79 protein-coding genes and 1 pseudogene are annotated in these 105575 nt (G+C 41.6%); 14 read left to right on the top strand and 66 right to left on the bottom strand.

The window, feature by feature from the left end:
* Positions 1-378: 378 nt before the first annotated feature.
* From IFO66_RS17725 to IFO66_RS17690, 8 genes are all read right to left on the bottom strand, one after another.
* The gene (locus IFO66_RS17725; protein ID WP_337913312.1) at positions 379-3576 is read right to left on the bottom strand and encodes a bifunctional cytochrome P450/NADPH--P450 reductase; all 3198 of its coding nucleotides are present in this window, start codon (positions 3574-3576) and stop codon (positions 379-381) included.
* Between the two features lie 141 nt (positions 3577-3717).
* Complete coding sequence (locus IFO66_RS17720) at positions 3718-4302, bottom strand: TetR family transcriptional regulator (protein ID WP_192026446.1); 585 nt, start codon at positions 4300-4302, stop codon at positions 3718-3720.
* Positions 4303-4546: 244 nt separating this feature from the next.
* Complete coding sequence (locus tag IFO66_RS17715; protein WP_192026445.1) at positions 4547-5476, bottom strand: serine hydrolase domain-containing protein; 930 nt, start codon at positions 5474-5476, stop codon at positions 4547-4549.
* Positions 5477-5678: 202 nt separating this feature from the next.
* The gene (locus IFO66_RS17710; RefSeq protein WP_192026444.1) at positions 5679-6527 is read right to left on the bottom strand and encodes a radical SAM protein; all 849 of its coding nucleotides are present in this window, start codon (positions 6525-6527) and stop codon (positions 5679-5681) included.
* Positions 6527-7303, bottom strand: a complete 777-nt coding sequence (locus tag IFO66_RS17705) for a hypothetical protein (protein ID WP_192026443.1) — start codon at positions 7301-7303, stop codon at positions 6527-6529. Before IFO66_RS17705 ends, IFO66_RS17710 begins: the two co-directional genes overlap by 1 nt.
* 710 nt (positions 7304-8013) lie before the next feature.
* Positions 8014-9204: an oxalate decarboxylase family bicupin gene (locus IFO66_RS17700; protein ID WP_337913305.1), complete on the bottom strand. Its 1191-nt coding sequence runs from the start codon at positions 9202-9204 to the stop codon at positions 8014-8016.
* 265 nt (positions 9205-9469) lie between these two features.
* Positions 9470-14620, bottom strand: coding sequence for an S-layer homology domain-containing protein (locus IFO66_RS17695; protein ID WP_192026442.1), 5151 nt, complete (start codon positions 14618-14620; stop codon positions 9470-9472).
* Positions 14621-15077: 457 nt separating this feature from the next.
* Positions 15078-16199 carry a response regulator gene (locus IFO66_RS17690; RefSeq protein WP_225445853.1) on the bottom strand — a complete coding sequence of 374 codons (1122 nt, stop codon included), beginning with the start codon at positions 16197-16199 and terminating at the stop codon, positions 15078-15080.
* 99 nt (positions 16200-16298) lie between these two features.
* Between IFO66_RS17690 and IFO66_RS17685 the strand changes: the two genes are divergently transcribed.
* Positions 16299-19412: an ATP-binding protein gene (locus tag IFO66_RS17685; RefSeq protein WP_192026441.1), complete on the top strand. Its 3114-nt coding sequence runs from the start codon at positions 16299-16301 to the stop codon at positions 19410-19412.
* A gap of 101 nt (positions 19413-19513) precedes the next feature.
* On the opposite strand, the gene IFO66_RS17680 is transcribed toward IFO66_RS17685, so the two are convergent.
* From IFO66_RS17680 to IFO66_RS17645, 8 genes are all read right to left on the bottom strand, one after another.
* A complete protein-coding gene (locus tag IFO66_RS17680) occupies positions 19514-20155 on the bottom strand; it encodes an NAD(P)-dependent oxidoreductase (protein ID WP_225445852.1) in 642 nt (213 codons plus the stop codon).
* Between the two features lie 217 nt (positions 20156-20372).
* Positions 20373-21068, bottom strand: a complete 696-nt coding sequence (locus IFO66_RS17675) for an aspartate/glutamate racemase family protein (RefSeq protein ID WP_192026439.1) — start codon at positions 21066-21068, stop codon at positions 20373-20375.
* 86 nt (positions 21069-21154) lie between these two features.
* Positions 21155-22033: a serine/threonine-protein kinase gene (locus tag IFO66_RS17670; RefSeq protein WP_192026438.1), complete on the bottom strand. Its 879-nt coding sequence runs from the start codon at positions 22031-22033 to the stop codon at positions 21155-21157.
* A gap of 45 nt (positions 22034-22078) precedes the next feature.
* Positions 22079-22792 carry a YjjG family noncanonical pyrimidine nucleotidase gene (locus IFO66_RS17665; protein WP_192026449.1) on the bottom strand — a complete coding sequence of 238 codons (714 nt, stop codon included), beginning with the start codon at positions 22790-22792 and terminating at the stop codon, positions 22079-22081.
* 60 nt (positions 22793-22852) lie between these two features.
* A complete protein-coding gene (locus IFO66_RS17660) occupies positions 22853-23326 on the bottom strand; it encodes a DMT family transporter (RefSeq protein WP_192026437.1) in 474 nt (157 codons plus the stop codon).
* 49 nt (positions 23327-23375) lie between these two features.
* Complete coding sequence (locus tag IFO66_RS17655; protein WP_192026436.1) at positions 23376-24074, bottom strand: Crp/Fnr family transcriptional regulator; 699 nt, start codon at positions 24072-24074, stop codon at positions 23376-23378.
* A 52-nt stretch (positions 24075-24126) separates the two neighbouring features.
* Positions 24127-24552, bottom strand: coding sequence for a DMT family transporter (locus tag IFO66_RS17650; RefSeq protein ID WP_192026435.1), 426 nt, complete (start codon positions 24550-24552; stop codon positions 24127-24129).
* A 157-nt stretch (positions 24553-24709) separates the two neighbouring features.
* Positions 24710-25057 (bottom strand): hypothetical protein, encoded by a 348-nt coding sequence (locus IFO66_RS17645; protein ID WP_192026434.1) that lies wholly within the window; start codon positions 25055-25057, stop codon positions 24710-24712.
* A 163-nt stretch (positions 25058-25220) separates the two neighbouring features.
* Between IFO66_RS17645 and IFO66_RS17640 the strand changes: the two genes are divergently transcribed.
* Positions 25221-26699 (top strand): aldehyde dehydrogenase family protein, encoded by a 1479-nt coding sequence (locus tag IFO66_RS17640; protein WP_192026433.1) that lies wholly within the window; start codon positions 25221-25223, stop codon positions 26697-26699.
* Positions 26700-26809: 110 nt separating this feature from the next.
* On the opposite strand, the gene IFO66_RS17635 is transcribed toward IFO66_RS17640, so the two are convergent.
* The 7 genes from IFO66_RS17635 to IFO66_RS17605 form a co-directional block, all read right to left on the bottom strand.
* Complete coding sequence (locus IFO66_RS17635) at positions 26810-28018, bottom strand: macrolide family glycosyltransferase (RefSeq protein WP_192026432.1); 1209 nt, start codon at positions 28016-28018, stop codon at positions 26810-26812.
* 75 nt (positions 28019-28093) lie between these two features.
* The gene (locus IFO66_RS17630; protein ID WP_192026431.1) at positions 28094-29305 is read right to left on the bottom strand and encodes a macrolide family glycosyltransferase; all 1212 of its coding nucleotides are present in this window, start codon (positions 29303-29305) and stop codon (positions 28094-28096) included.
* A 183-nt stretch (positions 29306-29488) separates the two neighbouring features.
* Entirely contained in the window at positions 29489-30700 is a 1212-nt protein-coding gene (locus IFO66_RS17625; protein WP_192026430.1) for a macrolide family glycosyltransferase, read from the bottom strand.
* Between the two features lie 45 nt (positions 30701-30745).
* Entirely contained in the window at positions 30746-31960 is a 1215-nt protein-coding gene (locus tag IFO66_RS17620) for a macrolide family glycosyltransferase (protein WP_192026429.1), read from the bottom strand.
* A gap of 258 nt (positions 31961-32218) precedes the next feature.
* Positions 32219-33352 carry a glycoside hydrolase family 18 protein gene (locus IFO66_RS17615; protein WP_192026428.1) on the bottom strand — a complete coding sequence of 378 codons (1134 nt, stop codon included), beginning with the start codon at positions 33350-33352 and terminating at the stop codon, positions 32219-32221.
* 6 nt (positions 33353-33358) lie between these two features.
* Entirely contained in the window at positions 33359-34462 is a 1104-nt protein-coding gene (locus IFO66_RS17610) for an acyltransferase (protein WP_192026427.1), read from the bottom strand.
* Positions 34463-34508: 46 nt separating this feature from the next.
* Positions 34509-35834 (bottom strand): glycosyltransferase family 2 protein, encoded by a 1326-nt coding sequence (locus IFO66_RS17605; protein ID WP_192026426.1) that lies wholly within the window; start codon positions 35832-35834, stop codon positions 34509-34511.
* Positions 35835-36385: 551 nt separating this feature from the next.
* Between IFO66_RS17605 and IFO66_RS17600 the strand changes: the two genes are divergently transcribed.
* The 6 genes from IFO66_RS17600 (at position 36386) to IFO66_RS17575 (ending at position 44728) form a co-directional block, all read left to right on the top strand.
* Complete coding sequence (locus IFO66_RS17600; RefSeq protein ID WP_192026425.1) at positions 36386-37339, top strand: DUF1835 domain-containing protein; 954 nt, start codon at positions 36386-36388, stop codon at positions 37337-37339.
* Between the two features lie 211 nt (positions 37340-37550).
* Positions 37551-38582: a DUF418 domain-containing protein gene (locus IFO66_RS17595; RefSeq protein WP_192026424.1), complete on the top strand. Its 1032-nt coding sequence runs from the start codon at positions 37551-37553 to the stop codon at positions 38580-38582.
* A gap of 468 nt (positions 38583-39050) precedes the next feature.
* Positions 39051-39707, top strand: a complete 657-nt coding sequence (locus IFO66_RS17590; protein WP_192026448.1) for a DJ-1/PfpI family protein — start codon at positions 39051-39053, stop codon at positions 39705-39707.
* Positions 39704-41794 carry a glycogen debranching protein GlgX gene (gene glgX / locus IFO66_RS17585; protein WP_192026423.1) on the top strand — a complete coding sequence of 697 codons (2091 nt, stop codon included), beginning with the start codon at positions 39704-39706 and terminating at the stop codon, positions 41792-41794. Before IFO66_RS17590 ends, glgX begins: the two co-directional genes overlap by 4 nt.
* A gap of 10 nt (positions 41795-41804) precedes the next feature.
* A complete protein-coding gene (locus IFO66_RS17580; protein ID WP_192026422.1) occupies positions 41805-43937 on the top strand; it encodes an AGE family epimerase/isomerase in 2133 nt (710 codons plus the stop codon).
* Positions 43938-43996: 59 nt separating this feature from the next.
* On the top strand, positions 43997-44728 hold the full coding sequence (locus IFO66_RS17575; RefSeq protein WP_192026421.1) for a hypothetical protein: 732 nt from the start codon (positions 43997-43999) through the stop codon (positions 44726-44728).
* Positions 44729-44915: 187 nt separating this feature from the next.
* Here the strand turns inward: IFO66_RS17575 and IFO66_RS17570 are convergent, their stop codons facing one another.
* Positions 44916-47273 (bottom strand): heavy metal translocating P-type ATPase, encoded by a 2358-nt coding sequence (locus tag IFO66_RS17570; protein WP_337913299.1) that lies wholly within the window; start codon positions 47271-47273, stop codon positions 44916-44918.
* A 212-nt stretch (positions 47274-47485) separates the two neighbouring features.
* On the opposite strand from IFO66_RS17570, the gene IFO66_RS17565 reads away from it, so the two are divergent.
* The gene (locus IFO66_RS17565) at positions 47486-48190 is read left to right on the top strand and encodes a MerR family transcriptional regulator (RefSeq protein ID WP_192026419.1); all 705 of its coding nucleotides are present in this window, start codon (positions 47486-47488) and stop codon (positions 48188-48190) included.
* A 146-nt stretch (positions 48191-48336) separates the two neighbouring features.
* Here IFO66_RS17565 and IFO66_RS17560 read toward each other — a convergent pair whose 3' ends face one another.
* The 12 genes from IFO66_RS17560 to IFO66_RS17505 form a co-directional block, all read right to left on the bottom strand.
* Complete coding sequence (locus IFO66_RS17560; RefSeq protein ID WP_192026418.1) at positions 48337-49077, bottom strand: sulfotransferase family 2 domain-containing protein; 741 nt, start codon at positions 49075-49077, stop codon at positions 48337-48339.
* 209 nt (positions 49078-49286) lie between these two features.
* Positions 49287-50171, bottom strand: coding sequence for a VanW family protein (locus IFO66_RS17555; protein WP_192026417.1), 885 nt, complete (start codon positions 50169-50171; stop codon positions 49287-49289).
* A gap of 218 nt (positions 50172-50389) precedes the next feature.
* Positions 50390-51052, bottom strand: coding sequence for an oxidoreductase (locus IFO66_RS17550; RefSeq protein ID WP_192026416.1), 663 nt, complete (start codon positions 51050-51052; stop codon positions 50390-50392).
* Between the two features lie 267 nt (positions 51053-51319).
* Positions 51320-52183: a DUF421 domain-containing protein gene (locus IFO66_RS17545; protein ID WP_192026415.1), complete on the bottom strand. Its 864-nt coding sequence runs from the start codon at positions 52181-52183 to the stop codon at positions 51320-51322.
* 177 nt (positions 52184-52360) lie between these two features.
* Positions 52361-55537 carry a bifunctional cytochrome P450/NADPH--P450 reductase gene (locus tag IFO66_RS17540; protein WP_192026414.1) on the bottom strand — a complete coding sequence of 1059 codons (3177 nt, stop codon included), beginning with the start codon at positions 55535-55537 and terminating at the stop codon, positions 52361-52363.
* 327 nt (positions 55538-55864) lie between these two features.
* The gene (locus IFO66_RS17535) at positions 55865-56671 is read right to left on the bottom strand and encodes a zinc ribbon domain-containing protein (protein WP_192026413.1); all 807 of its coding nucleotides are present in this window, start codon (positions 56669-56671) and stop codon (positions 55865-55867) included.
* A 55-nt stretch (positions 56672-56726) separates the two neighbouring features.
* Positions 56727-57218, bottom strand: coding sequence for a DUF2569 domain-containing protein (locus tag IFO66_RS17530; protein ID WP_192026412.1), 492 nt, complete (start codon positions 57216-57218; stop codon positions 56727-56729).
* Between the two features lie 246 nt (positions 57219-57464).
* On the bottom strand, positions 57465-58010 hold the full coding sequence (locus IFO66_RS17525; protein ID WP_192026411.1) for a hypothetical protein: 546 nt from the start codon (positions 58008-58010) through the stop codon (positions 57465-57467).
* A 37-nt stretch (positions 58011-58047) separates the two neighbouring features.
* A complete protein-coding gene (locus IFO66_RS17520) occupies positions 58048-58605 on the bottom strand; it encodes a hypothetical protein (protein WP_192026410.1) in 558 nt (185 codons plus the stop codon).
* Positions 58606-58607: 2 nt separating this feature from the next.
* Positions 58608-58940, bottom strand: a complete 333-nt coding sequence (locus IFO66_RS17515; protein ID WP_192026409.1) for a PadR family transcriptional regulator — start codon at positions 58938-58940, stop codon at positions 58608-58610.
* Positions 58941-59158: 218 nt separating this feature from the next.
* Positions 59159-59329 carry a hypothetical protein gene (locus IFO66_RS17510; protein ID WP_192026408.1) on the bottom strand — a complete coding sequence of 57 codons (171 nt, stop codon included), beginning with the start codon at positions 59327-59329 and terminating at the stop codon, positions 59159-59161.
* Positions 59330-59645: 316 nt separating this feature from the next.
* Positions 59646-61457 carry a S8 family peptidase gene (locus tag IFO66_RS17505; protein ID WP_192026407.1) on the bottom strand — a complete coding sequence of 604 codons (1812 nt, stop codon included), beginning with the start codon at positions 61455-61457 and terminating at the stop codon, positions 59646-59648.
* Positions 61458-61637: 180 nt separating this feature from the next.
* Between IFO66_RS17505 and IFO66_RS17500 the strand changes: the two genes are divergently transcribed.
* Positions 61638-62522 carry a trypsin-like serine peptidase gene (locus IFO66_RS17500; protein ID WP_192026406.1) on the top strand — a complete coding sequence of 295 codons (885 nt, stop codon included), beginning with the start codon at positions 61638-61640 and terminating at the stop codon, positions 62520-62522.
* A 61-nt stretch (positions 62523-62583) separates the two neighbouring features.
* Here IFO66_RS17500 and IFO66_RS17495 read toward each other — a convergent pair whose 3' ends face one another.
* From IFO66_RS17495 to IFO66_RS17435, 13 genes are all read right to left on the bottom strand, one after another.
* Positions 62584-62766: a pentapeptide repeat-containing protein gene (locus IFO66_RS17495; protein WP_225445857.1), complete on the bottom strand. Its 183-nt coding sequence runs from the start codon at positions 62764-62766 to the stop codon at positions 62584-62586.
* 81 nt (positions 62767-62847) lie between these two features.
* A complete protein-coding gene (locus tag IFO66_RS17490; protein WP_192026404.1) occupies positions 62848-64101 on the bottom strand; it encodes an MFS transporter in 1254 nt (417 codons plus the stop codon).
* A gap of 78 nt (positions 64102-64179) precedes the next feature.
* Positions 64180-65085 (bottom strand): LacI family DNA-binding transcriptional regulator, encoded by a 906-nt coding sequence (locus IFO66_RS17485; protein ID WP_337913309.1) that lies wholly within the window; start codon positions 65083-65085, stop codon positions 64180-64182.
* 255 nt (positions 65086-65340) lie between these two features.
* Complete coding sequence (locus IFO66_RS17480) at positions 65341-66864, bottom strand: polysaccharide biosynthesis C-terminal domain-containing protein (protein WP_192026402.1); 1524 nt, start codon at positions 66862-66864, stop codon at positions 65341-65343.
* Positions 66861-68336 carry an O-antigen ligase family protein gene (locus IFO66_RS24255; RefSeq protein WP_192026401.1) on the bottom strand — a complete coding sequence of 492 codons (1476 nt, stop codon included), beginning with the start codon at positions 68334-68336 and terminating at the stop codon, positions 66861-66863. The genes IFO66_RS17480 and IFO66_RS24255 overlap by 4 nt, the downstream gene beginning before the upstream one ends.
* A 54-nt stretch (positions 68337-68390) precedes the next feature.
* A complete protein-coding gene (locus IFO66_RS23855; RefSeq protein ID WP_225445851.1) occupies positions 68391-69500 on the bottom strand; it encodes a glycosyltransferase in 1110 nt (369 codons plus the stop codon).
* The gene (locus tag IFO66_RS17465) at positions 69497-70675 is read right to left on the bottom strand and encodes a glycosyltransferase (RefSeq protein WP_192026400.1); all 1179 of its coding nucleotides are present in this window, start codon (positions 70673-70675) and stop codon (positions 69497-69499) included. Before IFO66_RS17465 ends, IFO66_RS23855 begins: the two co-directional genes overlap by 4 nt.
* A 3-nt stretch (positions 70676-70678) precedes the next feature.
* The gene (locus IFO66_RS17460) at positions 70679-71680 is read right to left on the bottom strand and encodes an NAD-dependent epimerase/dehydratase family protein (RefSeq protein ID WP_192026399.1); all 1002 of its coding nucleotides are present in this window, start codon (positions 71678-71680) and stop codon (positions 70679-70681) included.
* A 4-nt stretch (positions 71681-71684) separates the two neighbouring features.
* Complete coding sequence (locus IFO66_RS17455) at positions 71685-72983, bottom strand: nucleotide sugar dehydrogenase (protein ID WP_192026398.1); 1299 nt, start codon at positions 72981-72983, stop codon at positions 71685-71687.
* Entirely contained in the window at positions 72958-74118 is a 1161-nt protein-coding gene (locus tag IFO66_RS17450; RefSeq protein WP_192026397.1) for a glycosyltransferase family 4 protein, read from the bottom strand. The genes IFO66_RS17455 and IFO66_RS17450 overlap by 26 nt, the downstream gene beginning before the upstream one ends.
* A gap of 34 nt (positions 74119-74152) precedes the next feature.
* Positions 74153-74833, bottom strand: a complete 681-nt coding sequence (locus IFO66_RS17445) for a CpsD/CapB family tyrosine-protein kinase (RefSeq protein ID WP_192026396.1) — start codon at positions 74831-74833, stop codon at positions 74153-74155.
* Complete coding sequence (locus IFO66_RS17440) at positions 74808-75563, bottom strand: YveK family protein (protein ID WP_192026395.1); 756 nt, start codon at positions 75561-75563, stop codon at positions 74808-74810. The genes IFO66_RS17445 and IFO66_RS17440 overlap by 26 nt, the downstream gene beginning before the upstream one ends.
* An 81-nt stretch (positions 75564-75644) precedes the next feature.
* On the bottom strand, positions 75645-76412 hold the full coding sequence (locus IFO66_RS17435; RefSeq protein WP_192026394.1) for a tyrosine-protein phosphatase: 768 nt from the start codon (positions 76410-76412) through the stop codon (positions 75645-75647).
* Between the two features lie 298 nt (positions 76413-76710).
* Between IFO66_RS17435 and IFO66_RS17430 the strand changes: the two genes are divergently transcribed.
* Entirely contained in the window at positions 76711-77739 is a 1029-nt protein-coding gene (locus tag IFO66_RS17430) for an LLM class flavin-dependent oxidoreductase (RefSeq protein ID WP_192026393.1), read from the top strand.
* A gap of 219 nt (positions 77740-77958) precedes the next feature.
* Here the strand turns inward: IFO66_RS17430 and IFO66_RS17425 are convergent, their stop codons facing one another.
* Both IFO66_RS17425 and IFO66_RS17420 read right to left on the bottom strand, forming a co-directional pair.
* Positions 77959-78318 (bottom strand): protein kinase, encoded by a 360-nt coding sequence (locus tag IFO66_RS17425; RefSeq protein ID WP_192026392.1) that lies wholly within the window; start codon positions 78316-78318, stop codon positions 77959-77961.
* A gap of 104 nt (positions 78319-78422) precedes the next feature.
* Entirely contained in the window at positions 78423-85190 is a 6768-nt protein-coding gene (locus IFO66_RS17420; protein ID WP_337913308.1) for a non-ribosomal peptide synthetase, read from the bottom strand.
* A gap of 1271 nt (positions 85191-86461) precedes the next feature.
* Here IFO66_RS17420 and IFO66_RS24250 point away from each other — a divergent pair.
* Entirely contained in the window at positions 86462-88669 is a 2208-nt protein-coding gene (locus IFO66_RS24250; protein WP_192026390.1) for a galactose-binding domain-containing protein, read from the top strand.
* A gap of 166 nt (positions 88670-88835) precedes the next feature.
* Here the strand turns inward: IFO66_RS24250 and IFO66_RS17410 are convergent, their stop codons facing one another.
* The 7 genes from IFO66_RS17410 to IFO66_RS17380 all read right to left on the bottom strand — a co-directional run bounded on the left by IFO66_RS17410 (position 88836) and on the right by IFO66_RS17380 (position 97845).
* The gene (locus tag IFO66_RS17410; RefSeq protein ID WP_192026389.1) at positions 88836-89867 is read right to left on the bottom strand and encodes a quinone oxidoreductase family protein; all 1032 of its coding nucleotides are present in this window, start codon (positions 89865-89867) and stop codon (positions 88836-88838) included.
* A gap of 210 nt (positions 89868-90077) precedes the next feature.
* Positions 90078-92243, bottom strand: a complete 2166-nt coding sequence (locus tag IFO66_RS17405; protein WP_192026388.1) for an alpha-amylase family glycosyl hydrolase — start codon at positions 92241-92243, stop codon at positions 90078-90080.
* A 76-nt stretch (positions 92244-92319) separates the two neighbouring features.
* Entirely contained in the window at positions 92320-94077 is a 1758-nt protein-coding gene (locus tag IFO66_RS17400; RefSeq protein ID WP_192026387.1) for a glycoside hydrolase family 13 protein, read from the bottom strand.
* Between the two features lie 299 nt (positions 94078-94376).
* Positions 94377-94787, bottom strand: coding sequence for a hypothetical protein (locus tag IFO66_RS17395; RefSeq protein ID WP_192026386.1), 411 nt, complete (start codon positions 94785-94787; stop codon positions 94377-94379).
* Between the two features lie 105 nt (positions 94788-94892).
* Positions 94893-95492, bottom strand: coding sequence for a DUF2087 domain-containing protein (locus tag IFO66_RS17390; protein WP_192026385.1), 600 nt, complete (start codon positions 95490-95492; stop codon positions 94893-94895).
* Positions 95493-95653: 161 nt separating this feature from the next.
* Positions 95654-97600 carry a ribosomal protection-like ABC-F family protein gene (gene abc-f, locus IFO66_RS17385; RefSeq protein WP_192026384.1) on the bottom strand — a complete coding sequence of 649 codons (1947 nt, stop codon included), beginning with the start codon at positions 97598-97600 and terminating at the stop codon, positions 95654-95656.
* Positions 97601-97701: 101 nt separating this feature from the next.
* A complete protein-coding gene (locus IFO66_RS17380; protein WP_192026383.1) occupies positions 97702-97845 on the bottom strand; it encodes an RAxF-45 family protein in 144 nt (47 codons plus the stop codon).
* Between the two features lie 230 nt (positions 97846-98075).
* On the opposite strand from IFO66_RS17380, the gene IFO66_RS17375 reads away from it, so the two are divergent.
* Complete coding sequence (locus tag IFO66_RS17375; RefSeq protein ID WP_192026382.1) at positions 98076-98957, top strand: aminoglycoside 6-adenylyltransferase; 882 nt, start codon at positions 98076-98078, stop codon at positions 98955-98957.
* A 131-nt stretch (positions 98958-99088) separates the two neighbouring features.
* Here the strand turns inward: IFO66_RS17375 and IFO66_RS17370 are convergent, their stop codons facing one another.
* The 6 genes from IFO66_RS17370 to IFO66_RS17345 are packed head-to-tail and all read right to left on the bottom strand — an operon-like array spanning position 99089 to position 103125.
* Complete coding sequence (locus tag IFO66_RS17370; RefSeq protein ID WP_192026381.1) at positions 99089-99493, bottom strand: hypothetical protein; 405 nt, start codon at positions 99491-99493, stop codon at positions 99089-99091.
* A 15-nt stretch (positions 99494-99508) separates the two neighbouring features.
* Positions 99509-99943 carry a hypothetical protein gene (locus tag IFO66_RS17365; protein WP_192026380.1) on the bottom strand — a complete coding sequence of 145 codons (435 nt, stop codon included), beginning with the start codon at positions 99941-99943 and terminating at the stop codon, positions 99509-99511.
* Complete coding sequence (locus IFO66_RS24380; RefSeq protein ID WP_225445854.1) at positions 99927-100436, bottom strand: MauE/DoxX family redox-associated membrane protein; 510 nt, start codon at positions 100434-100436, stop codon at positions 99927-99929. Before IFO66_RS24380 ends, IFO66_RS17365 begins: the two co-directional genes overlap by 17 nt.
* 17 nt (positions 100437-100453) lie before the next feature.
* Positions 100454-100861 (bottom strand): TlpA family protein disulfide reductase, encoded by a 408-nt coding sequence (locus tag IFO66_RS17355; protein WP_192026378.1) that lies wholly within the window; start codon positions 100859-100861, stop codon positions 100454-100456.
* Positions 100845-102647: an ABC transporter ATP-binding protein gene (locus IFO66_RS17350; protein ID WP_192026377.1), complete on the bottom strand. Its 1803-nt coding sequence runs from the start codon at positions 102645-102647 to the stop codon at positions 100845-100847. Before IFO66_RS17350 ends, IFO66_RS17355 begins: the two co-directional genes overlap by 17 nt.
* The gene (locus tag IFO66_RS17345; RefSeq protein WP_192026376.1) at positions 102622-103125 is read right to left on the bottom strand and encodes a hypothetical protein; all 504 of its coding nucleotides are present in this window, start codon (positions 103123-103125) and stop codon (positions 102622-102624) included. Before IFO66_RS17345 ends, IFO66_RS17350 begins: the two co-directional genes overlap by 26 nt.
* A 525-nt stretch (positions 103126-103650) precedes the next feature.
* Between IFO66_RS17345 and IFO66_RS17340 the strand changes: the two genes are divergently transcribed.
* Positions 103651-104457: a LytTR family DNA-binding domain-containing protein gene (locus IFO66_RS17340; RefSeq protein ID WP_192026375.1), complete on the top strand. Its 807-nt coding sequence runs from the start codon at positions 103651-103653 to the stop codon at positions 104455-104457.
* 203 nt (positions 104458-104660) lie between these two features.
* Here IFO66_RS17340 and IFO66_RS17335 read toward each other — a convergent pair whose 3' ends face one another.
* Together IFO66_RS17335 and IFO66_RS17330 are read right to left on the bottom strand one after the other, a co-directional pair.
* Positions 104661-105101, bottom strand: coding sequence for an NUDIX domain-containing protein (locus tag IFO66_RS17335; RefSeq protein ID WP_192026374.1), 441 nt, complete (start codon positions 105099-105101; stop codon positions 104661-104663).
* 85 nt (positions 105102-105186) lie between these two features.
* A pseudogene (locus IFO66_RS17330) lies at positions 105187-105474 on the bottom strand (GNAT family N-acetyltransferase); the annotation flags it as partial.
* Between the last annotated feature and the right edge of the window lie 101 nt (positions 105475-105575).

Raw genomic sequence — 105575 nt, 5'->3', positions numbered from 1 at the left:
TATGATATTGAGTCATAAATAGTACCTCCTCTGAATGGGTCTGCATAACTTCATTCTAGACGAGGCTCTATTTCATGGCTCTTTTTTTGTTCACCATTTTACACAATTATACGGACTCAACTAAACTGAGCCTATAATCTAGAAAAAAACTGTACTTTTGCAATATTCTCACGTTCAATAGGATTGGATTACGCAGCCATTCACTTTGTTGATTCAATCGTAAAATAGATGATTCATCATCTTGCCACTATTCTTTTGGATACCTAGAAAGTATTACTGTCAATTGCCGAACAATACGAGCTATAGTGAATCAAATTCTATTTTACTCAAGGAACGAGTCACGCATCTGAAAAAATCCTTCCCGAAACGATGGAACCCTTATGCAGATGCCCAAACATCTTTCGCATAACGTCCCTTTGCTTGCAGTTCATTCAACCAATCAATAGCTTCTTCATCACTCGCACCTACTGTATGGCAATACGCTTGTCGCAGCATAGCTTCAACATCTGGCGCCATATTGCTGCCGTCTCCGCAAATATATAATCGCCCTGTTCCATTCACCATATGAATAATTTCCGGTGCATTCCGTTCCATCAAATGCTGTACATACGTTTTGCTAGCCTCATCTATGCGAGAAAAGGCCGTATGCAGCGTTACAATACCTTCTCTCTCATATTGCTCCAGCTCTTCACGATAAATAAAGTCCAATTCGTTACGGCATCCAAAATACAAATGGGCTTCTCCAATCATGACGCCGCTCTCTTTAAGGGCAGATCTTGCCTGTAAAAAGCCTCGGAAAGGAGCTAACCCTGTTCCTGGACCCACCATAACAAGAGGTACCATCGGATCTTCTGGCAATTGGAATCCAGATTCAGGCGTTCGAATGAATATGAGTAACTCCTCTCCAGGCTTACTTAAAGCCAAGCTAGTGGAAGAAACGCCTTTGTATTCGCCATTACCGCACCTGGCTGGCCCGTTCACGACCGCTACCGTTATACTTGTTTTATCCCGATATTTTCGTGGTGAACTTGATATGGAATAATATCTTGGCTTAAGTGGTGGAAGCAGCTCAAGAAACTTCACGAATGGAAGCTCACAGGCTTCATATTTTTCTACTAACGTTAGCATGGAGAGTCGTTTGCTCAGTACCTGCTCCTGATAGACATCCTCGTCTAACAAAGCTTCCAACTCCCGTTGGTGCGGCGGGCATACGGTATGAGCTGCAAGTTCACGTATTTGAGCCCGAGTAGCAGGCTCTTGCATTTCGACACTATGGCTCAGTAGATCGCGAATATTGACGGGTTGATTCATAGGAAAATGAGCCATCTCGAGGCCGTTTGAAGTTAGTATGAGTTGATCGTCCCCTTGGAGTCGGAATCTACGCAGCACTCGATCCACATTTTCTTTACTATTTCGCGGCAGTACCCCTATATGATCGCCTTCACGATACGCAATCCCTTGTGGCAATTGAATCTCAATATGCCTTGTACTCCGTTCACTAATTGCGGATTGAAGTTCCCGATTATCCACGACGGTTGCGTAAAACGCATCATATGTCCGCACAAGCGGTTCAGCAGCTGGCCTGTTAACGAATTGAACATGAAGAGCGTTTTGAGCAGGTTCAGATTCAAGGAAATCGTTGATCCCAAAACAATTTCTAACTTCCGTCCATAGTGTTTCACGCCACAGTTCCAATTGCTGTTCAAAGTCACCGCTGGCATCCGCCTCACCACGAGACGAGATCCGTTTAGCCCCTTTTCGTGCAAGCTGCTCATCGATAAATCGAGGTACATCCTGATACGTATTTGACCAATTGCGATCGCCACAGCCAAATACAGCATATTGCACACCCTCAAGCTCTCCATCTTCTATTTCTTCCAGCCATTTGACAAACTGTGCCGCATTTCTTGGCGGTTTCCCATTATAAGAAGCGGTAACGATGATAACAGCACTATCTTGCGGAAGCTTGCCAATGGATTCATTTAAGGAAGCAACCTCACTACGTATTCCAAATACTCGTGCCGTATTTGCTAGCTCTCGTGCTATCCCCTCTGCCGTTCCTAAATTGGAGCCGTAAAGCACAAGTATAGAAGAGGAATCCTTAGAAGTTACAGGCTCTTCCTTAACATTGTCATGGAGATTTACTTCAGTACTAACTGTCGCATTCCCTATTATCCATTGCTGAGAAGACATGCTTGCACTCTCTTTATGCTCCCGCTGCTTCACTCGGATGCTAAACTCGTCTGGCTTAAGCGTCAACGTCTCTTTTATTTTCAACTGATAATTACGATAATCAATCATTTCAAAATGTTTGAGAATCATACCAAGCGCCAAGATCGCTTCATGCATCGCAAATTGCATTCCGATACATGCCCGCTCACCATTGCCAAACGGCTTGTAGGCATGATTCGGTACTTTAGCCGGATCCTCAAACCGCTCCGGACGGAATTGTTCCGCGTCTTCTCCCCACGCATCTTTGTCCCGATGAAGCTGTGGCAGTAGCACGACGAGATTATCTCCTTTTTTGATCGAATATTCGCCGCCTATTACGGTATCCTCTCTGGCCGAAACTTCAAAGCCTGGTGCTGTTGGCCATAAACGCAAAGCTTCATTTAATATCATGCGAATGTATTTGAGTTGGAGCACTTGTTCATAGGTTGGTGTTGGGCTTGTAAGCACTTGGTCAACTTCTTGATACGCCTTTTCCAGTGCATCTGGGTTCTTCAGCAAAAAATAAAGTGCAAACGACAATAAGCCACTCGTCGTCTCATGCCCCGCAATAAGGAACGTGATAATCTGGTACCGGATGTTCTCATCATCCAAACGTTCTCCTGTATCAGGATCTCTACCTTCCAGCATCCGTGCAAGCAGATCAATTTCCCCAGATCCTCCACTTGTCTTTCGTTCTTCAATAATTTTATCTACTAAAGCAAACATCGTTTGGATGTCTTCTTCGTATTGCATCCTCGTCTTCACCATCAGCATATTTTGAAGCTTGATCCGATTGCTTCTTCTCATTGCTTCATTTAACGCACGCACCATACTCAAAATAAACGGACTGTGCTCTTCTCTGTAGAAACTATTAAATCGATAATTAAATCCACATAATCCTATCGTATCGAGTGTAAGACGGGTCATGTCATCCGCTACATCAATCGTGTCATTCGGATTCAACCGCGCCCATTTCTGAATAAGCTGTGAAGCGATGTCGACCATCATTGTGTGATAGCCTTTCATCGCTTGCTGACCGAACGTCGGAAGAAGAATATTGTGTGCCTTTCGCCAGTTCGGCTCAGTCGTCCAGCTCGTAAATAGGCCATCACCGCCGAACGCACGGACATTTAACAGCTCTTTACCAAGGTATTTATCAAATCGTGTAATATCGCACAGTTCAGCTACTAGCTTATGTCCCGACACCATCAGAGTAGAAATTCCTGGTGCTTTAAACCGATAAATCGGTCCGTGCTTCTCAGCCAACTCTCCAAGAGACAATATAGGAGTATCTTTATTAATTAAAGGCAAGTTACCAAGAGGTCCATATGATTTGGGTTGAGGAATATATCCGGCTTCTCTTATCATCATAAACATCCTTTCCGAATGGTTTACGTACAAGATTCGTGTGATATACGCTGGTGACTTACTAGGAAGGTAGAAAATTTCATGAGTAGTTCAGAAATCATCCAAAGAATGCTAGTAAAAAGGATGAATCGCATAACATTATCGGGACGATGCTGCTGCATTAGCTTTAACACCATGGAACAATGTATCTATGACCAGCTTTGCTGCTGAACGCTTAGCAACATGCCCGGTTTGCACTTGCCCCCATGTCAAAATAAGTAACGTGTAAAGCACGTGTAATATCCATTCGCTGCTCATGTCCTGCCGAATACTTCCCCGTTGCTGTAAGGTTTCTATTACTTCACGTAGTGGCTCCAATATTTTAGCTTCTGCCTTAAGTATTTCTTCATTGCAATAAAGCTGATTGTCTTGTATGAGAAAATGTATCTTATCTCCATATGGAATAAGCTCCTCGACCACAGTTGGGATGTAAGCTTCGATATGCTCATCATTTGTCGGAATCTGGTCTAGTATTTCTCCAACCACTGTAATCGCACGTAAGGCCAACTGCACAAACAACTGCTCTCTGCTTTCTACATAACGGTGTAGTGTAGCAATTCCTATACCTGCGTAGTCGGCAATATCATTCATAGACGCTGTAGGCTTGTTGACTAAAATCTCCGTTGCTGCATCCAATATCGCATTTAGCTTATTTTCCTTGGTGACAGACCTTCCATTACTCACTTTGATCCCTTCTTTCGTACAAACGATTTATATAATGATAGATCATTCTATCATATGATCGTATTTTATATTATATACTTGTGTATTTCAACTACATGCGCAGAAACGCCGACAAGCTCCCATGTTTAATATCGTTATATAAAAATAAGACCCCGTTCATATGGAGGAACAGGGTCTTGACATAACCTTTATCGAATCATAGTTAGCTTTCCATATCACCATACGGATTTCTGTACGTTTTTCTTCAACATTCCTCTTTGGACAATATACTTCTAATGACGTCAAGAGGTACAAAAACATCGCCATAGGTGTCATTTGTAATCGCAATAACAATGCCTTCAGATGGAACTACGCAAATATAATTTCCGCCCATCCCCATTGCATAATAAAACGGTTCGCCAGCTGCAGTTTGTGAAACCCACCAATGTCGACCATAATAGCCAAAGTTCTTATAGGTTAAGTATTCAGGTCGTGTCGTCAAAGAAATCCACGTTTCACTTAGGAGCTGCTTCTTGCCACATCTTCCTTTATTTAGATACATCTGGCCAAATTTGAGCATGTCTTGTACAGAAAGATGTAAACCAAAGCCGCCAATATTGATGCCTTGCGGATCATCATGCCAAATGTAATTGTTAAACTGCAAATGAGAAAACAAATGCTTCTCCGCAAATTCCTGTGCACGAACATTCGTTACTTTATGTAAAATTGCTGATAATAGCTGGCTGCAGCCCGAATTATAATTCATGGACACTCCAGGATTACTTATTAAAGGTCGCTCCAGCACAAACTTAACCCAGTTCTGACTATGAATCATTGCTGGCCAGCCATCCCATTCACTCAACTCTGGCCAATCGAAGCCCGCGCTCATCGTGAGAAGATGATCAATCGTGATCAACTGCTTTCTAGAGTCGCTGCTGCGCCTCAGCTCGGGGAAAAATTCAAGGATAGGAGTAGAAAGATCGGGAAGCAATCCCTGATCTTGCGCTATGCCGATCAAGCAAGAAGTAAAGCTCTTCGTGCAGGAATTGATTTTATGAAGTTTCTTCTCGGACTTACTATTTTTAAAATGTTGAAATACCAGTGCTCCATCTTTGCTAATCAAGCAGCTATGAATCTTTTCATTTTTCAATACATCAGAAAGATTCCTGGTTTCTTCTTTCCATGTAATGTGCAAATGGTGCCCTCCCCTTTATATAATCAGATTAATTCCATTTACCAGTTTAACGCGCTAGCTAGCGGATAATGCTTATTGATACCCATAGTAAATAAATATAGAATACTCAACTTTATTTTTAATAAATCTACTATTTAATAGTAAGCGTAATTTTCTTTACCTCCAAATTATATAATACAAAACAACCTATTCTTTGGTTCCGTCATTTCTTCCATCCATTTTTGGGATATATTTTTTTCTGAGTTGAAACATATCGATTGCTCGTTTTAGGATTTATAAATTCTTTTAATTCTGAAATTATTTCTTCAACGTGGTAATCAAATATAGAACATAAATGTATATACTCCCCCTCAAGGCTATTAGTATATACATTACCTTCTTCATCACAAAAAATATATCCATTGACTCTATCTCTAAATTTAAATTTTTCAATTTTGAAATGAGGAGATTCGTTGTTTAAAAAATCTAAGATTATATCGAAGTTTTCATCAGAAATTTCGAACATATCTTTATAATCTTTAGCTACAGACAATGGAAAAAACTGATAAATACTCCACCTTTCAATGTTCTTAAACTTTGTCAAGTAAATATATAAATTGTATATGGAATCTTTATTCTTCTCTGTTAGTATGGTGTTTATTTTCATTTTTATATTTAAAGATTCCATATGTTCAATAATAGAGTTAATTTTACTAAAGAGATTTTTTGATTTTCTTAAATCATCATGATATTCGCCAATTCCATCTAATGATATTCCTATTACATCTACATATTTTTTTATAAAATCAAAATCATTTGATTTTATGGAGAGTCCATTTGTATCTACGTGTGTAACAAGATTATTTTCCTTTGCTAAAATACAAGAATCTCTGAAGCTCTTTTTACTGAAAGCATCACCTCCACCGAAAGTAATGATATCAAAATTAAGAGAGATTGCTCGTTTAATAATTTCATATGTTTTGTCTTCAATTTTTTCATAATGAAAATTTATGTAACAAAAATCACAAGAAAGATTACAATTTTGATTATATGTTAATATTAACCTCTTCATTAATTAATGACCTCTTCAAATGACCTCGACATACTCCAGCAATTAGAAAAGTGGTTTTTCAGAATATAATAATTAGTGTTATCATTTCTTAACTCTAATGCAATAAAGTTATTTTCTATCCTGTCTGCAATCTTTCCTAAATGATAAGGGTCATAGATCATATACTTATCTGTAAAAAATAATGAACAATATATTTGGTCAGTAAATCTAATATCTAAGTTTTGGTATCTACTTTTCAGCTTTTTTAAACTCTCGATATCCAATTTCTTGTCAATCTCACCAGACTCTATATTGTTTAAATTATTCCTTATCAATTTGTTACTACAATAGGGGTCTATTAGTAATACTTTAAAAGAGATCCCTTTATCTAGTTTGGCCTTGATGTTTTTCCAATGCCTATCTGTTGGAATATCTAAATATGACTTTCCCGATTCTCCGATTAGGTACAATTCATTTGATGAATCTATAGCATTAGCAATTTCTGAATTCCGAGCATTTTTTGATTCATTCGAGTACATAAAATAATGATTTGTAATTCCATTCTCCTCTATACTCCCGATCTTCACTTCTCTTTGAATAGCTTTTTTGATAAGTGGATTATATTCTTTATTTTTTATAAATATCTCCAACAGTATTGTAACAACTGCAACACCAGCAGCCGCCCAATATAATTTTTCGCTCAAAAAAATGTTTATTAATAGAACCGAAAAACCAAAAAGAATTACTTCCATAATTTTGTTGTATTTATAAAAATGACTTGACTTCTCTTTTTTCATTTTTCATCCTCGTTTCCAATCTGTATTTTTTGATGCAGCATTGGTTCACTACATAAGTTCTGAAATATTATAAATTAACTAAATAAAAGATTCTTACAAGCTAAAAATGATGTTTTTTATATCACTTGTATGAATAATCGCACCAAATAATCAACAAAGTCAATCAGAATGTAAATAAGTATCTATTATCTGAGGGCTAAACTATTAGCATAATAGTCTAAAATAAAAGAGTAAGCTATGTACTATTCTCCTTCAATAGATATACCTTTTCATCAATCATCTCCTGTAGTATCCCTTTCCCATATAATCCAAAAGCAACTTTGATTGTATTCTATAAGTTGTTTCCCTTCCTTTTATTCCTCATTCAGTATAACAATATTGGTAACGAAAATAGGAGGCTCCCTAGTCTTACAAAGCGTAGAGCTTAGCCTTCTTCCAAATTAATCAAACCTCTTTATTATATCACGCCTGTAGTAGAAATTACTTGTCGACCTTCACAAAATCATCTAAATAACCTATACTACGTATAAATTCTCTTTGCACTTTCATACTAAAACCATTTATTGGAAATAAAATCATTCTTGCTCACCTATAATTATTCTTTCAAGCAAGAAAGATAGATAGTATAAAAAGAACCACAGGTTCATTCCTGTAGCTCTTTATAAGTCCACATCACTATTCGTTCCTAATCTAATTTTCTGCCTAGCCGTTCATTTCGGATAATAAGAGAATCCGGGATACTTCACCACAGGATACTTCTCTTTGCGCAAAGCGTATATTAACTCAGGGCCTACATGTAAATTATCCTCTACAAGTTGATGCGGCGTTAATGCCATCCATTGGTTCAAGGATACATCTGCGAATCGGTCGCTCTTAAATATCTCAAGAAACCAGAGACTCTGATCGCCAGTATTCTGCACATAGTGGCCATTAGCAAACGGCACATACCCGACATCACCAGCTCGAACGTTAAATGTACGTGCCACACCATTTGCTGCAAATACGGTCATACGTCCCGTTCCTGACAGGTAATATTGCCATTCATCATTATTTGGATGCCAATGCAATTCACGCATTGCTCCTGGCTTGACCTCAACTAATGCGGCTGCAATCTTATTGGATATTGGGAAATTGGTAGAATCGACGATACGAACGCTGCCACCCGGTGTAATTAATGGTGTTTGTGCTAGGAGTCGATGAGCGAACGTTTTTGGCACCGTACCAAATGGGTCTGGTACAGCTTGTGAATCAATTGGTCCAGGCACTGCTGCTTGGAAAATGTATCTTTGTGCTTTAGGGATGTTTGCAAATGTACTTTCCGGCACACCAAAATTAGCAGATAGGACATCTTTCGGTGTATGAGCAAACCAATCTGAAATCGATAACGTGTCGAAATCAGAAAAATGCCCGTCGTCAAAAACAAGTAGAAACTCGCAACCTTCCTCTAATCCTTGAATAGAATGAGGAATGCCCGGTGGGAAATACCACAAATCACCTGGACCAACATCCGCAATAAAGTTGCGCCCGTCTTGATCGACCGCCGTAATTCTAGCTCTCCCTAGAATCATAAAGGACCATTCCGCTTGTGTATGCCAATGCAGCTCACGGACACCGCCTGGGGTCAAACGCATATTTACTCCTGCTATCGTCGTTGCGATTGGCAATTCCCGAATCGTTACTTGCCGAGACCAACCTCCATGATTTAACTGCATAGGTGCATCGGAAAAAGAGAACCTCATATTTGGCATGGTTCCCGCATCGGTCGCTGGTGGTACAAGCATATCTGGATTTTGCATATCCAGCATGATATTGCGAGGTCCCAAATCGGTTGCGCCCGCTCCATCGCTGCGAATCGGTTGTGGAATGGGTATCTTTCTATGTTGATGAGGGGGTTGATTCACAAACAGCTCACTCCTCTCACAATCCACTATTTATACAAATTATGACGTACAACATGGACATTATGTGTACTGGCGAACACTACGCTTTGTCTCGTAAAATAGTTATGGGTTAATGCCCTTTCGATCGCACAAAAAAAAGGACGCCCCCTCTATTCCTAAGGGACGCCCTTTCCGTTTCATTTAAGAATGAACACTGTGATTGAACTTCCAATCACTGCCGGATGTGTTTTCATTCTCGCTAATATGATCTTCTTACATTACATATTTACTTGACTGGGCTGCTCAACGTGCTTTTCCACGTTTCGCTGCCATCTACGTTGCGTGTCGATTCATGCGATACGGTTGCTTCTTGTACATCTCCAAAGCCCCAATGGCTTATTGGCATGTCAGGGAACAGAGGATCAAGTCCTTTCAACGGTCCGCGGAACAGCATGCGATTAATCATCGTAACTGCTTCAACGCGATTAATATGCTGAGATGGTTTAAACGTACCATCTGTATATCCACCTAGGAATTTACCGCGATATAGCGCTTCGATCGTGTTGCCTGACCAATGCTCGGACGAATCTGTAAAGTGATGCGATACAGGCGTATACACATCAAGTTCCAAGAAGCGAGCCATAACGGAAGCAAGCTCCCCGCGCGTTACCGGCGCGTCTGGACGGAATGTGTTGTCCTTGTATCCGCTGAAATAGCCATGCTTCGTTGCAATTTTTATTGAATTGGTTGCCCAGTGTCCTGAACGAATATCGGTATAAGATAGTTTGTCGTTACTAACAGCACCTGGCTCTTTGAGGCGTGCTACGATAGCAGCAAGCTCCGCACGAGTCAAATATCCATTCGGTTTGAACTCTTTGTCCGGGAAACCAACGATATAACGTGGATGCTTAAGTGTACCGAAGCGATCAGAGAACACGTTCACTTTGATTACTGCTTTAGCTTTTGAGTCGTTATTACCGTTAACAGCAAACTCACCGTGAATGTCGAAGATCGTGTCTGCTGCTTTCATTTGCGGCCATTGAATCACTGGTTTGAAGCTGTCGCCTTTGCCGCTAGCAATATTAGATACTTTCCATACAATAGTATTTCCAGTCACTACGCCGCCAGCAGCATCTACAACTACAACACCTTCTGGAAGCGTAATGCGTACTTCCGCGGAAGAAACAGAACTTGTAGATGCGTTTTTATAACTAATCGTCAGATGGGATTTCTCCCCTTCTTTGACTTTGTTCTTGTCGATCTCCATTTGAAGCGCGAGCTTCGTAGTTGGATCTGGTGTCGGAACAGGTGATACCGGATTACCGCCGTTATTATTACTATTGTCACTGCCATTACTACTATTGCCGCTGTTGATCGGCTTTAGCTTTAGATCATGTCGTACAATTTCCCATTCAACGGACAATACAGGGCTCGTATAAGATTCATATCCACTCTTTGTAACAACAAGAACATAATCCGTCTCTGGATAAACCATATAAGCATAGAAGCCATTCGCATCGCTCAATTGCTCAGGACTCGCGTTATCATTAGGTGCAAATCCTGCAATAGCAGGCAGCTTGACGCCTTGTCCTGGAACAAGTCCTTTCGCGATGTTTCTAGGTGTGTTCGCATATTGAAGAGTGACTTTCGCACCTTCAATTATTTTATTCGTAACTGCATCTGTGATCGTGCCGTATGGATCGATCAACTCAGTGGAAATATTCATTTCCCCTGATGCCGTTACTTTACCAGGAGCACGGCTCACAATGATGGATTGGCCAGGTGCTACTTCGTAGCGCACCTCGAGCTCATATTCACCGATTGCGATACCATCAGCATTAAATACACCTTGTCCTTGCAATGGGAACGCTTTTGGCGCTCCATTGTGCATCACGTATGTGCCATCTTGTTTCTTCAGGTAAACGCTAGCTTTGTTGAGCACTGCTGGAGCAAGTACAGACGTATTTCCATTCGGCTGCTTGAACAAGACGATACCTGTCGCCGTTCTATCCGAATCGAAGCTTTGATTACCTGCCCCTGTCACCTCGCCAACTGGCGCCTTTTGTTTATAGCTAACTGGGGTGGACACGCCACCAATCATGACCTCTTGTGTGACCGTTAAATCATATATCACATCGCCTTTAGGAACCACGACGCTATACGCACCATGTTGATCCGTTCTAACCGTTTCGTCAAAGTCTACACCTGGTGTGATGACGCCATCGCCATTCAGATCAAGCGTTACTCTAACACTCGCACCTGCCACTGGCTTGTTGCTGTCACCTGATGTCACAACGCCTTTAATGGATGCTGGCATGAACGTAATCTTAACTTCCTTTTCAGCAGTTAATCCAAGTTTCGTGTCATTTACGACCGCTTTAAGCGGAATTTCTTGTGGAGCTACGCCAGTAATCTTTGCAGATTGATACGTTACTTGTGCAATCCCTTCTGCATTCGTTACTGCTTTATTGCCACCAATAAATTGACCAGTGTTTGATGGTGCGCTGAATTCGACTTCAACGCCTTCGATGGGGTTACCGTTCTCATCTTGTAGCTTCGCCGTTAACACAGTAGAAGACTTACCGTCTCCCAAAATGCTAGCCGGATCAGCTGTAAGTGTTAGGTTCGATGTCGCCACCTTAAAGTCATTATCAGCAAGCTTGTCTGCCGCTTCTGTTTGCACTACAGCGCCTGCTCCATTAGTCGCTACATACGTAACTGTATGCTGCCCTCCGACTACGTTTGCAGGAATGATATACGTATTACTTTCCCACTTCTTAAATCCATCTGCAGCCCATGTAGCTGCATTGCTGAGTGTCAGTGGAACGGAAGTACCATTTACAGTAGCTGTTACACCTTCCGCCGCAATGGAACTTACAGCAGAAAGTTTCAAAGGCTGATTTGGAATCGCTCTAGCAGGTTCCGAATCGCCTTCCTGCTTATTTCCTGTCCATCCATTCAGTGCTTTATGGAATGTAATTGCTACCGTTCCAGGTGATATGCTGGTGTTTCCATCTTGGTCAGTCACTACGTATGTAAAGCTATCTTGACCGAATGTAAAACCAGCGTTTGGTGTATAAATCCAAGTCGCGCCTGTTGGATCAGATGGATCTACTGTCAATACCCCATTCTTTGGTGGTGTAGCAATTCCATACGTGATTCCCGTTACGCTCTCACGATCCGTTCCACGCAAGACGATAGAAACGGACGGTTGACCTTCATCAGCGTCAACGGTTACGGATTCCGCTACAGGAATACCGTTGTAAGAAATGTTAATGCTACCTGATTGCTCTGATGGATGCATACCGTCAAATCCAAGCCATGGGATGTACACGATGCTTCCCTCAGGCAATGTAGGAGATGTTTCAAATTGTAAGCTGCCTAGCTCTGCCGCTGTTAATGTTACCGCACTACCAGGGTTTAGATATACTGCACCAGTTACGCTGGACGTATATTTCAATCTTCCCTTGTTCGCTAAATCAGGCGGAACCAGAAGTTGAACTTTTTCTAGCAGATCACCATCTTTATCGGTATAAGCAGGAGCTGCTGAAAAATCTGTTGTTGCAAAATCAATCGTTGCACCTATCGTGCCGGACTTGTTCACTTGCCCTACAACAGGTGGTGTATTAATAACAATCGTTACCGTCTTTGATTCAAGTGGATATTGCAATCCATCAGAACCGCTCCATTTAAAATCGACGCTACCTACAGCATCCGGCGCTGGAATGAATTTTAATCGATCGATGTCAGCAGCTTCAATCTCTTGTCCTGCCACTACATCTACTGCAGCACCAGATGAAGGAACTAACACCAGCTTCCCTTTTGTAGAATCAGGGAGTGTTTCGATACGCACTTTTTCAAGCGGCTCATTGCCCGGATCGATATAATTCGGTGCAAAATCCCCTATCTTCGTAAATGGAAGCTCCGCATCTCCTGCTTTCATTACTTTGCGAATATCCTTTACTTCAGGTGAACTATTGACCGTTACTTTAGCATCATCTACGGCAAACTTCGTCCCGTTGTATCCGTTCCATAGGAATTCAACCGTACCGTCAAACCCAGCTGCGACTGGTACAAAAGTGAGTTTGTTCAACTCATTCACAGGAATAAGCTGATTAGCCGTTACCGCTATACCGTCTAATTGAAGCTGTCCTTTTACCGAATCTGGCAGCGTTACAATCTTCACACTTTGCAAGTTATCCCCGTTAGGAGCGCCACCGTTTATTTTGAAATACTTTGACTTGAAGTCATCCACTGAGAACGCTGTCGGAGCAGAACGATAACCCGACTTTGCGATATCTGCTACCAGTGGATCATGTGTGGAGAAAGTTACAACATGCTGAGCTTCGCCCGCATTTGTATGACCTTCTTCCTTTCGCCCCTTGCCACGATCTTCGAATAAAATAACATTGACGACATATTCCTTAGAAGGATCTATCGTCCTATCAGTGATAACAATGTTGTTCCAGTTCTCTGTCTTGCCTGTATCTGCTCCTGGAAACAGCTTCTGTGAAATACCTAGATTGCGTTCTACCTCTTGATTACCTACTTTTGATTTCTCGATGACATTGACTTCCATGGAATAATCTCCAGGAACTTTTGGAATAAAGCCCGTGTCAATCGTAACTTTGCCTTGTTCTACTTTTAAGTCTGCTTGCGTAATCTCAGCAGCTTCACGAGAACCGCCATCAATAATCAGCTGTGCCCAGTCCACCGTCATTTGCCAGTTCGTGTTAGGTGCATTCGTGCGATCGTCTTGATAGTAATGGTGGATCGTAATGCCTACATAGTTGTCGCCTTGAGCAATGCGATGGAACTCATTTGGCTTGAAATTCAACACGGACGTGTTCCATTTAGAGTCTTGACCTGACAACGTGCCTAGATAAGCACCTTGGGTAATCTCATTTTTGTAGCCTTCTCCATTTGGAGCAATACCAGATGCCGCAATATTGTTTCTCCATTTACTTGTCGTTTTCCAAGGCGTATATGGACTACCTAATGCGATATCGCTAGCACTTGAAGAGAAATAGACGCGGTCCCATTCCCCGTTGCCAGGATTTGTCACAGCTGCATTATATTCATCCACATCCAATGCGCGTATAAGAAGCTGTGCACTTTTCGTAGGGAGTTTGTTTACGTTCGGAATTTTAAACTCAACTGGATACTTGCTATAAATATCACCGGGTTTATTTTGATTTTTCAAACCAACATCCAAATCCCCGTCAGCCGCAGAGTTACTTGCCCCGCCACCCCAGTTATCAGAGTCGACAAAAAATGTTCCCCCACCCACTGTTGATGTGGATGCCGCCTTCACTGGTGATATAGGAACCATAAGCTGTCCGCAGAGCAATACAAATGTCATGAAAAGTGCTCCAAGCCGTTTTCCTAGCGCCCCCTTTCTGTTCAAACTTGTCTTTCTTTGTTGCAGTTCTTTCATAAATTCTACTCCTTCTATAAAAATGCTGGTAGCGACACATATAGTAACATTCATAACTGAACAATTACTGTACATTTGCTTTATTGCAAATCAAAAAAGCTACCCTCCATCATCGATTGATGATCACATGGAAGGCAGCTCTCCTACTTGTCCAGCTTATCTATATTAACAACATATGTTCATAATTAAAAGAAAAAGCAATAATCCATTTATTTGCAAAAGTTCATCTGTAGTTGACACGCTCTAAACATCTATCTACATAGATTTCGAAAGAATCTATCTGCACCAGCGTGCTTGGATATCACGACTATATACAAGCTGTCTGGACAATTTCTAAACGATGTTTTCATTTTGTAAAAATGAAAACGAAAACACCGCTCTAGGTTTGAACGGTTCCCAATTGCTAGACATCATCTACAATAAGGACTATCGTTCATACGAAGAGCGGTTTTTCAAATTATGTACGCGTTATAAATTGATCATACCATTGCTGGATATTGGCATTAGGCACAATACCAAGCTCATTCGAAAGATTTTCACATAGCTTATCAAACAACTTTTTCACTTCATATGTATTTCCCAGCTCGGCTTGCAGCTTCATCGCTTCCCAGGCAATTTCCTCATTAAACGGAAAACGTTCCAAAGCGTTTACATATAAATGGTACGCTTCAAGAAGCTGTCCTGCCTGAGCATGATATTGTGCGAGCTGCTTAGCAAGTACAAGCCAGAGTGCTCGCAACCGTTCACGTTCGCTTTCCGCCCATATGTAATTATAAGCTTCCAAATAATCGCCGCTGTACTGAGCAAATAGCTTATGATGAGGACCAATTGTCTCCGCACGAACTGGCAAAGACTCTAGCAAATCTTGTTCCCACTGATCCATATCTAATAAAACAGCACCCATTTCTAGTCGATAGCCATTGTCTATATATTTAATTTGAATGTCCACATTCAACCGCTTCAATGTTCTTCGCACTTGATACATCGTTGTGTGGAGCAAATTTGAAGCTTTGTCTAGCTCACAATCAAACCATAGCACTTCTAGGATCGAATCCTTTTGCACCGTTCGACCACGATAATGTAGCAAGTATGCAAATAACTCCTGCGCTTTTAGCGTTCGCCATTGAAAGGACTGTACTTGATTCTGATCGTCTCGCAAATAAAGGCTTTGCATGCAGCATAACAAATACTGCGGAGTCTTGTTCTGATCGTTCGCTGATAAAAACTGCTTATGCAGTCTTTGCATCGTTACTGCAAGGCGATTGCGCTGTACAGGCTTTAATATATAGTCCAATGCATTTACCTCAAAAGCTTGAATCGCATATTCATTGTACGCTGTCACAAATACAATCCGCAGCTCAGGCTGTATTTCCATCAGCTTCTCAGCCAAAACCATCCCATTCATTTCAGGCATTTCAATATCTAAAAAAACAACATCAATCGCTCCATGTTCAGCCAGAACTAACGCCTCTCGTGGATCTTGAGTCATAGCTACAATATCGATATCGTTATAATCTTTCAAAAGACGGTTGAAGCTATGCAGCGCTAACTTCTCATCGTCTACCAGTAAAACTTTCATGTGAACGAGAACTCCTTCCAAAGATATAAGGACGATCTACCTATCTTATAGTGAATACGATGGCAGGAACCGTTATGTTTCTGTCGAATAGGAAGAATTATGATGAAAATTAGAAAAAAATTATTTATTCTTTTGTTATTTTTAGCCGTAATTACAGGAATCCGTCTATTGTGGCTGTATGCCCTCTCCACCCCGAACCAGCCGATAGCGGCTCAAGGGCAGTTTGATTTAACAGATTGGAATTTTGAGCAAGACGGGAACTTAAAATTAAACGGAGAATGGGAATGGCATCCGAACGAGTTGCTAGATCCACACTCTGACCATGCACCTGAAGCGGAATATATTGATGTGCCAGGTAATTGGAGCGATGCACATACACCGCCAGAAAGAAGCCCGCAAGGATATGGTAGTTATCGATTACGCATCAAACTGAACGACAGCGATGATCAAATGCTTGCTCTGCATATTCCTGCCTTGCCCACCTCTTCAGAGGTGTATGTAGACGGGAAACAAATCGCACACTCTGGAAAACCAGCTATCTCCGCTCATTTATATAAGCCGTGGGGTGTCCCTTACATCGCAAACTTTCAAACGGATAGTGAAATAGTGGATATTGTCATACATATAGCAAACTATGAAAATGCATATTCAGGCGGGATAACGCAAGGAATTACACTGGGACTTAGCGATGCGATTCAGAAAAGAATGTGGATCGCCCTCGGAACTGAGATGACGGTGTTCATCATTATGATCATCCATACCATCTATGTTGTACTTGTCTATTGGATTGGCATACGGATTAAAGGCCTCGTCTATTTCGCACTCTTGTCGTTCAGCACAAGTATTTCAATATTAGTAGACGATCACAGGCTTCTGCTTCAGTTTGTAAATATCGATTATTGGTGGTCTATCAAAATACAGTTTTTAGGTTATCTAGCTTCGTCAATAGCGCTGCTGCAAATGTCCAAGTCTCTATTTACCGGCTTCAAACGACCAGCTTTAATCCGATGGCTGACCGTGATGTGTCTGCTTATGTGTTTATATATTTTCATTGCACCAATCGATCTGATCACACCGATCATTCCGGTTTACACACTCATTTTGTATACCCCGTTTCTTATCACGGTTTGGGCAGCGATGAAAGACGTTATTTTAGACAAAGAAGATGCCATTTATTTAGCAATTGGGGTCGTTTGTATAGCAGCCAACTTGATGTGGGGAATAGCAAAAAATGAAGGCTACGTCGATATGTATTATTATCCGATCGACATTATTATTTCTTTCCTAGCTTTCGTCGGTTTTTGGATTAAAAAATATTTCAGCACTACTGTACAACTCGCACATACGACAGAGCAGCTGACAAAGGAGCACACGTTAAAAGACAAGTTTTTGGCTAATACGTCGCATGAGCTGCGCAATCCACTGCATAGTATTATCAACCTATCTCAGGATGTACTTGATTCAGATAAGGAAACACTTAGCGATGAAAGCAAGAAACATTTAGAGTTAGTTGTTACTGTTGGACGTCGAATGTCAAACATGCTCACAGACCTGCTTGATGTTGCCCGTCTGAGAGAGAACCGTGTTCAGCTTCATGCATCGCCAATTGCAGTTCAGACGGTTGCCACAGGTGTTTTGGATATGCTGAAGTATATGACAGCTGGCAAGCCTGTACGTCTCATCAATGAAATCCCGCATGACTTACCTGAGGTGCAGGCGGATGAGGAGCGCGTCATTCAAATTTTGTTTAACCTGCTCCATAATGCAATTAAGCATACGAGCGCAGGTACCATCTCTGTCCGAGCAGAAGTGCGGAACAACACCGCGCATATTCATGTCGTAGATACAGGTATAGGAATCGAAAACAACAAACTAAATCTACTATTTCTACCCTACGAACAGGGGGAAAACAGTTCTTCCAGCGGGCTAGGATTAGGGCTGCATATAAGCAAACAGCTAGTTGAGCTGCATGGCGGAACGATTTTCTGCAGCTCTGTTCCAGAGAAGGGATCTACATTCACCTTCACATTACCGCTTGCAGAATTCGTAAATAGCAGTAAACATGTAAAAAGCAATCTTATTCCATTTGAGTCATTCGAGTCATCAAAATCGCTTGCAAGTGCTGTACGCTTGACAGCTTCAATAGATTCAGACCATGAGATTGCTGCTTCGATCAATCATGCAGATAGGCCTAATCACATAGGTGGTAGTATTACAGTGCTGGCCGTTGATGATGATACGGTGAATTTAGATATCCTTTCTACAATTTTAAGAGCAGAACCTTATCAAGTCATCACAGCAACAAACGGTAATGAAGCGTTGACGATTATACAAGTAAAAGATATTGACCTTGTTATTGCCGATGTTATGATGCCGGGGATTTCAGGCTATGAGCTAACGCGAAATATTCGTCAACATTATTCTGTTTCGGAGCTTCCTATCCTGCTTCTTACAGCACGCAGCGCGCACATCGATATCGAGACTGGCTTTCTAGCTGGAGCCAATGATTATGTCATTAAGCCGATGGATTCGATGGAATTGCGCTCAAGAGTACGCGCGTTAACTGATTTTAAGCATTCTGTGAATGAAAGATTGAAGATGGAAGCAGCTTGGCTGCAAGCACAAATCCAACCTCATTTCTTATTCAACACGTTGAATTCCATTGCCGCGCTTAGCGATATTGATATCGACCGTATGCGAGCACTATTGGAGGAATTCGGCCATTACTTGCGTGCCAGCTACGATTCTCGTAATGCGAAGCGACTTGTGCCACTGGAGCATGAAATTTCACTCGTTCATTCTTATTTGTACATTGAGAAGGAACGGTTCGAAGACAGATTGCAAATTCACTGGGAAGTTGATGATACGGTGAATATTCATATCCCTCCTCTATCGATTCAGCCTCTTGTTGAAAATGCAGTTCGACATGGGATTATGAAACGTATGAGAGGCGGAACGATTACGATTCGAATTGCTAGTTGTCCAGATGGCGTAAACATATCCATCATCGACGACGGAATCGGCATGAACGAAGAAACGGTACGCATCTTGTTCGAACCTGCTGGAAACAGAGCAACAGGAATCGGACTTATAAATACAGATCGCAGATTAAAGCAAGCTTATGGAAATGGATTGCATATACACAGCAGACTTGGGGAAGGAACTGAAGTTAGTTTCGTTGTTCCACTTCGCAACGAGCGTAAATCGAGTTAATGCACTTCATCTATGGAAAAATAACAGGACTTCTTTGCGCTAGAAAGGAGTCCTGTTATTTGATTTTATATGTATGTATAACATAGCTCCATGCAGTGCGGCTAATTTGAAATAAACGGCGACTTCCGTATAAAATGAGCATCATTGATTTGCTGCATGATAAACTTCGCAATATCTACACTGTCCATCTTGGTTCCAGGCATATTCTGCTCATTAACTTGCAAGGTGCCGACAGCTTTCCCTTCGACGACAAATGGAATCCGCAGTAAAGTCCAATCCACTTCACTATGTTGAAGAATGTGCAGTTCTTTCGTCTTATCTTCGATCAAACGTCGGAAAAATAGACGGAACAACTTAGCTCCGACACGGTTCACGAACGACTTCTGATCTCCCGGCACGTCCAATGAGCCACCTGTAATGCCAATAAATCGTCGAATGCCCAACTCATTCATTGCAGCTATAATGTGATTCGTAACCTTGCTGTAGATAGGATCTTTATCTCGGCCGGGCTGACCAAAAGAATTAATAACAGCATGACTGCCTTCTAACAGTTTAGCATATATGTGTGCATCTTGAGCATCGCCTTGTACAACATCCAGTCGCTCGTGCGTAACAGATACTCGCTCAGGATTCCGAGCAAGCATGCGAACGCTATAACCTTCTGACAAAGCTTGCTTAACAATGGCACGCCCTACTTTGCCAGTGCCACCAATGATTGCAATCGTAGATATGTCTTGTTTCAATGATATCCCCTCGCCGATTCGTGACATAGGAACAAGATAACTTCATAAACGATCGTAACTTGGTTCTAGTGGATATATTCGATGATCTCTTTTGCCAACAGCCAGTTTCCATCAATAAGCTAAAGAAGGAAACATAATTTATCCTGCATCATATGACTGCCTTTCTTTCGTATCCAACTCTTTTATGTAGTTTTGTCATCCAGTACTAGCTGCCTTTTTATTCTACTTCCAGTGCCATTTTTACAGATTCTACAGCATGTATGATTGCAGTGTCAAATAGTGGAATAGCTATATCATCAGCCTTTACTAGCAATCCAATCTCGGTACAACCCAATATAATTCCCTCTGCACCGTCTTCGATTAGCTGTTTCATCACATCGATATAGTACTGCTTTGATGAATCCTTAAATTCCCCACGGCACAGTTCTTCATAAATAACGCGATGAACAGCTGCCCGCTCTTCTTTCTCAGGTACGATAACCTTAATTCCATGCGACTCTACTCGTGACTTTACAAAATCTTGTTCCATCGTATAAATGGTACCTAGTAATCCTACCGTCTGGAGGTTGGCTTGTTGAATTTGATTTGCGGTTGCATCGGCAATGTGCAAGACAGGAATAGACAGCTTGGCTTCTACTAAGGCAATTACTTTGTGCATCGTATTAGCCCCGATCACAATAAAATCTGCACCTGCTCGCTCCAATCCTTGTGCGGCATTTCCTAAAAGCTCACCTGCGCCTTCCCAATCATCGTTTACTTGAAAACGAGCGATTTCATCAAAATCAACGCTGTACATCAAACATTTTGCTGAGTGCAATCCGCCTAACCGTGTCTTCACTTCTTCATTAAAAATACGGTAATAAAGCGCGGAAGACTCCCAGCTCATCCCGCCAATGAGTCCAATCGTTTTCATGTATAGCCCCTCCATCCACTCTGAGTATTCGTTCTACAACTAAACTAATCTGGGTGGTTTTCGTTACTATTACAGAAAAATCTTGACTAGTCAACGTATTTTATCGCATGATCCCAAGCTTCCTTGAACTCCGCAACACTGGAAAATCTAAACTCCCGATCCTCATTTACAGCACGAACTGCAACCTCATGCAGCAGTATTCCAGCATCCCACTTTGATAAAGAACGATCTAGTTCACCACCAAGTAAGGCAAATGCCATTGCTCCCATCGTAAACACGTTCGTCCGTTCATCAATAGGTGCCCCTAAAATAAATTCCTCAGGTGACATAAATCGTTTCGATCCGTAGAACTTGCCCATCGTATTGATTAAAGGCTTCTTTTGATAATAATCAATATCACAGATTTTCATCTCGTTCGTTATAAAGTTATAGAGAAGGCTTCCGTCATAGAAATCCACAGCTACATAATCGCTTGCCTCCACATGAAGATGGAAATCAAAGATTCGTTCTAATGAAGCTAGCCTCGTTTCTACTGGCAGCTGCTTAAATCGATAGCACGGAGAGTCTGGATGCGTGTATTTTGCAGGCGGAGGAAAGGCCCAATGCGGATGCAGCGATTCGCCTTCGATCCATTCGAATATGGCCGCATAGCCTGAACCGACTTGAAAATGATCGATTAGTTTAATCAAGGTCGGATGACGCAATTCCTCGTACAAATGAATCGCTGACTTCAAACTAGCTACTGCCGTATCTGCAATCCCCGAGTAATGCTCGGTTTGTGCACCCGCATATTTAACGAATACTTTTTCACTGTTCCGTTCAACACCAAAGCTAATATTGCCAGAGTCCTGTTGATCGAACACCTTACATACTCGCCCTAGTTTACTTAACCACTCAAAATCATGCTCGCTCTGTAATTGAAATTCAACCTCATCTAATGAAACAGTAACTAGATTATTTCCCATACGTTCCTCCTCGAATTATAAGAAATAATATTTCATTCATTGAAACTAGATACCAACTGCCGAATCTCTTTCTACACGTAAAATAGAATACAACTCTTCTAGCTTCTGGATCTGATAAGTAGGTACTATTTCCATCTCAGTCGGCTTCATGCTTGGATTAAACCAGCATGTATCTAAACCTGCGAGCTGTCCACCCCTTATGTCCGCGCTTAACGAATCTCCAATGATTAAAGTCTGCTCTCTATCAAATTCAGGGATTCGATCGAACACAAATTGGAAGTATTCCTTCATCGGCTTCTGGTATCCTGTATCCTCAGATACAAAAATAGATTTGAAATAAGGCAACAATCCTGAATCATGCAAGCGTCTATACTGCGTTTTAGATACTCCGTTCGTCACAATGTAAAGGTCAAATGTACGGTGCAAATTGGTTATCAACGCTAGCGCCCCGTCAATAAGCTGATGTCCTTCCTCGAGGTATCCGCGATATTTTTGCTCTAACAAGGTTCCATCTACTTCCTGCCCGCATTCCTGAAATAAGCGCGAGAATCGAGTATTTACAACCTCATCTCGATCTATTTTCCCTTCCTCAAAAGAACGCCACAATAGCTGATTCATTACTCTATACTTCGCTTCGATTTCATTCGTTAACACTACGTTCTGCTCTTCAAACAGTAGGCGAAGCGCTAATCTTTCAGCTGCACCGAAATCCAACAACGTATCATCTACATCAAATAATAAAGTCCTATACACTTTCAACATGATCTCTCCATCTCCCACTGGCTATAAACAATTACAAACTATTTCTATAAAATGGGGTTAGACCGCTTTGGCAACCTGTTTCTGATTCTTTTCCGTCCCACCGCTTAATTTAAATACTAAAATGCCACCAACGATAATCAACACGCCGAGCAGCTGTTTAAAGGTAAACGGAACTTGCTCAAGTCCGAACCAGCCAAGTGAATCAAACAATAACGCGAATGCTAATTGTGAAGTTAATACAATCGAGATCGCATACGTCGGTCCAAGCTGCTTAACTCCTTTCACAATACTAATAACAACACCTACTCCTATCATACCGCTAAACCAGTACCATGGCTGCATATTATGCAAGGTAAACATACCCGCACCTTCAACGAATAGGCCGATCAGGAAAGAAGCAAGAAACCCCATACCTAATACTAACGTTGTCGTCGCCCATGAGCCCATATGTTCATTCACTTTATTATTAAATATAGTTTGCAGACCAACCAATGAACCTGCAATCAATGCCAGTATGATTCCTACGATCATGATACAACCCTCCTGTGTTCAACCTATTTTGCTGTAAAATAAAAACAGGTTATTCATAAATACTTTCGCTTGCTAACGTACACAGTCCATCACGATTTTTTATCAAAATGCCACCCTTATTCCGCTCCACTAACCCTTCCGCACAAAACTGCTGAATGACCCTATTCAAATGGCGGTAACTTGTTCCTACCAAGTTCGCAGCATCTTTTAAACTGATCGTTCCCAGCTGACCATTAAACAGATAGCCAGATTCATCAGAAGAAATGGACAACAAATAACTGGCCAATCTCACTTCAACTGGATACATCAAATTAAAACTCATCGAATTCGATTTCACGCAAAACTTTTTCGTAATAATGTCGAGTAAAAAATTCAGCAGCGGCGCATAATCCTGCCCATATTTTCGCAACCAACGATGATGGATAGCAATCATACTGACCGGAGAAACTGCCTCCACCGTATTAATAAAATCAATATTACGCAAATATTCAATATCCCCGATCACTTCCAATGGTGTTTTGAAAGACAGAATAAGCGCTTTCCCTTCTGCTGAGGTCGTATATACTTTTATTTTTCCTTTAACAAGGATATACAAATAGTGCGAGGATTCCCCTTGCGTGCAAATAGACTCGCCTTGTTTAAAATGAAACAGCGACAAATGCGGCAGCAACGATTTATTAAAAATAGCTTTCAATTGATATGCCTGCAAATAATGTTCAAGCTGCTCTCGATCCTTCGCCTCTTGCATCGTGACAATCCGCCCCCACCCTTAATCTATCTATGTCGTCTCCTTTATTTTATCAAATTCCGAGAAGAATAACGCCCGTGATCATCATACCGATTCCGATAAACTGCGGCAGCCTCATTTTCTGCTTCACTACATCGAACGCCCCTGTGCTATCGATTAGAAAAGTTATACCAAGCTGTGCGATAAGAACGGCGGATACCGTCATCGTAACGCCAATTTGCTGCATCGCGATAATACTGCTGAAAATGATAACTGCTGCTAAAGCACCTCCCGTTACATATAGAGGCTTTACTTGTTTAAAGTTCTGCCACTTCCCATCACGGACAACTAGGAAAATAAGCAATGCCGTTATAAATCCTGTAAGCTGCGTAATGCTAGCCGCTTGCCAACTGCCAATGTTGTGGCTAATACGAGCATTAGCCACACCTTGCAACGTAATTAATGCTCCACCTGCAATTGCAAATATGATCCCTCGCATGCTCCATTCCCCCACTTGGTTTTGATTCTATTTAAAAGGAGATCGGCGTAAGGGAGGTAGGACATATGTCCTCAACTAGAAAAAATATATCACCGTAAACAAAAAAATCCCTATCCACACTTTAGCGGGAAGGGACATTGGAATTCATCACTTTAACTTACTTTTTATCCACTTGAAGCAGCGAGATCTTTTTAATCGAATACGTATCTTTAATCTTATCTTCTGAAATAAAGTTTAGTTTAATCAGACTTGAAATTTTGGAAGGATCGGCTTTTGATAGCATTCGCCAAACACTAGGATCAACAACTGCTGTATAAAGCTTGTTATCATCATATTCTTTTCTTTCTTGGTGAACGATCTTCACCTTGTACTGATCGAATTCCAATTCGGAAGCATGCCGTTCCGAGCAGTGGCTTACGATTTCACTTCGTAATTCCGACAATTGTTGTTCGATATCTTTTTGCTGCTGCTTCAATTCATAATATCGCTGTACTTTCTGGTTCACTATATTCACGCTCCTTGATTACATATGTATGCCAAGAGAGCAAATATTACGTTATTTTCGTTCTAAATTCATTTGAACAATTAATAAGTATGGATGTAGGTCTTTCCTGAAAACAAGCCTATTCGTTCGAATGAATTCTTTTTGATAAGGAGCGAAACATAACATGGAACAACTGACCATCAGTCCAAAACTGCAATCTTTTTTACAAGGCACGAAGAAGCTCTACATAAACGGTGAATGGGTGGAATCTGCACAACAAAAAACGTTCACCTCTATTAACCCCGCTACTGGCGAAGCTCTCGCTACGATTTACGAAGCTCAAGAAGAAGATGTGGACAGAGCGGTAAAGGCAGCGCGAGAAGCCTTCGATCACGGTGAATGGTCCCGCTTGAAGCCTGCTGATCGCAGCCGCTTGATTTATAAGCTTGCAGATTTAATTGAAGAAAATAAGCAAGAGCTAGCTCAATTAGAAACGTTGGATAACGGTAAGCCAATTCGTGAAACAACGGCTGCAGATATTCCGCTCACGATTGAGCATTTCCGTTATTACGCAGGCTGGGCAACGAAAATGACAGGTCAAACGATACCAACAAGCAACCAATTCCTTACGTATACTAGACATGAGGCAGTTGGCGTTGTTGGGCAAATTATACCGTGGAACTTCCCGCTCCTCATGGCTGCTTGGAAGTTAGGAGCTGCACTTGCAACAGGCTGTACGGTTGTATTAAAGCCTGCAGAGCAGACGCCGTTATCTGCGTTATACTTGGCACACTTGGCGCATGAAGCTGGCTTTCCTAAAGGCGTTATCAACGTCATTCCAGGTTATGGCGAGACGGCTGGAGCTCCGCTGGTAGTTCATCCACAAGTCGATAAGATCGCATTTACAGGCTCCACTTCTGTCGGCAAGCTCATTATGAGCAGTGCGGCAGATACCGTCAAAAAAGTTACGCTCGAACTTGGTGGTAAATCACCTAATATTATTTTCCCTGATGCAGATCTGACAAAAGCAATTCCAGGAGCCTTACAAGGCATTATGTTCAACCAAGGTCAAGTTTGTTCGGCAGGGTCCCGACTATTTGTTCAGAAAAAGCAATATGACAACGTTGTGTCGGAACTGGTGACTGCTGCAAGGAAAATCAAGCTAGGCTCAGGGCTGAATGTAAAGACGGAGATGGGGCCGCTCGTTTCGGCAGAGCAGCACGCAACGGTTCAGCACTATATTGATAAGGGGCGTTCTGAAGGTGCGGAGTTACTTACAGGAGGAAGAGTTCCGTATGAGCACGGATACTTTGTGGAACCGACTATTTTTGCAAATGTAAATCCATCTATGACGATCGCTCGCGAAGAAATATTCGGGCCAGTAGTAGCTGCGATGCCATATGATACACTGGATGACTTGATTGAGCAAGCGAATCGCTCTGACTATGGTCTGGCGGCAGGTGTATGGACGCAGGATCTCAAGCGCGCTCATGAAATGGCTGCTAAGCTAAGAGTCGGAACTGTATGGGTAAACTGCTACAATGTATTCGATGCTGCTGCTCCATTTGGAGGTTACAAGCAGTCTGGCTTAGGCCGTGAAATGGGCTCCTATGCTTTAGAGAACTACACCGAAGTCAAAACAGTGTGGATCAATCTTCAATAGCAAACTATGCACTAGACATAAGGAACACTTTATTTCTATATTTCGAAGTTTCTAATAAGGGCTCTCCCACATGGGAAAGCCCTTTGCTCATGAAAATGATTAATGCCTATTTATACTTTAGAAAATAAAGACATGACGTGTTTCGCGGCTGCTTGATAGCCACCTGCATCCCGGAAAGAGTCTCCGATTCGTTTAGCGTTCTCTTTATAGGCAGTTTCATTTAACACTTTCAGCAAAGCAGACTTCAACAATTCAGGGGTAAGATTATGTTTATCCAGTGCAATACCTGCTCCTAGCTCCTCTACCCGCTTCGCTACAACCGGTTGATCGGAACTTAATGGGATCATAACAAGTGGAACATTATAATACAAAGCCTCACTTGTACTATTCATACCCGCATGTGTAATAAAAGCATCTGCACGCTGAAGAATTTCCAACTGTGGAACATAAGGCTCGATAATGAAATGATGCGGAATACAGTCTCCTATTGGATCCAAATCGGTGTCTTGACCGCAAGATAATACAAATTGAGCAGGGATATCTTTAAAGGCTTCAAAGCATAACTTATAAAATTCTAAATCTTTATTCAAAATCGTACCCATGGAAATGTATACGACTTGCTCATACTTAGATCGAAGTTGTTCAAGTGGAAAGTCAGGAGCATCCGAACGAGGCACAATCGATGGTCCAGGAAATATAAAACTTTCATCAAGCTTATCTGCATCTGGTTGGAAATAACGGCTTGTGAATACGAGCTTATACTGTCCTATTTTACGTGTAATGTCCTCTAATGAAGGAACATCAACGTTAAATTCAGCAGCGACCTGTTGTGCAGCATTCGTTATCCTGTCACGTAAGGCATCCAAATCCAAATCAACAGCTTCGGTCGGCATTTCGAAATCAGGTACATTCGCAATAACAAAATGAGAAATCGAGCATATCGCTGGAATACCCAGCTTTTCAGCTAATATATGGCCACCCCAGCCGAACATAGAGTCAAAGAGGACGAAGTCAAAGGACTCATTCTTAGTCAGCCTCAATATTTCAGGAACATGGGGCTGAATAATCCCGCGCACTAGAAATTCAGTGAACTGCAGCGGGTGTTTAACTTCTGCTGGGTTAAAGCCTAGTTCTTTAAATATTTCCTCATTCAGTTGATACGGCAGGAATTGTGCCCCCGTCTGTGACAACTTCCCTCGATAATCCTCCGTACACATGTAAACAACTTCTTCTCCATTCTCAACTAGCTGCTTCACTAATCCTAATGTCGGGTTTACATGACCTTCGGCTGGAAGGTTTAGATACAGTATGCGTGCCACTTACTCCACCTCCGATTATGTTCGGGGCTATCTCCCTTTGATAGGAGACAGCCATAGTATATTCACGATATGCTGCTATACTTTCAAAAATAAAGACATCAAACGATTGGCAGCTTCTTTATAACCACCAGCCTCGCGGAAGGAATCTCCGATTTGTTTAGCCTGTTTTTTATACGATTCCTCTTGAAGCACTTGGAGCAAAGCGGATCTTAAACCTTCAGCAGTAAGGCTCTTCTTGTCCAAATAAATTCCTGCTCCTAACTCCTCTACCCGCTTAGCCACCATTGGTTGATCCGAAGTTAGTGGTATTGTTACAAGCGGTACATCATAATAGAGCGCTTCACTAGCACTATTCATACCAGCATGAGTGATAAAAACATCCGCTCGTTGCAAAATTTCTAATTGGGGAACATAAGGTTCGATAATGAAGTTAGGTGGGATGCAATCTCCAATTGGATCTAGATCAGTGTCCTTGCCGCAAGATAATACAAATTGAACCGGAATATCCTGAAAAGCTTCGAAGCAGAGCTTATAAAATTCCACATCGTTATTCACTATTGTGCCCATGGAAATGTATGCGACTTGCTCATATCGGGATCGAAGCAATTCAAATGGAAATTCAGGAGCATCATAACGCGGAGTGAGGGAAGGTCCCGTTAATATATAGCTAGCATCAAGCTTATCTGCATCTGGATGGAAATAGCGGCTCGTAAACACTAGCTTGCTTATGCCATGATGGAAAAACACATCTTCAATCGCTGGAGCGGTAACTTGATACGTATCGGCAATTCTCTCTAACGTACTTGTTGTCTGTTTATGCAGCGCTTCAATATCCAAGTCGCCATGATCAACTGAAGGTTCTTCAAGTTCCAGCGGCTCCGTAAAAGCAAAATGTGTAACCGAGCATATGGCTGGAATTCCAAGTTTCTTTTCTAAAATAGATCCACCCCAGCCGAACATCGAATCATAAATGAAGTAATCAAAGGTTTCATTCTGCACAAGCCTCACTATTTCTGGGACATGGGGCTCAATAATGCCACGGAGAATAAAATCGATGAATTGAAGCGGATGCCTTGCTTCTTTAGGCGTAAAACCAAGCTCTTCAAATAAATTTTCATTTACCTGACAGGCTCGAAACTCCGCTCCAGTCTGTTGAATCCTCTTCCTATAACCCTCCGTACACAGATAAACAACTTCTTCTCCGTTGTCGACTAGCTCCTTCACTAATCCGATTGTCGGATTAACATGACCTTCTGAAGGAATATTTACATACAGTATGCGTGCCACTTACTCCACCTCCATAATTTTATGAGGCAAGTTCACTTCTGCATTTCAAGTTGAAAATCCGTATCTACTCGTGATCAAGTCCCCATAGTACTCATGCAATATAATGGCAATAGCCACCATATCATCATAGATCAGCTTGAAGGAACGATCAACCTCATCACTTTAGCTGCGCTTACGCTCCATTTATACTTTTGAAAATAAGGACATGATACGATTTGCAGCTTCTTTATACCCTCCAGCATCGCGGAAGGAATCTCCGATTTGCTCGGCATTCTTTTTATAAGAGTCATCATGAAGCACTTGTAGCACGGCGGATCTTAAACCTTCAGTAGTAAGGTTGTTCTTGTCCAGCATCATTCCTGCTCCTAACTCCTCTACCCGTTTCGCAATCACCGGTTGATCAGAGCTTAGTGGTATCGTAACAAGTGGTACATGATAATAGAGCGCTTCACTTGCGCTGTTCATGCCAGCATGAGTTATGAAGGCATCTACTTGCTGAAGAACTTCCAATTGTGGGACATAGGGTTCGATTATAAAGTTATGAGGAATACAATCACTAAGCGAGTCTAAGTCAGTGTCTTTACCACAAGATAATACAAATTGAACCGAAAGATCTTGAAAAGCTTCAAAGCAAAGCTTATAAAACTCCATGTCTTTATTCAAAATCGTTCCCATAGAAATGTATACGACTTGCTCATATCGCGATCGAAGCAATTCAAATGGAAAGTCAGGAGCATCTAAACGAGGTGTAATGGAAGGTCCCGTGAATAGATAGCTATCATCAAGTTTATGCGCATCTGGTTGGAAATAGCGGCTTGTGAACACTAGATGAGACATACCTTTTTGGGTAAATATATTCTCTATAGGTGGGATGGACACTTGAAATAAATTGGCTATTCGTGCCGTCGTACTTTCTATACGCTCACGAAGTGGTCCTAAGTCCAATTCAGTAGGGTCAGCTAATTCTTCTTGCGGCAGCATGGTATCCGTAAAAATAAAGTACGTAGTCGAGCATATTGCTGGGATTCCAAGTTTCTCAGCTATAATACTCCCGCCCCAGCCAAACATCGAATCGTAAATCATATAATCAAATGATTCATTCTCCACAAGCCTCAATATTTCAGGAATTTGGGGTTCAATAATGCCACGAAGTATAAAATCGGTGAATTGAAACATGTGCTTTACTTCAGTGGGGTAAAAACCAAGTTCATCAAATAAATCTTTATTTATTGGATAGGCTCGAAATTCAGCCCCCGTTTGGACAATCTTATTCCTGTAATCCTCTGTACACATATAAACGACTTCTTCTCCGTTGTCGACTAGTTCCTTTACTAAGCCAATTGTAGGATTAACATGACCTTCTGACGAAACGTTTACAAACAGTATGCGCGCCACTTACTCCACCTCCATCAATGTATTGGGCAAGTTCACTTCTGCCTATTATACTTTTGAGAATAAAGACATAATACGATCAGCAGCCTCTTGATATCCACCAGCACTGCGGAAAGAGTCACCAACCATCTTCGCACGCTGTTTATAAATTGGATTGTTCAGCACTTTCAAGACAGCAAGCTTTAGCGTTTCAGGAGTAAGGCAATCCTTATCTAGTGTGATCCCTGCTCCTAGTTGCTCTGTCTGATTTGCCACAATCGGCTGATCTGAACTTAATGGGATTGCGACAAGCGGTACATGATAGTACAATGCTTCGCTTGCGCTGTTCATGCCCGCATGTGTCACAAAAACATCTGCTCGTTGGAGAATTTCCAATTGAGGAACATAAGGTTGTATGATGAAGTTAGAAGGAATGCTTTCTTCAAGGGATGTAATATCCGTTTCTCTACCACTAGCAAGTACGAATTGGGCGGGTATATCGTTAAAAGCCTCAAAGCATAGCTTATAAAATTCGATGTCTTTATTCAAAATACTGCCCATGGAAATATATATGACTTTGTTATACTTCGAACGAAGTTGATCAAATGAAAAAGATGGAGCATCAGGACGCGGTGAAATGGAGGGACCAGAAAAAATGTAGCTATCGTCGTATTTTTCCGATTCGGGTTGGAAATAGCGGCTTGTAAATACAACTTTCAGTTGGCCGTACTGGCGAGTAATATCATCTAGCGCAGGTACAGCCACATTGCATGCTGATGCAACCCTCTCCGCTGAATTCGTTAATCTCTCGTATAGAGCTTCCACATCGAGATTATCCTCTGCTTCTTTCATTTTAATAACATGGGATACAGGCTTATCAAATACGAAATTCGTAGCGGAGCATATGAGTGGGATACCTAGCTTCTCCCCTAATATTGCGCCACCCCAACCGAATAAGGAGTCAACAATGACGTAATCAAAGGAATCATTTTCAATTAAACGTAAGACTTCAGGAATAATGGGTTCAATCATGCCTCGAAGTATAAATTCGGTGAGGTGATGTGGATGTGTATATTCGGTTGGACTCAGGCCAAGTTCTACAAATAATTGTTCATTAATCGTATAGGCTCGAAATTCCGCCCCGGTCTGAGCCAGTCTATTCCGAAATGGTTCTACATTCATGTAAACAACTTCTTCTCCATTGTCGACTAGCTGCTTTACCAAGCCTAATGTTGGATTTACGTGACCTTCTGCTGGGATCGTTACATACAACACGCGTGCCACTTACTCCACCTCCGTTAATTTATGGGGCAAGTTCACTATGTAATTCTAGCTGTAGTGCACCCTATAATCGTGATCAAGCCCCGTTTCCATATGCAAGGATTAGAATGCTCCTAGAGCATATATCAGTTGGAGCATATGATCAAGCATTCCACCTATCCTTTTCACATAGCCCTAATCCCCGAAAGCCCAAGTCTAGTAAAGATAGTGGCCATTCCCTTACACGGAAACAGCCACCAATGTTCAACCTTTCTTCACATTTTAGTCTAAGTGGTCGAACAAGTATTTCATAATTCCGTCTTTGGCATCATGCGAATATTCCCATACCATCGCGCCGCCTAAGTTTTTCTCTTGAATGTATTTTACTTTCGCTTCCAATGCTTGTTGATCCTCATACGTGATGAAAATATCGCCGTTGTACAAGTAAGCTGCTTTGGCTTTATCGTCGTAGTAACGCTTAAACCCTTGCTTATCCATGAACGTGGAAACAAGTGATTTATAGCTAATATCAAACTTGTCGATATCAATGGGATCCCCAACTGTATATAGCCCCTGCTTCTGTTTTTCCTTATCCCTGTGTACATTTTTCCATCCGTAGGAATAAGCAGGGATTCCCATTAGTATTTTCTTGCTGTCAATTTGACGGGATAAATAACGGTTCATAACTTCATCGATGCTGTTCGTTGCAATACCTTTGGAATCGACGTAGAGATTGGCATTATGAGCGGTCGTATCCGACCATTCGCCCGTTAAGTCATAGCTCATCACATTGATATAGTCGATATATGGCTCTACCTTTTTAACCTCTACATTGGTAAAGTACCAATCTTGTGTACCAGCTGCATAGCTGAGCAAGTAGTTTTTATTTTTCTTTGGAAGCTTATTCAGCTTCTCTCTAAGTTCTTTCATCAGACTTGTAAAGTTCACCGTATCAATGTCACGCGCCTTCTGCGTATTCCATGCATCGTACGCCGGGTACTCCCAGTCTATTTCGACCCCATCAAGCCCTAGCTCCCTAACCATATTAATAATATTATCGGTAAACTCATCTCGGTTCTCATCGAGCGATGCATCAGAGAAGCCATCAACCGCGTAGCCTCCTACCCCAAGCACAAACCGAGTCTTTTGATGTTCCTGCTTCCACCTTTTAATTGTGTTTTTTATCTCCTCGTCAGCCGCTTTGTCTTTGCTAAAATAAATTTCATTTTTATCAATATTCGCAAAGGAGATGTAAGCAATGTCGAGGTAATCTAACTGTGATTCATCAATCGTCTTATAAATAGGGATATAGGCTGCAGTTACCTTTTCATCTTTCGTGTTAGTCTTATACATGTAAGTACTCATCCCAACTACTAATAGGGCGATAAATATTTTCGTAAAAATACTAACCTTCATGCTTAATCACCCTCTTCCACCAAACAACAGCTTGGTTACATATTTATTGAGATGCAGGACTTTGACAGTTACGTAACTGATTAGGAATATAGCGACAACATTAAATAACAAGCTGGCTCCTACTCGTAAGAAAGAAGCATCCACTTCGACTCTTCTAGAAATGGCTAGTTCTACGAGCAAGTGAATTAAGTAAATACTAAAGCTTGCTTTGGATAAAGAACCGATTACCGCCTGAATTTTATGATTGAGCTTCTCATTCATTGAGGTTTCCTTATCCTGATAGTACAGATAAACGGCCACGGCCATAAAAAATGTCGTTATTGAAAAGTTGCCATAAAACAATTCATCCAACGAACCTTTGTATTGCGATACAAAATAAGTGGCTATTGGAGTAATAAAAAAGGAGGCAACACCGATATTAAACAACACATGCTTTACCCGTTGAGGCAGTTCATAATGGAATAAGTAGTAACCGAGGACAAAATATCCGAGAAAACCCGAAAACAGATGAATTTTATTCATAATTGGAATGTATAAGGGCTGGTCTGTCACTCGAAGTGCTATTTCTGCGACGAACGGATAAACAACACTGATCGAGAACCACCCTATGATGAAATATCTCAAATCTTTCTCGCTGCACACTTTCACCAGTTTACTTATTAATGGGACCGTCATATAGATGGCTATAATGGCATAAAGAAACCAGAGGTGAACATAATTACGCTCCGTAATGAATCGATACGCGAACCCCGTTACATATTCCCACAGTCCTGTCTGAACTTGTAATATGTAAAATTGAGTATACAAATCATAAATAATTGACCAGCATAGTAAGGGGATAAATAGTGGCAAGATTCTTTTTATGTAAAAAGAACGATAGGAGGTGACATGCACCTTAAGCATCATCGCTCCACTGATCATGAAAAACACAGGGACAGCGAAACGGGCTATCGAGTTTAATACATTGCTAATCCACCATGATGCTGAATTAAAGTCCGTAGAGCGTATTAATACATCTGCTGTCGTGTGCAGCGCGATAACCGCAACAATTGATAAAATACGGAGTATATCTATATGAATAATTCGATTCGGTTTTGCAGCGGGCTCCATTGTACTTTCCTCCTAGTTGTTCTTAGCAGACTCTAATGTAGGTGCTTTAGCTAATAGAAGCAACGCCTTTGCGTTCTACATAGCCCCAGCCTTCGTCGTTGTCGAAGTATTTGAACGTTCCGACGATTGTTAAGTATGTTAATATATTGCGATACGTAAATATTTCCAGTTGACTAAATATAAACATATGAATGTAATCTTTCCACGTATAGTTGCTGCCATATTTTTTGCATAAATATAGCGAGATTATGATTTGAATCGCATTTACAAATATAGACATGAAGAACAATAAGAATGCGACAAGCAAATTACCGCCTACAAGCAACGTTTGTAAAATAAAGAAGATCGTTGTAAATGCCGTTAAGGTTCCTAAAATAAACCCATCGATTGCAAAAAAGATACTTACGCCAAAGCTGAACTTCTGAGACAGCTTGGACCAATAGATTAAGATGCAATCGATAAAAGCTTTCTGCCATCTAATTCTTTGCTTATAGAAGTTTCTAATATTTTCAGGGCATTCGGTATAGCACACCGCTTCAGGTGCATAGACGAGTCGCTTCTTGAGGTTTTTCGCTTTCAAATATTCGTGAATTTTGAGCGTTATATCAATGTCTTCTCCTACCGTGCTGCGGAAGCCATTGACTTCCATTAACAGGTCCTTGTAAAAGGCACCAAATGCACCGGAGATGACGACAATGGAATTAAAGGCGGATTGTGTTAACTTTCTTACGTAGAAACCATGAATGTAGCTAATAATCTGACTTTTAATGATGCCTTTTCCTGTAAACTTTTCGAAAATGACACCATTCTTTTTCTCAGCACCTTGCACAATTTTAACGGTGCCCCCTACCGCGACAACTTCCGGATCATGAAAGTACTGATTTACATATTTAAGAGAATTTACTTCTAACATGCTATCAGCATCTAGCGTAATAACAATATCAGCATGAGCGCAATCAATCCCTGCATTGAGGGAGTCGGCTTTGCCACCATTATGTTTGTCAATCACATAAATATTGCGGTGTTTCTTCGAACGATACAATTGTTTAATGGGCTGATAGGCTAGTCGTTCGTCTGCTTTACGACGATAAATTTGCAAATCTAACAACTCATCGAGCTTCGATAACGTTCCATCTGTTGAACCATCATTAATGATGATAAGTTCATAGTTTTTATAACGTATTCCTTGTGCCGCATCGATACAGTTCTTAATCGTAAGCTCCTCGTTATAGGCAGGCACGAGCACCGATATCGACTTTTCTGCAAGTTTAGGCTTCAATTTCTTCACTTTGCTTGCAAAAAGGGGAATGAATGTATACAGCGTTTGAAAGACTAGAAAGGTAATGGTCGTTACATAAAGAAAATATGACAAGTCTCTCACTCCTCTTCTCTATTTTTTACGATAAAACGATAACCATACGTGCTGTAACTGCGTGTTGTAGGCTCGTCCACCTCTCTCTACCAAGAATTAGGTAATTTCCACTACTACTTTTAAACTACTTTTTTGAATTCAGAAAGTAAAACCGCATTAATTTTAAAGTAAACGAATACATCCTGTTTTTTCAGTCATTTTCTTCCTCTTGATCCTTTTTGCTCGAAAATTGATATTTAATCAAATCTTAATATTAATGACACAAAAATGTATAAACGTACGCTTTTTGTACGATAAAAACATTGTCACTATAGACTTTGATAACTTTTTAATACATAATTCCATACATAGTGACATTTTAAATTTACTTAACAGTTCCAAATTATTTATATGTTATTTTATAATACGGTTATGTTAGGTATTCTCTCGAATTTGTAAAGGAAGTGACTATCATTCAGCCGCCCAATAAAGCAATAATCGATATAATCAGAGCTCAAACGGAGAAAGAAAGCAAACTTCACCTCATGCATGTGATGAGTATTGTTGAGATATTGAAAGACAACAAAGATGTAGAAGAACAATGCTATGATCGCCTCATTCAAATCTATGAAAAAATGTCGGCTCCTAGAGTGACACATAGTTGGGAACCAACGGAGAACTGTGCACGTGTTCATATTGTTGTTGGCGATTCATTTGCTGGAAGTATGAAAAATGCATTGCGCACGTTAGGACGAGAGCACAGCGATACATTTATTTGCTTGCGCGATCATTTCGCATACGGCCCTTTGTGGCACATTCATGAAGAAGAAGGGATGCTACAACGGCAGGAATGGCTGCAGAATCATATCCACCCCGGCCATGATGAAGATCGAGATGCTATTTTTTATTCGAATGACCAATTGATACAGCTATTTGATCGCATCCCTCCCTCTGCCTCCATCTATGTATGGGGAGCAAACAATGCACACGAACAAAGTGGATTGCGATATGCGATATATATGCTGCGCGATCATTCGAATAAAATTGTTGTATGTGACGCCGTTCAGGCCGAGCAGCAGCTATTTCATACATCTCCCCCGCTTCAGCAATGGTATTATTCTGGAGAATTGAATACAGAGAAGTTACTAACTATTTTGAAACATAGCCTGACCCATTCACCTATTGATGTTGAAGAAAGACAGAGATTAGAACAAGAGTGGCTGGAGCTTGCAGAAGATACGGGGAACTTACGTGTTATGCAAGATGGAAAAGTCACAACTGTACCAGTAGACTACTATGATACCTACTTACTCCAAACCGTTGAACAATTGCATCAACTGCAAAAAGAAGTTCATTTTATAAAATCTGCCCGTGTTATCGGTCAAGCATTGAGCTCGGCACAACAATATGTGAGCGACTGTTATTTCGAATATCGACTGCGTGAGCTCATATACGCTGGCAAGCTTGAGATTAAGGGAATACCACGCGCAATGAGGTATTACAGTGTTAAAAAATCTAATACATAAATGACACGCTTTGCCTACACCTAATTTCAACGCGGTCTCATTCCCTAACTAGCAAAAAGAGAGAACGTCATGTACGATTCACTGTACGTTACGTGCTCTCTTTTTGCTTTCTTACAAGCTTGTCACACTACTGAAAGTAAAATCAATGGGAATGATAACACTAACCCACTATAATAAGCCAAGTCGTACATGTTAGGTAAGGAGTTGTCTTATGGAAAACACACAATTACAGCAAAGAATTGATATCCTTGATTATTTGCGCGGATTTGCATTGCTCGGTATTATTTTTATGAATATCATCAGTATGATGTCCCCTGAACTGCCTGCCTTGAACTCGCAGGATGCAGCATATCAACGCTTTCTTTATTTATTTGTTGAAGGACGTTTCTACTCGATATTCTCGTTTTTATTCGGAATTGGCTTTTATATTTTTATGACTCGTGCACTAGCAAAGGGCAACAACGGTTACACCTTGTTCCTTCGTCGTATCGTCGCATTATTTGCAATTGGCTTTATTCATCAAATGTATCAACCCGGTGAAGCCTTAGCGTTATATGCAATTTGCGGGCTGCTTCTCATTCCATTTTATAAACTGCCTAAGCACATCAACTTACTCATTGCACTTATTGGTATTATTGGATTCGGCTACTTAGGCAACAAGTTATTACTAACGTTCCCGTTGATTTTATTAGGACTTGCTGTAGGCCAATTTCGTGTATTCGAGCGACTAGCAAGCTTACAGAAACACATTTGGGGTTTTACGATTATCATGCTACTGCTCTCTGCTGTGGGCCTATGGTATCAGGTTCAATACCTGCCAAGCAAGCCGTTCATCCCCTTCATGTTAGGAGGCGTTCTGGATCCTTTCCTCATACAGGTGAATCAATTTTTAAATATCGGTATTATGATTGGTCCCATCGTATCGGCAGCATTTGTAGGAATATTGATACTTTTACTGCAGCTGAGGGCGGTTCAAACGTTACTGGCACCGTTAAAGTATTATGGCCGTATGGCGTTAACGAACTATTTAAGCCAAACAGTTCTTATTTTGCTAGCTGCTCAGTGGCTTCAACAATCCGGCACGACCACGTATATGCAGACGTTTTACATTTGTCTCGCGATCCATCTTATTCTGATCCTGTTCAGCATGGTTTGGTTGCGATTGTTCAAAATGGGTCCGATGGAATGGTTGTGGCGTGCAGTCACATACATGCAAGTCCCACCTTTGTTGAAGAAAATATGAAATAAGCATGAAAGAACACATTAACCCTGTCCTGTACCCTTGCGTGTAACGGATAGGGATTTTTGTCTTTATTTGTGAAATTATGTTTCCTTTTCTTGCACACCCTCCTCCACATTCGTATGTCGATATGCGAATCTGAAAGACTATTTCAAATCACTTCTAATAAGCAAGAAGAGCTTATGCTTGGCTGTGATTCCCCTTTAAACACGCCGTTCTAATCACCACTGTCTAGAATATACTTGAACAGTAATTTTGCCCGCAGACTTTTGGAAAGAGGTAATATTAAGATGTCCATTAGTTGGAAATATAGGTCCCTAGTTAGACATATTTGCTACCTTTTTCTCCCCTCCCTCCGTCTTCTGACTTAGTGGGCTTGCATCTATTTTCAGATCTTCACACAAGCATACGCAACCTTTTGCCTATTCCATTGGCACGGGCTGTTCTATCCATGAGAGGAGTTGAGGAACCATTAACGCCAATAACGCGCAACCTGGTTTTTACTACGCTGAAGGTGAAATAAAAGGCAAGATCGGCGTACTTATCGAGTCCCATTATGACGAAACCGAATTCCGAGTATTCAATTCGTATTTTCCATCGAAAGGCTTTGAGGTCGAGTACATCAGCAATCTGTGGGGGAACGAGAAGCTCATTTTCACAGGCAATGACATGACGAGTCAAGTTGCCGTACAAGTCGATGTGTCCGCTCGTAAGCCAACTGATTATGACGGAATAATCCTTATTGGCGGCTATGCAATGGACCGACTCCGCTATGAAGCGAATCCTGTTCAAGGGCAGAGTAATCAAGCACCTGCTGTACAATTTCTCCGTGAGTCCGTTAAGGCCATGGATGAGAAGGAACTTTTTGTCGGTACGATTTGTCACAGTCTATGGTTATTTTGTGCGGACCCTGCCTTATTGCAAGGAAGAAGCGTCACCTGTTCCCATAACATTTTGTACGATGTGCAGAATGCAGGTGCAAATGTCATCTTCGATGGCAATCAGACAAGTGAGCTTATTCAGGACGGTCACCTCATTACTGGTAAGCACCCGGAAGTGGTTAATGAATTTGTTAAAAAGTTCGCAAGCAGCATCTTACTTCAGGAAGGAAGCGTAATTACGCCATGAAGAGCGAGTTTAACACCATAGTTACCCATCCCTATCGTGTTCGTGCAGGAAATGCTCATCCGCTAGGTTCAACCGTCACCAACGACGGCGTCAATTTTTCTATATATTCCGAACATGCCACATCAGTAACACTGCTCCTATTTCAGCAAGACGGTGACTTGGAGCCCATACAGGAAATACACTTAGACCCAACAACGAACCGAACCTCTTGCTTCTGGCACGTCTTTGTTGAAAATCTTAAGTCCGGAGCTCAGTATGCCTATCGAGTGGATGGTCCGAACCTCCCCGAAGCGGGATTGCGCTATAATTCCAATAAAGTGCTGATTGACCCCTATGCAAAAGGAAACTCTGATACGTTGTGGGAACGAGTAGACGCCTGCCATGCAGAAGATAATTTACATACTTCTATGCGCAGCGTAATCATCGATTACCGGGATTACGATTGGGAAGGCGATAAACCGTTACAGCGTCCGATTCAAGATTGTATCATTTATGAAATGCACGTCAGAGGCTTCACCGCCTCACCTACCTCCAAAGTCACGCATCCGGGTACATTCCGCAGTGTAATTGAGAAAATACCCTATCTTCAGCAACTAGGTGTAACCGCGGTAGAGCTGTTGCCTGTATTTGAATTTGATGATAAAGAAATTGTTCGCATGGTTGACGGGCATGAGCTCTGCAATTATTGGGGTTACAGTACAATTGGATATTTTTCACCGGACTCTAGATATTGCGTAGATCCACAGCTTGGATCACATATTAACGAGTTTCGAGACATGGTCAAGGCGCTGCATCGAGCAGGAATAGAAGTTATTCTTGATGTCGTCTATAATCATACGAACGAAGGCAACCATGAAGGTCCTACTATAAGCTTCAAAGGCTTCGACAATCTTACCTATTACTACCTCTCCTCGCAAAATAAATACTACTATATGGACTACACCGGCTGCGGCAACACCTTCAACGTTAATCATCCCGTAGTTGAGAAGCTCATTCTCGACAGTCTAGAATTCTGGGTCAAAGAAATGCATGTTGACGGATTCCGATTCGATGAAGGCTCCGTATTGACTCGTGATGAAAATGGTATTCCAACTCAACACCCCCCTGTTTTGTGGAACATTGAGCTTAGTGACTCACTTGCCAATACAAAGCTGTTTACAGAAGCATGGGATGCAGCGGGCCTATATCAGATCGGCTCCTTTCCAGGCTACAGCTGGGCAGAATGGAACGGACGCTACCGCGATGACATTCGCAGATTCGTACGCGGCGACGCTGGCATGGTTAATGAAGTCGCAACCCGTATCTCTGGCAGCTCGGATTTATATAATCACCACCTGCACGGACCTACCAATAGCTTAAATTTCATTACTTGCCATGATGGCTTCACGATGATGGACCTTGTAACCTACAACGAGAAGCATAATTGGGTAAATGGAGAATCCAATCAGGACGGGATCAATGAAAACTACAGCTCCAACTATGGTTATGAAGGTAATACTTCAGACGAAGGGATTCAAGCTTTTCGTTTGCAGCAAATTAGAAATTTCATATCCATTCTCATGATTTCGCAAGGTATTCCTATGCTGCTAGCTGGCGATGAAATGGGAAATACCCAGTATGGCAATAACAACGCCTATTGTCAGGATAATGAGATCAGTTGGATCGACTGGACCCTCACGGAGACAAACGAGAATCTCGTTCAATTTTGCAAGAAGCTAATACAGCTACGCAGATCAGTAAAGAGCCTGCGGAGAAAGACGTTCTTTACTGGAGCTGTCAATGAACGAGGATACAGAGATTTAGATTGGCATGGCTGCAAGCTGTACAGTCCGGGTTGGAACAATCCGTCATCTCGTGTGTTAGCATTGACACTTGGCTCCTTTGTCCCAGATGAACCGGATCTATATGTAGCGCTCAATATGGAGCAGCAGCGGTTGACATTTGAAGTTCCTCCCGCCCCTACAGGAAGTGCGTGGAAAGTGTACAGCGATTCTTCTTTCCTGCATGCAGATGGCGAGATCATAGATGCACCAGAAACTGAGGTTCAATATCATAGTGTCCTACTATTAACGCTTGAAAAAGTATAGGAGGTTTTATATGAAAAACCCTAAATTCACGTTTTCTGATCTAATTGCAGGTTATGTATCAAGTACGGAGTTGAAAGATGATGTGTTTACTTTGGAAACGTCCGATGGACGCTCCTTCACTGTGAAACTCTCCGCTAACGTATATGCAGAGCTGATCCGCAATCTAGGTGAACCATTTTTAGACCATACGAGCGAGCTAAGAAATAAGATTGAAAAAGGACGCTACTTGTACGCTTACGGCATTTTTTATACGGATGGTGCTAACGACAGTTTGTCATTTGAAGCCAAACATATCGTGTTTGTCGGTAATGATGCTCATGAATACCGATTTGAACAGCAGGATTGGTGGATTCAGCAAATTAAAGAGCTTGGAGATTTTTATTTACATGCACAGTTCGGCTCTGATGAAATTGATTATAAAAATTACCGCACCTCGCTTAATTTAGAGGGCCAGCATACAACAAATATTCGGCAAGAGACAGATACCATTTCTAGACTCGTTTACGGTTTTGCAACGGCCTACATGATGACGGGTGAAGAACGTTATTTAGAAGCGGCGGACAAAGGAACCGACTACTTGATTAACCATCTCTGTAACGTCAAACCCGATGATAATACGGCATTTTGGTACCACGCTCTGGATCAAACTCCAGACAAAGAGAAGAAAATATTCGCTTCCGAGTTCGGTGATGATTACGACGCAATTCCTGCCTATGAGCAAATTTATGCACTAGCGGGTCCAACTCAAACGTACCGGATTACAGGGAATGCTCACATTCTAGATGTCATAGAAAAGACGATTAACTTATTTGATAAATACTATCTGGATAAAGAACGTGAAGGCTACTTCTCTCATATTGATCCAATTAACTTCGATCCGAGAAATGAGACGTTAGGCCACAACCGCGCGCGGAAAAATTGGAACTCTGTAGGTGATCATGCACCTGCCTACCTGATTAATCTTGTACTTGCAACCGACAACGATCGTTACAAACAAATGCTGGAGTATACAGCTGATACGATTACGAAGTATTTTCCTGATTACGCGAATAGTCCGTTTGTACAAGAAAAATTCCATGAAGATTGGAGCCATGATCAAACATGGGGCTGGCAGCAGAACCGCGCTGTCGTCGGCCATAACCTCAAAATTGCTTGGAACCTGATGCGGATGCACAGTATGTTCGATAAAGATGAATATGTGGCCTTGGCGGAGAAGATTGCCGAGCTGATGCCAGAAGCGGGAGGCGATCAGCAGCGCGGTGGTTGGTATGACGTAGTCGAAAGAACATTGGCTGAAGGCGAGACCTACCACCGATTTGCCTGGCATGATCGTAAAGCTTGGTGGCAGCAAGAGCAAGGCATTTTGGCTTACTTGATACTAGCCGGAATACTAAATAAAGACCAATACTTGAAACTAGCCCGAGAATCTTCTTCGTTCTATAATGCTTGGTTCCTTGATCATGAGTCTGGTGGCGTGTACTTTAACGTATTGGCGAACGGCCTACCTTATTTGCTCGGGACAGAGAGAAACAAAGGCAGTCATTCTATGAGCGGCTATCATTCCTTTGAGCTAACGTACTTGGCCAGTGTATATAGCAATTTGCTTGTAACGAAGCAGCCGATGCAGTTCTTCTTCAAGCCTAACCCAGTAGGACTTGAGAATCGAATTCTCCGTGTACAGCCAGACATTCTCCCTGCGGGCAGCGTTCAGATTACAGCCGTTACGATTGATGGAAAAGCATATGATACGTTCGATGCAGAAGCACTAACCGTTGAGCTTCCAGATGTGAAGCATCATGTGAAAGTATGTGTCACACTAACCCCTGTTGATGCTGCTCAACGATTGTTAACCCGTCTGGATGTTGAGAGTCAACGTTCAACACTTTACTTAGCAGGAGACATCAATCAGCCATCTCTGCCATCGCTCCAAAAAGCTTTAGATGAGGTGCTAAACAGTCGACCAGCAGCCGTAACACTGGATGTTTCCAGTCTTAAAGATGCGGATGATGCCGGTATTCGTGCCATCATTTTTGAGTTCCAGAAGCTATCCAGCAGCTGTAAAATCACCATTTCAGGTGCCAATGCTGCAATTAGCAGCAAATTTGAAAACAATCATTTTGCTGATTCAGCTACATTTGTGTAAATGATTCGGAATGTCCCCTTTTGCAAAAAAGGGGCTTTTTTAATAAGGAAGGTGCATAGATGACCAAACAAGGGACACTCATCTTACATCACATCCTTCATCATCCCTACATGTCAGTCATCGTAGGCATTAGTTTTATTTTGACAGCTATCCTTGAACTTGAAGAAATCAATCAGCTTGGCGTTCATCATGGCTTACTGCTGTTCGGGATATGGAATGTCCTGAAAATACTCCCCCTTTTCATCAGCGGCATTCATCATCTGCACCAAGCTAGCACTGGCGAATCGCAATTAAATCGCTGGCTTCATTCGCTACATCGTGTTACTTCTCACTCGTTAACCGAGTGTGTCATCGGTATCATCTACATCGTCACAGCCATTATGGAGGCAGAGCACAGTGTGTTATATGAATGGTCCCAGAAGGATGTAGACATTCATCACGGATTGATGCTGTACGGCTTTTTACTTGTAGCAAAAACGCTCCCGCTTATTTATTCAGGGATACATCATTTGGCACAATCCAATCGCAATCGAAATAAACTTCCTAGATGGTTTACGAAGTTGGAAAATCACTATTTTGAGCTTGTAGCAGCTGTTTTGTTTATCGGCACGGGTTTATACGAGATTATTGAAGGGTTCATGACGAAAAATGTAGATGAAGTGGCGACCTATGCCTTTCTGTTTATCCTCGTTGGATTGATGAAGTCACTGAAATATGTACTTCATATTTATGAAGGAATATCATTAATCGAGAAGCGTGTAAGAGAGCGGGACAGTGAGAAGTCTTTGTAAACACTCACAACCGTGTATTTGCAGAGTCTGTCCCTATGCTCTCATTGTTACTTTGTTAATTTTGCCTAACTTTTATCCTTATTTGAAATCGCGCTGTATAAAAAAGTACCTCCGTTTCCACTGTGTGAACTGTAACCCGTAAACGGACAGTTCCAAGTAGTGAAAATTGAGGTACTTTCAGCCTGCTTCAAATCGGTTTCATCGCACGCATCGCGTTTAATACAGCTAACAACGTAACGCCAACATCAGCAAATACCGCTTCCCACATCGTTGCGATGCCAAATGCACCTAACAATAGGAATAACGCCTTTACACCTAAGGCAAAGAATATATTTTGGTATACGATCTTTCTCGTGCGCTTTGCCATCCGAATAGCTGCAGGAATTTTGGATGGCTCATCCGTCATAATGACGATATCTGCCGCTTCAATCGCAGCATCTGATCCTAAACCACCCATCGCAATACCGACATCTGCTCGTGCAAGTACGGGTGTATCATTGATTCCATCGCCTACAAATATAACTTTTTCCTTCGGCAGTTTTTGTGCGTCGATACGCTCCAACTGCTCCACTTTATGCTGCGGCAATAGCTCAGAATAAATCGCATCCAGTCCTAGCTTCTGCCCCACAGCATCTCCAACTCGCTTCACATCACCTGTTAGCATAATCGTCTTCTTAACACCAAGTGACTTCAATTGCTGGATGGCTGCTGCTGCATCCTCCTTCACTTCATCAGCAATGACGATATAACCCGCATAGCGATGATCAACAGCAACATGTACAAGCGTACCTAATGATTCAGGTTCAACAAAGGAGATCCTTTCTTTTCTCATTAACTTGGCGTTTCCAGCTAGGACATGCTGCCCGCTCACATTCACAGATATGCCGTGCCCGGATATCTCCTCGTAATCATTCAGCTCGTCTTTATTAATGTTCTGACCATACGCATTTACAATCGAGGAAGCGATCGGATGATTGGAATACACCTCTGCATAAGCAGCATAGCGCATCAGCTGTTCCTTGGTAATATTGCCATGAGGTTGCACATCCGTTACGACGAATATCCCCTTCGTCAGCGTACCTGTTTTATCAAATACGACATACTTCACATCGTTTAACGCTTCAAGATAGTTGCTTCCTTTAACGAGAATACCATTTTTGGAAGCTCCACCAATTCCCCCGAAAAATCCTAACGGAATCGACACGACTAAAGCACAAGGACAAGAAATAACAAGAAATACAAGTGCACGGTAGAACCAATCTGAAAATGCTTCACCTGCGAAAAACAGTGGCGGAAGCAGCGCAATTAGTGCTGCTGTAATCACGACAGCGGGTGTATAATAACGAGCAAATTTCGTAATATAATTTTCGGTAGGTGCTTTACGACTGCTCGCATTTTGCACCAGATCCAATATTTTAGCTACTGTTGAATCTTTGTAAGCTTTCGATACTTCTACGGTTAACACACCGTTTTTATTAATAAAGCCGCTAAGAATTTCACTGCCTGCTTCTACTTCTCTAGGTATGGATTCACCAGTAAGTGCTGAAGTATCAAGCATCGATACACCATCTACCACTTTACCGTCCAACGGCACCTTTTCACCAGGCTTAATGACAATAATATCGCCAATCTGAACATCTTCAGGCGATACTTTAGTCAACTCACCATTCACCTTCAAATTCGCATAATCAGGACGAATATCCATCAATGCACGAATCGATTTGCGAGAACGATTGACTGCAATGCTTTGGAACAGCTCTCCTATTTGATAAAAGATCATAACTGCTACACCCTCAGGGTACTCTCCAATAATAAAGGCCCCGATTGTAGCAATACTCATCAAGAAATTCTCATCAAACACACGTCCGCGAGTAATATTCCGCAGTGCTTTATATAGAACATCTCCACCTGCAAGTACATAAGCAACTAAGAACAATGCCAGTGAAATATTGCCGGATAGTCCACCCCATACTGCCACAAAGGTCAACCCAATAGATGCTGCTAACCTTACATAAGGTAGTTTGGTTTTTCCTTCAGAAGCTGACGGGGACTGCCGCACCGCACTGCTGTTTCCTTCTCGCTGAACTGTGAATTTGGAATCAAGCTGCCTAATGAATCGTTCCGTCTGAGAAGCTGCATACTCCAATTGTTCAGCACTAGCCTCAATCGTGAGTTGCTTCGTCACAAAGTTAACACTAGCAGATTGTACGCCGGGTATCGTCGCTACTCCTCTTTCGATCTTCGCCACACAACCTGCACAATCCATCCCTTCGATCGTAAGCTTCATCTCCTGTAACGGTAGCTTTTCTTTGACCTTAATGGATGGATCGATATCTCGAATTACCCGCTTCGCTGCTTCCACAATTTTAGGTACGGATTGAAGTGATTCAATCGTTAATGTCTGATTAACAAAGTTAAGACTACAATTCGTAACTCCTTCAATCTGACGTAGTCCATTTTCAATCTTGGATACACAACCTGCACAATGTACACCTTCAAGCTCTAGTTGAGTTTGCGCGATGGAGCCTGCTTGTAACTGACCCACTTTCATCAACTCCTTATAAGGAACCTGTATAGTATGCTGCGAACATAATCCGCATATTACAATCACATAAATACATTCAAATGATTATTCTAATATGTATCTTACTGCAATACATATCAAAAATCAAACGATTATTTGAATGATTGACAAAACTTTGGCATTAGGTTTACGATCAGACGACCAACTTAGAACTTTGTCCAAAGAGGTGTAGGATGAAATTAAGACCTATCGATATCGCAAGAAAGCTAAATATTAGTACAAGCGCTTTACGGCATTATGAAGATTGGGGCATCGTTCCACCAATCGAGCGTGGAGCTAATGGTTATCGGATGTATACAGAAGTTCATGTCGCTTATTTCGAATGTATACGGGCTTTGTCTGCTGGATTCGGCATGCAGCTCACAGCAGATGTCATGAGAAAGCTGCAAGCAGAAGAAATGGATGCTGCGCTATGGATCGTGAATGAGCGTCAAGCATCCTTATACCATGACAAATTGATGGCTGAAAAGACGATTCAACTATTGGATGAATTGGAAATGGACGAATGGAATACGAAAGGTAGAACGAAGTGGATGACAATCGGAGAAATTGCAGAAGAAACCTCTATACCTACTTCTGTACTTCGACATTGGGAACAAGAAGGACTTATAACGGTAGAACGCGATCCACAAAATGGTTATCGTAGGTATAATCGTTCTCATATTAAACGCGTTTTGTTAATTCGCTCCTTGCGAACTGCAATATATTCATTAGATACGATCAAAGAAGCGCTTCAAGGGCTGGATCATAACAATATCGAGCAGGCGAGAAAGATCGCCTATGATTCGTTACAGCACCTACATAAGATGAACAAAGATCAGCTCCGAGGCACTCATTATTTATATCGTCTATGCAAAAAGCTGAACCTGATGGAGTAATCATTTAATAAGACAATTAATTAATTTAAGCAGGTAACAATAAAAGAATCCTCCCCGAGCAGTAAACGTACATCCTATCTAACATGGGGAGGATTCGACGACGCCGACACCTCACACAAACCTTATTGCTTATATATAATCGTTCATTATTTTCCTTTTGATGAATACCACCGCTCAACTACCATCGAATATAATTGTATATCCAATGAATTTTTGCGAGTAATCTTCTCTATGGTATCCCGCTCTACGGTGTCCAAGGAAGTCCGATTCGTATTATAGTTTTCCCGATATAACTTAGGGCTCCTCTTCCAGCCGAGCGCATCACGCATCGGTTGCAAACATTCCTTATACTTTTCCATCACACCAATACACGCGAAATGCCGTCTCAAATGCTGCTGGACACATGCTTGATCAGGAAATACCGCATCTTCCACAGCCACCTCATTTTGAAGTGCTGGAAAATGTGGAAATATCGTTGCTAACCCCAATATTTTGGATTGCAGATTGCTAGTAAACAGATCGAATTGCTGTTCTGAAATAAATTCATGCAAACTTTTATCTACGACCAGAGGATAATATTGATGCAAAGGGTTGCTTTTGATGTAATCATATAAGGAAATAACCAATTCAACTGGATGACGAAGAATTGTAATATATCGATAAGGACGGCCAATCCATTCATGAATACCGTATGGTAAATGACCGGATATAATTTGAATTTTTTGATTTTTATCTCTGCATTTTTCAATTAACCGTTCAAGAGACCATTCTGGGTCATCATGCAGAAATGCAATTCGTTTTGCACTATAGTGATCTTGTATGATTCTGTTAAATGAGGTTCCACCTGTCTTCGGAATGTGTATAAAAATATCCAGCGTGTTCCGCACCCGGCTAGCTCCCTTCCTGTAGCTCGATATGTTATTCTATGCGAGCGTGTACGAACAGGAGATGAGACCAACATCACTATCGATAGTCGTTATAAAATAGCAGCCTACAGGATTGTTTGCAAACGTTGCGCCGCATGCAAACAACCCTACCCTAGCGGATACGGACAGCTGTACAAGATACACCATCAGCCGCTATTACGTGATTCCGCTTACGGTCTGCCTTTTATCGTATGTTGCACGCGATAATTAGACTTCGTCATCAGTTCCTCTGCAACGACCACGCCATTTTTCTTCTTAATGCGCTTCGTTTCCACGACATAGCCTGGTTTTCCTTTTTGAATCGTTTTTGTTTGTTTGGAACGTGAAATACTGCTGCTCTTATACACCGTCTTAGGCTGTATTTTTTTCAGTACCCGCGTTTTTACTTCATACGTAACCCCTTCTTCTTTTTGACCAAGGATGCTGATGGTAATTTTGCTATTGTTCGTTTTCGTCTGGATCGTAATAGCAGCTTCTGTATGGTTTCGAATTGTAAATTCTACGCTATTATCTGCATAAGTCGCATCTCGCCCTAGTGCAACGTAGCCTACGGGTAGCGAATGACTGCGTCGCTCTACAATTTCTAGCCCACTGAGAAGAGCTGCATTGTATAGGGTTGATGATGTCTGGCAAATACCTCCCCCATATCCTTCAACGAATTTGCCATTCATAATAACTGGTGCCTTTTTCAAGCCATATGATTTCTTCGTCTTTTGAACCACTTCGCTGTAGTTTAATGATTCTCCCGGTTGCAATACGATGTTATTCAGCGCTTTTGTACTTGATTTAATGTTATGTGTGCGTCCAGCATGGCCAGGTGCAATTTTGGTGGAGAAGCTAGCTATGACTTTAGCTGGAGCTACCGTTGCAGACTTTGCTTTGGAAATAGCTTGGTTTTTCGTTTGTAACGCTGCTGCATTGGCACTCGTTTCTCTTTGTTTATTGTCGTTAAGCGCAGCTGTGCTTAACCCATTTGTCATCGCCAATGAAGATGCCATTAGCAGCATGAACATGTACTTTTTGCGTGTAGTCTTTCCTTGTTGAATTTGTCCCATGGTTTCTCCCCTATACTCAAATGTGACAACCTCTTCACTCCGATTTTCAATCCGGATATGAATATATATAATTTGATCTGCAAATGAATGACAACATGGTTTCATAACTATTAATTAATTGTTACTATTGGTAACATTGGATAACTTCCCCTTCTCTTTTAACAAAAAAAAGCTTGTTCCAGTTATAGAACAAGCCTTACCCTATATGTAATTAGCACTTATTTGACCAACATTTGCTCATAATGATACACATGGATCCCTTGTGCTTCACTCTGACCAATCCGGTACATGGCCGCAGCAACTTCCTTCCCCTGAATCGGTCTATACTTGCTCCAGCTCCCACGTGCGATTAGCTTAATTAGCGGACTTACCATGATAGCTGCACTTTCCCCAGGTCGTGATTCACTCCGCGACCCAAGCAATAGCGAAGGTTGAAATACATGAACGGATGGTAAATTTAATTGGTTAACTTCATTCTCCACTTGACCCTTTACTTGATTGTAGAAAAAGGCTGAATTCGAGTCTGCACCAATGGAGGTAACCATCAAATACTTGCTCGCTCCACACTGTTTCGCCATCTTTGCCAATGCTAGCGGATACTCAAAATCCACTTTACGAAATGCTTCTTTCGAGCCTGCCTTCTTGATCGTTGTGCCAAGACAGCAGTAAACATCATCTACTTGGAAATGTTCGATGTACCGCTCCAAATGATCAAAGTCCACCACAATCTGTTCTAGCTTGGGATGATCCAACTGTATATTTCTTCGTGTAAAAATTTTAACTTTATGATAGGCTGGCTGTTCGAGCAATAGTTGCAGCAAATGTCCACCGACTAATCCTGTTGCGCCTACAAGCAATGCTGTTTTCTCTTTTAGAACCATTTGCTTCACTCCTATAAATGCTAAATAAAATAAAACGACTATAGCTTAAAATATGTATAACTAACATCATATCATGTCTGCTATTCGGTGAAAAATAGATAGTGAGAGTCACAGGAATGAAAGCGATTTAAAGCATATAGCGAATATATAGCAGCATATTGTACCGAAGACGATAAACGACTCCTTTACAATGAAATACCCCTGAATCAATTGCTTAACCATTGATCAGGGGTACAGATGCATCACGATATTTCGATATTCTTCCCCTTACTTTGCCATAGGGTTCATCTCAGATAGTACATTTTCCAAGTCCGTGGAGAAGCGTTCATGAAGCTGTTTAATCTCCTTGTCTTTCGTTTTGTCCGCATACAACTTCAAATCAGCCTCACATCTCTTCAATAAGGCGAGTAATTCAGAAGGAGGAGATGTTATTTTCTTGTTTACGTTAATATGATCAGCGTACAGATCTACATACATCTCTTGCTTAGAATCCACTTGCGCAATATAAATTTCATCTTGTTTGACGTTGTATTCCTCCAGCTTCTTTGTAAGCCAGTTGCGATCCAATCCCATTTCTTTAAGTGGCTTGTCCAATATTTCTCCATCCATAATAACAATCTGTGGCACATGTTCATTTTGGATCGATAGCCCTAAATCTTTGGCCGTCAGTGGCTGATTCTCTTTTGTAAGGAGTACGTTAATCTCCCCACTTGGCTCGATACTCGCAAATTCCACATCAGCTAGACTAAAGGCATTATTTTTGCGAAGCTGCTGCATGAGCTCATCGGCTGTTATTCGCTCTTTGCGCAAATTATGCTCCAATACTTTCCCTTCTTGAATAAGAACCGTGGTCTTCGTATCGATAAAGTCTCTTGCTGATTTGCTCTTTAGCTGGAGTAAGTCAACAAGTAGGGATATTCCTACCCACACCACTATAGAAATAAGTCCGTAATACCACTGAGCATCTAAATCTAAGGAGATGTATGCTGCTAAGTTACCAATCGTAATCCCTGTTATGTATTCAAATAAGGACAGCTGAGAAATTTGCCTTTTGCCTAGCAACTTTGTCATTAAAAACAAAATGACAACAGCCGATAGTGTGCGTATCAGTATTTCTAATTCACCGGGCATCGCTTAAAAACCTCCTGTTCGTATCGTCAAACTTCATTTCTTACTGTTGACCAATATGAACAGGATTATCCATAAATAAGTGCGTGTAACCAATAATGAACGTTTAAAAAGCACCCTCCACAACGCAGATGGAAAGGTGCTTACTAATCAACCTTACGATGACATCTCTTGTATCACCTAAATTCCCGACCATACATCCTTGGCATAGCGTCCTTCGTCCAGTAATTTTTCCAGCCAAGCCGCCGACTCACGATCATTCTCTCCATGCACTTCCTCCCATGCACGCTGCAGCGTCGCCTCTACATCAGGTGCCATCTTACTGCCGTCTCCACAAATATAGAGATGCCCGCCCTCATCAAGAATACGGATCAACTGCTCTGCATCACGAGCCATAAGATGCTGAACATATGTCTTCGGCTCGCCTTCTTTACGCGACATCGCGGTATGAAGAGTAACCATTCCGTCTTGCTCATATTGTTTTAGTTCATCCTCGTAAATAAAGTCGCTCTCACTGCGGCAGCCGAAGTACAAATGAGCAGGCCCCAACGGATGTCCTTCTTTCTTGAGCGCGCTCCGTGCTTGCAGAAATCCACGGAAAGGAGCCAAACCAGTACCAGGGCCAACCATAATAATGGGTGTTTCGGTACATTTCGGCAATTGGAATTCACTTTCAGGTGTTCGTACGAAAATAACAATCGAATCCCCTTCCTGACGCTCCGCCAAATAATTCGACGCAACTCCTTTGTACTCACCTTGCCCGCTCCATGCTGGTGCACGAACAACACCGACCGTTATACTCGCCTGCTCGGCATCCACGCGCGGTGAGCTAGAAATCGAGTAATATCTCGCCTTAAGTGGCGGCAGCAGCTCGAGAAATCGATCAAATGCCATTTCACAAGCTTCATAACGCTCCAACAGATCTAACATCGTTACTCGCTTCTGCTTAATTTGTTTCTTATACGCCTCTTCCTCCAATAGAACTTCCAACTCTCGGCGGTGCGGCGGACATACAGTAGAAGAAGCAAGTTCGCGCAGTTGGGCACGTGTAGCGGCCTCCTGTAATTCAACACTATGGCTTAGCAGATCAAGCAAACTTACCGGCCTCTCTAGCGGCAGATGTGCAGCACTTCTTCCTGTTGCACGCAGAATGAGATGATCCGTAGCTTCCAGCTTAAAACGGCGCAATACTCGCAGCACTAATTCTTTGCGATTTATAGGTAGCACCCCAATATGATCCCCTTCCCTATAAGTAACTCCCTCTGGAAGTGAGATTTCAATATGTCGAGTACTCCGACCGCTGTCTGGACTTTGCAGTTCGCGGTTATTCACGATCTTTGCATGGAAAGCTTCATATGATTCTGCGAGTGGTGTGCCAACAATACCGCTAACGAACTGAACGGTGAGATTGTTCGTTTCCTTGGCTGTTTCCTCATTTAATTGCAGTCCTAGAGCAGACATGACATCCTGCCACATGTGCTCCCGCCAAGTTTCGACTTGGATTTCAAAGTCACCGCTTGCATCCCCTTCACCAAGCAAAGTAAGGCGAGTTGCTCCTTTTACAGCTAGCTGTTCATCGATAAGTCGCGGTACTTCTTGATAGGTGCTCGCCCAGTTATGATCACCACAGCCAAATACCACATATCGTACACCTTCGCATTCGGACGCTTCAGCTTCCTGAAGCCATTTCACAAACTCACTCGCATTACTCGGCGGCTTGCCGTTATAGGAAGCTGAAACGATAAATACAGCACCTTCCTTAGGCAGTTTGCCAGCCCAGTTATTTAAAGGTGCCACTTCCGTGCGGAAACCTTGATTGCGCGCCATATCTGCTAGTTCTCGTGCAATTCCTTCGGCTGTACCCAGATTCGATCCATATAAAACAAGCAAAGGCGTGTTGTGGCCCTCAACTCGGTTGTTGGTCTTCGATATCGCTGCGCCTGTACGATTTTCTTCAGGAGAATCCCCAGCTGCTGCAATCGTAAATCCTTGATTAGATCGAGATTGGACCCGCATCGTAAAGCCATCTGGCTTCAATGTCAGTGATTCTTTTACTTTCAACTGATAATTGGTATGGTCCATAATCTCAAAATGTTTCAACACCATGCCCAAAACAAGCACGGCCTCTTGCATTGCAAACTGCTGTCCGATACATGCTCGTTGCCCATTTCCAAATGGCTTAAATGCATGATGCGGTACTTTGCTAATATCCTCAAACCTCTCTGGGCGGAAAGTCTCGACATCCTCTCCCCATACATCCGTATCCCGATGAACGATGGGAACTAAAACGTTGACGCTATCTCCTTTTTTCATCGAATACTTACCTGCCAGCATCGTATCTTCTTTCGCATATAGAGCAAACGCCGGGGCTGTTGGCCATAAACGTAATGATTCATTCAGAATCATGCGTATGTAAGAAAGCTCACGTACTTGGGTATAGGTTGGGACCGCATCGACCAATACTCGGTCAACTTCTTCATATGCTTTTTGCAGCTTATCTGGATTTTTCAGTAAATAATATAGGGCAAAGGATAATAATCCACTTGTCGTCTCGTGTCCTGCAATGAGAAACGTAATAATTTGAAATCGAATGTTTTCATCATCCAGTCGTTCGCCTGTCTCAGGATCTCGACCATTCAACATGTGAGCAAGCAGGTCATTTCCACTAGCCTGTCCCTGTGCTTTACGCTCTGCAATAATTTTGTCCACTAGCGTGTACATGGCTTGTATATCATGTTGAAATTGACGCTTCGTAACGACCATCAACTTCTGCTGGATATTTAGACGCTGTAGCTGGCCCATTGCTTCATCCAATGCGCGAGTCATACTCGTAATAAAAGGATGTGACTGTTCCCGATAAAAGCTATTGAAACGATAATCAAACCCGCATAACCCGATCGTATCCAGCGTAAGCCGCGTCATATCTTCAGCAACATCTACACTCTCATCGGGATTGAGCCGCAGCCATTTTTGAATCAACTGAACAGCAATGTCCACCATCATCTCATGATAACCGCGCATCGCCATTTGACTAAAGCTTGGCAGCAAAATATTATGAGCTTTTTGCCAATTCGATTCTGTCGTCGCACTTGTAAACAAACCATCTCCCGTAAACGCTCTTACTTTTTGCAGCGGAGCCCACACTCTTTTATCAAATCGTGTCTCATCACAAGCATCCTCAACCAACTCATGACCAGATATGTATAATTCTTTTCTTCCCCCTGGTAATTCCAAGCGGAATATAGGACCTAATTCCTCGGCCAGTCGCATTAATGACTGTACGGGTGCTTCCAGATCCAATTGTGGCAGGTTGCCTAATGGCCCAAACGATTTCGGTTGTGGAATGTGCTGTTCCATTCTTTACTCAAATCCCCCTGTTCATCTGCTTCGTTTCTCGTCAGTCAAGTTTCGTTGTAAGTAATGTTACTATTTGAGAACAGAGCTTAAACTATCCACTTAGGAGTAACATTGTGTCCATTTGTATGCTTACTACAAGTTGTCGTGTTCGATTAGTCAGAACGCATACTGGAAGACCATTCAGTTCGTTATCTACCTAGTTCTGAATAATACAAACAAAAAAACGAAGCTGGGAACTGGATGCGTACATCCCGTCTCGAGCTTCGTTTTTTGTTTGGTTATGAAAAAGCCATTTTAAGAAAATAGTAAATGAATGATAACCCCTAGTTAAAATCTAAGAAGTTGACCCACAAATGACAGTAAAACTTCTGACATGATACGAATTGTCACATAAGCGCCAACAATAATAAGTAAAATACTATACATCAAGTCAATTCGCTCACGACCGGGCACATGGTAACTTAGGAATACAAGCAAAGGTGCTACAAAAATTGCCCCTGTAAAAGCGATTAAGAGAGGAAGCATAAACATACCAATACTTAAAAGTGACATCAATATTGCAAGAATAAGCAACCCCACAAACGGCAGCAGTATCGTACCAAAGCGCGCAATAACCGCTGTATAACTTGCTTGATAACGATTCAGCACAATAACACCATACGTAATCGTTCCAATCAAAAGCAAAAATACGATATAACCAAGAAACGGCTTCACTACCGTTTTAAAAAACGGCACATCACCAAACATACCGATGCTCGATTGGAGATGAATATACATAATTAACGGGATAAGTAAAGCATAGATGCCTATCGTAATAAGTGCTTGAATAAGAAGGGATTGGGATATCGTTTGCAATCGCTGATAAGGTGAACGTATGTTATCCATAACGTAACTAGCATACATTTTTGAGGATTCGCTAGCCTTCTGCATACGCTCTTTCGTCAGCAAAGTATTAGAAATGGGTTCCGTCCCTTGATTGAACTGCCCTTCACCATTAGGAACTTGCTGAGATGAAGATATTGGTTGAGCCGAACGCTCTTCCCCTTGTATCTTTTCTGGCAATGTGGCACCGCAATGGATGCAGAACGCGCCTTCGTCTGTTGTATGTTGACAATTCGAACATGTAACACTCATTGATCTTTCCCCTTCCATCTTTTTATTTGTGCAGGCTATATCAGGATGTACTAAATTAATTTACAAACGTATTTTTAACGCGTTTTGATTTCAAGAAGTAAGGAATGAAAATGGCACAATAAAAACCGCTTCGAATCGTGTCTTTCCAGATCTCCATATCTCCTGTAGTATCCATAAGCGCAATTATCGCGATCGGCTCTAAGAAATCAACTGCAAAAGTTGCAATAAAAATAGCGATCATCAATTTAGGGAAAATTTTCTTTTTACGATACATACAAATTAGCGCCCAAATAAATACTACGATCATAATAATACTGAATATGGTCCCCAACCAGATGAACCACATGTATTCAGGAAATGCCAACTTAATATATTCGATTTGTTCTTGCATCGTATCTGACATTAATGCCAGCAATCCAATCGGCATAAGCACTAGATTGAGATAAATGATAATTTGAACAACAACGAGCCAGCCACCCAGACCTTGTATCTTATACTCAAATTTCTTTAAGCCTTCTATCTTTTTCTCTATCGTCTCTGTTTCCATTCGTTCACCCTTGTATCATATTTTTAGAAAAGTCTACTTTACTACTCTTTATATTTTTATATGTAATCCCCCTGACATAGCCTTTTTCATTATTACAAAAACGACACTATTTGTATACCATTCCATATTATCATCATTGACACGCCAACTTTCAAATTATGTTTGTTTGCTCATTAATTCATACAATAATTGCTATTATTTCATTTGTTGGACGAAATTTAGTTTATACCTTTAACCATTTCTAGATTAAGTACTGCTTTTACCATTATGTTTCACCTTACTCCATATTGGTCCGACAAATAACCAAATAAAGATGAGTCCAACATTGTTAATAATCCAATACGTAAACCAAAAGGTTTGTTTAGGTGGTACGAAAAAGTAAAACATCGAAATAATTACATTAATAATCATCATGCAGGAACAAAATCTTTTAAACTCATGCCATTGATGCTCCAATTCATCTTTTCCAACAAGCTTTTTCTTGAGCGGTCGATTACCTGCTCCCCATCTATATGCAGCCCAACGATCTGCCCACTGTATCGTTCTTTTTCCATAAATCAAAGTAAAACCTATGTACGCTGCTGATAATCCATGAACAAAATGAGCAGGAGCTCCTCTAGATAAATCGATGAGGGTTGCCGATAACACAAATATGTCGATCAACGGCGTTAGCAGCAGAAAAATGGTGGATAACTTTTTCATTTTAAAAACATATCTGAATAATAAACCAGCAAACAAAAACACCCAGAATGCAATTTCGCCAATTACAATCGAAAGTAATATCATATTCATCCTGATATCCCTCATCTTTCCAATGAATGTTGTTTATTTACTTATGGTTATGCATCGTAATTTGGGCATTTTTCAGCATAGCAGCTCCTAAACCACCTACTGAGCCAATTCCAGCAGCTATGAACAATACGACACCTATTACTTGATCCTGGGTCAAAATTTGCAAAACAAGCCCTAAAAAGGCACCTAATGCTAAGCCGATAAATAGATACGCCGCATAGTATAAGTTTACCGCGTCCACCACATGAGGTTCATAATGGTTAATCCAATCCGAATCGCTCTTCAATAAAGGGTTATCAGGATTTTCAACCGAAAATGCGGCTTTTGCTCTTTCAAACGCCTCTTCTTCCGAATATCCTTCTGTAATCTGGTCAAAAATGTAATCCGTCATATAGTTCATTAAGTCTTCTTGAGCTTCTTTATTTTCCTTAGAAGTCCATTTCAGCTTGTTTGCAGCTTTCTTTGCGCTGTTCATTTTCAAGCGAGCCACTAAAGCAATTTTCTCAAAATAAGTAAGATCGTCACTATCCACTAAATGTGTACTCTGCTTTACATATTTCGTAATCTTCTGTTCTAACTCTTGGCTGATCTTCATTCCTATTCCACCCCATCTAAAAATTCGTTAATTAGATTCTGCATGAATACCCACTCTTTCTTTTTGTGCAGCAAATACGCTTTACCACTGTCCGTCAGGTGATAGTACTTTCTGCGTGCTGCTGCCGAACCATCTACCCAATAGCTAGTCACATATCCGTTTTTTTCGAGTCGTTTGAAGGATAAATACAGTGTCCCTTCTTGAATTTCAAATGAGTTGTGGCTTCTTTTTTTTACTTCTTTGCTCAAATCATACCCATACAAATCTTCGTGATACAGTAGGCTAAGAATAATCGTGTCTATATAGCCGCGTAAAACTTCCTTATCTACTTTCAATACAAATTGGCTCCTTTTTGATACATTACTTTATTAGGTATAAAGGTTATGGGAATATCATACAATGACATACCTTACAAAGCAAGGTACAAATTAAACATATGTATAAATAACTGTAACTGAGTAGGTGGAGGTCAACAATTTTAGCCCTTCCACTTCGTAGGAAGTCGAGTGGGCATAATTTGTGCTTCTAACATTACCTACTTTCTCGGCCAGAGCTAGTCATGATTCGGCTCACCATTCAGAAACACAGAGTGCTCACAGTTCTCGTATTTGAGTTTCACTCCCGTTTCCATTGCATGGAACGCGTTCGCTAACGCCTTGAAAAGAGAAAAAGCAACTTGTGCCGACAAAGAACTCGGCACTCCGCCATTCCCTGACGGCTTCACCGCTTCTCTTTTTTCCGCAATTCTCCCCAGTTAAGAACGTCATCTTTCTGCCCACAACTACGTGACAAGCCTTTGGCGACATTGAATTTTGTCATGTTCTAGTGACTCATCCGTCTTAATCCGCCTCCCAATCAACATCCTCACTCTTGGCTAGCAATAGACATTCACCAGTCTCCAGCAGGCTTTCGCATTAGAGATGAAGCCCATGGTAGCATGCTAAAAAAGCGCTGGGATATAAATCACCTGCGCTTTCCTACATCAAATCTTAAAATTATTCCTTCTGTCAGAACAAATTGCTCATACAAAACCATTACCTTTATTCTCCAAGATTTAAACTACTCCCCATTGGTGCTGTGGTTTCGTTCGCTAAATTTCTAACTGCCATCAGAGCAGCTTTCGCATCTACCCTGCCATAGCCATATTGGTTATCCCATACTTGCCGAGTAGGAGGATGAGACCTAGCTGTCTGTTTAAGGATATTACTTATCTGATCGATGGAAAGTGTCAGGCGATGCGATTTGGCCTCAGCAAGCATTAATGCAATGACTCCCGTTACCGCAGGAGCTGCCATACTCGTTCCAGACATTCCAATGATCCCATCATTCGTGAGAGACGACGCGGCTTCTACATTTCCACCTGGCGAACTTATATCAGGCTTTTGTCGTCCATCGCGTGTAGGCCCCGCACTAGAAAAGAATGAGATAATTGAATTCGGTGATTTAGCACTATATGATCCCACAACAATACTCTTGTGCCCACAGGAAATTGAGCCCAGTGTATGTGTATTGTCATTTAAAGTTACTAAACTAGATTGTACACCTTCTATATGATTATCCCGTTCTATCCAAGCATGGAACTTACCATTTCTAACAGAATCACCACGGAGGCGGATGATCCAGGTACCGGATAAATTTGCTCCTCTTTCTACATCATTGAAAATCATCACTACATTATCGCCATTGTCCTCGTTTCGAGTCTGCGTTACAAAAATCTGACCATTAAAATAATTTTCACCTAGCCCAACACTACAAATCACTTCGTTATTTTGGGTCAACACTTCTATTCGAAACTTGTCTTCACCTTGGTACCAAATTTCCATTTCATTCAAGGTAGTATCACCAAGCGGGATCTTCCAATGAAGGTCGACATAACGATTTTGCTGCACAATACCAGTTGCATGAATATTATCGTTATATGAATTTCCTGCGGCAATCACGATAGCTCTATTATGTCTCTCCATTACTAATCCATCCAGCGCTTGTTCCACAAGTGATGTTCCATCATGCGGGCCACCATTAGTCCCAAGACTAATATTTACGACACAAGGTTGATTACCTGCCTGAACAAAAATAAATTTAACGGCATCTATTAAATTTTTTGAATCACCAAAGCTCCCTAAGTTTCCTTTTACAATATCCCAATAGGCTGGTTCAACAAAAATAAGGTCAGCATTAGGAGCAACACCTGCCGACTTATTGTTACGACCATTCCCCGCAGCTATATCCATTACATGCGTTCCATGCGATCTATTCCTAATTTGATAGTTCAAGTAACGATATGGATTAGGTGTTAATAATGCTTGATTAATATCCCTACTATTATATACTCTAAATTTTGTTCTTTTGTTAATATTCGGTTCGTTAAAATCTATCTCTTGTATTGCCAATGCAATTAACCGAGTCGTGTCATCATCTCGTCGAAAACTTCTATAAACAAAATCACATTCGTGATCTACAATACCAACAATGACACCAGCTCCTCCGTTACCTTCTACTGTTTCAATAGGTGGGACATTGATTTCTCTTCTCGTATCCTTTAATAAAGGCTTTAACTGCTGGGCTCCCTTTAAGCTTAATACGACAGAAGATTGATGTATGTTTGACAGTTCTGATACAGCAACACTTGCAGTCACAATTCGTCCCGTTTGATCTGGTGCCAATGCAATATCGTTCATATCGTGAACACCCGGAAGCATATGAAAAGATTTCACGTCCGTAACTTTTGCGATGACTGGAATCAATTCCTCTTTACTTTCAGCATTTTCTAATTTTTTTTCTGTAAGTTGACTCTTCAGCATGGCTTTCTGGAGCCGTGGATCAAGGTTGTTTGGAATGTTCTCTACCATCATGATCTTCCTCCATACTAATTTAATTTTAATATTTAGGATTCATCAAAAAAGCAATAAATATGTGTACAAAGTTAAATAAGGTTGTCTACGCGCACCTTTCTGATATATAAGTTTTTACGTACATAAAAAATTGAATTCATGTAGAGGATATTCTAGAAATCACTTTGGAGGAATTACAGTATGAGTCAAAATGAAAATGTTAACACACAAGATATTGCAGAATTTCATACTTTAGAGATTGAATCACTTCCGCGTAAACCAATTGCATTTGTTGAACCGGATAATCTTGAAAGCTCATGTGGAGCCGAAGACTTTCAAGATGTTGAACGATACGATGGTACTTTAGGTGTAACAAAATCATTTGTGGATAGTCATCAATCTCCTGTTGGTCAAATTCAATGGCATAGTGATTTAGCAACAAAATATACATATCCTGGAAATGTTTCTGGTGTAAGATGGGGGTCCGGTACTCTCATTTCAGAGGATTTGTTTTTAACTGCTGGCCATTGTTTTGATCAAAACCCAAATGGCTGGACGGTTCCTCGCATCAATGGAACAAATAACCCTATATCTTCAGCTGAAATAGCTAAAAATATGCAAGTTAATTTCAACTTTCAGGTTGATTCTTCTAACACTCCAAGATCTGTACAATTATTTGCAGTACTTGAACTAAAAGAATACCGTCTAGGTGGATTAGATTTTGCCATTATTAAACTAGATGGACAACCTGGAACAATTTTTGGCCACACAAAGATAGCAAAAGTAGATGCTAGTCTTAATGATGTGCTATGTATTATTCAACATCCCGCAGGTAGAATGAAAAAAATAGAGGCGGGTCCAGTTACTTTTTTACAGGATGGGGATGAACGAATCGGATATAATTCGCTTGATACACTTGGTGGAACTTCTGGAGCAGGCATACTTCTTACAACGGACGGATCAATCGTCGGTGTTCATACAAATGGAGGATGTGATAGTAGCTCACAAGGTTTTAACTATGGTGTACGAATAACCTCCCTACTTACTGAATCCTCTACCCTACAAGCTATAAGTAACCATTCATAATTGTAAAACGCAGGGATGCAGAACCCTGCGTTTTACATTTCCAAAACGTATTCGAGCTATCTTAGAGTAACGACATCATTATATAGAGTTTTCTCTGATTCATCTGAACATACGCTGCAAGCAACTCCTCTACCGAAATATTATATATTTTCATACCCGTCAAATCACTATTAGAAATCTCCACATTTCTCAAATTACAGTTTCTTATCGTACTATTTTCAAGCTCACATCTCTCAAAGTTCATCGGACGCTGATCATCTCCAAGATTCGTATCTACGAGACGAACCCCACCAAGTGTAACCAACTGAAATTCACTATTTCACTTCTAACGATAATCCCTCATCGGCTTATTCCAAGCCACCGCAGCGACACTCACCACCAGCGTCGCAATCGCACTAGCTGTAAGCGCTGTCTCTGGTCCGTAACTATCCGAAATTGCCGAACAAATTGCGATCCCCACCGGCGGCGTAACGCCTATTATGGAACCAAGAATTCCAAAGACGCGCCCCTGAACAGATGTATCGATCTCAACCCGCAGCATAATATTAATAATGAGCGTACTAAACGCAAACAAACAACCAATGATTAAAATCAAAGGCAGAGCCGCTACCGCTGAACCTGCTTGCGCAATCAAATAGAAGATCGGACCCATCCCAATCGCTCCAGCTATAACCCAATACCCTCTTCGGCCAAGGCGTTCACTAAATAACATAATTCCTATCGAACCTATTAAATATCCCAAAGGGATAGATGCTTCAATAAGCCCAAATACAAATCCATCTGCATGCCATACCTGCACAGCCATTACTTGAATAATCATAAACGATGACATGAAGCTGCACGACAACACAGGCATTAGAATCAGACCTGCTTTGGCATAAGGATTATGCCATACCACTTTGAATCCTTCGCGGAAATCTTCAATAAAGCTGGATTTTTGCCCTTCACTGCGCTCCCTTTTACGAGGGAACTGACCTGCCACCAATAAGCATAAGGTAGATACGAGAAATGCCCCCGCATCAATCAATATCGCGACAACGCCGCCAAACAATGCAACCGCCATTCCACCCAAAGCAAAGCCCGATACACGAATGATGTTATCCGCGATATTAATGATTCCTATCGCCTGCGGGATCTGTTCTTTTCCTACGATATCCGCAAGTGAAGAATGAAACGCCGGGCCATGAAATACACCCGCAAATGCTACTAAAGTAGTTAATATCACAAGTACATAGAAAGGTACGTCAGGCTGTGTCATCACATAAGCAATTCCTACTACGAGTACCAATCGACATATGTTCGAGAACATCATTAATACCCGGCGATCGATACGATCCGCAAATGTCCCGGCGAAGGAACCAAATACTACGCCGACGATTAAATGCGAAATAACAATGATAGACATCTGCTTTGCACTGCCTGTCGTCTGCAGCACCCATAAGTTTAATGCAATATTGTGAAACATGTTTCCAAACAAGGAAACCGCATAACTAGCAAACAAACCAAGAAACGTACGATTGCGCCATAACGACGTATTTGCCTGCTGTATCCCTACTTCTTCTCTTGCTAATTCCATCATCAAGTCTCCCCTAGACATCGCTTAAACGTTTAAGTTAAGAAATAAAAAACAGATTTTACTCTGCTTTTATGTTCATCCTCATTTCACTTTTATATATTTATCAGTGGGAAGCTCCGCATCCTGCTTAAGCAATTGCATCATCAGCTCAAAGCTAACTTGTGACTTGCTAGCTGCCGCAGACACATACTTGGCTCGTGCAGGAACAACCTCTGGACAACCCGATGTGCTAATAATCGTCAAATGAGACGGGTCAACGTATTTACCAGCGAGCATTCCTACAAATTCATTGAAAATAATGCCTTTGCACCCGGCAGGCTGCTTATGAATAAATTCAGCCATTTCCCCCTCATCTTCCATCAGATGTATTCGATCTTCAGCCACTCCAATCACGTCTTTAATTGCTCGTACATAAGGCTCATTGTAATAAGACTCTATGATATAGTAACAATCATGGTCAGCATTCCATGCTTGTGCGCTTTCTAACGCGCCTTTCACATCATGGATTACTTTATAAAATAACGTATCCTCAACCAAGCTATCAATGACAACCAAAGGCACACCCGCTGGAAAGTGATGCGAAATGGAATAAAAATGTTCCTCTTTTACATCGATTAAAAACACTCCATCCAGCTTTCGCTCCGCAATAATGCCTACTTTCGGTTTCTCTGCATCTATACTAGACAGCACGACGTGATAACCTCGCTCGGTTAGCAACTGCTCCAATCGATTCACCATGTCTGCGTAACGTAGCCGTCTCCACCACGGTTCACCCGCAACGCGATTAATCAAAATGCCAATTAGACCCGTCTTACGCTTAACAAGAGATCGTGCGGCGAGATTAGGTACATAGTTCAAGCGCTCCGCTGCTGCCAGCACCCGACAACGTGTTTCATCCGTGATCGTCTGCTTCGGGACATTGTTCAATATGTAGCTTACGGTTGCTGTGGACACATTTGCTTCCTTCGCAATATCTTTAATCGTCACTTTTTTCAAGCATTCACCTACTCATCTCCTAGTTCATTTATAGCAACCTACATTTCTAGTCTCCTTAATCACTTAAACGTTTAAGCTATTGTACCATTACCCAGCTTGAATTAGCCACCACAATAGAGCACTGCAAACGAAAAACATGCATTATCCATGCATGCTTTCCTAGTACTCATAAACTTTCTCACGCATGTTATTTTTCATCTCACACTATCCCATGAATAAGTCATCCCTCTTTGAATCAGTACCCGCTCATCTCCATTTACTTCGTATCCCTCGATACAGAGTCTTCCCTTTCACCAACACCGTTCTAGCTGAATTCGGTTCACCAATCAAATTCCCTGCAACCACTATAACGAGCACGACAATTGCTGTAATAACAGCATAATTGAACCATTGCCATAACGAGTCAACATTCAAGGTAAACAGATACGAACACAACAGAGCCGCTCCTACCCCCAACCCTATATTCCGGATATTTCGAATAAGTCCAGACATAGGGGATCGCCCTAAAATCGTTCTATTCGTATACCAAATAAGCTCCGGCGTTCGATAAAGATGAGCACAAAGCATTCCTAGTAACACCCCTGACGCACCGAACCATCGTACAAATAACAGTGAAGCTATCACACTGATCGCGGCCTCAATAATAGAAGGTATTCTCGTTTCTCGAAAGTGACCTGCGGCTTGGACAATCATGTGATGCGGCGTACGAAGATTGCTTACGACCCCAACAGCTACGAACAACATAGCAAGGTCTGGGCGAATATAATCTGCATCCCGAATACCGGAGGTATACACTTGAATAAAGGGAATTAGGAGCAGCGCGGTACATGCATACACCCAAGTAAGCACAACACCGAACACATACTCAAAACTTTTGAAACTGTGCCTCAACACGGTAACATCACCCTTAGCCAGCAATTGCCCAAAGGACGCCATTACACCAGAAGTGAAAGAAGCAACAAACATGTTCACTGCGACAAACACCATACTGTATACCGAATAAACACTTACTTCTTGCAAATTACAAAATATAGTGTTGATGATAGGTGGTAATCCGAATACAACTAAACCATTGAGCTGATGAATAAATACATCCTTACGCTGCTTTAACGATTCCATATCAGGTGATGCCCGATAATTGATCTGCTTATACTTTCGAGTGATGTACCATTTTATAAATACAGCCCTTGATGCAAAAATAAATGTCGCAGCAGCCTGCATTGTGAGCGCAGCAACGCCAAATGTGATTAGCAATATACATACGACTGCATTAATCACAACTCCAGCCGACTGAATGAGTGAAATGATATAGCTTTTTTGGTCAGCGATCAGAAGTACACGATATTTGCCTATTAAATAATATTCGCTCAATCCACCACCCGCCATAATAAGCACCATCGCCCCAGCCGTAAATACAGGAACTTGAGCGTAGACGAGAAATGGATAGACAAGCACTGCCACTACAGCGAAAATAGCAAATAACTTGCCCGTTCTGTTATAAAGCATTCTTGCCGCTGATAAAACTGTACTTACCTGATTCGTGTCGTTATTCGCTAGCGGGAGATATAAAGCCGCAATACATGCAGCTCCTAGCCCAGCTTCCACGATAGATAAATACCGCATCACCTGCGTAATGGAAGCAATCATTCCATTCATAGATGAGCCATAGGCTTCAATGATAAAGCGCGGCAATATAATGCCGACAAGTGCCGTTATGAATTGCAAAGCTAGACTCGCCGAGAGATTGTATAGAGCGAGCTTGCTTCTCATGTATTCCCGCTCCCTTTTACAGTCGATACAGTACTACCGCTGCTGATACCTTCCATCGCCTCAGTGCTTTCCGGTTCCGTATAGTACAAATTCATAATCAGCAGCACGAGATAGAAGTAGGTGGTATACATACCTAGCGAATGCAAAGACAGTAAAAAGATCATCGTGGAGATGATAGGTAGAAAAGCGAGGAAACTTAGCTTTGATCGTATATTTGCTGATAATGATAAGGTGCTTTCAGATCCTACTCTAGATTTCACCCGCTGTACATAAGTCAATAGCATTACAAAAACGACAAAGACAACTGATCCTACCAATCCCCACGCAACAAGTGACTCTAAATACGTATTATGCGGACCCATTTGCTGACCATGTACAGAAATTCGACTCTGTGGCAAATAGCCTATTATCCCTCTCCCAACTAACAACTCCCACCATGATGAATCTTTGAACACCGTCCAATATTGCTCAGCTAGAAAGGAACGAGAGCCTGTCATGGTATCTAGGCTGCTTCCAATGGACATCCGCTCGATTATCGAATGTACTAATTGTATAACCGGAATGGCAAATGCAGCTCCTAGTATCGTAACTGCCCCGATAATCTTTGAACGCATTCTTTTACTATTCCGATCTGAAGTAAGTACCATATAACCAAGCAACAGGAGCACCATAAATCCCATGGTAAGAAAATAAGTCCGAGATAATGTTGTTAATCCCAGCAGGAGCAATCCAAGAGAACTATATATTAGCAGAATATTGGGTTGTCGAGCTTGCTTGTACACATGCAATAGGAAAAAAGCCGCCATCAACACCATCATACCGAAACCATTCGGATCGCCGCCTACACCCTCGAACCTCCGAAATGGACCGGAAGTGAATTCACTGGTTATGTTCATTACCAATCCACAAGCACTTGAAACGAAAATGCCGCAAGTAAACGTGTAGACAGCTCGCTTGAAATTGGGTTTGAAATTCATATCGATGATTAGCAAGCTAGCATATAGCATCAGTGCAATCCATCTGACAGTCGGATTCATCCATTCCGATAAATAAGTGAACACATGCAGCAATTCGAGCAGGATAATCCCTAATACACCTAGCAATCCGACTACGTGTAGCTTCATGCTGCTCATTCTCGAAGCAACATGCTTTACAAGAGCAGCTAAAAACAGCATCGTTGCGTAGGAGGAATCTGCCTGTTCCGTTACAAACAAGCTAAGAGAGGGAAGCAAAAATACGAGTAAATAGAAATTAAAATCAGCGGAGGATATCGCAATGTAAATACCCATGCACACCATGGCTGCAAGAAGCAGCGATGTTTGTTGCGTACCTGCGTAAAGCATGAGCATTATCACCATACTAGGATAGAACCAGCCAAGTCGAGGAAATCGACTTGAAACTAACAACATCTTACGATTACGTAGTTCTGTTCCTTTCAGCTCATGACTACTCTTTACAAAACGTTGCGACACGGCACATCTTCCCTTCTATCGCGAGCGCATTGCATAAATCCACGATTACGATCCTTATACGTTATAGATTTGTAACAGTCTGCTAAGACTGCTGTTCACATCATAGCCCCGTTCAGCCAGCTTAGCTCCTGCCTCCTGTTGATTACCTTGTCCCCGCTCAATACAACTCAGCAGTTCATATGCCCAAGCCTGCGCTCCCGCGGATAAATCCATAAACGTAACCGTTTCTGCACCTATATCAGATTCACGCGTTACTCCTGTGGATACAAGGCATGGAATCGCCGCGGCTTGCGCTTCTAAGAGCGTAACAGGCAATCCTTCAAAGTGAGATGGCAGCAAATAGAGATCAAATAAATTCATCAATGCAGGAATATCTTCACGTGAGCCAATCAACATAACATGCTTCTCAAGCCCTTTTTTACGAATGGCCTCCTCCAGCTCGAATTGTAGTGGTCCATCCCCAACGAATACAAATCGAAACGGTACACCTGCATGATGGGTCTTCAATTCCTCCGCGATTTCCAGCATAAAATGATGATTTTTCACGGGCGATAATCTGCCTACATGACCAATGACAAGACAATCGCTTGGAATATTCAACTCTCGCCTCAACTGCTCACGCTCCCACGGAGAACGATTCGCATACTCCTCGGGTCGGATCGCATTTAACAGGATGGAAAAGGAACGATCTCCATACATAAATGCTCCTGCATCTTGTCCGCAGGCGATCAACTCAGTAGCTTGCCCAATCGACAAAGACTTTAGCATCGGCAATATAGCCCTTTGCCAGCGCTGTTCAACATTACTCGTATGAATATGACAGATGCGTGTATCGATTCCCGTCATTCGAGCTGCTAATAAAGCAAACCCACCTTTGTAGCCATTATGAACATGAATGGCATGGTAAGGCCCCTGCGCTTGGATCAGCTTCTTGAGCGCGCGCATGTAACGAAAGACGCCCTGCTTCTTCATATATTCAAAATAAAAAATACGTCCGCCCATAGATACAATATCATCATGCAAATGACCGCGATTGAACGATGCAAAATCAAACTGTACACGTTCTTTATCAAGTGCACGGTACAAATTCATCACCATGGATGTAATGCCGCCAAATCCGGTTGACGGAATAATATGCAGCACACGCTTCAACTCTTTGCTCATCCTTCGTACATCCTTCCAGTATCATTAATCGCAAAGCTGCCGCCTGCTAGCCCATACGCGCGTTGAATGCGTTCAGCGGCATGCTCTAACATAAATCCTCTTCTGAAGAAGGCTGCTCGTATCTCATCAGAACTTGGTCGTATTGCATTGGCTTGCTTGAATATAGCCTGCATCCAAAAAGGCATCGGGTCATTCAAGTCTACGAATCTCACTGTACCAAGTCCCATATCCACTTCAACCGGCAGAGCGGATGATAGCACACAAGCGGTCCCTGCCGCCTGAGCCTCTATGGCCGCTCCTCCTAATCCTTCGTAAAGAGATGGCATAATAAACACATCAAGCATGCGAACGAGCCTCGGAACATCATCTCTAACACCAAGGAAGTGTACATAAGCAGCAAGCCCAGCTTCAATAACTTGTCGTTCAATCTCTAATCGTTGTCCCCCGCTTCCAATGAGAACAAGCCTTGCATCAATACCAGTTCTGCGTAAATTTCCTAGCAATCGAACTAAAAACGTTTGATTTTTCACGGTTCGAAAGCTTCCAATATGCCCTAGCAAAATGCCACAAGGTGGAACTCCTGCCTGCTGCCGTAGAACGAGCGGATCGAGTTGGTTGACTTGTTCATACGCGGACAAGTCTATAGCATCGGGCACAAGCTCTACTTTCCCCTGCTTCATGGCATGTTCGCCGAACAGATACTTTCCTGCCGCCTGACTAATTGCAAGCAAACGTGTTGCACAAGATGCGATTAGCAGCCTGCCCAGCAGTAGCCCAGCACGTTTATACGGCGAAGCTGATTGTGAAGTGCCCGTCGTTCGCGCGTGACATACTCGATGAGGAATGCCAACTATGCGAGCAGCTAACGCCACTAAGCCTTCATGATGTGCCGTATGGGCATGCACCGCTTGAAAAGGTCCTTTTGTTTTCATTATGTGGTACATATCCTGCATATGGCCGATCAAGTTCTCTCTTGGGTGGCGAACAACAAATCGCCTCCCTCCAAGCTGCGCGATCTCATCATCAAAATAATGCTTCCCGCCCTCTAAACTAAGGAAGTCGAATTGAATGTGACTGCGGTCCATATAGCGGTACAAATCCATAATGCGAGATTCAGCACCACCTTTGTCCATTCTTGCAAATACATGCAGAACGCGATAAGGAGCATGAGCCATCCATCAAACCTCCCTTTCTATTTGGCGATTAAAATACGTTCGATACCATGCAGCAGCCTCGTCAAACCCCCGATGGAAATTCCACTCCGCTGTATAATTCAATAACGAACGGGCTTTGGAAATATCAGCCAGACTGTGCTTAATATCTCCTTGCCTATCAGGTCCATGATTCGGAAGATACGGAGTAGACAACTGTTTGCACATCATGCGTAGCATATCAGCGATGGTGAATGATTCCGCGCATGCAATATTGAATACCTCGCCATTCGCCTCATCTCCCGCCACACAAGCTTTTAGATTAGCCTCGATAACGTTGTCAATATACGTGAAGTCTCTCGTCTGCCGTCCATCTCCATTAATGGTAGGCTGCTGGCCTTCCAGTAAGAGCTTCGCAAACAGCGGAATAACTGCCGCATAAGAGGAATAAGGATCTTGCCTTCTGCCAAATACATTAAAATAGCGCAGCCCGACACATGGCAATTGATACAATTTTGTATACAAAGAGCCATAATATTCATTCACTGCCTTCGTTATCGCATAAGGAGACAGCAGCTTTCCTTCATGCCCTTCCACTTTAGGTAATTGCTCCGCATCCCCATACACCGATGAAGAAGAAGCATAGACTACCTTTTTCACCTTACCTGATAACCGTGCTGCCTCGAATAGCTGAAGTGTTCCAACAATATTATTTTCGTCATAAAGGACAGGCTCCCTTATAGAACGTGGAACAGAACCAAGCGCTGCCTGATGAAGAACATAATCGACCTGAGTACAAGCTTCACGACATACAGCTGCATCACGAATATCGCCTTCGATAAATGTAAAATTGGGATCGTTCAGGAAACATTCCACATGCTCCTTTTTTCCTGTTAAAAAATTATCAAGTCCCCTCACCTTCATTCCCTTCTGGAGAAGAGCCTCCACCAGATTGGAGCCAATAAAACCAGCTGCTCCCGTTACAAGGAACTGCGTACCCGCTTGAAATGTAACATCTCGATATCCCATTCGATTACAGCCTCCAATAGGTAAAGCCTTTGGACTCCGCCTCACGTCGATTATAGATTCCTTTTACATCAATAAGCACCGAACGATGAGGATCATACAACGCACGAAGCTCATCTAAATCAAGATTCACATACTCCTTATGATTTACCGCAACAATGACAGCATCAACTAGCGGGATTTCATGAGCTAATTCGATCCCATACTCGTTGTACAGCACTTCACGGTCTGCATACGGGTCCATAACCACGACATCGATATGATATTGCTCTAGTTCGCGAATCATTGTAACGACCTTGGAATTGCGAACATCGGGAACATTTTCTTTAAAAGTTACACCCATAACCAACACTTTAGCACCTTTAATCGAACAATTATCGTAGATGAGCTGCTTAACTAGACTATCCGCTACGTACTTGCTCATATTGTCATTGATTCGCCTGCCAGCTGTAATGACCTCAGGATGATAGCCTATTTCCTCTGCCTTGTACGTTAAATAGTAAGGATCAACCCCGATGCAATGCCCACCGACTAATCCCGGCTGAAAGTTCAAAAAGTTCCACTTCGTCCCAGCTGCCTTCAGTACATCTAATGTATCAATGCCCAGCCGATTAAAAATAATCGAAAGTTCATTCATAAACGCAATATTAATATCACGCTGCGCATTCTCGATAACTTTAGCCGCCTCTGCCACTTTAATAGAAGGAGCCCTGTAGACTTCAGCTTTGACGATCAACTCATACACGCTAGCTATCGTCTCCAAGGATGCTTCATTAAGCCCAGCAACGATTTTGACAACTGTTTCAAGTCGATGAACGTGATCACCAGGGTTAATGCGTTCAGGCGAGTAACCAACTTGAAAGTCTACGCTAGCTTTTAATCCAGAGCGTTGCTCCAAAATAGGGATACATATGTCCTCTGTTACCCCTGGATAAACCGTAGATTCATATACGACAATCGTTCCCGCTTGCAAATGGCTGCCCACAGTAGAACTAGCACTTATTAAGGCGCTTAAATCAGGCTTATTGTGCTTATCAACAGGTGTCGGCACCGCTATAATAATAAAAGAGGCCTCGTTCAAATGAACCGGGTTGCTTGTAAACTTAACTTTGGTCACGCGAAGGGTAGCGTCTCCTACCTCATTCGTAGGGTCAATTCCCTGCTGATATAGACTAATCTTAGTCTCGCTGCTATCATATCCAATCACATTCGCGTGTTGAGAAAAGGCCACAGCTAACGGCAAGCCCACATAACCAAGTCCGACAACCGCTATTGATCGTTTATAATCTTTGATCGCCTCCAACATATTTGACAGCCTCCATCGGTTGGATTTGCATCGTATCCATTATGACTTGATTCACTTTGTCGACATCGTATTTATCACGAACCATTCGTAAGCTTTGCTGCGACATCCACCTTAACCGCTCCCTATTTTCAATCATCCAGATCATTTTCTCAGCAATTGCCGCCGTGTCTTTAGGAGGAACAAGAAAACCGTTCATTTGATCGACTACCGTTTCACGGCATCCCGGGGCATCTGTCGTAATAATGGGGCGGCCTGTCGCCATCGCTTCGAGCACACATCGAGGCGTTCCTTCGTGATAAGACGGCAAGACGAGCACCGAACATTGCTGCAAGTAAGGACGTACGTCATCGGTTGCACCCATATATTCAATAGCACCTTCTTCTACGAAGCGCTCAAGCTCGTGCTTCGGAATTGCAGTTGGATTCGTATCAAAAGGCCCAAGCACAAGACAACGAGCTTGCGGATACTGTTGTCTTACAAGCTTAGCTGCCTCCATATACTCACAAATTCCTTTATCTCTAAGAAGCCTGCCAACGAACAAAAATACATCCTGCTCAGGTAAAGGCTGTTCAGAAAAAATAGTCAAATTAACGCCAGAACCATGAATAAGTGAAGGCTGCTCTTCACGAATCAAGTTCATCGTGCTCATTGCTTGCTTATCATCTGGGTTTTGAAAAAAAACTCGCTTGCAACAAGCTAGTGCAAGTTTGTATTGTGTCTTTAAAATAAGTTTGACGATAATCGTCTTTATCGAGGATTTACGATGGCTGTGCAGAATAGATCCAAGCCCTGCAACTAATGCATAAATGCGATTGACTCCCGTTAATTTTGCCGCTATACATCCGTACACGATTGATTTGGCTTGATAGGCAAACACAATATCAGGCTCAATTTTATGTATGATCCGAATCATGCGCAGAAAGGTACCTAGGTCCTCCAGTGGGTTCATGCCAGTACGAGCAATAGGTACTGCATAATAAGCAATTCCCAGCGCTTTGAACTTTTCCTCCCACTGCTGTCCATGCTCAGGGGCAATTGCGATAACTTCATGACCATGCCTCTGAAACGCCTTGATCATGTCCAGTCGAAAGGTCAACAGAGAGGGCGCTAGACTGGATATCAATAACACTTTCATCGCTTCCACCTCGCACGATTCACAGTGTGCTTATTTATGACTCCCTATAGTAGTGATACCGACTGCTCACCTTCGATTTATACTGGTTAAGTACTGTGCCTAGTAAATTCGCATTGACCAATTCAAGATTCGATTTTGCTTTTCGTATCTCTTCACGCTTTATTCTCCCGTACTGGACAACTAGCAGCACCCCATCGCATTTGGCAGCCATAATTTGAGCGTCTGCTACAAGTAGAACTGGCGGAGTATCAACAAATACAAGATCGTACTGCTCACTAAGTTCTGTCACAAAAGTCGTCATGCTTGGTGAGGACAGCAGCTCTGATGGATTTGGAGGAATTGTCCCTGCGGGTATCACCTTCAAGTTCGGAATGCCACTCTCCAAAATGACCTCTTCCAAACTAGTTTGCTGAGCTAATACATTCGTCACACCGACTCGATTGGATAATTGGAAAAATTCATGTATCGTCGGCTTTCTCAAATCCGCATCAACAATAACGACTTTCATATTGGACTGTGCGTAGGCGACTGCTGCATTTACAAGTGTTGTAGATTTCCCTTCCCCTTCTCGGGCGGAAGTAATCATAATGGACTTCATGGGACAATCGATCGAGGAGAATTGAATATTGGTTCGCAGTGTCCGATATATTTCTGAGATCGGAGACAGCGGGTTATATGCCGTTATCATTTTAGACTTTCGCGTCAATCGTGACATCGCTCCCCGCTCCTTCCCCATGAATAGTCGCTATGTTCGGTTTGATAAGCTTCGTCTCTCGGATGATGTGTACCGTTGCTAGTACAGGCAAGTTGAGCAGAAGTGCCAGCTCCTCCTCACTTTTCACGGTGTCATCCAACACCTCAACTAAAATAAACAGCGTGATCCCACCTACCAATGCGATCATAAAGGTAACTGCTACATTAAATACGATATTGGGACTAACTGGCGCGGGAACTACTTCTTCATTAGCAAGACCTAGTATGGATACATTATCGATATTCATCAGAGAAGGTATTTCACGTTGAAATGCGAGTACAATGGCATTCACCGTCTTCGCTGCTTGGCTGTAATTTTCATGCTGATAAGAGAGTGTTATTACTTGTGTTGAACTTGCGGAGTTCACTTCTACACGGCGAGATAATTGTTCAGGAGTTTGATCAATATCAGGATAAGTCGCTGTCACCTTTTTCATCATCGCAACAGTCTTTAATATCTCTTTATAGGTGTCAATGAGCCTTAAATCCATATTCACTTCATTGATGCTTATCGAGGACTGGCCCGTCGCATCGGTTGAACTAATAATGATTTGGCTGCTGGCTTCATACTTAGGCTGCAATAGATAGAAGCTGATCAGCCCTGCACCTATAGAAGCGAGTAGAACAATACTACCTAACCACCAGCTTCGCTTACGAATAATTTGCAATATCTCTTTAATGCCTAGCTCCATACTCATCCTCCTATCACATCGATTGAGCCCTCCAAAATGACGATAACCCATGAGGTGTCAAATCATTTAGGGTTTGCAGTCTCAATACCGAGACATGCGCCATATTGAACTTGATAGCACAGGCTCCTGAACAGCGATGTCTTTATCTTGCAAGACATTACTCGCGTTCAGCCTATAACTTTGAACGTAATGCTCGCCCAGCACTTCCTCTATTTGCTGATAGGATTTAGCAAGATCAGGCGGCCTTGAACGACAATTGTGGCAATCAGACGCAATAAGATGAATCAAGTTTTGTTTGCACAATTTCCATGCCAATTTCCTAATTTTCGAACCAAATCTACCTGTTAATGAACTGGCTGTTACTTGACAAAGTGCCCCCTCACGAACAAGCTCACCTAGTTGAGCTAAATCCTGCATGACCCCAGCATTGCGCTCTGGGTGAGCAATAATTGGAACATGTCCAAGCAACCTCAACTCATAGAACAAATCCCGACAGGAGGAAGGAATATGGGTAGCTGGGAGCTCGATTAATATGTATTTGGAGTGATGCAATGAGAGCAGTGTGTTGCCTTCCATCCAATCCAACAACAGACGGTCGTACATTTGAATTTCTTGACCTGCATATACCTTTACATCGACACCTTGCTGCTGAAGCTCTTCATTCAAACGTGCAGTGGCCAAATGGATGACATCGGCTTCGTTACGGTATCTTCCGTTCCGATGATGAGGAGTTGCAATCATAGCCCTTATACCTTGTGCATATGCAATTCGTGCCATTAATACAGCAACTTCAAGCGAAGGGGCTCCATCATCAAGGCACGGAAGAATATGAGTGTGTATATCAATCATTGCATTCCTGACTCTCCTCATCGACGAATCTACTGTTTAGTTATGTATATAGACAAGGCTTCTTCTTTATGATCTCGGATTACATTCCCCATCAATAAAAATATTCACGTTATAAGTTATGGTCTATCATGGATTGGTGCAGCTATGTTGTCACAACTCCATGTTTACTTTATAATTGTTAGTACATTACTGGTATTAAGCTAAAATGTGAGTAGATAGCCATTCATTCCTTACATTTATGATTTCGTTATGAACATGCCATAAAGCGATTACCTAGAGAGCAGGTGACCTATAACATATGGAACAACCATCACAACCGACTAACAAATCTCTATCACATATTCCGTTGTCCGTATTGGATCTATCTCCTATCGTTGAAGGCAGTACGGCTGCCGAATCTTTTCGGCGAACTGTAGACTTAGCACGACACGCAGAAGCATGGGGCTACCAAAGGTATTGGTTGGCGGAACATCATAATATGCCTGGTATAGCAAGTTCAGCAACTTCCGTACTTATCGGGCATGTAGCCGCAAATACGACGACTATCCGAGTAGGATCAGGCGGTATTATGCTGCCCAATCATGCTCCACTCGTTATTGCAGAACAGTTCGGTACGTTAGAATCCCTCTACCCGAACCGCATTGATCTAGGCTTAGGTCGAGCACCGGGTAGCGATCAGCTTACAGCACAAGCACTTCGTCGCGATACAGGCCGCAATGGGCAAGAATTCCCTGAGCTGCTGGATGAGCTGCGAAATTATTTGCGGCCTGCCTCACCACTTGAGAATCGGGTTCGCGCCGTGCCTGGCGAAGGCCTCCACATACCAATTTGGCTACTTGGTTCAAGCGGTTTCAGCGCGCGACTAGCCGGGGATCTGGGACTTCCCTTTGCCTTTGCCAGCCATTTTTCGCCTGAAAATACACGCCCTGCTCTAGAAGTGTATCGGAACCACTTCCAACCATCAGAAGTGTTGGATGCACCGTATGTTATCGTAACGGTCAATGCTATAGCAGCGGATACCGATGAAGAAGCAGAACGATTGGCTACCTCAGCGCAGCAGCAATTTTTGAGCCTTATTCGCAATAGGCCACAGCAGTTGCAGCCTCCTGTGGACAGTATGGATGAGCATTGGAGCGAGTACGAAAAAATGCTTGTACAGCGGACGCTCTCAACATCGATTATCGGTAGCCCAGCAACCGTTAAACGCAAACTAAACGAGCTGTTAGAGGCAACAAATGCTAATGAAATTATGCTCAATAGTCAAATTTATGACCATGACGCAAGGCTTCGTTCATTTGAGTTGCTGTCAAACGTTCGCACGGAATAGATTTGAATATGAAGTAAATGCGTCTATCTCATATGAGGAAGCCGGAGAAGTGAAGGTTATTACTTTTATGGTGTAAGTCGCAAAAAAAAGAGGGTGCAGAAATTAGCTTCTGTACCCTCTTTTCCATATGTCTACTCAAAAATAAAAACTGCTCATTCGAATGAAACGGGTAAGTCTACGAATCTATTCATTAACATGTATTATAAAATATACTCGCTCTTATAAAGAATCAAGATATTTCTCTGCATCTTCATAGCTTTGAACAACGTTGCAAGTACCGCCAATCTCTTTAAGCAGACGAGTCAATTGCAGCTTCGAGAGCACATTACCGACAATCATGGCAGTGCTTTTGATTTTCTTTTCAGCCATATAAGCGCGCATGTCAGCAAGCGAGTTATTAACCTCTAACTTACCTGGCTGTGCATTCACCATATCAAAGCAGAGCGTGTATCCATCCTGCATTTGACTTACACACGCATAAAGGGCTTTTTCATACTCTCTTGCCTCTTCCATACTCATCATACCTTCTAGCTTTATGTAAAGTCGATTTTTAGACACATCGCAACTTACTTCAAACATATCAGTAATCCCCCCTAGTGTGAGTTATCTCAATATCCATGATCTATATTTAAAATATGGTTTTCTCTATCTATGTTTTCACATTGGAATAGTCAACCTTCCAACTACCCTAATGGTAAAAATCCAACCTCACGACAGTGCCACAGCATTGCAGAAATATGTTTATGATTCGGAGCATCCCACCGGAACCCAAGCTGTGCCAACGTTGATGTAGTAAACTTTGCAGTCAATTTGAATGTGGTGTTGTTCTGATTCTCGGCCATCCAGCCGTTATGCAGCAATATATTTTCAATGGCCTCTGAATGAACACCTAGACAATACTGATCATAAAGTACATCTAGAAATTCCTTAAACGACGTTTCTGCCACTTCATATCCCTCACAATTGGTTACCAGATCAGTCATAGTAACGAAATTGGGATTGAATAGATGAAATGTGCGTTGATAGAGCGCCGGCTTATTAAATATAGTAACGAGTGCAAGGCTGACCTGATCAACAAAAGACAAATCTATGTTTGCTTCTGTTTTCGGTACGACACCAAGCTGCATATAAGATTTCATACTATTATAGAACGCATTGTCTTGTATGTTCTGCTGAAATTTACCACTTTCAGAATCAAATACTATGTTACCAATACGATAAATATTCGCAATAAGTCCTTTCTTTCTTGCATCATGCACAACTTTCTCGGCCTCGAACTTCGTATTTACGTAATAGTTATCGAATTGTTGACCAATATCTAGATCATTTTCTGTAAATAAGATGGCCTCTTTACCTGGAATCGTTCCCATCCCGACCGACATCGTCGAAATATGATGGAACACCTTCGACTGCACGTCCAAGGCAAATTGGATCAGGTGCTTCGTTGCCGTGACGTTATTACGTTCAAACGCTTCATAAGGTCCATAGTGCTTTACATTCGCAGCTGCATGGACAATGCAATCTACTTCTGCTGCTAATTGATAGTAATCTGCATCCCCCATGCCAAACCGAGGTACAGACAAGTTACCGTTAATAACATGAATTCGTTCTTTAAAACAGTGAACCCATGCAGAGCCAAAGTAGTAGATTAGCTTTGCATAAAGTCGCTCTCTGGCATGCTCCGTACAATTGCCACGCACAATTGCAGTAACTTGAGCATCTGTCCGCTCGATAATGTCGCGTAAAAGGTAACTTCCCAAGTAGCCAGTACTACCTGTCACTAATACGTTGCTGTATATGTTTGACTCATGTAGAGTAACAACAGACGTTTGCTCATTATACAGCGCAATACGTTCCATATATTGATGATTTTGTACTTCCAACCGTTCATTCTGATCTGTGCCACTACTCCATTCAGATTGCGCACGTTCACGAAGCTGCGATAACTTGTCCTTCATATGATTGGGACGGTACTTTATCTGTTTGGCCAACTGACGAATCGTCGGATACTGAAAAACATCGCTGACTTCCACTTCATAGTCGAGCTTCAACTTCGCAATTAATGAAATAGCGTTCAAAGAATGACCACCCAATTGGAAGAAGTTATCCTCCACACTTACTTCCGTTATACCAAGCAATTCCTGCCACAACTTTGCAAGTCTGTGCTCTTTCTCATTTGCAGGAGCAGCACAATTATCTAAAAATGAGGATCCTTTTTCCCTAGGCAAAGGCAGCTTTGCACGATCGATCTTCCCATTCATCGTCAAAGGCAGTTGCTCGAGAAAAATGTAATGCGTTGGTATCATATACTCAGGCATGCACGCTGACGCATAGTCATATAGATCTTTACTCGTGATGTCTAGATCAGCGACAATGTAAGCACACAATGACTTTGAGCCTGCTTCCTCTTCAATAGTAACGATCAATACTTCGCTAACTTGCTCATGATTGCGGAAATATTGCTCAATCTCACTTAGCTCTACGCGGTATCCACGAATTTTAACTTGATGGTCTTTTCGACCAAGAAACTCTAGATGCCCATTTGGCAGCCAACGCACTATATCGCCAGTCTTGTAGAGCTTTTCATCCGTTCCTAGCGTGCTATTAACAAATGAAGCCTTCGTCAGATCTTCACGATTCAGATATCCTTTGGCTACCCCATCACCACCAACCCACAGCTCGCCATAAACACCTATTGGTTGCAAGGCACCAGTGCTATTCATGACATAAGCAGTCGAATTGGCAATTGGCTTACCAATAGGGTTTAACCCTTCCACCTCATGTTGAAGCTTATAGCATGTTGAAAATGTTGTATTCTCGGTCGGTCCGTAAATATTGAACAATGAAATCGGTGCACATTGCTCTGCAACTCGCACAAAATGTTTCCAACTCATCGATTCGCCACCAACAAACAACTGCTTTACCGGTACAAACACACTCGGATTTCGTTCAGCAAGCTGAATGAATAACGCTGTAGTCAAAAACATTATCGTAACTTGATGCTGTCGGATGGCCTCGCCTAATTGGTCAACGTCCAAAATAACTGTCTTATCTACAAGCACGAGACGCAATCCATTCAATAATGCTCCCCATATCTCAAACGTTGACGCATCAAACACAAGCGAACCTGTTTGTAATAGGCAATCGTCTGGTTGAAACTGAACATAGTCTGTGTTCTGTACGAGACGAATCACATTACGATGGGTTATCATAACCCCTTTCGGTTTACCTGTCGATCCAGAAGTATACATAATGTAAATTAATTGATTAGGACCGAATACCTCGCCAACATTCTCTGTTGGATGTTCATTAAGCTTAAGGTCATCCATTACAATCGTATTTACTGTAGTCGGCAATCGATGAATTAGTTCCCCTGTACACAACACCAATAATGCTCTGCTGTCTTCTAGCATATATTGCATTCGTTCCACAGGATAATCAGGATCAATCGGTACATAGGCACCACCAGCCTTTAAAATGGCAAGCACACCTACGATCATGTCAGCCGAACGCTCCGTAAATAAGGCTACAGCTTGCTCTGCTGCAACGCCGTTACTACGCAAGTAATGTGCCAATCGATTCGCTTTCTGGTTCAATTGCATATAGGTAAGCTTGCAATCCTTACACTCTACAGCCACTTTGTTCGGTGTTCTCAACACTTGCTGCTCAAATAACTCAACGACAGAAGCATCACGCGGATACGCGCTAGCCGTGTCATTAAATTGTTCTATAATCTGCTTACGTTCTATCGATGTCAACATATTCAATTGACCAATTGCCAGTTCAGCATTGACCGTTACTTCTTGCACCAATTGAACGAAATGAGCTGCAAAACGCGCTATTTTTTCATACGTAAACAGCTTTGAATCATATTCGAACGTAAGTGACACGATTCCGGCTTGCTCTATCGCTTCTAGGGTTATGTCAAACTTAGATGTACCATTGTGAACAGGTACTTCTGTACTTGTTACACCTGGCAGCTGAATGTCTATGCCGCCTATGTTCTGCATAACAAAAACCGTGTCGAATAGCATATTGCGACTCAAATCAGGTTTAAACTGTATCTTTTCATACAACCGCTCTAATGGGTAATCCTGGTATTCATAAGCGTGCAGCAGTGAATCCTTCATCTCTTCTAAGAAATGAGCAAATGATTTGGATGCCTCTGGATAAGATCGAATCGGCAGCGTATTCACGAACATCCCTATCATGTCCTTGCATTCCGCACGTGTGCGAGATGCTGCCACACAACCTACAATGACATCTTCTGTATCCGCATATCGTGCCAACAGAACATGATAAACAGACAATAATACCATGTATATCGTGCAGTTCCGTTCCTTAGCAAATTGTCGCAATGCAACTGTCTGTTCAACGGATAATTGTGTACGAACAACCTCACCCTCGAACGACTGTATGCTTGGTCGATGGAAATCAAGTGGCAAGTTTAACTCTGGTAGTTCTCCATCAAGGACATGTAACCAATACTGTTCTGCCCGTACATCCAAATTAACGTTGGCTTGCCACTCGGCATAATCTTTGAATTGCATGCTAGCGGCAGGTAATCCGTTGCCAGCGTACAATGCGCACAACTCTTCGGCAAAGATGCGCAATGAAGTACCATCAAATACAATATGATGAATATCCAGCAAAAAAAGATGCTCTTCTCCTGCAAATGACACCATCGCCGCTTTCATTAATGGTGCTTCGTGAAGATCAAACCGATGTTTGAACCATAATGCTAACTCAGTAAGCGACTGCTCATTCAACTGCTCACTCGTTCGATCCTCGTAATCCATTTCAAATACAATATCTTCTACAGTTGCAATTCGCTGACCAATTTCGCCATTCTCATAATGGAATGATGTACGCAGGGCCTCATGTCTCACAATAAGCTGCTTCAATGCATGGAACAATCGTATGCGGTCAAGCTTACCTTCCATTTGATACAATAGTGGAATATGATAAGCTGTACCATTACCTTCACGCTGCTGCAAAGCGAACATACGACGCTGTGCTGAGCCAAGTGTATACATTGGCTTTTCAGCAGCTGCTTGAATCTCAACTCCAGCTTGCTGACCCTGCTGATCTATTTGCAGTGCCATATCCCGAAGTATAGGCGCTTCAAAGATCTGCTTAAAGGTAAGGGTCAATCCACAGACTTTCGCGATTATCGCCTGCATGCGTGAAACTTGCAGTGAATGACCGCCTAAGTGAAAGAAATGATCCCCTATCCCAATGGAATTACAACCTAGCACCTCTTCCCAAATGCCTACTAACATTTGCTCGGTTTCTGTGCGTGGAGCGATATAATTACCCAGCTCTCGGCCCTGTTTTTCAGGCTGTGGCAGCCTCTGACGGTCAATTTTACCGTTAATCGTTAGAGGCATTCGCTCTAAGAACATATAGTAACTCGGGAGCATGTAGTCAGGTAAATGATTAGCCAAGTATGAACGCATCTCATTAGCGGACATCTCATTTTGCGTAACGATGTAAGCACATAGCGCTTTTTGACCTGACGTTTCTTCAAAATCAATGACAAGCGTTTCCACTACTGACTCATGCCGTTGAATCCACGCTTCAATTTCTCCTAATTCCATCCGATAGCCGCGAATCTTGACCTGATGGTCAGATCTACCTACGAATTCCAAATTCCCACTTGGAAGCCACCTTACTAAATCACCTGTCTTATATAGTCGCTCGCCGGATACAAATGGACTATCTATAAACTTCTCGACCGTCAAATCAGCTCGATTGGCATAACCGCGGGCAACACCTTCGCCTCCGACCCACAGTTCACCAACTGCACCAATTGGCTGAAGTTGACCGTACTTATTTACAACATAAGCAGTAGAGTTCGCAATTGGCTTCCCAATAGGAATTACTCCCTCTGCGCTGCTGTCAAATTCATACCAAGTCGAAAAAGTCGTATTTTCAGTCGGACCATAAATGTTAGCCAGCGCAATTGGGGCACTCTCTAATGCCACCCGCAGCATATGCCTCGGACTCATCAGCTCTCCACCGATAAATAATTGTTTAATAGGTAGAAACAGACTAGGGTTGCGATCTGCCAATTGAATAAACAACGCAGTAGTTAAAAACATTATCGTAACCTGATGTCGACGAATAGCAGCTTCCAACTGAACCGGATCCAAAATAACAGCCTTGTCTACTAAAACGAGTCGCAATCCATTCAATAAAGCTCCCCAAATTTCAAAGGTAGATGCATCAAACACAAGCGAACCTGTCTGCAAAATACAGTCATCCGCTCCAAATGCTGCATAGTTCGTATTCTTTACAAGTCGAACCACATTGCGATGTGTGACCATTACTCCTTTGGGCATCCCCGTAGAGCCGGATGTGTACATCAAATAAATGAGATCTGTCGCCTCATTTACCGGCTCAGGATTGCTTGATGGCTCAACGTCTAAATCGGAAGAAGTGATCTTTACTACCTTATTTCCCATCGACAGCCCTTCAATAAAATGCCCGTTGGTCAGTACAAGCTGTGCTCCGCTATCCTGCAAAATGTACTCGATACGCTTCGGTGGATAATCGGGATCGATGGGCACGTACACCCCACCTGCTTTCAGAATAGCTAAAATGCCAATAACCATCTGTACGGTACGCTCAGCTACGATGGCCACCTTTTGCTCTCTTTCCACGCCTAGATGGCGAAGTCGATGCGCCAATCGGTTAACCATTTCATTAAGAGTAAAATAGGATATCTCAATCTCATTGTCCATAACTGCCACTTGATTCGGTTTCTTCCGAACCTGTTCTTCGAACAACGCTGGAATGGTTTGAAATCTTGGAAAAGCCGCCGATGTATCGTTCCACAGCGCAACGACTTGATGTTCTTCTGCTTGCGTCAACACTTTCAACTCACCAAGACGTTTGCTAGGATGCTTCTCCATCTGTATAAGGAGCTGTTCCCAATGATTTTTCAGTTGCTCAGTAGTTGAGTGTTGTAATTTGTTCAATCTACTATAGATTAAAAGCTGCTGTGGTGCTGCATCGCCGTATTTGTAAATGAATTGGCAGTGTAGATCTGCTTCTAGCTCGGCCAAAGTCGTATTGGAAGGAGTATTGTTTAAATCACTTATCCAACAATAGGTAGAGGCTGAATTCTTAACAGGTCTATGATTTGTATGCTGATCTTGACCACAATTTTGAATACCGACTTCCATCTCCGCTAGCATGTTTTTGGTTATTCTATCTTCGCTAACATTGACTTCACTATGATCTGGTTTCTCGCATGCCGCAACATACAAACTTATCTCATTTAAGTTGAAATGCCGTGTCAATAAAGCCCCCCAAGCCGTACATGCAACAGCTTCTGGTGATAAGTCTTGCATATCACTAATGGAACGTATAGCTTCAGCAGCCATTTCGGAAATTGTATACGTACACGCCTCATATCCGCGTAATCTATCAACTGTTACGTCCACAACAGGCAAAGCGTTCAACCCCTCTGATTATACATAATTAGATTCATATGTGAATATACTCATATATCAATACTCTTAATGAATCTAATTTTGTTTACTAGCCTCCCGTTATAGTGGTGAAATGTTGTTCTCATCCATGTTGTACTCGTTAAAAATACGACAAATATCGACAAAAACGAATGAACTATCATATTTACTATGTATGACACCGTTCTCTAGAATAAATAGCTTAGAGAACAGGAAGAGAGCTGTATTCATTTACACTATCATACTTTGGAACTATACTTTCCGCAAAACAGTATATGTAAAATCAATATGAAATCTTAACGTAAATTGTGGAAACCAGTCAGAAATCCACCTGTTAATACGACAAAAAGTGACAAAAATCTCAATTGTCTGCTGACTACTATAACCCCCCCTAACTTCTTCATATCTGCATACACCTTTATGACATTGATGGAATATAATCATTTCAATTATTAAATCTGTGACATATTCATCACGAATCCATTACATGTATAATCAAAAAAACTCTTATTCTAGTGATTTTTATTAGATTTGATCTAGCGTATTTATCCATCCATATGCTATGCTGTTGGCAAGCTTCACAGAAAACAGTTTTGTCAACTAACGATATATGTAAGCGATTCCATAATTGACGCCACTGCTTGGAACAACCTATCTTTAAGTGAGGGTGCAACGAACACCATCGCGTTCCAGCAACATATAGAGTGGACACCTAATGGAAGGTCACAGTTAATTCCCACTTTGTCGAAAGTTGGCTAGCCTATCTAGCTGGGAGGTGAAACCTTTTAACATGGAACAAATCTAGTTCAGCTGTACGTTTAGACTTTCGTTCATCCATCTAGGAGTTTTCTAACCGTTTAAGCGTAATCTTCCCCGCTTCGAACTTCATTTTGTCCATATGCAACGTTTGATTGCCGCATGATTTACATAATATTTTTTTATAAAACTTATTCACTCCTCTACATCTACTCCCATTACAGTCAAGATAATTACACTGCTGGATGCCATAAGTAATCTGCGTTTTCAATTGAAATGACATAGTCCTACAATTCTGAACTATTTTCACCCCCTTCCTTCGATATATTTACACTCCAAGTTTACATCTATCAGTTACAGTCATGGCGATCTGCTCATCTTCTATTTTCAAGTAGACTGATGCTTCTTCAAGATGCCTACATCCCCCTTCATTACGAACATGATGCATTTGAAGCTCAGACGCACCATATTCTTAGGAGGTAATGATAGTGGAACAAACGAAGTCTTTATTTAAAAAATGGCTAATGTCTTTTATGCTTGTCACGCTAATTATCACGATGGTTGGAGGGCAAGTTCTGGCTTATGTTGCTCCTCCCATAACTGTAACTGATGCTACCTATCTTCCTGATGGCACTCTTATTCCTACTGCTCCAGATGCACTTATTGCTCCTACTGCTGTTGCACCAGGTGAGCCAAGCATTACGTTGACTGCGGATGATGAATTCGAGGTATACCATAACGGAATCAGAATTGGTGCGGGTACTAACTGGAAACAAGCCGGTACATTCCCACTAAAAGTGACACAAGGTAAAAACGTTATCGCAGTTAAAGCAAAAGACCTCGGAATCTATGCTGGTCTACTCGCTGAAATCAATGCAGGTCCAGACGATATTTTCACAACGGATTTTAACTGGAAGTCAACAAGTACTTTTACGGAAGGATGGCATTTGAGAGATTTTAACGACACAGCATGGCAGCGCGCGAAAGATTTCGGGTCATACGGGATAACTCCGTGGGACAAGTATGTGGTAGGTATGCCAGCTGATACAGCTGCAAAATGGATCTGGCCAGGTGATACCAACTACTCGACTCCTGTGAAGGATGCTTACTTCCGCTTCGAATTCATCATCAATCCAGATGGTTCTTCAGGTATAGCTAACCCCATTACAAGTGTTGGCTCGTTTAGCAACGTAACCCATCAATTAAAGAGCACAACAGCAGTAATGCCTGCTAGTGTCAAAAACCGCTTAGATATTAAAGAGAACATTTTCGAAGACGAAGCTGAATCTGGAAGCTTTGTTCTGACTCAGGAAGAATATAGACAAATTACGCCAAGCCTTGCTGCGGGCAAGATTTATTTCGATGAAGCAAGCAATAAAGCAATCAAAATATCGCAGGTGCTCCAAGATGGAACGAGCTTTAGAGTTGATTATGCAGCGCCAGCACTTGACGAACTGCTCGAATATTACGATATCCCAGAGCAAACGGTAGAAATAGCAGAATCCAATATCGTATATCCGGCAGAAAAAATGGCTTTGGCAGACCATGATCTCACTGTCTTATCCCCAACTTCCACGGGCTGCGGTAAAGTCGGCAATGATTTCACTTGTAACTTCAACAAAGTGCTCATAAATCAGACCGGCACGAACGGCAAAGTGTATGTAGAAGCTAGCGGCAGCATCACCCTACAATTCCCTAAAGTATCGGCTGTCTATAACCGCAAAAAATACGATGTGAAGTTTACTGCAGGTGAAAAAGCGAAAGTTACCCTCAAGGGCGAGGCCAAATTCCACAAAGAAGTAAAAGTGCCCATCTTCGGCTTCAACATTAAGGCAGGAAATTTAGCAAGTGCTTCTGTAGGCGTATTTTTAGTTATTGGTGTCGATGGCAGCGTTAAATTTGAGTTTGTCGTTGATCAGGGCTACTTCGTTGAAGCAGGGATTAGAGGCAAGAACTTCTTCTGGATACCCATTTCATTTAAACCATATGCAAATACCACGAGATATCTCAACATCACCCACAATATCGAAGGGCAGATTAAAGCTTGGGCTGGCGTAAAAGCTGAAGTCAGCTTGAAAATTGCGAAGTTAAAAGTTATAGCCGTAAGCGTCTTTGCCGGGATAGAAGGACAGGGAAAATGGACAAGTAACACGAATGTGTCCTCCCACTTCTCTCTCACCATCGACGCTCTCGTAAAAGGTGAAGCTACTGTGCTCAACAAATACTTTAAACTGTTTGAATTCCGCTGGAATCTAGTTAAGCTCGAGAAAAAACCACCAACAAACAATACTAACTATGCTTTAACAGCAACCGTTTCTGCTGATTCCACCTTCCCTGGATATTCTGTTCTTAAAATAAAGGATGGCGATCGCAATACTGCGCTCGGGCAGAGTCATAGCTGGGCTAATAACCAGCATACACCTCTACCACAATATGTTTATGTCGACTTCGGCCAATCGCGATCGATTAACCGAATTGATCTCTATACAACCGCTACCTATGCTATATCCAAATACGATCTACAATATTGGAATGGTTCGGCTTGGGTGCAGCTAGCAACGGTTACAGGTAATACAGCTAACCATCGTACGCACAGCTTTAACGCTGTTAATACGACCAAAATCCGTGTTTCTGCGTTACTAGGGCCAAGCCACCAACAGGGTTATGTTCGAATTAATGAGCTAGAAGTATATTAATATCGTTGCAAACTTATACAAGTAACTCCGAAGGCTCCGTCTATATGTACTGGACGGAGCCTTCACAATGCTTATATGCCTTTGCACAGAACGCATTGAGCAACTTATTAGTTTAATAGCTCATATCCTTCACTACTACAAGAGCCATCTTGCTAAATAACCCATTTTACATTTTCAATCCAATATTCCCAAACTGCTCCCCTGCCTCCATTCGTTTAAAAGCTTGGACGGCTTGTTCCAATGGGTATATTTTATCGATTACAGGGCGAATTCGATGTGTTTCTATATATTGAAGCATCTCACAAAACTCTTCTGCACTTCCCATCGAAGTTGCTAAAATACTATACTGATTGCGAAACAGCGTGGACAACGAAATCTCAACTTTGTCCCCTGAAGATCTCCCGAATTGAACAACTCGCCCACCTGGAGCTAATACTTGTAAAAATTGCGTAAACACCGCAGGACCAATACTATCAATAATTAAGTTGACCGGCTCACCGTGTAAGCTCTCGCTCCAATCGCAATCACTGGCTAACACACGATCCGCTCCTAGCCCCAAAGCTCGCAATCGCTTTTCCTCGCTTCGGGACGTAACCGTTACTTTCGCTCCTGCAGCTTTAGCCATCATTAAAGCATAAGTGGCTACCCCTCCGCCAATTCCCGTTATGAGCACATGTTCACCTGATATCAACTCCCCGCGTGTAAATAAAGCACGATAAGCAGTGAGTGCGGCTAATGGAAGTACACCGGCCTCCTCCCAAGTCAGATATGCAGGCTTCTTTTCAATACAAGTAACAGGCACGACGACATACTCCGCAAATGTACCGTCCGATGGATATCCTAGAATATCAAGAATCTGAGGCATCTCATTTGTACGAGTCCAATTCAAAGTAGGATGGATGATCACCTCATCTCCAACTTGGATATGCTCAATTCCCTCTCCTACAGCAGCTACGACACCCGCTCCATCTGAGCCGAGCACAACAGACCGTTCAAGGTCTCTTCGTTCCTTCATAATAAATAGATCACGATGATTTAATCCTGCTGTTTGAATTCGCACACTTACTTCACCTGCTTTGGGCAGCTTATTCACAGTTGCATGCAAACAAAGCCCTTCTGAACCATTCACCCGTTCATGAACCATTGCTCTTACACTCTCTTGCCAAGCTGTTTGCACATTACAATCTCCTTGCTTCATAAGGTTTGCCCTCCTAGTGTAAGTACAGATAGATAAATTCCTATAACGTAAGGTTAACAAAAGAAGGAATAAAGCGGAAATAGCATTATGGAAGAGGGCTATAACGAATTGTTATCGCGGATTAAAATTTCTGAGCCTTTACATAAAAATAAGCCGAGGAATTGTTTGCCCTCGGCTTTCTGTGCAATTGTCACTTCATTTTATTACCAATCACTGATGTTGCCAATTCACAATGACCGTATCCGTCCCACTGATAGGTGTCGTATACGTACGATTTTTCCCACCTTCCCAGCTAAGATGGCTACCTTTCTTTTTCAAAAACTTATATTGAATTTGTGTGTCCGCGGGCAGACTCACATCTATATACCAATTCGGGTATTTATACATAACTTGATTATACATTGGACCAATTGCACTTTCAGCTTCCCATAATCCTAACTCAAATATATTTCCCGATAGATACACATTCTGTCCCATATCTGTATTCGCACCTTGAATGACAAACCGAACACTCACTTGAGGTGCTGTCTGCACTTGAATGGATGAATAAGCAGTGCTCGTCGAACGTTTTGCTGTTTCTACTACCACTTCATAGCGTCCCGCACGATGCATTGGATGAATGTGACGAATTGGCGGAACCTTAACTTCGATATGTGTATCTTCCCAAGATAGTATATCTGCCCCCACTAGCCGTACACCACCAATGTATACCGTTCCTTTTTCTGAGCCAAATCCACGTCCATTTATAAATATCTTTTGTCCCGGTGCTACCATTGTTGGTCCAACATGCCCAATAACAGGACTTGTTTCTTGTACTGTGTAGTGCCATACGGCAACAGCCCCAGCATCCAATTTGAATGGAGCAACTGATCCATTTGTTAACTTTAATCCAGCTCCATTAAGCAAACCGCCAAGCATATCCTGATATTCACCATTTGGCAATGCTGTCACCAATCCGCTAATATGCGCCGCACTGCTTAAGTTGCGATTTATCGCAACTAACGCAACACTATTCCCAAATGTACGCTCATAAATGTATACATCATTATTGAGCCATCGTTCTTTAGTCGTGCCATAAGCAAATGCGGGATTTATTTTTCGAAGCGGCCCTAACTTTCCCATCACTTTATAAGCTGTCGTATTAGTCGAGAAAGATGACATACGTGCTCTATTGTCCGGATCATTGCCACCCGTCATATATTGCTCAGTCCCGTAGTAGACCGCTGGTACACCTCGTGATGTTAATGTAAATGCCAATGCTTGCTCGAGCATACGCTTATTCGCTTTGTTAACATGGAATCTCTCCATATCATGGTTATCTAAAAATGTAACCTGATCATTCACATACTTATAATCTTTAGCCGTACTGACAATCATATTGTTCAAGCTTTGCATAGATTGAGTTTGATCACGGAATACTTGACGAACCGTTTGAGCAAAACGGAAATCGAGCAAGCTCATTCCACTCTCATTCGCAAAGGTATGATTATCCGTACTTACCTCATCTACTCCGAGGAACCATTCTCCGAACGTAAACACTGGTGCTTTACTATATATGGAAGACATCCAGTTTTTCTGCCATCCAAATGGCATATGCTTAACTGCATCTACTCGAATACCGTCCACACCCATATCAAGCCAAAGCTGAATGGCATCTTTAAAATACTTATCTACGACCGTGTTGTTATGATTCAAATCTGCTAGATCGTACAGATTGCGATAAATCACATCTTCAATCGTCGAAAAATCGGTTCCTAAATTATGATGAAAAATATGGGAAGTATCATTCGTATAACCTGCAACTAATGTTCCATTATCGTATAGCCTTCCATTGTCGCCAAAGTTAGGGTCTGTCTCCATCGCAGGCGAGGTATGATTCGGTGCGAAATCAATAATAATCTTAATATTTTTCGCATGTGCTGCTTTTACTAATTCCTTAAATTTCTGCATCGTACCATGAGCAGGATTGGTTTTCTTAAAGTCACGGGCCCAATAACCATGGTACGATGTATTTTGAACACCAGCGTTGTTAATCACATCATAAATATTTTCTACAGGCTGAGAGATCCATAGCGCGGTAACACCCATTCCAGTAAAATATCCGTCGTTAATATTATTGATTATCCCTTGCCAATCTCCCCCACAATACTTTTTCAAATTTTTGCAGGTTCCATCGAATAGTGAACCTTTCGGGTTATTGCGAGGATCACCATCATGAAATCTATCCGTCACAATCTGATAAATCACATCTGTACTAAAGTTAGCAGTATTCGTAACGGCTGTGTCAGGAGCAGCCTGCAACGGTTGTGGTGTCCACACTAACAGAAGTGCAAAGATTGTTAAGAGCCACGCACTCCAACGCGATAACATTTTCATTAGGTATTTCCCCCTAGGCATACGGTACATTTAGTTCGAATGGACGTTGCATGCCAACAACCGCTGCTACATTTGCTTACTTCGTCTGCATTAATACAGCAAAGCCATATGCATCTAGTTGAACGGTCAATGCATCTCCAACATGTGCAATTGTAGCATCTGACGCCAACTTTGTCTGCCATGATTTCCCGTCAAATTGCTCCCCTACACGAACGGAAGTGCTCTGGGATGAAGCATTAATCGCGATTATGAACTGCTCGCCAGAATCACTCCAGCGCTCATATAACAATACACGTGAATCGGACTCTGCTTGCAAGAAACGAATATTTACAGATCGCATCGCTTCATGATTACGACGCAATGCGATTAGATTGCGATAAAATTCAAATAATTCTCGATCCTGTTTCTCTACATCCCATTCCATACAGCGACGGCAGTCTGGATCTCCTTTACCAGCCAACCCAACTTCATCCCCGTAATAAATACAAGGGACTCCTGGATGAGTAAATTGGAATAAAGACGTCAGCTTCATCCGGCGCTTATCGTCATCACAAAGCGTCAACAATCGCGGTGTATCATGGCTGTCCAGCAAGTTAAACGCTGCTTCCGTAGCTTGCTGCGGGTAATTAGCCAGCTGTGTCCCAATCGCACTTGCGAACTCTGCCGCATCGCCTAACTGTTTGGCAAAAAAGTCATTTACTGCATCTGTAAATGGATAGTTCATTACAGCATCAAACTGATCACCTTGCAACCAAGCCATCGAATCATGCCAGATTTCACCCAAAATATACGCTTCTGGATTTGCTTGCTTCACCACTTGACGGAACTCACGCCAGAACTGATGATCGACCTCATTCGCTACATCTAAGCGCCATCCATCAATTCCAATCTCCTCGATCCAATACCGAGCTGCTTCAAGTAAATACGCCTTCACTTCTGGATGTTCCGTATTGAGCTTCGGCATAATGGGTTCAAATGCAAACGTTTCGTAAGTAGGAATGCCTTCCTCCACTCGCAGTGGGTACTCACGTACGTAGAACCAATCTTTATACGCAGATTGCTCTCCTTTTTCTAACACATCTACAAACGGAGGGAATGTTTTGCCTGCATGGTTGAAAACAGCATCAAGCACTACGCGAATGCCGCGAGCATGACAAGCCTCAACTAACTCTTTCAACTTTTCATTCGATCCAAAGTGAGGATCAATTTTCATGTAATCACGCGTATCGTATTTATGGTTCGTCGTCGCCTCAAATACAGGTGTGAAATAAATCGCCGTGATACCCAGCTCATTTAAATGATCGAGATGTTGAATAACGCCTTCCAAGTCTCCGCCAAAGAAATTCGTCGGTGTAGGCTCCCCACCCCACGAAAGTACATTCTCTGGGTCATTCGACGTATCTCCATTCGCAAAACGCTCGGGAAATATTTGATAGAACACGGCTTCTTTCACCCAAGCAGGCGGCTCAAAAATATCTACTTTATTCAAGTATGGGTATTCAAAAGACTCAAAGTACTCTTTAGATAGCTCTTTACGGAATCCGCGCTCTGTCAAATACCACTGCTCATTAGCATCCACGAAACGAAACGCATAACGAAGTCGGCGGAATGGAGGCTTATATGCAGCTTCCCAATAATCAAATAGTGCATCAGACGTAAACTTGCGCATCGGAACATACTCTGTCATACGTTCAAACGCATATTTATCAACAGCAATCAGATCAACTGCATCAACATCATTTTTCTTCGTGCGAATTCGTATATGGACCGTTTCACGATCATAAGCATAGGACCAACCTTGTTTTGAACGGTGATAAATTGCTTCTAATTGCATAATCATTCAGCCTTCTTTCTATCCATATTGTGCCACCACAAGTACGCAAACAACCCCGTTCTCCGAAGAAAACGGGGTTGTTATCTAGGTTGTCGTTGATCCTATCATCTCACGACACTAAATAAGGCATGGCCCTTGTGTTAGCGTATACATCATTATGACTTTATTGTATACGTGAGTGAAATCTACGATCAAACTCCATTTATGTATCTAGAAACGAATTAAATAGAGATTATGCTCTTTTTTCAAAAGAATTCTTATCATTTCGCAATATTATGCTTACTTAAGCAGGATTACAATTATTTTGTTGCAAGTAAGCTCTCAGCTGCATCCTTTATTCGTTTGTCTATATATTCGTCTTTCGCCACATAAAATATCAATACATTAGCAACCTGAAACGTACTATGCTGAACTAGCTTCATCGTTGCTGTCTTCTTGGTAAAATCCTCATAACCTTCTTGGGCTGCCTCACAGGTAGGAAACACATAAATACTAATAGATTGATGCTCATCGATCACATAATGCTCCGGCAAAATTTGATTATATCTTTCTGTAAAAACAGAATGTTTATAGGAAAGCTTATCAGGTAGTACAATTCCATGCTCCACTAAGGAAGCTTTCACCTGATCCGCAGTAAGTCTTATTTTTTTGTCGGTACATGCCATTAGCACAAAGCTTAGTATGAAGACGATGACTGTTATCTTTTTCACCGCATGGCCCCCTTTAATATAAAGACGTATTAAAGAGGTAAATAGTTTCAAAAAAAATTTAAAAAACGTGAAACCGAAACATTGCCTTTACCCTAGCATCTTCGTTTACGATAGAGTTTCCCATCTTGCCCACATTTCTTGAGGGTTCATCACATATATTTCATTTTCTCGAAACATGAACTGATGCATAATGAATTCTCTTCGGATAGTCGCAAAATCGTCATGGAAATGCTTTATGAAATCATTGATCTCCTTCTCACTATACTTACGTCCATACTCCAACTTTGCGACGATATTCTCTAGCACAATAAGCTTCTTCTTGAGCTGTGATGGAAGACTCTTCAATTTGCCGTCGGCAGTGAAGAAATTTCTAATTACAGATTGTTTAACGCGAATGTGCTTATCATCCATTGTATTCTCTCCCTCTTTCACTGATCGGTAAATGAGCTGAACGGTTGCGTTTGCATTATTTTTAATGAAGTAATCATTTAAAGAAAAATATATCGTATTTTTGTCTCTACGCTCGTTAATTAATCTCGTTTCTCGCAGCTTTGCCGCATGATGCGTAATGGTCGCAGGCGTAACGCTTAATTTCTCTGCCAATACTTGCCCATTCAATTCTCCATCAGCAAGCAGTATAAGCATTTTGATTCTCGTTGGGTCGGCCAGAGCTTTATGGTAGCTAACTATCTTATCCAATTGCATGCAGCATCAGACTCCTCCATCTAATTTAATAAACATCTAATTAGATGATTATTAAATTAGATGTTATTACATACGGAACAAAATGTAAATACCCTTGCATTATAATGTCCCATAATATAAAAATGGGGCGCGATTTTCTCGCACCCCTAATTGCATATTGGTCAATCGTTTGATAACTCGATCCATCTTTCCAAACATCCATCAAGATTGGTCTGCAACTCTTCTTTCTTCCGCCATAAGCTTTCAAGCTGGGCAGCATCACCGCCTTGATTCAACTGAAGCATTTCCTCATCCACACAGGAGATGTTCTTTTCAAGGACAGCAATCTCACTTTCTAATTGCTCAAGTTTTCGCTCATGTGAACGAACCTGTCTGCTTTTTTCATCAGCCGCGGTTTTTTTCGTGTTGTCCCGCTGAGCGGGCATTACATGTTCATGCGATTCATGATTACTGGCCAAGGTATACTCTAAAGCAAGCAGTTCCGCACGCTTCACCTTAAAATCATCGTAATTTCCCTCGTAAGTAGAAACTGTCCCCGCTTTCATTTCCCATACCCGCTTCGCCAAACGATTAATAAAGTATCTGTCATGGGAAATCGCTAGTACCGTTCCGGGAAATTCATCGAGTGCTTCCTCCAAAGCTTCTCTTGAAGCAATATCAAGATGATTCGTCGGTTCATCTAGCATCAACAAATTCGGCTTCTTCCTCACAAGCAAGGCTATCCGCAAACGGGACCATTCACCTCCAGATAGCATTTGTAATGGTTTAAACACATCCGCGCCATAAAACAGATATTTGGCCAATACGTTCCGCGCCTCTCCTTCTTCCAATCCACTTTCGATTCGGAAAAATTCCAGCACGGTCATCTTGCTATCTGGCACTGGCTCCTGCTGAGCCAAATAACCTACCTCTACTCTCGCACCTAGTTCAACCTGACCTTCATCTGGTGAGATCATGCCTTGCAACAACTTGAAAAGTGTTGTTTTTCCAGATCCATTCTCCCCTAGAAGGACAACTTTTTCACCGTAAAGAAGACTGCCCTCTGCCTGAGCTAGAATCGTACGTCCCTCGAACTTCTTCGTTAATCCTTCAAATACGATAACTTGACGACCAGAACGATCAAGTGATGCCAAATTAAACGATGCTGCTTTTCGCTCTAATATTGGACGTTTTACTATTTCCATTCTCTCCAGCGCTTTTCGAATGGAGGTTGCCCGTTTGAAAAACTTCTCGTCCCCTGCAACACGGCCCCATTCCTCTAGTTGACGGATTGTTTCCTTCATCTTCTTAATAATCTTTTGCTGTTCTTTATATTGTGCAAACTGCTGCAACAGACGTTCTTCTTTCTCTTTTATATAGCCGCTGTAATTGCAGTGATACACTTGTGATTCACCGTCTTCTAATTCGATCATCTTCGTCCCTACAGCATCTAGGAAATATCGATCATGAGATACGATCACACATGCACCGTCATAACGTTTAATGAACTGTTCCAACCATTCCATCCCTTTCAGATCTAAATGATTGGTCGGCTCGTCTAACAGGAGCAAATCTGGCGCCACAACGAGCTGAGACGCCAAAACTACCCGTGTTTTCTCACCACCGGACAAAGTGGAAAAGTCTCGTTCGTAACTGCCTCGCTTAATTTGCATCCCGTTCGCCACTTGTTCAATAGCCGATTCCATTTCATAGCCGCCGCCCCGCTCGAACTTCTCTTGCATAGTTGCATACGCATTTAGCAGTTGCTCCATCATTTCAGAATTAGCGACTGCCTCTGGACTGGACATTTGCTGCTCAATCTTCGTCATTTCCTGCTTCGTGAGCATTAAATCCCTACAGCCATAAGCTAAAACATCGTATACCGTCAGTGCTTCAAACTCAGCAGGAATTTGCGGTAAATAACCAATTCGTAAGTCTCTTTTTATCGTCAGCATGCCCTCATCTATATGATCATGACCGGCAATTAATTGCAGCAGTGTGGATTTCCCACTACCATTTCGACCGATAAGGCCTACTTTTTCACCAGCCTTTATTTGAAACGTCACCCCATCTAAAATAAGATTTGCTGCATGGTATTTCTTTATTTCTTGAATACTTACAATTGTCACTTTAGGTTCCTCCTATTGGATGAAAACCCTGACCTGCATGCACAAAAAGAGCCGCGGCAACAAGCCCGCGACCCTTAGGATGATCATACTATCCGTTGTGGTTAAGGTAGGCGTCTTCTCGCGAATGGTTCAAACGTATAGTCAAATTTGGACAGACTTATCCCGTTCGCAGAAAATGCATGAACAATGCCAGCCATAGCCATTGGCAGCTGGCTAATACGGTTGTTAACCATTGCGTGATTCACCTACCTCACCTCCTTTACAATAATTATTTCCAAATATAACACAGATCTTGTTTGTGTTGCAACGTTGTATGACATTCCTTTCCCATACTTCTTGTTACAATACACACGTGGTGTGAAAAGACATATGAATGAGGTCCACTAAAAAAGAGGACACCCCCAGTCTTCTTAATTAAATAATATGCTATTATGGAAACTAGTACATAACTATTGTAGCTAAGAGGTGATTCACGTTGAGAAGTGAGCAAGAAATGTTTGACTTAATACTCGGTGTCGCCAACAAAGACGAACGTGTACGTGCTGTCTATATGAATGGCTCCAGAACGAACCCTAATGCGCCAAAAGATATTTTTCAAGACTATGATATCGTTTATGTCGTTACAGAGACAGAATCCTTTTTAGGAGATGAAACATGGATAGACGTGTTTGGCGAACGGCTAATGATACAAGAACCCGATAAAAATGATCAAGCCGTTGGCATAGAGACACATTTTGAGCGCACATATATCTACTTGATGCTATTCACAGATGGCAATCGTATCGACCTTCGCCTTCAAACGAAAGAAGCTATGCTTGACACTTATCTGGAAGACAGCCTTACTGTTCCATTACTAGATAAAGACAGTATACTTCCGCCTATTGCTCCCCCGACAGACAGCAGCTATTATGTTAAGCAGCCTACAGAAGCAGAGTTCATGAATTGCTGCAATGAGTTCTGGTGGTGTCAGCAAAACGTTGCCAAAGGCATTTGGCGTGACGAACTTTCGTATGCAAAACATATGTACGAACTTACGTCTAGAGCTCCTTTGGACGAAATGGTATCATGGTGGATTGGCACCAAGATTGATTGCAACGTTTCAACAGGCAAGATGGGAAAATACTTTAGCACGTATCTTCCAACTGAATATTGGGAAATGTACACAGCAACTTATTCAAATGCAAATTACGAGCAAATGTGGGACTCTATTTTTGTGACGTGTGAGTTGTTTAGAACGTTAGCCCAAGAGGTGGCTGCAGCCTGTTCGTATACATATCGCATGGAGGATGATACGAATATGACTGCCTATCTCACACGAGTGAGAGATTTACCAGAAGCCGCGCAAGGGATTTATTGATATACTCCTATAAAAATATAGAAAACCACCTAACCAATGGTTAGATGATTTTCGCGTGATCGCTTGTGAACAAGCGATCCTTTTTGTTTACAAGAATAATTGATGGTGATCATCAGCTTAACTATTGTTGTCTAGGATGAACAGACTGGCTTCTGGTTCACTGTATCAAATTCAACATTGTATGGTTCAGATCCTATCCTCTCACCATTTGCATATAACCGGATCTCGTGAACCGATATTGAAGTGTGGACCAGCTTCATTTGGCACCAAGTAGATAGATTAGTTTTGGTAGCTTTAATTTTCATTACTCCACTAAAGGCCACTAACTTATCTTCACTGTTAAAAATATGTACTTCAACTTTTACTTTTTCACCTACTACTAGATCACTCAAGTCAATTCTGATCTTTAAATCATTGACAAAAGGAAGTGTTGGCACTTGAACTGTATTTACTTTCGCGGAACTGACAATTTTCTTATCTCCATCTTCTAATTCAACAACTTCTATACTATCTACCAAATAAGCATTTAACTTCATACTATTCACCACCAATTAAATTATTTTTTTTATGGAACTACTCGGATAATGAACAGATACTACACACGGGTATGCTTCAATTTGTAACAAGGAGACTAATTTCTTAGACTCATCAATATAAAAACAATACGAATCATTCAATTTTTTTCTGAGCATATTTGCTCTCCATTCTGCAGCAGCATATACAATAAGTACATTAGTATTCCTTTCTAACGCTGGTAATTCTGCTATGAGATTTGAAAGATGTTGTTCTGAACCTGGTTCAATAAATACGAAATAGTATCTGGAGAACAACAATGCATCTACATTAACATTCGCACGAACCACTTCATTGATAAACATCATTTTTTTGATATGATTCATTTTTTTTACTAGCAGCAGTAATAAAAAACTTATGATACAAATAGAGACCCCATATAATATAAGCATAAACTCACTGACTAGATTCAAAACTACTCCCTCCCTGATCAAATAGGAACTCTTTACTAATCAGCGTAATTACGGAGAATAGAATCACAGCTATCATAATATTCAAATTTTCAAATACGTTTAATTCGGCTGGGCTCGTGAACAGTAGTGTTACTAAAAGGAGAGCTATAATTGACGTATTTCGTACAACTGCCACGTGTACATTTGTTTGTTTTTTGCTCTTGCCAAAACAATAACAAGAGATTTTTTTCTTATCTAAGATTACTCTCAAAAGAGCGATCGTAAACGTAAGCATTATGCTGATCGCACTGACATAAGTGAGCCAGTGACCCGTAAAAAAAATAAACAATAAAGAGATAAATAACTCTGAAATAACAAATAAATAAGCACAGAGGATGATTACTTTTTTATTTATGATGATTCCAAACTGTTTAATAGCAAGATGAAAATCTTGGAAATCTACTATTTTGGAAATCGAAGAAAGCATAAATAGAGCAGCAAAAAAAATATGCATGAGTATAGAAATCAAGACTACACCCCTTTACCTTTCATGATGTCAACAATCTCATCAAATTCCTCTACTGATTCTTTCAATACACAAGTTCCGTCTTTTATTAACATAATAAATGGATATTCTCCTACATCGTATCGTCGCTCGGCTTCTGTTGGCTCCATATAGACGATAGGGAACTTCCAATCAAAATAATTAATCATTTCATCATGTTCCTCAATTGTTCCATTGCAGAAGAGAATTACATCAACATCCGGGCATTTTTCTGTAAGTGTAGCGATCTCAGGTAAAAATTCCACACAATACGAGCAATAAAGTGATACAAAAATGAATACAGTAGACATATGTTGTTGAATCATGATCGGGTTGCCTTTATAATCTTCAAGTTGGTCAGTCAAACTGTATTTAATGTTAGATAACTGGTTCATACACAGCATTCTCCTTAACCGGTATTTGATACATTTTCGCTTGCTTTATCCACATATCGGCATAAGCACCTTGTTGTTGTAACAATTCATGATGGTTTCCGATTTCCGTAACCTTTCCATCTTTGAGCACAATAATTTTGTCTACATTGGCAGCAATTCCAATGCGATGTGTAATGAGTAATAATGTTTTATCATCGGAAAGGTTAATGATTCCTTTGAGAATTTCTAATTCGGTGTTTGGATCAATTGCTGAAGTAGGCTCATCCAGTACGATTAAATCTGATTGCTTCATTAATGCTCGAGCTATGGCAATTCGCTGCCACTGCCCACCCGATAAGTTCTGCGCCCCCTCAGTTAAATAACCTAATTCAGCATCTATTCCTTTAGGATGAGTTAATAGTTTATCCAATCCAACTTGCTTCATAATCTCTGTCAATCTCGCATCATTATGTAGCTCATCTAGATTCGATATAGCGATATTGTAACGAACACTAAGCTCATATTGAATAAAATCTTGAAAAATCGCGCTGTAGTGTAACCATAGGCTTTCCATATCAACATCTTCTTGCTTGGTGCCATTATAAAAAACCGTTCCTGTTGGCGCTGGATATAAGCCTAAAATAAGTTTGACCAAGGTAGATTTCCCCGCGGCATTATCGCCAATAATCGCGATTTTTTCACCACGCTTAATTGTCAGATGTATATTTTGCAGTGTTGGCCATGTTGCAGTTGGGTAGGAAAAGGATAAATTTTTAACCTCTATCGTTTCTATGTGGTCAATTGTTTTTTTGTCAGTAGTGACGTGGCTGCTTGGAAATAGAAAGCTTTTAATTCGATTGAGGTAGCTCATATTTTCATGGATGTCCCCACATACGCTGCACATTCTTAACACATTCGTTTCTATCATCGTAACAGCCATAGTAATCGCAAAATAATCGCCTACTGTCATATTTTTTTGGTGAATGCTGTATAGGCAATATAGAATAATTCCTACCTTCATCAAACCCGAAATGACTTGACTTAGTGTTACATAATTAATTGTTTTCTTTTCAATATTATAGGACAGTTGGAAGGCTTGTCTTTTCTTCTTGATCCACAGCGCCTGCAAAAACGGGACAGCTCGCATTAGCACTAGCTCTTTGTGATAATTTAAAGTACTTAATATATTATGCAAATAACCATGCGTTCGATGAGATTTTTGAAGCCGGTTCGTCGTCTCAACTCTTTGGTTAATTGTCTTCAGTTCTAAATAGGCTCTACATAGAGTTACAACTAGCAGAAGCACGATAATCCAGGCATCTAGTTTGTATAGGAACGAAAATGATAATATAAAACTAAAAATAATGGAGAATGAACTAACCAAAGCCATATAGTTACTCAATATTTTAGTAATACCGTTTTGATATACATTCGCTTCTCCATGAAAATTGGGGTCTTCCTTTACGAGCAGATCCAAACTAAACATGTATGTAATGAGTTTATTTTGTTGATGTACACTAAAACTTTCATTGAACTTTATCGTATACTTTTGTTTATATGCCCCAACCAATATTCCCAACAGCTCTAATGAAATCATAAGGACTGCAGTACCCATAATAAAATATAAATCAAAGCTGCTCTGGGCAATATGATTTGCAATAATCGCCACAAAATAAATACTGATGTTGGCCTGCAGTGAGTTATATAACATAAAGATCATATTCAAACAAAAATAAAGCTTGTCAAAATTCCAAACTTCCTTAAGGGTTATCTGAAATAGGCTAAAATACGCTTTGGTTGACGTCATTCGCAATAGCCCCCGTATCAAACACTTTGATCAAAGGATCGATTTTGACGCATAGTCTATCTATACAATTAAAAATTCCACCAGACACGATCTGCCCTACACTATTTAGTGCATACACCCAAGGCACCACTTCAATGTTAATTTCTGCATGGAGGGTGGATATGTCCGCTCTCTCAATGAAGAAAGGCGTGTATTTTTCACGCAGCTCATCGATAAAGCTTTGTTCTCCATCCACAAACAAATAGGTCTTATATTGAAACCGCTCACAATAAGCTTCAATAGCTTCAAAATTACAATCTTTACAAGTTGTGCTCATAAAAAACAAGACAGCCCCCGTTTTTGGATCCGGCTCTATCGTGGCAATTGATCCTAACCGATTAATTGAAAATCTATGCGGAAAATATTCCCCTAGCGGTAAATCCGCCACTGTAGGAGTCTTCAAAAAACGCATATGATCCTGCCTCAAATTATGTTTCATAGTTAGCACCTCTACTTTTAAATATTTAAAATAAAGATGCTCAAATGGTTGAGCATCTTTATTTAGTAGTACAAAGGATCTTACTTAGCTATGCTGCTTATTTAACAACAAACACCCGTCCATGAAGTAGTACAGTACAGATCGATAAAATAAGATGAAGAACTATTTTGATAACAACGAGTGTAATAGTCAGCTTTTCTTTCCCAAGTACAAGAAGGACCACTTGAATAACAACCTTTGTCTGGCCCTTTCACTCTTTCACTTCCACCTGTAAATCCACCTGGACATGCATATTGACACATTCTAAATCCCTCCCAAAAATGTTTTGATAGCCGGCCGGCAATCTGGCGAAAGCTATTATTCTATGTAATAATCGCCTCGCTTCTTAGCCAATATATCCCTTAAATCTATTTTTCGTCTATTAAATTGGAATAAGAACCAAAAAATTTAGGGTATTCCCATTTTTGTGAATCTAGTCTATTATGTAGCTGTATTGAAATACTTCTACTCAAAAGGAGATAAAGTATGAATCTGGAGACTGACTGTCATATTCCCATTCTAGTGTTTTCACCTAATTGCGAATTTAGAGTGCGGGTTAGTGAAATGTTAAAAGAGTATACTGTGACAGCAATTCAAACCATTGAGAAATTTCGGGGGGAAATAAAAAAACAGAAAAATAGTATTGCGATATTGGAAGTAACAGAGAAGACTGCACAATTATTAGAAAGATTGTTAACAATCAAAAACGAAGTTTCTAATGTGAAATTTATTTATTTTGTGAATCTAAAAGATATTGAGGCATTGTTAAGCTTATTATCCTTGAATCCATCTAGCATACTTCCATGCTGCTTAGATGAAAATGTATTACGTTCAAACGTAACTAAGGTCATGCAGTACATTTATGAACAAGGGCTAGCCTGTGTAACAAAAAAGAATTTGAAAAAATACAATTTCATCCAGCTAACAGTGAAAAATAAACAAACTGAGATTATAGAAGATTTAATCATGTTTATAGAAAAGAAAGGAAAATATAACGTAGAAATTTATTTAAGTAATGGTGGGGTCATTACAAGTACAACCAATTTAAAAGACATATCTACTCAGTCAACTCCGTATTTATTTCAATCCCATAAAAGTTTTTTAGTTAACATTAAGTACACCCATTCTGTCATCCCCAATTCCTTTAACAACTACGATTTAACGCTTTCCAACCAAACGATTATCCCTTTATCTAAAAGCTACTATCCAATTTATAACGTTGCGAAAACACTACTAAAGGCTGATAATACTTACTCTGTATTAAAAAATGAATTTAAGGGATTTCACATATAGTAAATTAGCTATGTCATCATAATTGAATTACGATTCTCAGCGTTTTATTATAAAATCTAAAATAGGTCCCCTTTACTCCTCAGTATTGTCTCGTGAATTTTGCGCGTTAATTGGATAAAGCCAGTGTAAGACATGCTTTATGCATATATCTTCACTGGCTTTTTGGGATTCCTATGTTTCTCTACACATTAATAAATAGATTCTTAACTCATTTTCCCCATACAGATACGTCGTCGTTGTAATTGTTCAATAGCAGGTACTGTAAAACAAGCTAAACGGTCAGGTAATTCATCGAGACTACACCATTTCATATCTGCGATCGCCCCGGTTGACTCCATATTGCGAGCCTCTCCGCTTTTCACAACCACTTCATAGATGGCCGATATCCAATGCTCTTCGTGCTCTGGTCGAATCGTCTCAGCCATGCACAGCAAACCTTGAATCTCTACCTCAAGATTGACTTCTTCCATTACTTCTCGGATAACGCAACTTTCCAAACTTTCAAATGGATCTACCTTGCCACCTGGAATGCTCCACTTATCTTTTTCTGGATTTCTATTTCTCAATACTAATAAAATCTCGTCATTTTCATTCCAAATGACTGCCCCAACACCTATACGTGGAAGTAACAACTTCGAAGACATATAGATCCTCCTCTTATTATTGTATCTGCACAGCGTCAAATTGGATTATTACTCTGATTCTTCAATAACCAGCCGTACGAAAAGCCTATTTATCTATTACCGTGAACATTCCCGTCATTCCTGGCGAATAGTCTTTAAAGCCGAATTGTTCATAGAATGACTCTTTCCCTTGTGATGCAAATAAACCAACAAAACCAGCTCCAACACAATGATAACGGATATAGTTCATCAGTTTTTCTATCATTTGTTTGCCTATGCCTATTCCTTGATACTCTGGTAATATGGCAACATCTTGTATGTAATAATACATAGCTCCGTCGCCGACAATTCGTCCCATGCCGACCACCTGATTGGATAGGCTACACTTAGTTGGACAGAAAAAATAAGGGCTAGTAGAATAAACACATCATAACTAGGAGCGGATCTACTATGCCAAGACAAAGACGTACATTTACTGCTGAATTTAAGAGACAA

The organism is Paenibacillus arenosi (assembly GCF_014841135.1).
GTDB classification, from domain to species: Bacteria; Bacillota; Bacilli; order Paenibacillales; family Paenibacillaceae; genus Paenibacillus_B; species Paenibacillus_B arenosi.
This window is presented reverse-complemented; position numbering and strand designations above follow the sequence as displayed.

Excerpts from the sequence above, each read along its gene's own strand:
- IFO66_RS17710 (WP_192026444.1), bottom strand. The coding sequence starts at position 6,527 with ATGAAGAGGTTAATATTAACATATAATCAAAATTGTAATCTTTCTTGT.
- IFO66_RS17705 (WP_192026443.1), bottom strand. The coding sequence starts at position 7,303 with ATGAAAAAAGAGAAGTCAAGTCATTTTTATAAATACAACAAAATTATG.
- IFO66_RS17695 (WP_192026442.1), bottom strand. The coding sequence starts at position 14,620 with ATGAAAGAACTGCAACAAAGAAAGACAAGTTTGAACAGAAAGGGGGCG.
- IFO66_RS17690 (WP_225445853.1), bottom strand. The coding sequence starts at position 16,199 with ATGAAAGTTTTACTGGTAGACGATGAGAAGTTAGCGCTGCATAGCTTC.
- IFO66_RS17685 (WP_192026441.1), top strand. The coding sequence starts at position 16,299 with ATGATGAAAATTAGAAAAAAATTATTTATTCTTTTGTTATTTTTAGCC.
- IFO66_RS17675 (WP_192026439.1), bottom strand. The coding sequence starts at position 21,068 with ATGAAAACGATTGGACTCATTGGCGGGATGAGCTGGGAGTCTTCCGCG.
- IFO66_RS17670 (WP_192026438.1), bottom strand. The coding sequence starts at position 22,033 with ATGGGAAATAATCTAGTTACTGTTTCATTAGATGAGGTTGAATTTCAA.
- IFO66_RS17660 (WP_192026437.1), bottom strand. The coding sequence starts at position 23,326 with ATGATCGTAGGAATCATACTGGCATTGATTGCAGGTTCATTGGTTGGT.
- IFO66_RS17655 (WP_192026436.1), bottom strand. The coding sequence starts at position 24,074 with ATGCAAGAGGCGAAGGATCGAGAGCAGCTTGAACATTATTTGCAGGCA.
- IFO66_RS17650 (WP_192026435.1), bottom strand. The coding sequence starts at position 24,552 with ATGCGAGGGATCATATTTGCAATTGCAGGTGGAGCATTAATTACGTTG.
- IFO66_RS17640 (WP_192026433.1), top strand. The coding sequence starts at position 25,221 with ATGGAACAACTGACCATCAGTCCAAAACTGCAATCTTTTTTACAAGGC.
- IFO66_RS17615 (WP_192026428.1), bottom strand. The coding sequence starts at position 33,352 with ATGAAGGTTAGTATTTTTACGAAAATATTTATCGCCCTATTAGTAGTT.
- IFO66_RS17610 (WP_192026427.1), bottom strand. The coding sequence starts at position 34,462 with ATGGAGCCCGCTGCAAAACCGAATCGAATTATTCATATAGATATACTC.
- IFO66_RS17595 (WP_192026424.1), top strand. The coding sequence starts at position 37,551 with ATGGAAAACACACAATTACAGCAAAGAATTGATATCCTTGATTATTTG.
- glgX (WP_192026423.1), top strand. The coding sequence starts at position 39,704 with ATGAAGAGCGAGTTTAACACCATAGTTACCCATCCCTATCGTGTTCGT.
- IFO66_RS17580 (WP_192026422.1), top strand. The coding sequence starts at position 41,805 with ATGAAAAACCCTAAATTCACGTTTTCTGATCTAATTGCAGGTTATGTA.
- IFO66_RS17575 (WP_192026421.1), top strand. The coding sequence starts at position 43,997 with ATGACCAAACAAGGGACACTCATCTTACATCACATCCTTCATCATCCC.
- IFO66_RS17565 (WP_192026419.1), top strand. The coding sequence starts at position 47,486 with ATGAAATTAAGACCTATCGATATCGCAAGAAAGCTAAATATTAGTACA.
- IFO66_RS17555 (WP_192026417.1), bottom strand. The coding sequence starts at position 50,171 with ATGGGACAAATTCAACAAGGAAAGACTACACGCAAAAAGTACATGTTC.
- IFO66_RS17550 (WP_192026416.1), bottom strand. The coding sequence starts at position 51,052 with ATGGTTCTAAAAGAGAAAACAGCATTGCTTGTAGGCGCAACAGGATTA.
- IFO66_RS17545 (WP_192026415.1), bottom strand. The coding sequence starts at position 52,183 with ATGCCCGGTGAATTAGAAATACTGATACGCACACTATCGGCTGTTGTC.
- IFO66_RS17540 (WP_192026414.1), bottom strand. The coding sequence starts at position 55,537 with ATGGAACAGCACATTCCACAACCGAAATCGTTTGGGCCATTAGGCAAC.
- IFO66_RS17535 (WP_192026413.1), bottom strand. The coding sequence starts at position 56,671 with ATGAGTGTTACATGTTCGAATTGTCAACATACAACAGACGAAGGCGCG.
- IFO66_RS17530 (WP_192026412.1), bottom strand. The coding sequence starts at position 57,218 with ATGGAAACAGAGACGATAGAGAAAAAGATAGAAGGCTTAAAGAAATTT.
- IFO66_RS17525 (WP_192026411.1), bottom strand. The coding sequence starts at position 58,010 with ATGAATATGATATTACTTTCGATTGTAATTGGCGAAATTGCATTCTGG.
- IFO66_RS17520 (WP_192026410.1), bottom strand. The coding sequence starts at position 58,605 with ATGAAGATCAGCCAAGAGTTAGAACAGAAGATTACGAAATATGTAAAG.
- IFO66_RS17505 (WP_192026407.1), bottom strand. The coding sequence starts at position 61,457 with ATGATGGTAGAGAACATTCCAAACAACCTTGATCCACGGCTCCAGAAA.
- IFO66_RS17500 (WP_192026406.1), top strand. The coding sequence starts at position 61,638 with ATGAGTCAAAATGAAAATGTTAACACACAAGATATTGCAGAATTTCAT.
- IFO66_RS17495 (WP_225445857.1), bottom strand. The coding sequence starts at position 62,766 with ATGAACTTTGAGAGATGTGAGCTTGAAAATAGTACGATAAGAAACTGT.
- IFO66_RS17490 (WP_192026404.1), bottom strand. The coding sequence starts at position 64,101 with ATGATGGAATTAGCAAGAGAAGAAGTAGGGATACAGCAGGCAAATACG.
- IFO66_RS17480 (WP_192026402.1), bottom strand. The coding sequence starts at position 66,864 with ATGAGAAGCAAGCTCGCTCTATACAATCTCTCGGCGAGTCTAGCTTTG.
- IFO66_RS23855 (WP_225445851.1), bottom strand. The coding sequence starts at position 69,500 with ATGAGCAAAGAGTTGAAGCGTGTGCTGCATATTATTCCGTCAACCGGA.
- IFO66_RS17465 (WP_192026400.1), bottom strand. The coding sequence starts at position 70,675 with ATGGCTCATGCTCCTTATCGCGTTCTGCATGTATTTGCAAGAATGGAC.
- IFO66_RS17460 (WP_192026399.1), bottom strand. The coding sequence starts at position 71,680 with ATGGGATATCGAGATGTTACATTTCAAGCGGGTACGCAGTTCCTTGTA.
- IFO66_RS17455 (WP_192026398.1), bottom strand. The coding sequence starts at position 72,983 with ATGTTGGAGGCGATCAAAGATTATAAACGATCAATAGCGGTTGTCGGA.
- IFO66_RS17450 (WP_192026397.1), bottom strand. The coding sequence starts at position 74,118 with ATGAAAGTGTTATTGATATCCAGTCTAGCGCCCTCTCTGTTGACCTTT.
- IFO66_RS17445 (WP_192026396.1), bottom strand. The coding sequence starts at position 74,833 with ATGTCACGATTGACGCGAAAGTCTAAAATGATAACGGCATATAACCCG.
- IFO66_RS17440 (WP_192026395.1), bottom strand. The coding sequence starts at position 75,563 with ATGGAGCTAGGCATTAAAGAGATATTGCAAATTATTCGTAAGCGAAGC.
- IFO66_RS17435 (WP_192026394.1), bottom strand. The coding sequence starts at position 76,412 with ATGATTGATATACACACTCATATTCTTCCGTGCCTTGATGATGGAGCC.
- IFO66_RS17430 (WP_192026393.1), top strand. The coding sequence starts at position 76,711 with ATGGAACAACCATCACAACCGACTAACAAATCTCTATCACATATTCCG.
- IFO66_RS17425 (WP_192026392.1), bottom strand. The coding sequence starts at position 78,318 with ATGTTTGAAGTAAGTTGCGATGTGTCTAAAAATCGACTTTACATAAAG.
- IFO66_RS17410 (WP_192026389.1), bottom strand. The coding sequence starts at position 89,867 with ATGAAGCAAGGAGATTGTAATGTGCAAACAGCTTGGCAAGAGAGTGTA.
- IFO66_RS17405 (WP_192026388.1), bottom strand. The coding sequence starts at position 92,243 with ATGAAAATGTTATCGCGTTGGAGTGCGTGGCTCTTAACAATCTTTGCA.
- IFO66_RS17400 (WP_192026387.1), bottom strand. The coding sequence starts at position 94,077 with ATGCAATTAGAAGCAATTTATCACCGTTCAAAACAAGGTTGGTCCTAT.
- IFO66_RS17390 (WP_192026385.1), bottom strand. The coding sequence starts at position 95,492 with ATGCAATTGGATAAGATAGTTAGCTACCATAAAGCTCTGGCCGACCCA.
- IFO66_RS17370 (WP_192026381.1), bottom strand. The coding sequence starts at position 99,493 with ATGAAGTTAAATGCTTATTTGGTAGATAGTATAGAAGTTGTTGAATTA.
- IFO66_RS24380 (WP_225445854.1), bottom strand. The coding sequence starts at position 100,436 with ATGCATATTTTTTTTGCTGCTCTATTTATGCTTTCTTCGATTTCCAAA.
- IFO66_RS17355 (WP_192026378.1), bottom strand. The coding sequence starts at position 100,861 with ATGAACCAGTTATCTAACATTAAATACAGTTTGACTGACCAACTTGAA.
- IFO66_RS17350 (WP_192026377.1), bottom strand. The coding sequence starts at position 102,647 with ATGACGTCAACCAAAGCGTATTTTAGCCTATTTCAGATAACCCTTAAG.
- IFO66_RS17345 (WP_192026376.1), bottom strand. The coding sequence starts at position 103,125 with ATGAAACATAATTTGAGGCAGGATCATATGCGTTTTTTGAAGACTCCT.
- IFO66_RS17340 (WP_192026375.1), top strand. The coding sequence starts at position 103,651 with ATGAATCTGGAGACTGACTGTCATATTCCCATTCTAGTGTTTTCACCT.
- IFO66_RS17335 (WP_192026374.1), bottom strand. The coding sequence starts at position 105,101 with ATGTCTTCGAAGTTGTTACTTCCACGTATAGGTGTTGGGGCAGTCATT.